Annotated in this window: 119 protein-coding genes, 2 tRNA genes, 3 pseudogenes and 1 riboswitch (2 of these 125 cut by a window edge); of the genes and pseudogenes, 30 read left to right on the forward strand and 94 right to left on the reverse strand. The window is 42.7% G+C overall.

Translation table 11 applies throughout. The features are described from left to right. The 3 genes from ACHZES_RS05350 to ACHZES_RS05360 form a co-directional block, all read right to left on the reverse strand. Positions 1–556 carry the 5' portion of a GntR family transcriptional regulator gene (locus ACHZES_RS05350; protein WP_038282587.1) on the reverse strand. 119 nt of this gene lie to the left of the window's left edge, so 556 of the gene's 675 nt are visible here — the first part of the coding sequence; it begins with the start codon at positions 554–556; the stop codon falls past the left edge of the window. Positions 557–672: 116 nt separating this feature from the next. After that, positions 673–2550 (reverse strand): DUF4914 family protein, encoded by a 1878-nt coding sequence (locus tag ACHZES_RS05355; protein WP_395548867.1) that lies wholly within the window; start codon positions 2548–2550, stop codon positions 673–675. Positions 2551–2915: 365 nt separating this feature from the next. Then, the gene (locus ACHZES_RS05360; RefSeq protein ID WP_089987487.1) at positions 2916–3281 is read right to left on the reverse strand and encodes a DUF2294 domain-containing protein; all 366 of its coding nucleotides are present in this window, start codon (positions 3279–3281) and stop codon (positions 2916–2918) included. Positions 3282–3595: 314 nt separating this feature from the next. Here ACHZES_RS05360 and ACHZES_RS05365 point away from each other — a divergent pair, with 314 nt between their 5' ends. Further along, entirely contained in the window at positions 3596–4900 is a 1305-nt protein-coding gene (locus ACHZES_RS05365) for an MFS transporter (RefSeq protein WP_395548866.1), read from the forward strand. 94 nt (positions 4901–4994) lie between these two features. Here ACHZES_RS05365 and ACHZES_RS05370 read toward each other — a convergent pair whose 3' ends face one another. Continuing rightward, positions 4995–5810, reverse strand: a complete 816-nt coding sequence (locus tag ACHZES_RS05370) for a hypothetical protein (protein ID WP_395548865.1) — start codon at positions 5808–5810, stop codon at positions 4995–4997. Positions 5811–6063: 253 nt separating this feature from the next. Between ACHZES_RS05370 and ACHZES_RS05375 the strand changes: the two genes are divergently transcribed. Next, positions 6064–6897, forward strand: coding sequence for a pentapeptide repeat-containing protein (locus ACHZES_RS05375; RefSeq protein ID WP_395548864.1), 834 nt, complete (start codon positions 6064–6066; stop codon positions 6895–6897). Positions 6898–7076: 179 nt separating this feature from the next. Here the strand turns inward: ACHZES_RS05375 and purD are convergent, their stop codons facing one another. The 15 genes from purD to ACHZES_RS05450 form a co-directional block, all read right to left on the reverse strand. Then, the gene (purD, locus tag ACHZES_RS05380; protein ID WP_395548863.1) at positions 7077–8351 is read right to left on the reverse strand and encodes a phosphoribosylamine--glycine ligase; all 1275 of its coding nucleotides are present in this window, start codon (positions 8349–8351) and stop codon (positions 7077–7079) included. Then, the gene (purN, locus tag ACHZES_RS05385; RefSeq protein ID WP_395548862.1) at positions 8348–8950 is read right to left on the reverse strand and encodes a phosphoribosylglycinamide formyltransferase; all 603 of its coding nucleotides are present in this window, start codon (positions 8948–8950) and stop codon (positions 8348–8350) included. The genes purD and purN overlap by 4 nt, the downstream gene beginning before the upstream one ends. After that, positions 8944–9969 carry a phosphoribosylformylglycinamidine cyclo-ligase gene (gene purM, locus ACHZES_RS05390; RefSeq protein ID WP_154527063.1) on the reverse strand — a complete coding sequence of 342 codons (1026 nt, stop codon included), beginning with the start codon at positions 9967–9969 and terminating at the stop codon, positions 8944–8946. The genes purN and purM overlap by 7 nt, the downstream gene beginning before the upstream one ends. A gap of 24 nt (positions 9970–9993) precedes the next feature. Continuing rightward, positions 9994–10512, reverse strand: coding sequence for a 5-(carboxyamino)imidazole ribonucleotide mutase (gene purE / locus ACHZES_RS05395; RefSeq protein ID WP_038282607.1), 519 nt, complete (start codon positions 10510–10512; stop codon positions 9994–9996). Positions 10513–10758: 246 nt separating this feature from the next. Beyond that, entirely contained in the window at positions 10759–12591 is a 1833-nt protein-coding gene (locus ACHZES_RS05400) for a methyl-accepting chemotaxis protein (RefSeq protein ID WP_395548861.1), read from the reverse strand. A 215-nt stretch (positions 12592–12806) separates the two neighbouring features. Then, positions 12807–14882 (reverse strand): aminopeptidase, encoded by a 2076-nt coding sequence (locus tag ACHZES_RS05405; protein ID WP_395548860.1) that lies wholly within the window; start codon positions 14880–14882, stop codon positions 12807–12809. Positions 14883–14887: 5 nt separating this feature from the next. Next, a complete protein-coding gene (locus tag ACHZES_RS05410; RefSeq protein ID WP_038282610.1) occupies positions 14888–15208 on the reverse strand; it encodes a hypothetical protein in 321 nt (106 codons plus the stop codon). Next, positions 15177–15674: a VanZ family protein gene (locus ACHZES_RS05415; protein WP_038282611.1), complete on the reverse strand. Its 498-nt coding sequence runs from the start codon at positions 15672–15674 to the stop codon at positions 15177–15179. Before ACHZES_RS05415 ends, ACHZES_RS05410 begins: the two co-directional genes overlap by 32 nt. Before the next feature lie 168 nt (positions 15675–15842). Further along, complete coding sequence (locus tag ACHZES_RS05420) at positions 15843–15992, reverse strand: hypothetical protein (protein WP_025232499.1); 150 nt, start codon at positions 15990–15992, stop codon at positions 15843–15845. A gap of 116 nt (positions 15993–16108) precedes the next feature. Next, positions 16109–16786 carry an orotate phosphoribosyltransferase gene (pyrE, locus tag ACHZES_RS05425; protein ID WP_089987728.1) on the reverse strand — a complete coding sequence of 226 codons (678 nt, stop codon included), beginning with the start codon at positions 16784–16786 and terminating at the stop codon, positions 16109–16111. 430 nt (positions 16787–17216) lie between these two features. After that, positions 17217–18119, reverse strand: coding sequence for a dihydroorotate dehydrogenase (locus tag ACHZES_RS05430; protein WP_395548858.1), 903 nt, complete (start codon positions 18117–18119; stop codon positions 17217–17219). Continuing rightward, positions 18120–18896 (reverse strand): dihydroorotate dehydrogenase electron transfer subunit, encoded by a 777-nt coding sequence (locus tag ACHZES_RS05435; protein WP_395548856.1) that lies wholly within the window; start codon positions 18894–18896, stop codon positions 18120–18122. Between the two features lie 9 nt (positions 18897–18905). Next, complete coding sequence (gene pyrF, locus ACHZES_RS05440) at positions 18906–19823, reverse strand: orotidine-5'-phosphate decarboxylase (RefSeq protein WP_038282621.1); 918 nt, start codon at positions 19821–19823, stop codon at positions 18906–18908. A 53-nt stretch (positions 19824–19876) separates the two neighbouring features. Further along, positions 19877–20533: a YkgJ family cysteine cluster protein gene (locus ACHZES_RS05445; RefSeq protein WP_154527051.1), complete on the reverse strand. Its 657-nt coding sequence runs from the start codon at positions 20531–20533 to the stop codon at positions 19877–19879. A 75-nt stretch (positions 20534–20608) separates the two neighbouring features. Beyond that, positions 20609–21478: a LysR family transcriptional regulator gene (locus tag ACHZES_RS05450; RefSeq protein WP_395548854.1), complete on the reverse strand. Its 870-nt coding sequence runs from the start codon at positions 21476–21478 to the stop codon at positions 20609–20611. A gap of 105 nt (positions 21479–21583) precedes the next feature. Between ACHZES_RS05450 and ACHZES_RS05455 the strand changes: the two genes are divergently transcribed. The 4 genes from ACHZES_RS05455 (at position 21584) to ACHZES_RS05470 (ending at position 23773) form a co-directional block, all read left to right on the forward strand. Then, positions 21584–22150 (forward strand): chromate transporter, encoded by a 567-nt coding sequence (locus ACHZES_RS05455; RefSeq protein WP_038282629.1) that lies wholly within the window; start codon positions 21584–21586, stop codon positions 22148–22150. Next, complete coding sequence (locus ACHZES_RS05460) at positions 22147–22716, forward strand: chromate transporter (protein WP_038282631.1); 570 nt, start codon at positions 22147–22149, stop codon at positions 22714–22716. Before ACHZES_RS05455 ends, ACHZES_RS05460 begins: the two co-directional genes overlap by 4 nt. Further along, positions 22713–23210, forward strand: a complete 498-nt coding sequence (locus ACHZES_RS05465; RefSeq protein WP_395548851.1) for a hypothetical protein — start codon at positions 22713–22715, stop codon at positions 23208–23210. Before ACHZES_RS05460 ends, ACHZES_RS05465 begins: the two co-directional genes overlap by 4 nt. Positions 23211–23359: 149 nt before the next feature. Continuing rightward, a complete protein-coding gene (locus ACHZES_RS05470) occupies positions 23360–23773 on the forward strand; it encodes an Hsp20/alpha crystallin family protein (protein ID WP_038282636.1) in 414 nt (137 codons plus the stop codon). Between the two features lie 67 nt (positions 23774–23840). Here ACHZES_RS05470 and ACHZES_RS05475 read toward each other — a convergent pair whose 3' ends face one another. Both ACHZES_RS05475 and pepF read right to left on the reverse strand, forming a co-directional pair. Next, positions 23841–24614: a nitroreductase family protein gene (locus tag ACHZES_RS05475; RefSeq protein WP_395548849.1), complete on the reverse strand. Its 774-nt coding sequence runs from the start codon at positions 24612–24614 to the stop codon at positions 23841–23843. 34 nt (positions 24615–24648) lie between these two features. After that, positions 24649–26433 (reverse strand): oligoendopeptidase F, encoded by a 1785-nt coding sequence (pepF, locus tag ACHZES_RS05480; RefSeq protein ID WP_395548845.1) that lies wholly within the window; start codon positions 26431–26433, stop codon positions 24649–24651. A gap of 140 nt (positions 26434–26573) precedes the next feature. On the opposite strand from pepF, the gene ACHZES_RS05485 reads away from it, so the two are divergent. After that, positions 26574–27344, forward strand: a complete 771-nt coding sequence (locus ACHZES_RS05485) for a GNAT family N-acetyltransferase (protein WP_395548843.1) — start codon at positions 26574–26576, stop codon at positions 27342–27344. A 3-nt stretch (positions 27345–27347) separates the two neighbouring features. Here the strand turns inward: ACHZES_RS05485 and ACHZES_RS05490 are convergent, their stop codons facing one another. From ACHZES_RS05490 to ACHZES_RS05520, 7 genes are all read right to left on the reverse strand, one after another. Further along, entirely contained in the window at positions 27348–27983 is a 636-nt protein-coding gene (locus ACHZES_RS05490; protein WP_038282647.1) for an N-acetyltransferase, read from the reverse strand. A 269-nt stretch (positions 27984–28252) separates the two neighbouring features. Next, the gene (locus ACHZES_RS05495) at positions 28253–28981 is read right to left on the reverse strand and encodes a YebC/PmpR family DNA-binding transcriptional regulator (protein WP_038282650.1); all 729 of its coding nucleotides are present in this window, start codon (positions 28979–28981) and stop codon (positions 28253–28255) included. Between the two features lie 160 nt (positions 28982–29141). Then, complete coding sequence (locus ACHZES_RS05500; protein WP_154527041.1) at positions 29142–30548, reverse strand: hemolysin family protein; 1407 nt, start codon at positions 30546–30548, stop codon at positions 29142–29144. Positions 30549–30644: 96 nt separating this feature from the next. Further along, positions 30645–30992, reverse strand: a complete 348-nt coding sequence (locus ACHZES_RS05505; protein ID WP_013272276.1) for a type II toxin-antitoxin system PemK/MazF family toxin — start codon at positions 30990–30992, stop codon at positions 30645–30647. Between the two features lie 204 nt (positions 30993–31196). Then, complete coding sequence (alr, locus tag ACHZES_RS05510; protein ID WP_395548839.1) at positions 31197–32384, reverse strand: alanine racemase; 1188 nt, start codon at positions 32382–32384, stop codon at positions 31197–31199. A 39-nt stretch (positions 32385–32423) separates the two neighbouring features. Further along, a complete protein-coding gene (locus ACHZES_RS05515; RefSeq protein WP_395548838.1) occupies positions 32424–33932 on the reverse strand; it encodes an NAD(P)H-hydrate dehydratase in 1509 nt (502 codons plus the stop codon). Between the two features lie 90 nt (positions 33933–34022). Next, positions 34023–34694, reverse strand: a complete 672-nt coding sequence (locus ACHZES_RS05520) for a redox-sensing transcriptional repressor Rex (RefSeq protein WP_395548837.1) — start codon at positions 34692–34694, stop codon at positions 34023–34025. A 251-nt stretch (positions 34695–34945) separates the two neighbouring features. Between ACHZES_RS05520 and ACHZES_RS05525 the strand changes: the two genes are divergently transcribed. Then, entirely contained in the window at positions 34946–36859 is a 1914-nt protein-coding gene (locus tag ACHZES_RS05525) for an ABC-F family ATP-binding cassette domain-containing protein (protein WP_395548836.1), read from the forward strand. Positions 36860–36907: 48 nt separating this feature from the next. Here the strand turns inward: ACHZES_RS05525 and ACHZES_RS05530 are convergent, their stop codons facing one another. The 3 genes from ACHZES_RS05530 to ACHZES_RS05540 form a co-directional block, all read right to left on the reverse strand. Further along, entirely contained in the window at positions 36908–37081 is a 174-nt protein-coding gene (locus ACHZES_RS05530; protein WP_166429733.1) for a hypothetical protein, read from the reverse strand. Positions 37082–37098: 17 nt separating this feature from the next. Beyond that, complete coding sequence (gene mgtA / locus ACHZES_RS05535; RefSeq protein ID WP_395548835.1) at positions 37099–39858, reverse strand: magnesium-translocating P-type ATPase; 2760 nt, start codon at positions 39856–39858, stop codon at positions 37099–37101. 174 nt (positions 39859–40032) lie between these two features. After that, positions 40033–41094, reverse strand: coding sequence for a cell wall-binding protein (locus ACHZES_RS05540; RefSeq protein ID WP_395548834.1), 1062 nt, complete (start codon positions 41092–41094; stop codon positions 40033–40035). 173 nt (positions 41095–41267) lie between these two features. Here ACHZES_RS05540 and ACHZES_RS05545 point away from each other — a divergent pair, with 173 nt between their 5' ends. Continuing rightward, a complete protein-coding gene (locus tag ACHZES_RS05545) occupies positions 41268–41501 on the forward strand; it encodes a hypothetical protein (protein ID WP_353655274.1) in 234 nt (77 codons plus the stop codon). A 155-nt stretch (positions 41502–41656) separates the two neighbouring features. Here the strand turns inward: ACHZES_RS05545 and ACHZES_RS05550 are convergent, their stop codons facing one another. Further along, positions 41657–42472, reverse strand: coding sequence for a MerR family transcriptional regulator (locus ACHZES_RS05550; protein ID WP_395548833.1), 816 nt, complete (start codon positions 42470–42472; stop codon positions 41657–41659). A 145-nt stretch (positions 42473–42617) separates the two neighbouring features. Between ACHZES_RS05550 and ACHZES_RS05555 the strand changes: the two genes are divergently transcribed. Next, the gene (locus ACHZES_RS05555; RefSeq protein ID WP_395548832.1) at positions 42618–43598 is read left to right on the forward strand and encodes a dimethylarginine dimethylaminohydrolase family protein; all 981 of its coding nucleotides are present in this window, start codon (positions 42618–42620) and stop codon (positions 43596–43598) included. 185 nt (positions 43599–43783) lie between these two features. Here the strand turns inward: ACHZES_RS05555 and ACHZES_RS05560 are convergent, their stop codons facing one another. The 14 genes from ACHZES_RS05560 to ACHZES_RS05625 all read right to left on the reverse strand — a co-directional run bounded on the left by ACHZES_RS05560 (position 43784) and on the right by ACHZES_RS05625 (position 57581). Beyond that, entirely contained in the window at positions 43784–43855 is a 72-nt protein-coding gene (locus tag ACHZES_RS05560) for a putative holin-like toxin (protein ID WP_395548896.1), read from the reverse strand. Positions 43856–44105: 250 nt separating this feature from the next. Further along, a complete protein-coding gene (locus ACHZES_RS05565; RefSeq protein ID WP_038282683.1) occupies positions 44106–45383 on the reverse strand; it encodes an adenylosuccinate synthase in 1278 nt (425 codons plus the stop codon). Positions 45384–45483: 100 nt separating this feature from the next. Then, a complete protein-coding gene (locus tag ACHZES_RS05570; RefSeq protein WP_038282686.1) occupies positions 45484–46377 on the reverse strand; it encodes a LysR family transcriptional regulator in 894 nt (297 codons plus the stop codon). 75 nt (positions 46378–46452) lie between these two features. Further along, positions 46453–47883, reverse strand: coding sequence for an adenylosuccinate lyase (gene purB / locus ACHZES_RS05575; protein WP_395548831.1), 1431 nt, complete (start codon positions 47881–47883; stop codon positions 46453–46455). A gap of 137 nt (positions 47884–48020) precedes the next feature. Further along, positions 48021–49463 carry an amidophosphoribosyltransferase gene (gene purF, locus ACHZES_RS05580; RefSeq protein WP_038282691.1) on the reverse strand — a complete coding sequence of 481 codons (1443 nt, stop codon included), beginning with the start codon at positions 49461–49463 and terminating at the stop codon, positions 48021–48023. Between the two features lie 25 nt (positions 49464–49488). Continuing rightward, the gene (purC, locus tag ACHZES_RS05585; protein WP_038282694.1) at positions 49489–50196 is read right to left on the reverse strand and encodes a phosphoribosylaminoimidazolesuccinocarboxamide synthase; all 708 of its coding nucleotides are present in this window, start codon (positions 50194–50196) and stop codon (positions 49489–49491) included. 146 nt (positions 50197–50342) lie between these two features. Continuing rightward, positions 50343–50714, reverse strand: a complete 372-nt coding sequence (locus ACHZES_RS05590; protein ID WP_395548830.1) for a hypothetical protein — start codon at positions 50712–50714, stop codon at positions 50343–50345. A gap of 207 nt (positions 50715–50921) precedes the next feature. Further along, positions 50922–51233 carry a hypothetical protein gene (locus tag ACHZES_RS05595; protein WP_154527021.1) on the reverse strand — a complete coding sequence of 104 codons (312 nt, stop codon included), beginning with the start codon at positions 51231–51233 and terminating at the stop codon, positions 50922–50924. A gap of 76 nt (positions 51234–51309) precedes the next feature. Beyond that, positions 51310–52068: a 4-hydroxy-tetrahydrodipicolinate reductase gene (gene dapB, locus ACHZES_RS05600; protein ID WP_154527019.1), complete on the reverse strand. Its 759-nt coding sequence runs from the start codon at positions 52066–52068 to the stop codon at positions 51310–51312. A gap of 38 nt (positions 52069–52106) precedes the next feature. Continuing rightward, positions 52107–52991, reverse strand: a complete 885-nt coding sequence (gene dapA, locus ACHZES_RS05605) for a 4-hydroxy-tetrahydrodipicolinate synthase (protein WP_395548829.1) — start codon at positions 52989–52991, stop codon at positions 52107–52109. 153 nt (positions 52992–53144) lie between these two features. Next, a riboswitch (Lysine riboswitch) is annotated at positions 53145–53319 on the reverse strand. Between the two features lie 23 nt (positions 53320–53342). Next, positions 53343–53846 (reverse strand): cob(I)yrinic acid a,c-diamide adenosyltransferase, encoded by a 504-nt coding sequence (locus ACHZES_RS05610; protein ID WP_038282706.1) that lies wholly within the window; start codon positions 53844–53846, stop codon positions 53343–53345. A 168-nt stretch (positions 53847–54014) separates the two neighbouring features. Beyond that, on the reverse strand, positions 54015–54641 hold the full coding sequence (locus ACHZES_RS05615; RefSeq protein ID WP_025232438.1) for a single-stranded DNA-binding protein: 627 nt from the start codon (positions 54639–54641) through the stop codon (positions 54015–54017). Positions 54642–54853: 212 nt separating this feature from the next. Further along, positions 54854–56686 (reverse strand): translational GTPase TypA, encoded by a 1833-nt coding sequence (gene typA, locus ACHZES_RS05620; RefSeq protein WP_038282711.1) that lies wholly within the window; start codon positions 56684–56686, stop codon positions 54854–54856. A 238-nt stretch (positions 56687–56924) separates the two neighbouring features. Further along, positions 56925–57581 (reverse strand): YigZ family protein, encoded by a 657-nt coding sequence (locus ACHZES_RS05625; protein ID WP_395548828.1) that lies wholly within the window; start codon positions 57579–57581, stop codon positions 56925–56927. 265 nt (positions 57582–57846) lie between these two features. Between ACHZES_RS05625 and ACHZES_RS05630 the strand changes: the two genes are divergently transcribed. After that, positions 57847–60495 carry a transglycosylase domain-containing protein gene (locus ACHZES_RS05630; RefSeq protein ID WP_038282715.1) on the forward strand — a complete coding sequence of 883 codons (2649 nt, stop codon included), beginning with the start codon at positions 57847–57849 and terminating at the stop codon, positions 60493–60495. Positions 60496–60579: 84 nt separating this feature from the next. On the opposite strand, the gene spoVAE is transcribed toward ACHZES_RS05630, so the two are convergent. The 13 genes from spoVAE to ACHZES_RS05695 form a co-directional block, all read right to left on the reverse strand. Then, entirely contained in the window at positions 60580–60936 is a 357-nt protein-coding gene (gene spoVAE, locus ACHZES_RS05635) for a stage V sporulation protein AE (RefSeq protein WP_038282718.1), read from the reverse strand. 113 nt (positions 60937–61049) lie between these two features. Continuing rightward, positions 61050–62069: a stage V sporulation protein AD gene (gene spoVAD / locus ACHZES_RS05640; RefSeq protein ID WP_154527015.1), complete on the reverse strand. Its 1020-nt coding sequence runs from the start codon at positions 62067–62069 to the stop codon at positions 61050–61052. 32 nt (positions 62070–62101) lie between these two features. Continuing rightward, positions 62102–62554 (reverse strand): SpoVA/SpoVAEb family sporulation membrane protein, encoded by a 453-nt coding sequence (locus tag ACHZES_RS05645; RefSeq protein WP_038282720.1) that lies wholly within the window; start codon positions 62552–62554, stop codon positions 62102–62104. A 49-nt stretch (positions 62555–62603) separates the two neighbouring features. After that, positions 62604–63029, reverse strand: coding sequence for a stage V sporulation protein AB (locus ACHZES_RS05650; RefSeq protein WP_038282723.1), 426 nt, complete (start codon positions 63027–63029; stop codon positions 62604–62606). Next, the gene (locus ACHZES_RS05655) at positions 63019–63645 is read right to left on the reverse strand and encodes a stage V sporulation protein AA (RefSeq protein WP_038282725.1); all 627 of its coding nucleotides are present in this window, start codon (positions 63643–63645) and stop codon (positions 63019–63021) included. Before ACHZES_RS05655 ends, ACHZES_RS05650 begins: the two co-directional genes overlap by 11 nt. Then, on the reverse strand, positions 63642–63803 hold the full coding sequence (locus ACHZES_RS05660; RefSeq protein ID WP_166429744.1) for a hypothetical protein: 162 nt from the start codon (positions 63801–63803) through the stop codon (positions 63642–63644). The genes ACHZES_RS05655 and ACHZES_RS05660 overlap by 4 nt, the downstream gene beginning before the upstream one ends. A 63-nt stretch (positions 63804–63866) precedes the next feature. Further along, positions 63867–64580, reverse strand: coding sequence for an RNA polymerase sporulation sigma factor SigF (gene sigF, locus ACHZES_RS05665; protein ID WP_038282839.1), 714 nt, complete (start codon positions 64578–64580; stop codon positions 63867–63869). 5 nt (positions 64581–64585) lie between these two features. Further along, complete coding sequence (gene spoIIAB, locus ACHZES_RS05670; protein ID WP_166429745.1) at positions 64586–65020, reverse strand: anti-sigma F factor; 435 nt, start codon at positions 65018–65020, stop codon at positions 64586–64588. Positions 65021–65030: 10 nt separating this feature from the next. Then, positions 65031–65372 carry an anti-sigma factor antagonist gene (locus ACHZES_RS05675; protein WP_038282729.1) on the reverse strand — a complete coding sequence of 114 codons (342 nt, stop codon included), beginning with the start codon at positions 65370–65372 and terminating at the stop codon, positions 65031–65033. Between the two features lie 154 nt (positions 65373–65526). Continuing rightward, the gene (locus ACHZES_RS05680) at positions 65527–66843 is read right to left on the reverse strand and encodes a tetratricopeptide repeat protein (protein WP_154527013.1); all 1317 of its coding nucleotides are present in this window, start codon (positions 66841–66843) and stop codon (positions 65527–65529) included. An 11-nt stretch (positions 66844–66854) separates the two neighbouring features. Next, complete coding sequence (locus tag ACHZES_RS05685) at positions 66855–66995, reverse strand: hypothetical protein (RefSeq protein ID WP_166433171.1); 141 nt, start codon at positions 66993–66995, stop codon at positions 66855–66857. Positions 66996–67039: 44 nt separating this feature from the next. Next, positions 67040–68386 (reverse strand): bifunctional folylpolyglutamate synthase/dihydrofolate synthase, encoded by a 1347-nt coding sequence (locus ACHZES_RS05690; RefSeq protein ID WP_404820334.1) that lies wholly within the window; start codon positions 68384–68386, stop codon positions 67040–67042. A 262-nt stretch (positions 68387–68648) separates the two neighbouring features. After that, the gene (locus tag ACHZES_RS05695) at positions 68649–69032 is read right to left on the reverse strand and encodes a RidA family protein (protein ID WP_038282735.1); all 384 of its coding nucleotides are present in this window, start codon (positions 69030–69032) and stop codon (positions 68649–68651) included. A gap of 238 nt (positions 69033–69270) precedes the next feature. Here ACHZES_RS05695 and ACHZES_RS05700 point away from each other — a divergent pair, with 238 nt between their 5' ends. Next, the gene (locus ACHZES_RS05700) at positions 69271–69891 is read left to right on the forward strand and encodes a DUF1836 domain-containing protein (RefSeq protein ID WP_038282737.1); all 621 of its coding nucleotides are present in this window, start codon (positions 69271–69273) and stop codon (positions 69889–69891) included. A gap of 49 nt (positions 69892–69940) precedes the next feature. Here the strand turns inward: ACHZES_RS05700 and ACHZES_RS05705 are convergent, their stop codons facing one another. Together ACHZES_RS05705 and ACHZES_RS05710 are read right to left on the reverse strand one after the other, a co-directional pair. After that, positions 69941–70243, reverse strand: coding sequence for a YerC/YecD family TrpR-related protein (locus ACHZES_RS05705; RefSeq protein ID WP_025232421.1), 303 nt, complete (start codon positions 70241–70243; stop codon positions 69941–69943). Positions 70244–70329: 86 nt separating this feature from the next. Further along, positions 70330–71139, reverse strand: a complete 810-nt coding sequence (locus tag ACHZES_RS05710; RefSeq protein WP_154527009.1) for a Cof-type HAD-IIB family hydrolase — start codon at positions 71137–71139, stop codon at positions 70330–70332. A gap of 155 nt (positions 71140–71294) precedes the next feature. On the opposite strand from ACHZES_RS05710, the gene ACHZES_RS05715 reads away from it, so the two are divergent. Continuing rightward, a complete protein-coding gene (locus tag ACHZES_RS05715; protein ID WP_278245571.1) occupies positions 71295–71426 on the forward strand; it encodes a hypothetical protein in 132 nt (43 codons plus the stop codon). A 78-nt stretch (positions 71427–71504) separates the two neighbouring features. Beyond that, positions 71505–72317, forward strand: a pseudogene (locus ACHZES_RS05720) (ABC transporter substrate-binding protein); the annotation flags it as partial. A gap of 166 nt (positions 72318–72483) precedes the next feature. Here the strand turns inward: ACHZES_RS05720 and ACHZES_RS05725 are convergent. Then, on the reverse strand, positions 72484–72672 hold the full coding sequence (locus tag ACHZES_RS05725) for a hypothetical protein (protein WP_395548826.1): 189 nt from the start codon (positions 72670–72672) through the stop codon (positions 72484–72486). A 497-nt stretch (positions 72673–73169) separates the two neighbouring features. Here ACHZES_RS05725 and ACHZES_RS05730 point away from each other — a divergent pair, with 497 nt between their 5' ends. Further along, positions 73170–74990, forward strand: a complete 1821-nt coding sequence (locus tag ACHZES_RS05730; protein ID WP_395548825.1) for an amidohydrolase — start codon at positions 73170–73172, stop codon at positions 74988–74990. A gap of 303 nt (positions 74991–75293) precedes the next feature. Next, positions 75294–76262 (forward strand): SIS domain-containing protein, encoded by a 969-nt coding sequence (locus tag ACHZES_RS05735; protein ID WP_395548824.1) that lies wholly within the window; start codon positions 75294–75296, stop codon positions 76260–76262. 128 nt (positions 76263–76390) lie between these two features. Here ACHZES_RS05735 and ACHZES_RS05740 read toward each other — a convergent pair whose 3' ends face one another. The 9 genes from ACHZES_RS05740 to ACHZES_RS05780 all read right to left on the reverse strand — a co-directional run bounded on the left by ACHZES_RS05740 (position 76391) and on the right by ACHZES_RS05780 (position 84926). After that, positions 76391–77290: a PfkB family carbohydrate kinase gene (locus ACHZES_RS05740; RefSeq protein ID WP_395548823.1), complete on the reverse strand. Its 900-nt coding sequence runs from the start codon at positions 77288–77290 to the stop codon at positions 76391–76393. A 28-nt stretch (positions 77291–77318) separates the two neighbouring features. Continuing rightward, positions 77319–78170, reverse strand: a complete 852-nt coding sequence (locus tag ACHZES_RS05745; RefSeq protein ID WP_395548822.1) for a histidinol-phosphatase HisJ family protein — start codon at positions 78168–78170, stop codon at positions 77319–77321. Next, positions 78167–79006: a carbohydrate ABC transporter permease gene (locus ACHZES_RS05750; RefSeq protein WP_395548820.1), complete on the reverse strand. Its 840-nt coding sequence runs from the start codon at positions 79004–79006 to the stop codon at positions 78167–78169. Before ACHZES_RS05750 ends, ACHZES_RS05745 begins: the two co-directional genes overlap by 4 nt. 14 nt (positions 79007–79020) lie before the next feature. Next, positions 79021–79959, reverse strand: coding sequence for a carbohydrate ABC transporter permease (locus tag ACHZES_RS05755; RefSeq protein WP_404820335.1), 939 nt, complete (start codon positions 79957–79959; stop codon positions 79021–79023). Between the two features lie 8 nt (positions 79960–79967). Then, positions 79968–81326: an ABC transporter substrate-binding protein gene (locus ACHZES_RS05760; protein WP_395548818.1), complete on the reverse strand. Its 1359-nt coding sequence runs from the start codon at positions 81324–81326 to the stop codon at positions 79968–79970. A 272-nt stretch (positions 81327–81598) separates the two neighbouring features. Next, positions 81599–82306 carry a GntR family transcriptional regulator gene (locus tag ACHZES_RS05765; RefSeq protein ID WP_395548817.1) on the reverse strand — a complete coding sequence of 236 codons (708 nt, stop codon included), beginning with the start codon at positions 82304–82306 and terminating at the stop codon, positions 81599–81601. A gap of 108 nt (positions 82307–82414) precedes the next feature. Continuing rightward, positions 82415–82669, reverse strand: a complete 255-nt coding sequence (locus tag ACHZES_RS05770) for a hypothetical protein (protein WP_404820336.1) — start codon at positions 82667–82669, stop codon at positions 82415–82417. Between the two features lie 54 nt (positions 82670–82723). Beyond that, positions 82724–82804, reverse strand: a complete 81-nt coding sequence (locus ACHZES_RS05775; protein WP_404820385.1) for a ParA family protein — start codon at positions 82802–82804, stop codon at positions 82724–82726. Between the two features lie 253 nt (positions 82805–83057). Further along, positions 83058–84926 (reverse strand): recombinase family protein, encoded by a 1869-nt coding sequence (locus ACHZES_RS05780; RefSeq protein ID WP_395548815.1) that lies wholly within the window; start codon positions 84924–84926, stop codon positions 83058–83060. Positions 84927–85632: 706 nt separating this feature from the next. On the opposite strand from ACHZES_RS05780, the pseudogene ACHZES_RS05785 reads away from it, so the two are divergent. After that, positions 85633–85839 (forward strand): annotated as a pseudogene (locus tag ACHZES_RS05785) (ABC transporter substrate-binding protein); the annotation flags it as partial. A 121-nt stretch (positions 85840–85960) separates the two neighbouring features. Here the strand turns inward: ACHZES_RS05785 and ACHZES_RS05790 are convergent. From ACHZES_RS05790 to ACHZES_RS05815, 6 genes are all read right to left on the reverse strand, one after another. Next, the gene (locus ACHZES_RS05790; RefSeq protein ID WP_395548814.1) at positions 85961–87832 is read right to left on the reverse strand and encodes a sialate O-acetylesterase; all 1872 of its coding nucleotides are present in this window, start codon (positions 87830–87832) and stop codon (positions 85961–85963) included. Continuing rightward, positions 87829–88713 carry a carbohydrate ABC transporter permease gene (locus ACHZES_RS05795; RefSeq protein ID WP_154526943.1) on the reverse strand — a complete coding sequence of 295 codons (885 nt, stop codon included), beginning with the start codon at positions 88711–88713 and terminating at the stop codon, positions 87829–87831. The genes ACHZES_RS05790 and ACHZES_RS05795 overlap by 4 nt, the downstream gene beginning before the upstream one ends. A 1-nt stretch (position 88714) precedes the next feature. After that, positions 88715–89536, reverse strand: a complete 822-nt coding sequence (locus ACHZES_RS05800; protein ID WP_286173628.1) for a carbohydrate ABC transporter permease — start codon at positions 89534–89536, stop codon at positions 88715–88717. A 306-nt stretch (positions 89537–89842) separates the two neighbouring features. Continuing rightward, positions 89843–91228: an ABC transporter substrate-binding protein gene (locus ACHZES_RS05805; protein ID WP_154526941.1), complete on the reverse strand. Its 1386-nt coding sequence runs from the start codon at positions 91226–91228 to the stop codon at positions 89843–89845. Positions 91229–91328: 100 nt separating this feature from the next. Then, a complete protein-coding gene (locus ACHZES_RS05810) occupies positions 91329–93281 on the reverse strand; it encodes an alpha-glucuronidase (RefSeq protein WP_395548813.1) in 1953 nt (650 codons plus the stop codon). Further along, on the reverse strand, positions 93281–94414 hold the full coding sequence (locus ACHZES_RS05815) for a Gfo/Idh/MocA family protein (protein ID WP_395548812.1): 1134 nt from the start codon (positions 94412–94414) through the stop codon (positions 93281–93283). The genes ACHZES_RS05810 and ACHZES_RS05815 overlap by 1 nt, the downstream gene beginning before the upstream one ends. A gap of 272 nt (positions 94415–94686) precedes the next feature. On the opposite strand from ACHZES_RS05815, the gene ACHZES_RS05820 reads away from it, so the two are divergent. The 7 genes from ACHZES_RS05820 to ACHZES_RS05850 all read left to right on the forward strand — a co-directional run bounded on the left by ACHZES_RS05820 (position 94687) and on the right by ACHZES_RS05850 (position 99284). After that, positions 94687–95502 (forward strand): AraC family transcriptional regulator, encoded by an 816-nt coding sequence (locus ACHZES_RS05820; protein WP_038282750.1) that lies wholly within the window; start codon positions 94687–94689, stop codon positions 95500–95502. A gap of 14 nt (positions 95503–95516) precedes the next feature. Continuing rightward, positions 95517–96440 (forward strand): NAD-dependent epimerase/dehydratase family protein, encoded by a 924-nt coding sequence (locus ACHZES_RS05825; protein WP_038282752.1) that lies wholly within the window; start codon positions 95517–95519, stop codon positions 96438–96440. A 40-nt stretch (positions 96441–96480) separates the two neighbouring features. Further along, entirely contained in the window at positions 96481–97572 is a 1092-nt protein-coding gene (locus tag ACHZES_RS05830) for an aldo/keto reductase (protein WP_395548811.1), read from the forward strand. A gap of 183 nt (positions 97573–97755) precedes the next feature. Then, a complete protein-coding gene (locus ACHZES_RS05835) occupies positions 97756–98703 on the forward strand; it encodes a 2-hydroxyacid dehydrogenase (protein ID WP_395548810.1) in 948 nt (315 codons plus the stop codon). A gap of 91 nt (positions 98704–98794) precedes the next feature. Further along, positions 98795–98867, forward strand: a tRNA-Ala gene (locus tag ACHZES_RS05840). A 6-nt stretch (positions 98868–98873) separates the two neighbouring features. After that, positions 98874–98947: transfer RNA gene (locus ACHZES_RS05845), tRNA-Val, on the forward strand. Positions 98948–99215: 268 nt separating this feature from the next. Then, the gene (locus ACHZES_RS05850; RefSeq protein ID WP_404820386.1) at positions 99216–99284 is read left to right on the forward strand and encodes a hypothetical protein; all 69 of its coding nucleotides are present in this window, start codon (positions 99216–99218) and stop codon (positions 99282–99284) included. Positions 99285–99495: 211 nt separating this feature from the next. Here the strand turns inward: ACHZES_RS05850 and ACHZES_RS05855 are convergent, their stop codons facing one another. The 13 genes from ACHZES_RS05855 to ACHZES_RS05915 all read right to left on the reverse strand — a co-directional run bounded on the left by ACHZES_RS05855 (position 99496) and on the right by ACHZES_RS05915 (position 107455). Further along, a complete protein-coding gene (locus ACHZES_RS05855; protein WP_395548809.1) occupies positions 99496–99948 on the reverse strand; it encodes a GNAT family N-acetyltransferase in 453 nt (150 codons plus the stop codon). A 148-nt stretch (positions 99949–100096) separates the two neighbouring features. After that, positions 100097–100879 carry a SagB/ThcOx family dehydrogenase gene (locus tag ACHZES_RS05860; protein ID WP_038282760.1) on the reverse strand — a complete coding sequence of 261 codons (783 nt, stop codon included), beginning with the start codon at positions 100877–100879 and terminating at the stop codon, positions 100097–100099. A 194-nt stretch (positions 100880–101073) separates the two neighbouring features. Further along, positions 101074–101835 (reverse strand): MBL fold metallo-hydrolase, encoded by a 762-nt coding sequence (locus tag ACHZES_RS05865; RefSeq protein ID WP_395548808.1) that lies wholly within the window; start codon positions 101833–101835, stop codon positions 101074–101076. Positions 101836–102040: 205 nt separating this feature from the next. Then, positions 102041–102439: a hypothetical protein gene (locus ACHZES_RS05870; protein ID WP_395548807.1), complete on the reverse strand. Its 399-nt coding sequence runs from the start codon at positions 102437–102439 to the stop codon at positions 102041–102043. Between the two features lie 62 nt (positions 102440–102501). Then, the gene (locus ACHZES_RS05875) at positions 102502–102828 is read right to left on the reverse strand and encodes a tyrosine-type recombinase/integrase (RefSeq protein WP_395548806.1); all 327 of its coding nucleotides are present in this window, start codon (positions 102826–102828) and stop codon (positions 102502–102504) included. A gap of 23 nt (positions 102829–102851) precedes the next feature. Further along, positions 102852–103202: a hypothetical protein gene (locus tag ACHZES_RS05880; RefSeq protein WP_395548805.1), complete on the reverse strand. Its 351-nt coding sequence runs from the start codon at positions 103200–103202 to the stop codon at positions 102852–102854. A 102-nt stretch (positions 103203–103304) separates the two neighbouring features. Next, the gene (locus tag ACHZES_RS05885; RefSeq protein ID WP_395548804.1) at positions 103305–103769 is read right to left on the reverse strand and encodes a DUF6998 domain-containing protein; all 465 of its coding nucleotides are present in this window, start codon (positions 103767–103769) and stop codon (positions 103305–103307) included. 55 nt (positions 103770–103824) lie between these two features. Then, on the reverse strand, positions 103825–104223 hold the full coding sequence (locus tag ACHZES_RS05890; protein WP_395548803.1) for a GNAT family N-acetyltransferase: 399 nt from the start codon (positions 104221–104223) through the stop codon (positions 103825–103827). Positions 104224–104378: 155 nt separating this feature from the next. Beyond that, positions 104379–104813: a hypothetical protein gene (locus tag ACHZES_RS05895; protein ID WP_395548802.1), complete on the reverse strand. Its 435-nt coding sequence runs from the start codon at positions 104811–104813 to the stop codon at positions 104379–104381. Between the two features lie 482 nt (positions 104814–105295). After that, complete coding sequence (locus ACHZES_RS05900; RefSeq protein WP_395548801.1) at positions 105296–105616, reverse strand: hypothetical protein; 321 nt, start codon at positions 105614–105616, stop codon at positions 105296–105298. Between the two features lie 216 nt (positions 105617–105832). Further along, positions 105833–106426 carry a hypothetical protein gene (locus ACHZES_RS05905; RefSeq protein WP_395548800.1) on the reverse strand — a complete coding sequence of 198 codons (594 nt, stop codon included), beginning with the start codon at positions 106424–106426 and terminating at the stop codon, positions 105833–105835. Between the two features lie 27 nt (positions 106427–106453). Continuing rightward, positions 106454–106879, reverse strand: a complete 426-nt coding sequence (locus ACHZES_RS05910; protein WP_395548799.1) for a hypothetical protein — start codon at positions 106877–106879, stop codon at positions 106454–106456. Positions 106880–107020: 141 nt separating this feature from the next. After that, on the reverse strand, positions 107021–107455 hold the full coding sequence (locus ACHZES_RS05915) for a hypothetical protein (protein ID WP_154525626.1): 435 nt from the start codon (positions 107453–107455) through the stop codon (positions 107021–107023). Between the two features lie 348 nt (positions 107456–107803). Here ACHZES_RS05915 and ACHZES_RS05920 point away from each other — a divergent pair, with 348 nt between their 5' ends. Then, on the forward strand, positions 107804–108157 hold the full coding sequence (locus ACHZES_RS05920; protein WP_038284114.1) for a hypothetical protein: 354 nt from the start codon (positions 107804–107806) through the stop codon (positions 108155–108157). A gap of 124 nt (positions 108158–108281) precedes the next feature. Here the strand turns inward: ACHZES_RS05920 and ACHZES_RS05925 are convergent, their stop codons facing one another. After that, positions 108282–108656, reverse strand: a complete 375-nt coding sequence (locus tag ACHZES_RS05925) for a hypothetical protein (RefSeq protein WP_154525628.1) — start codon at positions 108654–108656, stop codon at positions 108282–108284. 329 nt (positions 108657–108985) lie between these two features. On the opposite strand from ACHZES_RS05925, the gene ACHZES_RS05930 reads away from it, so the two are divergent. Next, positions 108986–109363, forward strand: coding sequence for a YmaF family protein (locus ACHZES_RS05930; protein WP_395548798.1), 378 nt, complete (start codon positions 108986–108988; stop codon positions 109361–109363). A 397-nt stretch (positions 109364–109760) separates the two neighbouring features. On the opposite strand, the gene ACHZES_RS05935 is transcribed toward ACHZES_RS05930, so the two are convergent. Beyond that, a complete protein-coding gene (locus ACHZES_RS05935) occupies positions 109761–110351 on the reverse strand; it encodes a nitroreductase family protein (RefSeq protein WP_038284147.1) in 591 nt (196 codons plus the stop codon). Between the two features lie 548 nt (positions 110352–110899). Beyond that, a pseudogene (locus ACHZES_RS05940) lies at positions 110900–111013 on the reverse strand (rubredoxin-like domain-containing protein); the annotation flags it as partial. Between the two features lie 333 nt (positions 111014–111346). Here ACHZES_RS05940 and ACHZES_RS05945 point away from each other — a divergent pair. Both ACHZES_RS05945 and ACHZES_RS05950 read left to right on the forward strand, forming a co-directional pair. Beyond that, the gene (locus ACHZES_RS05945) at positions 111347–113020 is read left to right on the forward strand and encodes a S8 family peptidase (RefSeq protein WP_154525632.1); all 1674 of its coding nucleotides are present in this window, start codon (positions 111347–111349) and stop codon (positions 113018–113020) included. Positions 113021–113468: 448 nt separating this feature from the next. Beyond that, a complete protein-coding gene (locus tag ACHZES_RS05950; protein ID WP_395548797.1) occupies positions 113469–113732 on the forward strand; it encodes a zinc ribbon domain-containing protein in 264 nt (87 codons plus the stop codon). An 83-nt stretch (positions 113733–113815) separates the two neighbouring features. Here ACHZES_RS05950 and ACHZES_RS05955 read toward each other — a convergent pair whose 3' ends face one another. Next, complete coding sequence (locus tag ACHZES_RS05955) at positions 113816–114370, reverse strand: GNAT family N-acetyltransferase (RefSeq protein ID WP_395548796.1); 555 nt, start codon at positions 114368–114370, stop codon at positions 113816–113818. Positions 114371–114532: 162 nt separating this feature from the next. Here ACHZES_RS05955 and ACHZES_RS05960 point away from each other — a divergent pair, with 162 nt between their 5' ends. Both ACHZES_RS05960 and ACHZES_RS05965 read left to right on the forward strand, forming a co-directional pair. Continuing rightward, positions 114533–114862 (forward strand): winged helix-turn-helix domain-containing protein, encoded by a 330-nt coding sequence (locus ACHZES_RS05960; protein ID WP_154525634.1) that lies wholly within the window; start codon positions 114533–114535, stop codon positions 114860–114862. 295 nt (positions 114863–115157) lie between these two features. Further along, positions 115158–115343, forward strand: the 5' portion of a protein-coding gene (locus ACHZES_RS05965) for a hypothetical protein (RefSeq protein WP_166429765.1). It continues 198 nt past the right edge of the window; 186 of the gene's 384 nt are visible here — the first part of the coding sequence; its start codon is at positions 115158–115160; its stop codon lies off the right edge, out of view.

Genomic DNA, 115343 nt, shown 5'->3' on the forward strand with positions numbered 1-115343 from the left:
CAATGGCATGATGGTCGGAAATTGTCTTCAAATCCTTTACCGCAATCAAAGACATGCTGCGTATCCTGTCAAAATGAATGGTAATGCTGTCCATGAGCTGATAAACCTGGTCTTTACCGGTTATGTGAAACAGCAGCCGGTGAAATTCATCATCCAGCTTAAGTAGCCGCTCCGGAGAACGATTTTCCAGATAAAACTCCTGAAGCTTCACATTCTCGTTAAGCTGCATTACCGCTTCTTCCCCAGCCGTCTTACAGGCCAGCTCCACAACTGCGCATTCCAGGACATTGCGCATAAAAATAGCCTCTTCCACCAGCTTATAATCGATCAAAGCCACTGCGCTTCCCTTTTGAGGATAAATCTCAACGATTTTCACCTTTGACAACTCAATCAAGGCTTCTCTTACCGGAGTCCGGGACAAATTCATTTCTGAGGATAATTCATTTTCACTCAGCATACTTCCCGGAACCAGATCAAGATGTATGATATTATCCTTTAACATCCGGAGTGCATATTCCCTTCCTGTCTCTTTGGAATACCGTTCTGTCAGCCGCATACCATGACCTCTTTTCTCAAATTCTGTTCATACTTAGAATAAGCGAAATCAATCTCAATGTCAAGCACTAGTATACAAGTACGCTGTATCCAAAAAGCTCCGGCCACCGGATGATCCTAATATCTCATAGGAATAATTTCTAAATATTCCTTAACCGTAGCACCTGCAAGGAACATATCAATGATCTGTTTTCCCAACGGATTTAAATCATCGGTATAGTATTTCATCAGCTCCTGTTTAAAGAAATCTGTCAAGATCTTTGCTCCGTCGTCGTATCCCTGAGTGCCTACTTCCTGCTGCGTCTCAGGCCTTAAAAATGCTCTTCTGATGTACTGGCCGTCAATTTTTAAGGAATCAAGGCCAAAGCCAAGAAGCGGACAGCGAGCTTCCACAAGATGCTCCGGTTTAAACTTGGCGCTGCCTCGGCGGGCAATGTACTCCCTGGCAACCCACTGGGGCATAAAGCTCACTTCATATGCACCGATATGCTGGTTGGGAATCAGGACATACCGGGTATTGGTTGAATTTAAAATCTGGTCAAGCAAAAGGTTGGCCTGGGTCACCATCTTACCGGTTGCAAAAGGCCAGTAGGAGCCCACACCTTCACTGGTCATTTCCAGGGTATCGATGATACTTGGATTATTGAATCCTCTCGGAGCCACAAGACGCCATAACCATGCTAACGCCGGAGGCAGTATGTGGAGAATACCAAGAATACCGTATGTGGGGTTTTCTTTCGTACATGCAGGAGTTCGAACGCCAAAGCTTCTCACGTCTACTTCCACAGGGGTATCAATGGCTTTAGGAACCAGTCTTCTAGGTAAAACAACACGGGGGTTGGGACAAGGCTTTCCGTTTTGATCCAGGGTATGTTCCCAAACCAGACAGGTGGCACCAGGTACTGCCTGCATGTTTAAGAAGATAAGGGGCTCTTCCGGCTGGATCAATATTTTCTCATATTGAGGAGAGGAACCATAGCATTTGATGTTATCCAGGCGCAAGAACCATGCGGATTCTGCATCCTTGACCACCAGCTTTTTGCTGTCGTTCTGCATTTTGGGATGACATAATGCCATGTCATCTGTCACAGGGATCAGTTCGCAGGTTTCACTTAATACCAGATAGTTTTTTTCACCTGTAACCGTATTTCTTCCTAATATAGCTCTGCCATCCATTTCCTTATGAATGTCTTCGATCATTTCACTTTTTCCGCCGCCGGAAGCACCTTCGTGCATGATGACGATCTCATTGTCATAAGGAGTGATCACTTTTACCGTTGATGCATGTGCCGTTACCCAGCCTTCTTCTTCTCCAATATTAAGAAGAACTCCGTAGATGCCCTTTTTGGCACTTGGGCCGGGATATAAATTATAGGAATAAACTTCATGGATACCATCCAGGCGGTTATGAACCACGATCTGCTTTCCGTCAAAATGGGTATGTCTGAACGGAGGAGCCAGAAATACAACCGCTCTTGGATTAAAGTCGGAAGAAATCTCGTCAATATTTAAAAATCCCTGCAGATCTGCTAGCCCGGCTGCGAAAAATCCGGCGTTTAAGGGTGCGATCAGGATAGAATCATATCCATACTCAAGTCCGCCTGACTTAAATGGGAAAAAGATCAACTCCTGCTTTTTCAGCCAGTCAAAGGTTTCCGTTCTTAAGGTTTCAAAATCTGAATGATATACCTCCTCGTATCTGGGTTTATCCGTTGGTTTATGATCCGCAATTAACAGGCAGTCAGGATCGCGTCTTCTCATGTAGTCATCCGCATAATTGACTACGACTCCGTTTTTACACTTCGTAGCAGTTGCTTCCAATACATTGCCTTTGCCTTCCACTTCATATTCAATGAAAAATTCGGTATTTTCAGAATTTCCCATTGCCAGCGTCAGCAAATCTTCCCTGGTCTTTGGAATGACGACACCTTTTGACTCAGCCAATATATCTGTTACATACTCGGGTAAATTCATATCACGTAAACATTCCAGCATATTTTCCTCCGTTCCTGCGCAAGCCCTTATGCACATTTGTAGTTCGCGCCAAATATGGGGGCGGCGCAAACCATGTAGTTAAAATGATCTTCTTCAACCTTTGTCACCCAATTTTATTAAGTATTACATAGTTTCTATTTTAATATTCCAGGCATGTGATTGTTCTAGCTATTTTCCCCAATGTCTCTTACAAACTCATGCCGAATACCTTCTTTCTATAACCGAAAATCTTTACGATTTCCTTCTCGTACGTTTCTATTCAGTCATCGCCTCCTCTCTTCGATATATATAAAGCCGATATCCATAAATGGATATCGGCTTACTTACAACTTAGAAATCATTCTACTTTGTGACGTCTTCCGGTTTTATTTAGCTGTATAAAACTCTTCTAAATTCCTATCAACAGTAATGACAATGATCTTTTCACCTGTTTTCGTACTGATATCCGAGTGAGTGCTGATAAACGATACATCCAAGACATCTGATAATAGTTTCTCCAGATACTCTCTCCCTCCCTCAAAAAGGGAAGTTCGGACCTTCTTAAGCAGCTCAATGCCTTGTGCGCTTTCTGTCAGCTTCTTCTCTGAAGGGCTTAAGAATCCAATTAATCTGACAATGATCATATCATTTAATATATAAGTTCGGATGGCCTTTGGCCCCCTTCCCATATATTCAACTTCAAATTTACTGACAACTTCACTGATTTTGGCTTCCAACTGGCCCTTTGTCATATTCCATCACCTGTGAGATACAATATCATGAAAACCAGGGCCTGTCAATGATTTTTTAAGGTGTGTGGGTAATCCTGTTTTAATTGTAGTCTTCCGGTCTCAGTTATGATATAATAAATAAAATTACTTTTTAACGATTTTGAATCCAAATAAAAAACGTAACTATAAAGGAGAATAATAATGCAACTATGCATTGGCACTGCTCCGTGCGAGGTCTGAATTGGACGAAGTTGCACGGAGTTGATTGAATTCGTCCGTTGGACTTTGCACTTTCATTAAATCATTAAGATTTTAATAGAAAAAGGAGCAAAGTCATGTTGAAAAATTTAAAAACAAACATTGGGGAACTTCGTAATTTCCTGATTTTATGGGTTACACAATCATTTTCATCGCTGGGTAGTGCAATGACCAACTTTGCACTGGTGATCTGGTCTTATCAACAGCAAGGGTCGGCTCTCACCACCTCGTTATTAGCCATCTGTTCTTATGCACCCTATGTCCTTTTGAGCATTTTTGCAGGTGCACTGAGTGACCGGTGGGACAAAAAAACTACTATGCTGCTCAGTGACAGCTTTGCAGCTTTATGTACTGTTTCAGTGCTTATCCTGATGACAACCGGTAAACTCCAGATCTGGCATCTGTATCTGATCAATACCTTGAATGGATTGATGAACACGGTACAGCAGCCGGCATCGGATGTGTCAATCAGCCTGTTGACCCCACAAAAGCATTACCAGAAAGTCAGCGGGATGCGTTCCTTATCCAATTCGTTGGTTACCGTACTGACACCTATACTTGCTACCGCCTTGCTTTCTTTTGGAAGCATCCGACTTGTCATCCTGTTCGACTTAACTACATTTACCATAGCGTTCCTATCGTTGTTATGCTTTATCAAAATCCCGCAAATCACAGAAAATCGTGACTTGGTGAACGAAACGGTATTGCAGTCTGCCAGAAGCGGCTTGCGGTATCTGAGGGATAACCGGGGAATTCTGGATCTGATTCTGTTTTTGGCTGTTATCAATTTTACTGCTTCCATCTTCAATGCCGCCCTGCCTGCTATGATGCTATCACGTGCCGGCGGCGGAGAACTTGCCCTTGGCATGGTCAACACTGTTACAGGAATTGCAACCATGGTTGGAAGTATTTTGGTTTCTATCCTGCCACCGCCCAAAAGCCGGGTTCGCGTGATTTGTAACAGCCTGCTTTTTTCCATGAGTACCGAGAATCTTATCCTTGCTTTCGGCAGGACTACTCCTGTGTGGTGTTTTGGTGCTATCCTTGGCTGGATATTTATTCCAGTTATGGGCGCCAACATGGATGTCCTTTTCCGTACGAAAATACCTATTGAAATGCAAGGCCGTGTCTATTCAGCAAGGAATACTTTACAATTTTTCACCATTCCCCTGGGTTATCTATGCGGCGGTTTTTTGGTTGACCGGGTATTTGAACCGTTTATGGCAGGGCAGCCGGCGGTTAGTGTGTGGACCGTACTGTTCGGAACAGGAAAAGGCTCTGGTGCTGCTTTTCTGTTTTTTGTTATCGGGATTTTGGGAGCATTATCATGTCTTCCATTTAGAGCGGATAAAAATATCTGGGAACTGGAAAAGATAAACTAAAATCGTATTCAAAACGGAACTTTATAAAAGAGGCTGGCAAGTGTTTTGACACTTGCCAGCCTTACATCCGCCCATTCATTCTCATCTAATGTAATCACGAGGACACCGTTTCGAGTAATCTCCATCGCATTCCCAGCGACTTTATCCAAGTTCCGCTGTAAGTCTCGGGGATTTCATCCAGAACGCTGTCATAAAAATATACTTCATAATCCTTCACAAAAATGGAAGCGTCAAATAAATCCGCCAAATAATTTTCTCCCGGAGGAACAAGCTGAAGCAGCCGGGGAGCTTCAAATACCACTTCTATGCTTTCGGACCAGTCGCTGTCAAACAGAAACTGTATTTTTTTGTCATAGGAAAAAGTCAGATACATCCCATCTTCATCCACATAGTCTCCGCTCAAGTAGTGAATCTCTTTGATGACAGAGTCATGAAAATCTGCGAATTTTTCCATCAGCATATCTATATCGGTCTCATTTTCAATGTAATTCCAGCCTGTAAGCTTTGTCTGTATTTCCCCTGTATCATCAGTGTAATCTTGAATAGTTTTATCGTGAAGCAGCTGAATTAGTTTGTCACTGTCTTCCCATATAAAACGGTATCCGCTATACAGCGATATCCGAGGCAGAGAGAATTGCTGCTCCAGGATCTGATTGAATTCTTCCAGTTCCCCTTTCGTCATGTAAATCCACTCTGCATGCCGGGGTGGTTCATTACAGTCAATGCATTCAACGTTTACCGGGTAAGGAAACTGCGCTGAAGAAAAATCCAGATAGTCAACCAGATGGAATTTCCATTCCCCAGCTTCTTGCCTTCTGACTATGTATTTATCCCCTCCGGAATTTACGATTCCATAAACTTCAGAGACATAGAATGTGCGATCACTTTTATCATATATCCTTGCTCTCATAATACGTTGCCTTTCTGCGTCTACGAATAAGCCAAAAATCCTGCCTTTTCTTCATCCTCTCCAGATATCTTAACACACTCCTTAAATAAAACAAAGTGCACAAGTTTTATTTTATTAACTTACACACTTTACCCGCCTCATATTAATATTTGTTAAAATTTTCTTCAATATATGGTAAGATATCTATAAGAAAAGAATGTTTACTCATTATGAATAACAGGAATTTAATTAATAATTCTAAGGCGGTGATCTTGTGACGAATAACAGTGCAGATCGTAAATATGACGATTTGAGAAAAAACCTGAAAATTGATTGTAAAAAATGCAGCGGCTTATGCTGTGTTGCTTTGTACTGTACAAAAACAGATGGTTTTCCTGCCAATAAAGAAGCTGGGACACCATGCAAACATCTTGATTCAGATTTTAGCTGCAAAATCCACTCCAGACTGGCTGACAATAATTACAAAGGTTGTTTGGCCTATGACTGTTTCGGAGCGGGGCAAAGAACGACTCAACTATATTTATCAGATGGAACATGGGAAACAAATTCTGAACAGAAAGATAAACTCTTTCAAGAATTTATAATTGTATATCAGTTACATCAGATGTTATGGTACCTGGTTGAGGCATTTACTTTGACATCAGATGAACTTCTAAAATCAACGATTGATTTGCTTATCTCTGAAAATGAACAAATGTTACAGCAGCCCATGGATCATATTGCAATGCTGGATCTCTCGGAATACAGATCAAACGTGAATATCGTATTGAAACAGATAAGCACCGATATTTCAGCAAATGATACATCGAGTCAAATTCACGGTTTAAACTATTTGGGGAAAAATTTCAAGAAAGCAAATCTTGACAGAAAAAATTTCAGTATGTCATTAATGATCGCTGCAAACTTATCAGGATGCAGTTTAAAGAATACTAACTTTTTAGGTGCTGACCTCCGTGATGCAAACATAAGAAATGCAGATTTAAGTAAAAGCATCTTTTTAACACAAATGCAGATTAATTCCGCAATCGGAAATTCAAATACAAAAATCCCCATATATTTAACCCGCCCGGCGACATGGGAAAAGTGAGCCGTTTGTATGTGACTGTCGGCACAAGTGGCTGCATTGTACTTCTGCCAATCAAATGACAAAGAAGCACAAGATGGCTTACATAAGCCGTCTTGTGCTTCTTTGTCATAAGATGAGAATCGTCCAGTTATACCGTAGCGTTATTCCCGCCCAGAGACCCATAACTTCCTGTTACTTCACTAAGCCTGATCAATTCCTTTCCCAATATCCCGCCTCATATACTTATTATCAAAAGAGACCCATTTCGCCGCCTCATAAGCATTTTCTCTGGCTTCCATTAAATCCCTTCCGATTGCCGTCACTCCCAGCACTCTTCCGCCATTGGTCACCACTGTACCGCTGCCGTCCAATTTACTTCCTGCATGAAAGGCAAAATACTTCTCCTGTCCCTTAAATGCTTCCAGCCCGGTAATGGAATACCCCTTTTCATACTTTTCCGGGTAGCCCTCCGATGCCAATACCACGCAGACCACCGCATTATCTTCAAACTGTAGATCTATCTGATCCAGAGTTCCGTCAATACAAGCCTCAAAAACCTCCACAATGTCATTCTTCATACGCGGAAGCACCACCTGTGTCTCAGGGTCACCAAACCTGGCATTGTATTCCAACACCCTGGGGCCTTTTTCCGTCAGCATCAGTCCAAAGAATATGATCCCCTTAAATTCCCGGCCCTCTGCTTTCATGGCATCCACAGTCGCCTGATAAATATGCTGCTTACAAAACTCATCCACTTCTTCCGTATAAAACGGACTTGGGGAAAAAGTCCCCATTCCCCCTGTATTAAGACCTTGGTCTCCGTCTTTTGCCCGCTTATGATCCTGGGCGGATGTCATAATTTTAACAGTCTTTCCATCCACAAAAGAAAGTACCGACACCTCCCGGCCTGTCATAAACTCTTCCACCACGATTCGGTCTCCTGCGGAGCCAAACCGTTTATCAAGCATTAAGTCCTTAACTCCACGTTCAGCCTCTTCCCTTGAGCCGCAGATCAGGACTCCTTTTCCCAAAGCTAGGCCGTCAGCCTTTAACACAATGGGCATTGGAGCAGTTTTTACATAATTTAATGCCTCTTCCAGAGACTCAAAGACTTCATAAGCTGCTGTAGGAATTCCGTATTTTTTCATCAGATCCTTGGAAAATGACTTAGAGCCTTCCAGCAAAGCCGCACGTTTTTGCGGCCCGAACACCCTTAGTCCGGCTGCTTCAAACGCATCCACCGCTCCCGCGACCAAAGGATCATCCGGTCCTATGATAGTCAGATCGATTTCATTTTCCCTGGCAAATGCCACCTGCCTGTCAAAATCCATGACTCCCATATCCACACATTCTGCAATCTCTGCTATTCCTGCGTTTCCGGGGGCGCAATATATCTTATCAACCTTAGGGCTTCTGGAGACTTTCCATGCAATGGCATGCTCACGTCCGCCTCCGCCTATGATCAAAACTTTCATTGTGATTCCTCCTGTCCGTTTGCGATCAGCTGTATGGCCTGGGGAAGGATCTGCCATTCCGCCTCTTCCATGACACGCCGCTGCAATGCTTCAGGCGTATCCCCTTCCCGGACTTCAACCGCCTTTTGCAAAAGAATCGGTCCCGTATCCATCCCTTCATCAACATAGTGGACCGTAGCTCCCGTAACCTTCACTCCCCGGGCCAGGGCGGCTTCATGAACTTTAAGCCCATAATACCCCTTTCCGCAAAATGACGGAATGAGGGACGGATGGACGTTAATGATCCGGTTCCTGTACTTTTTTATCATGGCTGCCGGAATAGCAACCAGATAACCGGCTAAAACAATCAGATCAAGGTAGTACTGGTCAATCTTTGAAAGAAGCGCTTCATAGAACTCCTCCCTCTCTTTAAAATCAGCAGGAGATATACAGAAAGCCTCAATTCCATGGTTTCTGGCTCTTTCCAGTGCATATGCGTTCCGGTTATTGCTGATGACCACCTTTACCTCTGCATTGGTGATCGTTCCACAATCTATGGCGTCTAAAACTGCCTGAAGGTTGGTTCCCCCGCCGGAAACCAATATACCGATTTTCAGCATAAGGTCACGCCCTTCTCTCCTCGTTCCGTATGGCCGATCACATAGGGCACTTCTCCAGCCCCCTGGATTGCTTCCATAGTCCTATCCACATCCGCCGGGTTCACTGCCAGAACCATTCCAATTCCCATATTATAGGTATTGTACATGATCTCTTCCTTGATATTACCTTTATCCGCTAACAAACGAAAGATGGCCGGTACTTTATAACTGCTCTTTTCAACCACCGCCCTGATACCCTCAGGAAGCATACGGGGGATGTTTTCATAAAAACCGCCTCCGGTGATGTGGCTGCACGCTTTGATCACTGCCCCGCTGTCTTTTACGCTTTTTAATGTGTTTACATAGATTTTGGTAGGAGTGATCAGGGCATCACCAAGAGTTTTACCCAGTTCCTCATAATAGGTGTCCAAGCTTTCTTTCGTCATGTCAAACACCTTGCGTACCAGGGAAAAGCCATTGCTGTGAATGCCGGAAGAGGCGATTCCAATGAGCACATCCCCCTCTTTGACATCAGCTCCGGTGATAAGATCTTTCTCATCTACCACACCTACCGCAAAACCGGCCAAATCGTATTCGTTTTCAGGATAAAACCCGGGCATCTCCGCTGTCTCACCGCCAATCAAAGCGGCATTGGCCTGTTTGCATCCGTTTGCAACTCCGCTGACGATCTCCGCGATTCTTTCCGGGTAATTCCTGCCGCAGGCAATATAATCCAGGAAGAACAAAGGCTCTCCGCCTGCACAGGCGATATCATTGACACACATGGCAACACAGTCGATTCCAACGGTATCGTGCCTGTCCATTAAAAATGCAAGCTTCAGCTTTGTGCCCACCCCATCAGTTCCTGATACCAGAGTCGGCTTTTCCATGTTTTTAAAGGCTGACATGGAAAATGCCCCTGAAAATCCTCCAAGCCCTCCGAGAACCTCAGGTCTCATGGTTTCCTGCACATGCTTTTTCATTAATTCAACCGACTTATATCCGGCTTCAATGTCCACTCCTGCATTCTTATAATCCATTTTTTCTCCTCGCCTCCGATTTTCTTACTTCTTCATCTGGGTTAAATATTCCTGATATCCGATATGGTCCAGTTTCTCCGCTTTTTCTACCACTTCGTTTTTTAAGTTTTCCGAATATTCCTTCAGCCTTCCTAAAAGCGCCTCGTCACTAACCGCTAAAATCTTAGCTGCAAGGATTCCTGCATTGGTTCCTCCGCCTATCGCAACCGTAGCAACCGGAACTCCGGAAGGCATCTGCACGATAGAATAAAGTGAATCCACTCCGCCAAGGTCTGAAGTTTTCATAGGAATGCCGATCACCGGCATCGGGAACAGAGCCGCACACATTCCCGGTAGATGAGCCGCCTTACCTGCTCCCGCAATAATGACCTTTATGCCTCTTGCTTCTGCCGTTTTGGCATATTCAAAAAATATATCCGGTTCCCTGTGGGCGGAGATCACCGTCATCTCAAACTCCACTCCCAGTTTTTTCAAAACATCTGCAGCCTGAGCCATAACAGGCATATCAGAATCACTTCCCATTACAATCGATACATTTGCCATAGTAAATTCTCCTTTTATTTTGTTTAATATGAGGATTCATTATTTGCAGTAATACATTTTATTAGTTTGATTAATAATTGTCACTTATTAATTAACTTTTACTTATTAATTATCATACAAGCTTTTTTCCTCTTCGTCAATGGTTTTCTTAAAATTTTGACCATTGCCAATGGGGAATACAAAAAGGGCGGGAGAACCGGAAAGATATATATTACTCTCTCCGGCCTCCCGCCTGACTATGTATGGTTAATACTTTCCGCCTCCAAAGGATGGCTCATCAAAATAAACTGGATCAATGTTAAGAACCGGTACCTCATGATCTTCTCTATAAACCGGTTTCACCTGCCGGGAATCCCTGGATCTTGATTTTGTCTTTGGCTGGGAAGCCACCGATTCATTTTCGCCTTCGTAAAGCTGAAAGCCCTCAACAAGTCCCTTCATAATCTGGGCCTGACCTGACAGCTCTTCGCTTGCTGCGGCACTCTGTTCTGCCGTCGCTGAGTTGGTCTGAACTACACAGGATATCTGGTCAATTCCCTGTGCTACCTGATCAACTGCCACTGCCTGCTTGTCAGAAGCCAATGCGATCTCTCCAATAATCGAATTAATGCGCCGGCTTCCTTCTACAACTGACTGCATAGCCTTCGCAGTTTCAGCGGTAATCTTCGTTCCATTTTCAACAGCCTGCATGCTTTCCCCAATGAGCAGCGTGGTATTCTTTGCCGCTTCTCCTGATTTGCTTGCAAGATTTCGTACTTCATCTGCCACAACTGCAAAGCCCTTTCCGGCTTCTCCGGCACGGGCTGCTTCAACAGCCGCATTCAATGCCAGGATATTGGTCTGGAATGCGATATCCTCAATGGTCTTTATAATCTTTCCAATTTCATTAGACTTATCACTGATCTCCATCATAGCCTGATTCATCTCAGACATTTTAACACTGCTTTTTTCTACATTCCTGGTTGCTTCTTCTGAAGTAGCACGAGCTTCTTTTGCATTTTTGGCATTAACGTTTATCTGATTTGATATATCGCTTATGGCAGCCGCAAGCTCCTGAATGGAAGAGGCCTGCTCTGTAGCTCCCTGGGACAATGCCTGGGCTCCGGAAGATACCTGCCCGGATCCATTGGCTACCAAATCAGCCGACTGGTTAATACGGGAAAGGGCTTCACTTAAATTATTCCTGATTCCTTGCATGGCCATAAGAATTGGCTCATAATCAAGGATATACTGTTCCTGGTGCTTGGAAGCCACCTGGAAATCACCGATTGCCAACGCCCCCAGCAGGTTGCTGATATCGTCAATCATATTTCCGATATTAGAAATGGTGGTACGCATGCTGTCAGCCAGAGCGCCCAACTCATCCTTTGACTGGTAATCCAACTGAATATGAAGGCTTCCTCTTGACATTTCTCCTGCCGCCCTCTCGATCTCTTTCACCGGCGCCACGATACTCTTCGTTGTGAAAAGTGAAAAGCCCAACGTAGCTAATACAGCAAGAATCTGCATAGCGATCACTGCTATCTGAGTGAATTTCGCCATTTGCTGGGCGTTATTATAATTGGCAACGGCTCTTTCATCGGCGGTATTGCTGATCCCTACCAGATCTTCCTGAACCTTGGTGAAATAAGGGTCTAATGATGCAAAGAATATATCCGCAGCCTGTCTGGTTTTATTTTCCCTTGCCAGGCCAAACACCTGATCCTTGTAAGGTTCTGCCTCATTTAAGGTATTTTCAATGTTGTCCACCAGAGACTGGTCCCCCTGATAGTTTTCCCTTAAAAATTGTATCTTGCTATGAAACGCTTCCAGATCCGCCTCTGCAGCATCGATATATTCCCCGGTAGTCTTTAAATCAAGACTCATGGTTGCATATCCTACATTTTTAGCCGCAGACTGAATATCACGTCTCATCTCAAGAGTTTGTACATCGATCTGGTGTCCGTTGTTAAAGAAATCTACAAACTTACCGTTGTTTTGCCTTAAGCTTATCACGGAGATTGTGGAAACTAATAAGAACAGCACGAGGATAGCTCCAAAAGCAAGTCCAATTCTTTTACCAATCTTTAAATTCTTCACCTTTGTCCTCCATTCACTTTATCTATCCTATTTTGTATATAAATGAATCAAAGGAATATGATCGCATATTCAATTGATTCATAAACTCAAGGTTGAAAGAAATTTTTCTTTCAACCTTAAACCTTTGTATACCTTATCGGCATGTTCTATTCTTTTTATAAGCTTTTTAAATAAAATTTATTAAATATTTGCATATTTTTCGTTATTTTAAACAATTAAAGAGCTGCTAAAGGAATATTTAATTCTTCTGTGCCCTTTAATACAAATCTGCCGTCATCAATAATTAAAACTCGATCTCCGGAAGCTGTGACAGCCTCGATTTTATCCAGTTCCGCATAAGGTATGGTAATATCCGTATGGCAGCTGAAATAGGCCTTTGATACGTCTTCTTTCCTAAGAATTGAAACCTCATTATCCCTGGCAATGATTTCCTTGCCATTTGGGTTGTAAACAGGGCTGTCCTCCGCCCAGCTATAACAAGTGTCACCCACTGCAAAATGGGGTCCCATTTTTTCCACAATGAGGATAGGCAGTTTATCGAGAATTCCAAACTTACGTGCCATGGCATAAGCCGTGGTATTGGTACCTATGGCAAATTCTCCCATGGGAAGGGTATCTTGATTCTTTAAAATAACTTGTTTTATGAGGGCCTTTCCTTCCTCTTGATCCTCAAAATTGCTGCAGGAATAATCCTTGATCATACCATTTTCAAAGGTCATAACGAGGTCTTTAAACTGGAAATCCGTAATATATACCGTACTGACTGCTAACGTTCCTTCCGTTCCAGTAAGTCTTGGGGACGTAAACACCTCTCCAAGAGGAATGTTCACATCAGCCACACAGTTTTCAAACTTTGTTTCCTTATCTCTGTCTTTCAACGGGTGAAGGGCCACTTTCAGATGAGTCTTGTTATTTCCTTTTCCCGTAACCTCCACATAATCAGCCTCATCCAAAACATCGATAATCGCCTGCTGGATTCCCTTATATTTCTCATAATCAAGGGTGTTGATGGCAATGGTCTCTTCAAAGATCTTCTCAAAGTCATCCCCTATCTCCGGTACCGGGAAAGCAATAATCGTGAAGCTGGTCTCATCTCCTGGCACGTATTGATTGAGAATTCTTGAGGTTTCATTCGACATCTCTGTTGAAAGCTTTTCCTGTTTGGCATCTAAGCGGTTGACCTCCGGCTTATTTACCGGTTCAAAGCCTTCTTTTCCAAAGGTTTCCATCACCGCCGGACCGGCAAAGGCTGCTGCCTGTTCTTTGTAGGTTTCATAAGCCACCTTCAAAACAGCCGCTTTCCGGTCTTTAAATGCCTTATTCAGATAGAGAGCATCATCGTACCGATGATCGTAAACATACTGCCTGTTAGGAGATGTGCTATAGTAACCATTCTTCCGGCCGGCATTGGTATTGACTGTCCAGATTGCCGCACGGCAAAGAATCACTTGAAGGCCAAGTTTCTCAAAATTCTCCATGGCATATTTCACCATGCGCTCAAAACCCAGCTCATAACGGATCTGCACTGATCCCTTTTTCTTTAAATCCCTTCCCATTACTTCAAAGCCCTTGCGGTACCCTTCTGTGTAGGTATCCGCCATAAGGCGTACGGTTTCCTCTGGCAGGGAATTTAAGAACTCCGCAGTTTTTAATTCCGAAACGGAAATATATTCACCAAAGTAATACAAATACCGAAGATCTCTTAAATCATTGTCCCGGATGATATCCGCTGCAAAGGAAAGCGTCGGATCAAGCCCTTCCCTGACCCGGAAAGTAACCGTATGATCCGTATAATCGCTGACAAACCAGTAGATCACTTCTTTTATTCTGGAAACCTCAGGGATTTCCTCCTCAAACATGTTGTAAATTTCAATAAGCGTTTCATTTAATATAGTAAGATCCGTAAGCCTCCACTCATGGACAAAAACAATGTCGCCCCGGATTTCCTTATACAGATACGAAAGAAGCTGGCCATAACCCTCTCCCAGCCTTGATACTGCATACGCCGGATTCGCATAGCTCTCCTCATAATGATCGGGTAAAATATCCTGGTAAAGCTTCTGGTTCCATTCTCTTAAAACCTCTACCGAAGCTGCTTTTTGGTCACCGGATTCAATAAACCGGAGATACTCCCCCATCATGGAGATAAAAGATGCTGTTCTGGCAAAATAATCATGATACGGTTCCTGCACGGTATGTTCCGATGCCATCTGGCCGATCCGTTCCATAGACAGCTCAAAGCGCTCCTTAATAATCTCATTTTCCTGTTGAAACATCATTTGATAATCCATAATCCTTACCCCTTTATTCCTATAATGATAAGAACTGCCCAAAGAATGATAAGGCTCAAGCTGATCCCCATTCCTATTTTAGACAGTATGTATTTCTTTTCCTTTTCAAAGAAAGAAAAAACACCATAAACCATTGAAACAATTGAAATCAGCATACTGCAGAAACAGACAGCTGCTACATTAAGCTGTGCCTGTCCTTCAGCCATTACAGAGCTGATGATTCCAATCATTCCAAGTGCAAGTGCCCCAACCGCAAGTCCCAGGCATAGAAAGCTTCTCTTTGCAAAGGATTTCCTAATATAGGACACTTTTTTCTGCTTTTGCACGCCTTTTCCTCCTTATTCTTACTCTTGTGTACTGAACGATTTTGTACAAAATGTATCCCAGGATGCCTCCCAGCGTATTCAGTATCATGTCATCCACATCAAAACATCCCACCTTGAAAATAAGCTGAATGGTTTCAATGCATAAGCTGAACAGAAAGCTTAGCAACATTGTATTAAACCAGCAGCGACTCCTGCGGCTTATGATCGGAAGAAAGAATCCGCAAGGCATAAAGCCCACAATGTTTCCCACAATGTTCAGCATAAAGGACTTCAGTCCGACCACATGGCGGTAAATAATAAAGCGCCGTATTTCCTTAAACGGGGTTAAGTTGTATGCATATTCCTGCTGAGCATGATTCCCCCTGCCAAAATAATCGGAAAAAAATAAAAAGTATGCCAAAAAGATCAGGTAAAATATAAAAATTACCCAACCCATTTTCTGCCGTTTTGTCGCATTTCTAATCATAACAGCTCCATCTATATGCGGCGCTAAGGAAAACAAGTTTTCCTTAGCTGCCGCGGTATTCGCCCAATGAATATGCAAGCATATTCATTCAGCTCATTACTCGCGCAAAAAAGAGAGAGGCTGCTTAAAGCCACACCTTTCCACCAGCATCCTCTCCTATAATAACAGTTAAAATGTAATTTCAGATTTTCTTTTCAGTAAGAACGCTCCGTTTATAATTGAAATGGTCCCGGCGGCAATCCCGATAACTGTCACTACAATTCCAACTCCAATGCTCAAAGCTCCAATATTTCTCATCGTTTTATATACTCTTTCCATACAAAGTCTCCTTTCCTCTTTTCCTGCCCATGTTTTTTGGGCATAAAGGTATACCCGTAGGGTGTTTCCTCTCTCCTGCCCACGCTTTTTGGGCATAAACACCTCCCTTAAAGGGATTATTTTATGCCATAGACTTCGTAGTAAGCGTCAATGGCTTCTTTTATACCATCATCAATAATAACTTTTCCATTATACTCTCGGTTATGCAGATATTCAATGACTTCTGCCATGGAAACGATTGCGGCTGCTTTAAATCCGTACTTTTCCTGGATCTCATCCAAAGCTCCCTTATCCCCTTTTCCCTTTTCCATACGGTTTAAGGAAACCATAAGGCCTAATATCTCTACATTTCCCTGGGCCTTGATAATTGGGAAAGTCTCCTCAATGGATTTTCCGGAAGTAGTCACATCCTCAATGATTACCACCCGGTCTCCATCCTTTATGGGGCTTCCCAGGAGGATCCCTGCATCACCGCCATGGTCCTTCTCCTCTTTTCTGTTTGAGCAGTACTTAATTTCCTTTCCATACAGCTCATGAAAAGCGATGGCAGTGGTAACGCTTAAGGGGATTCCCTTATAAGCCGGTCCAAACAGAACATCAAAATCATCCCCAAAATTATCGTGAATGGCCTTTGCATAGTATTCACCCAGTTTTTTAAGCTGTGCTCCTGTCACGTAGGATCCTGCATTCATAAAAAACGGGGATTTTCTTCCGCTTTTCAATGTGAAGTCTCCAAATTTAAGGACATTGCTGTCTACCATGAATTCAATAAATTCCTGCTTATACTGTTCCATAATTCCATTTTCTCCTTATTATGCGTATTCTAATCTCTTCTATAATGTATTGAATTTGCTCTACTACACCATTGAAACACCATAATTCGATGCATTGAAGTGTTTTAGGCTGCATTTCATTAAATTACTAACTAAAGCTTAATTAAGCATATTGGGGCTTCAAAAGATTCTATTTCTGCAATTCTTCTTACATATTATACCATTCATCAAACGTAATATCCTTTTTGGTAATATTACTTTCACTTTGAGTGATTTCCAAAACATTCACTTTTAATTTTATCATACTAAATATGTATTTTCAATCAGCAATCACTATAGAATTTGATTTTGAGGGGGCATTCATACCGTGGCGCAACAAAAAACTACAAGCTGTCATCACTGATAGTTTGTAGTTTTGGCAGAGCTGAATACGCCGTAAGCCGCATCAAATTTATCGTACAGCCCCTATCAGTTCCCTGATATCTTCTACGTTATATTTCTTCATATAATCCTCTATGCCCCTGACTACTTCTTCCGCTGCATAAGGATTCCGGAAATTGGCCGTTCCCACGGAAACAGCCGTTGCACCTGCTAAAATGAATTCTATGGCATCCTCGGCAGTCATGATCCCGCCCATGCCAATAATGGGAAGCTTTACCGCATTGGCCGCCTGATAAACCATGCGTACCGCAATGGGCTTAATGGCCGGACCGGATAAACCACCTGTTTTATTGGCGACTGCAAAAGTACGGCGGTTAATATCAATCTTCATACCGGTTAAGGTGTTAATAAGGGACAGCACATCTGCGCCTCCGGCCTCCGCTGCCTTTGCCATTACCCCAATGTCCGTTACGTTGGGGCTTAGCTTCATGATAACCGGCTGCTTTGCATATTTTTTAACTTCCCTAGTTATGGCCTCAACTGCTTTGGGATCTTGTCCAAAAGCGATTCCGCCCTCTTTCACATTCGGACAGGAAATATTGATCTCCAGCATATCAACCGGCTCATCTGCCAGCCGTTCCACAACTTCGATGTAATCCTCTGTGGTCCTACCGCAAACATTGACAATGATCTTCGTATCGTACTTCTTTAAAAATGGAATGTCTCTTTTAATAAAAATTTCCATTCCCGGATTCTGAAGACCGATGGCATTGATCATACCTCCGTAGGTTTCCGCGATTCTGGGTGTCGGGTTACCGGGCCACGGTACATTTGCCACGCCCTTTGTAACCACTGCACCCAAATGATTCAAATTAATCATCTCGCTGTATTCCTCACCGGAACCAAAGGTGCCGGAAGCAGTCATAACCGGATTATTAAGCTCCACCCCGGCTAGATTCACTTTCGTATTCATCTAAAATTCTACCTCCTCAGCCTTAAATACCGGACCATCCTTGCAGACGCGCTTATTATGAACCATGGAATGCTCGTCCACTGACTTGCTTTTGCATACGCAGGCAAGACAGGCTCCTATGCCGCAGGCCATCTTTTCTTCCAGGGACAAATAACATTCTATTTCTTGTTCATGAGCATAGGCCTTTAGAGCCTTCAGCATGGGAGTGGGGCCACAGGCAAAGATCACATCTCCTTTTAAGCCCTGTTCCCGGATGGCATCCAAAACATTGCCCTTCGTTCCAACACTTCCGTCCTCTGTAGCAATATAGGTATCTCCGTATGGGCTAAATTCTTCATTTAAAAACAGAACATCACGGTATCCAAGCACCACCTGTTTCTCACAAGGTAAATGCTTTGCCAGTTCCAGCATCGGTGGAATTCCGATTCCGCCTCCGATCAAAAATGCCTTTTTCCCTTTTCCGCCGGCTTCAAGTGGAAATCCATTGCCCAAAGGTCCCAAGACCTCAATGGTATCCCCTTCTTTATAATGGGAAAACTCTTCCGTTCCTCCGCCTACAACCCGGTACACCAGCCTTAAAAGGCCCTTGTCCTTATCAGTCTCACAAATGCTGATCGGTCGGGGCAGCAGCTTTGCTCCATCCTTAGTATATAGGTCAACAAACTGTCCCGGCACTGCCTGGGCAGTGATTTCCTTTGTCTTAATCCACATGCTGTATACATCGTCCCCAAGCCGTGTCTGACTGGCGACCACAGCAATTTCCTTTATCTTTGCCATGCGATCCCCCTATAATACCCTGTTGATGTCGGTGACCATATCAATAACCGCCTGTCTGGAAGCTTCACCGAAATGTTCTCCGCCAAACCGGGCGTATTTTTCAGATTTATAGGCTGCAATAATTCCCCTGGAGGAGTTCACAATTGCTCCTAGGCCATCCTCGTTGAAGCAGGGTTTTAAATCCTCAGCCGTTCCTCCCTGAGCACCGTATCCCGGTACCAGGAAATAGGTGTTTGGCATCAGCTTGCGTAGAATTCTGCTCATCTCCGGATAGGTGGCCCCCACAACAGCTCCCACATTGCTGTAAGTGCCATCCATGCAGTCTGCCCCCCATTCAACGACCTTATCTGCAACCAGTTCATACAGCGGTCTTCCGTTGATCAGCTGATCCTGGAATTCTCCGCTGGAAGGGTTGGAGGTTTTCACCAGTATGAAAAGGCCTTTGTCTTCTTCCTTGCATACATCCACAAAGGGCTTCACGCCATCGGTCCCCAAATATGGATTGACCGTAAGGAAATCTGTGCCGAAAGCAGAAAAGCTTTTGTTTCCAACCTTCACCTGACCGATGTGTGCCGTAGCATAAGCGGCGGATGTGGAACCAATATCTCCTCTTTTAGCATCTCCAATGACGAAAAGCCCCTTTTCCTGACAATAGTTAACTGTCTTTGTATACGCTTTCAAACCTTCAATGCCAAACTGCTCGTACATGGCAATCTGAGGTTTCACGGATGGGATTAGATCATAAACATGATCAACAATTTCTTTATTGAATAGCCAAATAGCTTCCGCAGCGCCTTCTAATGTTTCACCGAATTCTTCAAATGCCTTTTTCATTACATGCTCTGGTATATAGCTTAACATGGGGTCCAAACCTACGCAGATTGGGGCTTTTGTTTTCTGAATTTTGTCTATTAACTGCCTGATCATAGCTTCCTCCTTGGATCTCTTTTCCCTAATTTTTTTTATTCTTACCAATTCTATCATAAGAAAGAACTGGCTTCAAGCCTTTTACCAAACTGATCGTAAAAATCCTGATCCTTGTCATAAGGCATAAGATAAAACTGCTTTAAAACATACATGCTGATCTTATTTGCCAATGTCTGATCCTCATTTTCTTCCATTTCTCTTTCCAGTCGTTTTAAGAAGAAGTGCCAGTCAGACACAAATCTCTCATACCGTTTTACATCAGGAGTGTCAATCCATTTGCGCACCTTGACTTTTGCCCTGTTTTCCTTCCTGCACTCATGTACCTGGAGAAAATACTGAAAGCCCTGCTCATCATAGATCCTCCCCAAGGGGAACAATCGGCAGATCCCCGGCCGGAACCCATGGATCCCGCATCGTCCCTCCCGGTTTAAGAACCCGCATCGTTCCTCTTTTCCTCCCATTTTTAGGTTTGGAAGCACGATACCATCCACCACCTGAAGTTCCAGCTTATCTGCCAGAAGCTCCTCCATCGTACAATTAAGATTTACCGTCAGCCGAAAGCAGTCAAGAGGATCCAGAGTAACCGACTGCCCCATTCCCTGACAACAGGCCGAACAGTCCTTGCAGTCACCACAGTCCGCCTTTACCATATCGTTTAAGCTATATAATTTTCCATCTGAGATTTCTTTCCAATCGATGTCCCGTTTCATGAATCGTTTTCCTCAACTTTCTTTTTAACAAACATGGATATTCTACCATCTCTTACCTATACATTCAATGGCATTTTAATAAGTTTTACAGAGCTCCATGAAAGTGTTCATCGTTGAAGTCAGATATTTACTGCGATGATAAATAATATTAAAATTTCTTATTAAGCGTGGGTCTATAGGTACCTGTTTAACAATGCCTTCGGCTATGTCCTTTTCAACGAGAAGATATGGCAGGACGGAAACTCCAATTCCTGAAGAGACGCCCTTTACAATCGCCTGTGTGCTGGTACTTTCCCATAGTGGATGAACGGATAATTGCGCCATGGAAAAGTAACCATCTAATATCTCACGGCCTGCACTTCCTTTTTCTCTCATTAGTAGATCATAATCCGCAATTTCAGAAAGCGTGATGTGATCTCTTTTGCTCAAAGGATGGGAAGGTGATACAATCGCACACAAAGAATCTTCCATGAATGGCTCATAAACCATATTCTCCTGCTCCGGAACTGTTTCTATTAAGCCAATATCCACACCATTATCAAGAATATGCTGCTCGATGGCAGCTGAGTTATTAATGACAACTTCGATTGTAAGATCTGGATATAACAGCTGCATTTCCTTTATGATACCGGGTAAAACATGTGTGCCAATGGTTATACTTGCCCCAATCCTTAAAGTGCCGAGAGTTTCCCAATTACGGATTTTCTTTTCCATCTCATCAAATTGGGAAACGATATGAAGCGCATAACTGTAAAATTCGCTTCCGCATTCCGTTGGCAGGATCCGTCTTCCGATCCGTTCAAATAAACGGATGCCATAGTATTCTTCAATTTCCTTGATTGCAAGGCTTACGGATGGCTGCGCTAAATGCAATGCAGCCGATGCTTTTGTAATGCCTCCGTTTTGGTATACAGAAACAAAAATTTGAATGTGCCGGAGTGTCATGATCTCATCCTTTCAATTCATAATGAAATTATTATATATTTAATAAAATAATACTATTTTACATAATAATCAACTGTAAATATAATAAATGTAAGGAGGCGAAACATGAAAATGAAGAAAAATATTTTATTACAACTATTTATATCCACTTTGTACTTAAGTGCCTTTACGTTTGGAGGCGGATACGTGATCGTCACATTGATGAAAAAAAAGTTTGTGGATGAATACCATTGGATCGAAAATGATGAAATGCTGGACTTAATTGCCATTGCCCAATCTGCCCCTGGTGCCATTGCCGTAAACGGTGCCGCTGTTGTGGGTTATAAACTGGCTGGAACCGCAGGCACCATAACGGCAATCATAGCAACCATCATTCCCCCATTTGTTGTCATTTCGGCTATTTCTGTTTTTTACACAGCTTTTAGAGACAATGCAATGATCAGCCTGATGCTTGAAGGAATGCAGGCGGGCGTCGGGGCCGTGATCGCCTCCGTAGTCTATGAAATGGCACGGGGAATTGTACAAGGACATAGCAAAAGCTCAAATTTAATTATGATCGGAGCATTTATAGCTGCCTTTCTTTTAAACGTGAACGTAGTATATGTGGTGCTTGCGTGCATCTTAATAGGAATCCTGCGGACGTGGTTTGAAATGGAAGGGAGGAAAAAATGATTTACTTACAGCTGTTTTTGAGTTTTCTCCAAATAGGAGCATTTAGTTTTGGAGGCGGTTATGCCGCCATGCCGTTAATTCAAAGTCAAATCGTAACTCATCATAAATGGTTAAGCATGACGGAATTTACAGATTTGATTACCATATCCCAGATGACACCAGGTCCCATAGCAGTGAATTCCGCGACCTTTGTAGGCATTAAAATAGCTGGGATTCCCGGAGCAATGGTGGCGACTGCAGGATGCATTCTTCCCTCCTGCATTATGATTACACTAATTGCAAAATTTTATTTGAAATACAGAAAGATGACCGTACTTCAGGGCGTTTTAAATTCCTTGCGTCCCGCTGTTGTGGCTATGGTAGCAGCTGCCGGGATATCAATCTTGCAATCTGCATTCTGGGGCGGCAATTCATTTATAAATTTAGCAAGTACCCGATGGAGTTTAATTCTCATATTTGGCATATGTATTGTCTTATTGCAGAAATTCAGAATGAATCCGATCTGGGTCATGATATTGGCAGGTGTTATGAAGGTCACTGCTTCTTTGATAGGAGGAGGATTATGAAGCTGATTGTCAGGCAGAAACTTGGAGAATATATTGTTTACGATGAGAGTAACAACGTTGTTGGAAAATGGAAACAAAGCTATTTTCAAGGCGCAAAAATGGAGTTTCTTGATACAAACGGAACAGTTCTATATACTATAAAAAAATGCGGGGAAAGAATTGAGATAAAAGGGAAAGATGACATCATATCTGAATGCCGGTTCCATTATGCACAGGATGGGAATGGAACTATCATACAGAAAAGTCTGTTCAGACCACCCATGGCAGAAAAATCAGTGACGGATTCCTTATGGGGCAAAATTGTCATCGTACAGAATGAACAGAGAGATTTCACGATATTCCTAAATGATATGGAAGTGGGAAATATGACCCGCATGATGTCTTTGCGGAAACTACTCATAATAAATTCCCCTGCTATATCAACGGAGCAATGCTGTGTTATTTTTATATTGGGAATTTATATGCTCCATGATGATGACATAGAGATTGTCTAAATTGCTATTTTGCTTCACAAATTTTTCACAATTTAATTAGCACTCACCTGTTGACAGTGCTGACAATGTGTGTTATATTACATGTATAACAAATAGAAATGCATCGGAAATCCGGTGACATATAAATTTCCAAAAAGGAGGAACCCTTTATGTTATTAACCAGAAGAAATAGCTTATTCGATGATTTTTTCAATGATCCGTTTTTTACGGATGCATATCACAACAAACAGTCCCTGATGAAAACTGACATTGAGGACAATGGAAACGGCTATGTCATTGATATGGAACTCCCAGGTTATAAAAAAGAGGACGTACGGGCCGAATTAAAAGATGGGTATCTGACCATAAGCGCAGACACAGTCTCTGAAAATGAAGTAAAGGACCAGAAAAACTATATCCGCAGGGAGCGTTACAGCGGTTCGGTAAAGAGAAGCTTTTATGTAGGCTCCGGCTTAAAACAGGATGATATCAAAGCATCCTTTGAAAACGGCATCTTAAAACTTGTCGTTCCAAAAGAGGCTCCAAAGCAGATCGAGGAAAACCACTATATCACCATTGAGTAATGCAATATAGACAAAAAGGGAAGGCCCCTTAGAGGACCTTCCCTTTCTTTCTGTACCAGTCGAACGATCAGCATTTATACTCTTTTAAAAATGCCGTAGTCACATATGCCCCGCTCTTATAAGACTTTTTCTCCATGGCTTCCTCTGCTTCCAGCTTTACATTTATCCACATTTCTTCCGCAGCAATGGTTAAATGAGAAAGCATAATCCCTGTGCTGATCTCCCGCATGGATACAAGAGAAGGCGACGGCAGGAATTCCCTGCAGGAAAATACATAGATTTTATCATGATAAACGATAAAGCGCCAAGGCTGTGTATTCATGGCCGACGGAGCAAGACGGACAGCCTTTAAAATATTTTTCATGGATTCCCCGGCTTCTTCCTTAAACACGCATAATTCCTTTAAAGGAAGCCGTTTTGCCGTTGCAGGATCACGGTAAAGCAACGTTTTCGGATAGCCAAAGGCGACCACGATCACCTTCTTCATACCTGTCAGGCCTGGGTCCGGAATCTTGGCATTCCCAAGATAACAGGTTCCAAGTCCTTTTCCTGTCATATATAAAAGAACATGCTCCAGCACATATCCTGCATTTGCCAGATACCCTTCCTTTTCCTCGGAGTATAATACCAGATAATAAGGTGCCTCCACCTTCCACAATCCCTTAACAGGCAGGTGTTCCTCCATATTCTCACTTATTTCCAGTTTTATCTCAATATCCCCGTGCAGCCTTGGTATATTATCCCCAAAATAAAGGATGTCCTTTAGAAGCTGCTCTGGGACCCGTTCCTTCTTAAACTTTCTGATCGATCTTCTCTTAAATATCATCTGATACAGATTCATACCTGCTCCCCTCTCCTCTATCCAAAAACCAGACTTAAATAAGCTGGCTCATTTCCTCCAAAAGTCCGGCAAACACCTGGAGTGCATCCTTCACAGGTTCTGCTGTCCCCATGTCAACGCCACAAAGCTTTAATAAGTCTATGGGAGTCATCGAATTTCCGCCGCTTAAAAATTCAAAATATCCCTTGACCGCATTCTCATCTCCCTTAAGAATCCTGCTGCTGATTGCAATGGCAGCCGAAAACCCGGTGGCATACTGGTATACGTAAAATGGTGTGTAAAAATGTGGAATTCTGGACCATTCATAATCAATTTCCTGGTCAACCACCATGTCCGGACCAAAATACTCCTCATTCAGCCGGTGGTATATTTTACAAAGAACCTCTGCAGTAAGCACTTCTCCTTCCCCTGCACGGCGATGAGTCTCTGCTTCAAACTCTGCAAACATGGCTTGACGGTAAAGAGTCCCCCGGAAACTGTCCATAAAATGATTCACAAGATAAGCCCGTTCCTTTTTATCTGACGTAGTCTCCAATAAATGCCGGATAAGCAGCGCTTCATTGCAGGTAGAGGCCACCTCCGCTACAAAGATCTTATATCCTGCATCGATATAGGTCTGGTTTTTATCGGAAAACCAGCTGTGAAGGGCATGCCCCATCTCATGAGCCAGAGTAAACACACTGTCAAGGGTTCCGTTAAAGTTTAACAATACATAAGGATGAATTCCGTAAACACCCCAGGAATATGCGCCGCTCCGCTTTCCTTCATTCTCATATACGTCGATCCACCGGTTAGTAAAGCCTTCTCTTAACAGAGATAAATAGTCCTCTCCCAGTGGCTTTAGGCCTTCCAGCACCATGGACTTGGCTTCCTCAAAAGTATATTTACGTTCTTCCCTTGATACCATGGGTACATATAGGTCATACATATGCAGTTCATCAACTCCAAGGGCCTTCTTTCTTATGGATACATATCCATGGAGACTGGGCAGTTCCTCATGAACTGCTTTTATAAGATTGTCATACACTTCCTCCGGAATCTCATTCTCTCCAAGGGAATGGGCTCTGGCGGAGGGATAATTTCTTGCTTTTGCGTAAAAAGCTGCCTGTTTCACATTGGAAGAAAAAGTAGCAGCCAGAGTATTACTAAACTGCCCATAGACGCTATAAAGGGCCTCAAACGCGGATTTTCTCACCCTTCTGTCCTGCTTTTCCATAAGAGCTACGTAGTTTCCATGAGTGATTTTAACAGGCTGATTATTTTCATCCACGATTTCAGGGAACTTCACATCCGCATTATTAAACATATTAAAGATCTCCGAAGGAGCGGAGGTAGCTTCCATTGACTTTGCTAACAAGGCTTCCATAGAGGCTGACAAGGTATGGGCCTTCTTCTTTAAAATGATTTCTAAGGTTCTGTCATAACGCGTAAGCCCGGTCGTGTTCTTCCGGTAACGGTCAAGGGTTTCCTCCGGTATTGCCAGGATTTCCGGTATCAAAAATGATGACAGCCCTGCTGCCTCATAGGAAAGGGACCTTGCCCTGGAGGAAAATTCCTGATATCTGGCATTGCCTGTATTCTCATCGGATTTCTGCTTCCCGTATACAAATAATGTTTCAATCTTTAAGGATAACTCCTCATCAAACTTAAGACAGGAAAAAAGCATCTCGCCTGAATCCGCCAGATGTCCTTCATATCTTTTATAACCTGAAAGCGAGCGTTCTGTTTCACGGAACAAATCCTCCCATGCACTCTCAGAAGGTAGAATGTCCGCCAGGTTCCAGGTATCGCAAACCGGTATTTCTTCTCTCTTTTTCAATTAAATCCCTCCAACTCCTTTACTTGTGTTTATTCTATCACCCATATTTCAAAGAAACAATCAGCAATATGGAAAATATTTTATTGATTTTACACATTTTATTGTATTATACTATACGAAAACGAATCAGGAGTCCTGCCATGAATATGATACGAACGAAAGCCCCCAGTGAAACGCAAAACAGCGACTTGCTCCACCTGCAGGAAGCCTGCAAAAAACACGATAATATTTCTCTCACCTTTCCCATGGAAGAAGAATGTATTTTTTACTTATTATACGAAGAAGATAGTCTCTTATCCGCCATTTGTACATTTTTTAATGAAAACGGAGACTATGAATGCAGTGCTTATACCATTCCGGCAAACAGACAGCGGGGATATTTTACCATGCTTCTGGAAGAGCTTTTGAAAGAAACGGGAGACCATGATCTGGTTTTTCCCGCAGAAGAAACCTGCGAAGATACTGTCCTTACCCTTCATGCCATAGGAGCCGATCTTTGGTATCAAGAGTATTTGATGGAGCTTACTTCTTCCGCTTTTCTGAAAACCGGTCTGACAAAGAACAACCGTTTTTATGACTCTCTTACACTCTCTATGACCTGTGATGACGAAAAAGAGCCTTCCCTGTGTACCTTTTTGATAAATGGCAGCCATGTAGGCTCCTGTTACCTGGATTTCAGAGGACAGTCCGCCTCTTATTTTTACGGGTTCGAAATTTCTGAAAGTTTACGGAACCAGGGACTTGGCAGCGCCTGCCTTTCTCTGCTTTTGGATACTTTATTTTTAAGACCCGGTTCTGAAAAAATTAAAAAGCTTATTCTTCAAGTGTCCGGCCAAAACGGCCCTGCCATGGCCTTATATAAAAAGGCAGGCTTCCAAATAACGGAAAGCCTGTCCTATTATATATACTGAACATTATTTTATTTCCCGGATCATACAGTACTGTTTTAAATGAAAACGCTTTTCCACGATACTAAAGACCTTAAAACCGAAATGTTCATAAAACTTTACATTGCTTACATTATGTGTTTCCAGGGAAATCATGAGCCTGTTTTTATCCGCGTAGTCAATGGCTTCCCTTAACAGAAGAGAGGAAATCCCATGATGCTGCATGGCAGGGCGTACAGCCAGATAAATAAGATGCAGACGTTTCTCCTGGTTAAGACGATCCGTCCAGCTGGAATTCAAATACTCCCTTCCCTGTATAAAATTCCAAAATGTTTTTAAAGAAGGGTCCTCCTTGATCAGATAGCCGTCTGTTTTTAAAACAGCGGCTGCTTCTGCCAAATAGTAATGAAAGGCATTATAAGGCTGGGATTCATCGTCCACCACAAGAATCCCATTAATGTCCGGACTGTCGGCATATATTTCACAAGTTTCTAAAAATTCCTCCATATCACATTCAAATAATTCCGGGAGCAGACGGCTCCTGGTCTCCCCGTCAGGGATCAACCTGCAATAAAGCGGATCTCCGGCAAAGCATTCTGTCAGCAGTTCTTTTAATTTCTCTACATCTTCTTTTTTTACCCGGTACAATCGGTCGCTATCCATAATCTTAAACCTCTTCCATTTGCTTTAAACTCCGTACCATTTTTCATGGTGTACTTTCATTTCTCTTCTTCTTTTGCTTGTTTCGTTGCCTGTAATTCCCCCTCCAATATTATATAATATTTTATATAAAAGTTGTACAGCATTTTACTACAAAAAGGGCGGCAAAAAGAGTATGATCGACATTAAAAATTTAACGCAAATCGGTTAAGATATAAAAAGTGAGGAAACCTGCTGTAAAGCTTTTCCTCACTTTGTCTTTTTGTATATGTTTATTCGTTCCAGTTATGATAAGTGGCCTGTACGTCATCCTCCACATCAAGAAGATCCATAATCCGGTTCATCTTCTTAATGGAATCTTCATCCGTCAGTTCCACCCATGTCTGAGGAATCATGGTAACATCTGCTTCCACCATAGTGATGCCTGCAGCCTCTAATGCCTCACGCACGGCACTGAATTCCTCAGGTCCGGTAATTATTTCAAAGCTGTCCTCTTCCTCGGAAAAATCTTCGGCACCTGCCTCAAGAGAAATCATCATCAGCTCATCCGGATCCATCTCACATTCTTCCTTATCAATGATGATCTGGCCTTTTCTATCAAACATAAAGGACACGCAGCCAGGAGTTCCCACATTGCCGCCGCCTTTGGTAAATGCGTTTCTTACGTTTGCTGCAGTCCGGTTCTTGTTGTCTGTCAGCGTATCTACGATGATTGCAACCCCATTGGGACCGTATCCCTCGTATGTAATGGTTTCATAATTAACGGAACCTGCATCGCCGGCTGCTTTTTTAATGCCGCGGTCAATGGTATCGTTGGGCATATTATTGGCTTTCGCCTTTGCGATAATATCACGGAGCCTACTATTGTTTGCAGGGTCTGGTCCGCCTTCTTTCACAGCTACCGCCAATTCTCTTCCGAGAATAGTAAAAATCTTGCCTTTAGCAGCATCGTTTCTCTCTTTTTTGTGTTTAATATTCGCGAACTTTGAATGTCCTGACATTGTACCAACACTCCTTTTCTTTCTCTACTTCATCCTTATAATAACTAATAAGTCAACATCTTTTCCATTTTAGCACTAATTTTTTCATCTTGCAAGAAAAATAATGCACAGCTGCCGATTCCCTCTTTTTTCCTGAGAACAAATGACAGCTGTGCCGATTTTACATTTTTACGTCCGAGAAATCCTCATGAGCATCCATTTTTCTAAGCTCCTGCTCTTCCTCGTGGTCCTCTTCCGGCTGCTCTTTCCGAACCCGGATGGTATGAATGATTTTATTTTCCACACGAAGGATTTTGAAACAATATCCCAGAATAGATACCTCTGTCTCTTCCCCTTCCTGAGGAATCCGGTCCAGCCTGGAAATCAACAAGCCATTAATGGTATCATAGGAGTCATAATCCTCTTCATCAAATTCGATGCCCAAGGCCCTCTCTACTTCTTCCAGGGGAGTCATGCCGTTGATCACATAGGAACCGTCGTCTGAGGGGACAATGTATTCTTCATCCACATCATATTCATCCATGATATTGCCCACAATTTCTTCCAAAATATCTTCCATTGTCACGATACCCGCTGTCTGCCCGTATTCATCCACCACAATCACCATGTGGATCTTTCTGGACTGCATTTCTTTAAACAGAGTATCAATATTCCTGGTTTCCGGAATGAAATGAGCTTCTCTAAGAAGCCCTTCAATCTCCCACAGCTGGCGGGATGCATTCCTTTTATTTTCCACGGCAATAAGAGCATCCTTCATATGAAGGATCCCGATAATGTCATCCACGTCCTTTTTGTAAATCGGATAACGGGAATTATATCCCTCTTTCAGTATGAAATTCACCGCTTCCCGAAGTGTAATCTCGCCGTCCAAAGCGACCAGATTCTTTCGGTGGGTCATAATATCCCCGGCTTCCTTATCATTCAGTTCGAAGATGTTTGTAATCATCTCCGCCTCTCTGGCCTCTAAAACGCCCTGTTCATGGCCCTCGTTCACCATGGACATGATGTCCTCTTCCGTAACGTTCTCATTATCTGATGCCATATCGATTCCCAACAGCTTCAGAACAAAGTAAGCCACCACATTTGCCAGCCAGGTAAAAGGGATAAGAGGTATCATAATGAGGGATACTGCAGGCAGCATACGATAGCCCCATTTTTCAGGATTCTCTGCTGCACAGCGTTTTGGAATAATGATACCAAAGCTGATCAAAAGTACGATCAGTACAATGGAAACCAGCAGCAGGCTAATAAGGGATACCCATTGGCTGGGATAAACCCCGTCTCTTGTCAGGACAGTCCCAAGCCTTGCTCCCAGCTGCTCCAGAACAAAAGCCCCGGTTACCATACCGATTAAATTTGTGGTGATTTGGATAGTATTTACAAACCTGGTCGGTCTGTTTACAATATGTAACAGCTTCCCGGCCTTTTTACTACCCTCCTCCATCTGATGCTCCAGTTCGCTTGTATTCACGTTTTGGATTGCTGATCCAAACCCATAGAAAATAGCGTCCAGCACGATAAAAGCAATAAAAATAATCACGCGTATAAGCGGATTGCCATCGTCCATTCTAAAAATTTACTCCTTTTGTTATTTATCATTCGTATTTTTTTCTCGTAACTATTTAGAAATATATCATTTTATCTGCATTCCGTCAATGGTGAACTATGTATCCAGTTCCAGGCTCACCCTTAATGCACAGTCCACTTCCTGCTGAAGTTCGTCGTCGATATGACAAATCTTTTCTTTCAGCCTCTGCTTATCAATGGTGCGAAGCTGTTCTAAAAGAATCACCGAATCTTTTATCATATCGCATTTTTTTGTATCCAGCTCCACATGGGTTGGAAGCTTTGCCTTATTCATTCTTGATGTAATTGCCGCACAGATCACGGTAGGGCTATGTTTATTGCCTATGTCGTTCTGTATAATTAGAACCGGACGGATTCCGCCCTGCTCAGAGCCTACCACCGGCCTTAGATCAGCATAATAAATGTCTCCACGTCTGATAATCACACTCTCACACTCCGTCAATTATTTAGGAAGTTCGGCTCGCCTAACGCTCACCGAACGGCTAATTTGCAAAATACAGGCTGTATAACCCTTGCCTTCATTCATCAAATTATGCCTAAGTCTAGTATTGACCTTCTTTGACTCGAGTATTCACTTAAGTTTTTCCGCCGCATACCTTATCATATGTTTTGGACATGGAGTTTGTTATCAGCGCTTGCAAAACCCTTCGTAACAATCATTGAAATAATCTTTCTGACCAATGACCAAGCCGTTTTCTATATAAACACGGGGTACCCGTTTGCCTATGTCACAGACGATTTCATAATGGAAGCCGCCTCCGGTCATGGCCAGCTCTTCTACCGTAATCTCTTCCTTTCCCTGCCTGCCAATTAAAATCACCTCATCCTCTTCCTCTGCGTCCTTTATTCCAGTCACATCCACCATAAACTGATCCATGCAAACGCGTCCTAATATTCTGGCACGCTGCCCCCTTATTAACACATCCCCTTTTCCGGAAAGATTTCTAGGATAGCCGTCGCCATATCCTACGGGAATCGTTGCGATCGTCATCTCCCGGTCAGCGGTAAAGGTTCCTCCATAGCTTACGGATGTTCCGGGCTCAATTTTTTTTATGTAGGAAATAAAGCTTTTCAATTCCATGGCAGGCTTTAACCTTACCGTATCCCTGTCAACCTCTCCTGACGGATAAATACCGTAAATGGATATTCCGGCCCGTACTGCATGAAAGTTGGCCCTCTGAATGTCCAGGATCCCGGCGCTGTTGGAACAGTGAAGGACTGGGATGGTGATCCCCCTGTCAGAAAGCATGGTTACGAATGATTGGTACTTTTCTATCTGTTTATCTGTGGCCATCTTATCCTTTTCATCCGCCTTTGCAAAATGAGTGAACAATCCTTCCACTTCAATACCCGGAAGACCGCAGATTTTCACCGCTTCTTCTGCCGCTTCCTCTGTGACCGGATATCCGATCCGGCTCATGCCTGTATCCACCACCAGATGGATCGCCGCCTTTTTTCCAGCCTTCTCGGCCAGAGAGGAAAGACGTTCGGCCCGCTTCAACTGAAATATGGATGAACTGATCCCATATTCGATCAAAAGACTGTATCCTTCATAAGGTACAACGCCAAGGACCAGAATGGGCTTTTTGATCCCGTGTTTTCTTAGAATCACGCCTTCCTCTACGGTGGCCACCGCAAATCCCCACACATAAGAATCTATGGCCCAGGCTACCGGAACCGCTCCGTGGCCGTATCCGTCGGATTTCACAACGCCGATCATCCTGGTCCCTTCCTTTAGATTTGCCTTCATGACCTCCATGTTGTGGCGGATGGCATCTAAATCTACTGTTTCATAAACCCTGCTGTATAACTTCATCACTTGATCTCCTCGTTTATTTCTACAGGCATTTGCTAATTAACGTATTGAATGTATCTCTTCCGTCAGTTCCCTGGCAAGAAGGCTGTGTTCTCCCTGCTTTTCCTTTACCATGTCTCCGGCTCGGCCATGCAGCCATACACCGAAGGCCGCTGCATCAGACTCTTCCAGGCCCAGAGCCAGAAGCCCGGCTATGATCCCGGTCAGCACATCTCCCGAACCGGCCTTTGCCATGGCACTGTTGCCGCTTCCATTGATATAGGTTCTCTGGTCTTTTAAGGCCCCAATGGTCACCGCATCCTTTAACACGCAGGTGATACCAAAACGGTCCGCATATTCTCTGGCAGTAGTAATCAGCTGTTTCTGTATGGTTTCTACCGCGCTTCCTGTAAGCCTTGCCATTTCTCCCAAATGAGGGGTCACAATGATGTTTTCCGTGAAATAGCTGGTCAGCTCAGGGTTTGAAGCAATGGTGCCCAGACCATCAGCATCCAGAACAATGGGAACATAGGCATTTGCAAGGACTTCCTCTACCAGATTTCTCACATAGCCTTCCTGTCCAAGCCCCGGCCCCAGAACAATGGCGGTGGCCCACTCGCACTGCTTTACTAACAGCTCTTTAAATCTTTCAGTCCCTGCTTCTGCCTCCCCGGCTTCATAAGTGGTAATGATGGCTTCCGGAAGTCCGGTTTGAAGGATGGTCCGGTTTTCTTCCACTGTAAATATTTTCACCAGGCCTGCTCCTGTCCGATAAGCGGCCAGTGCGCTTAAATAGGCAGCCCCGCTCATGTTCTTCGATCCGGCTACCACAAGTACCTTTCCGAAGCTCCCTTTATTGGAATAGGCCGGGCGCTTTGGCAGCTGTTTCACATCCTCCGGATCCAGGGTAAAATATTCTGTCTTAAGACGTTCTAAGCTCTCTCCTGGAAAACCGATGTCAGCCACAAGTACCTTTCCGCTGTATTCCTTTCCGGGATACAGCATGGTTCCCAGCTTTTCATAACCGAAGGTGACGGTTATGTCTGCCTTTAGGGCAATACCCATGATCTGACCCGAATCAGAATGAATGCCTGAAGGGATATCCACGGCCACAGTAAATTTCGGTTGGCAGCGGCGGATTGTCTCCAGGATCTCCCGGTATCTTCCAAGAATCTCCCGGTCCAGCCCCACGCCGAGAAGTGCATCAATGAGAATATCGCAGGTACCAGGAATGAGATCAGAAAAACCTGCCAGATTAACACCCGTATGTTCTGCAATGGAAACCTGAGTCAGATATTCACTGCTTCCCTTTTCTTTTCCGGCCACCAGTAAGGCAAAAACCTTATATCCTTTTAAATGCAGCATTCTGGCAGCCGCAACTCCATCCGCACCATTATTGCCGTTTCCGCACAAAACCCATATCCGGTCCGTTTTCTGCCCATGCTTCATCACTTCTTCCGCAACCGCAAGGGCGGCCCGTTCCATTAGCACCAGAGAGGGAATGCCTATATTCTCTATGGTGTAGCGGTCCACCTGCTTCATCTGTCCTCCTGTAACCAGATATCTCATATATCTTCCACCTTTCCGTTTTCCTTAAACCCTGTCTATAGAAAAACTACCGGCAGCGAAGAGACTTCCCTTCACCTGCCGGCAGGCATGTTACTCCATTATTCCAGATTGTCTGTTTCTTTCTTCCTCACTATCCTGTATACTGCATACCCGGTAAGATAACCGCATCAGGCTTTCCGATAGATGGACATTCTCCACAACCACATCTTCCGGCACACTTAAATCCGTATGGGCAAAATTCCAGATCGCCTTGATTCCTGCCTTTACAAGGCGGTCTGCAATCTCCGGTGCCTTGGTCTTTGGAATGGTTAGAGCTGCGATCTGGACATCATTATCTTTTACGAACTGCTCCAGATCATCTACGCTGCGGATCTCAATCCCGCGAACCACAAGGCCGATCAGACGCGGATTAATATCAAACATTCCTTTGATGAGGAAGCCACGCTTTTCAAAATTTGCATAATTGGCAATTGCCTGTCCTAAATTTCCAGCGCCTATGATAATGATATTATGCTGCCTGTCTATTCCCAATATCTTCCCGATCTCTGCATATAAATATTTTACATTATAACCATAGCCCTGCTGGCCGAATCCGCCGAAATTATTCAAATCCTGGCGGATCTGAGAAGCGGTCACTTTCATTCGTACACTTAAATCATTGGAGGAAATACGTTCTACTCCATCTTCTAGTAATTCGCCCAGATACCGGTAATATCTCGGAAGCCTGGTAATCACTGCTTTGGAAATTTCTTTCTCTGACACTTCTTCACCTTCTTTAACTTAATCTAACTAATATTATTATAACTGCGTGACAAAATAATGTCAAACGGGTTTTATCATTGTATCCTTGAAAAAAGGAAGGACCTATATTATACTAATTCTGTTGCCTTACATTCATACTGGAAGAAAAACCCTTCGGATATACTTATATGCCCTAAATACAGGCAGGAAAGAGGAAATACCCCAGGGTATACCTTTATGCCATAGATCAGGCAGGAAAGAGGAAATAAAACATGATTCTGTCATGCAATAACATAAGCAAAGCATTTGGAAGCAATCAAGTGATCAAGCATGCTTCCTTCCATATAGAAGACCATGAAAAAGCTGCTATTGTAGGGATCAACGGCGCCGGAAAATCCACGTTATTAAAAATCATCATCGGAGAGCTCCCAGCCGATGAAGGAGACGTAGTTGTTTCCAAAGGGAAATCCATCGGCTATCTGGCGCAGCACCAGGATTTGTCCGAAGACCGGACCGTTTATGAAGAAGTCTTAGAGACCAAGCGTCCTGTCATGGAGATGGAAGCAAAGATCCGGCGGCTTGAAGTGGATATGAAGCACGTCACAGGAGAAGAACTGGAAGCCATGCTTACCACCTACAGCCGGCTTAACCACGAATTTGAGCTGATAAACGGATATGCCTATCAAAGCGAAGTAACAGGAGTATTGAAAGGTCTTGGCTTTACAGAAGAAGAATTCCATAAACCTGTTAAGTCATTATCCGGCGGCCAGAAAACCCGGGTGTCCTTAGGACGGCTCCTTCTCACTAAGCCGGACATCATCCTTCTCGACGAGCCCACCAACCATCTGGATATGGATTCCATTGCTTGGTTGGAAGGATATTTAATCAATTATGACGGCAGCGTAATCATCGTAGCCCATGACCGCTATTTCCTTGACCGGGTGGTCACGAAAATTATGGAACTGGATAACGGCCTTATGAGCGTTTATCAGGGAAACTACACCGATTACAGCGGAAAGCGGGCTATGATCCGGGATGCCCAGATGAAAGCATATTTAAACCAGCAACAGGAAATCAAGCATCAGGAAGAGGTTATCGCCAAATTAAAGTCTTTTAACCGGGAAAAGTCCATCAAGCGGGCGGAAAGCCGGGAAAAGATGCTGGATAAAATTGAAGTTCTGGAAAAACCAACGGAAATAAATGATGAGATGCGGATCCGTCTGGAACCCAATATCATCAGTGGAAACGATGTCCTCACTGTTCGCGGGCTAGGGAAGGCCTTCCCCCAGAACCAGCTCTTTGATAACGTTAATTTCGAAATCAAACGAGGGGAACGAGTAGCGATCATCGGCGGCAACGGAACCGGAAAAACCACCATTCTTAAGATATTAAACGGCATATTAGAACCGGATGAAGGGGAAATCTCCTTAGGCTCCAAGGTACATATCGGTTATTATGACCAGGAGCATCAGGTGCTTAATATGGAAAAGACCTTATTTGATGAACTGCAGGACACCTACCCTTCCATGAACAACACCCAGATTCGGAACATCCTTGCTGCTTTTTTATTTACCGGAGACGATGTGTTCAAGCGGGTAAAAGACTTAAGCGGCGGCGAACGGGGCCGGGTATCCCTGGCAAAGCTGATGCTTTCGGAAGCCAACTTCCTCATACTGGATGAGCCTACCAACCACTTGGATATTACCTCAAAGGAGATTTTGGAGGATGCCCTGGTCAATTATACGGGTACCATTCTGTACGTGTCCCATGACCGTTATTTCATTAACAAAACCGCAACCAGGATCCTGGATTTAACCAATCAGACCCTGATCAATTACATCGGTAATTATGATTACTATCTGGAAAAGAAAGAGATCATGACCAGCTTATACACAGCCCCTCTTTCTGCAAAGGCTGTTTCCCCGGAGGAAATCTCCGAGACCAAGCTGGACTGGAAGGCGCAAAAAGAAGAACAGGCCCGTCTTCGCAAACGCCAGAATGATTTAAAGAAAACAGAGGATGAGATCCACCAATTAGAAACCAGAGACGGAGAAATTGATGAATTACTCGGTAAGGAAGAGATTTTTACTAATGTCTCAAAGTTAATGGAGCTTAATAAAGAAAAGGAAACCATACGGCTGCGGCTGGAAGAGCTATATGAGCTGTGGGAAGATCTGGCTGAATAAAATGAGAGAGCGAAGCTGTCCTTTGTAAAAAGGGCAGCTTTCCTCATCCTACTTATCTCCTGATGTGTTATCATCGTCCCTTTTCGGTTTTATTCCCCAGAATACAACATTCATTACAATCACAATGAGCGCACAGAGGGACATCGAAACCCAAAAGCCCATGTCAATGCCCAGCCACTGCGTTGTACCAAAAAGCTTTAACCAAATATTGGCCCAATTCATCACAAATCTCCTTTCTTTTAGAGAAGATCACCGTAATACCGTACATATGCCTTTTTCAGGCTTGTAGCCAGCACCATGTACAATAGAATACACGGGATCAGGTACGCAAAGTATGCGGAAGGCAGCGGAATAAATCCCAGATCCCGTCCAAAAGCGGTAAATGGGATAATGGTCAGCACCGCAATGCCTGCAAAGGTAAGCAGTGTTAACGAAGCAGAGGCACGGCTTTGGATGAACGGGAGCTTCGGCGTACGAATCATGTGGATTACCAGGGTCTGGCTCCACATGGATTCTACAAACCAACCGGCTTGAAACAATGCCACATAATTCGTCTGAATCCGCAGCAATTCCGCACCGGAAAAATGATTTGCCAGGTCGTTATACAAAAAACCATGGGACACAAACAACGGGCAAAAAACAAAATACATGAACGCATAGGTAGTCCAGTCGAAGATAGAGCTGGTAGGTCCGAGCCAAAGCATAAAATTTCCAACAGAAGACGCATCCCATTTGCGGGGTTCTTTCAGAAACTCCTTATCGACGTTGTCCCAGGGGATTGCAGTACAGGATAAATCATAAATCAGGTTAAGAAAGATTAACTGCAAGCTCATCATAGGCAGAAATGGAAGTAAAGCTGATGCCGCCAGCACCGAGAACATGTTGCCAAAATTGGAGGAGGCTGTCATCTTGATATATTTATTCATATTGGCATAGGTCTTACGCCCTTCGATAATACCTTCCTCCAAAACCATTAAGTCTTTTTCCAAAAGAATGATATCGGCGGATTCCTTTGCAATGTCTACTGCGTTATCCACGGAAATGCCGATATCGGCAGATTTCATCGCGGCCGCATCGTTGATTCCATCACCCATGAAGCCTACGATGTGCCCACTGTTACGAAGGACGGTGACGATACGGGTTTTCTGATCCGGTGAAAGCTTTGCAAACACAGCGGTGTGTTCCGCCGCCTCTGCCAGAGCAGAATCATCCATCTTGTCAATATCAGAGCCTAACAGCAGGTTATTAACCTGAAGTCCTACCCGTTTGCATATAAAGCGGGTTACCTTGTCATTGTCACCAGTCAAAATCTTGGTTGTAATTCCATACTCCTTGAGAACTTTAATCGCCTCTTGTACGGATTCCTTCGGCGGATCCAGAAAAGCCAGATACCCGATCAGAACCATGTTATGTTCGTCTTTTACTCCGAAAGCACCGACTGGGGAGGGGTTGGTTTTTTGTGCAACAGCGATAACCCGCATCCCATCTTCATTCAGGCGGTCTACTGTCTGAAGAATATTGGTTTTAATCTCTTCCGTAAGCGGTTCTACCTTTCCCTGATATTCGGCAAAAGAACAGATTGAGAGCATTTCCTCTACTGCTCCTTTCGTAACCATCTGAGTCTTGCCGGTTTTATCACTGACCACTGTGGAAAGACGGCGGCGGGTGAAATCAAAGGGGATCTCATCTACCTTTGTATAGGTCTCTGACAAATCGATCAGTCTTGAGTCGGAGGCTTCTTCTTCCTCTGTCTTTCGGATGATAGCCACATCCATTAGATTCTTGTAACCTGTCTGAAAATAACTATTTAAGTAAGCATGGCGAAGTACACGGGTGTCTCTGTTTCCCATTACATCCATGGAATATTCCAATACCACACGCTCCTGGGTCAATGTACCGGTTTTGTCCGTACAAAGAATATCGATCGCTCCAAAATTCTGGATGGAGTTTAAATTCTTTACGATTGTCTTTTTCTTGGACATAGATACGGCACCTTTGGCCAAACAGGTCGTTACAATCATCGGCAGCATTTCAGGAGTTAAGCCGACCGCGATGGAGATGCCGAAGAGGAATGCTGCTATCCAGTCACCTTTGGTAATCCCGTTGATCACAAATACAACAGGAACCATAACAAACATAAACCGGATGAGAACCCACGACACGGCATTCACACCCTTGGTAAAGTTAGTCTCAACAGCTTCACCGGCAACCGAAGAAGCCATGGAGCCAAACAAGGTATCGTCACCCACGGAGATAATAACTGCGGTAGCTCTGCCGCTGATTACGTTGCTGCCCATAAATGCGATATTCGAATACTCTGTAGTCGCATTTACTTCATCCTTACCAACGACCGCAAATTTTTCCACAGGCTCGCTTTCGCCTGTTAAGGCCGACTGGCTGATAAACAGATCCTTCGCCTCAATAATTCTTACATCCGCAGGTATCATATCACCGGCAGAAAGATGGATGATATCACCGACCACCGCTTCGACAAGTGGAATCTCCTGTTTCTTTTCTTCCTCTCGGTCAACCGTACAGGTTGTGGTGATCATCCCTAAAAGTTTTTCGGCAGCATTGCCGGAGCGGGATTCCTGAACAAAGCGCAACGCGCCGGAAATCACCACCATAGTCATAATAATAATAACCGTAAGTGGATCCGCATCCTCCGGAATACCTCGCACCACCGGCAGAATAATATCTGTGATTGTTGATACAATGGCAAGGCAAAACAAAATTGCTGTAAAGGGGTTGATAAACGCTTCCGCCAGTCTTTGGGGCATTGTCTTTTTCTTTTCGTGGGTTACTTTATTTTCCCCATAGGCATTGCGGCTTGCAATGACCTCTTTTTCAGAAAGTCCCTCCAGAGAGGCATTGAATTTTTGTAAAACAGTCTCAATTTTATTATCTGCAGCAAAAGCAATGATTTCGTTGGCTTTTTCTCTTCGCGTGAAGCCCTCTGAGATCTTTCTTGCTCTCGCTCTTTTTTGTTTCTTATTCACAAGTCTATACCTCCTAAATTGTACCTTGACGGACTCCATCTATTTTGCCCCTTTTTATAGTAAATTATAATATTACGGAGCTGTCAGGGTTTTGGGCAAGAAAAAAAGCCGCAGGACTTAAAAATCCTACGGCAATATCATTAAACTAAAAACATTCAAATGGGAATTTCTCTTTTATGTATACAATATCCTTTTTAGTATTTCCGTCACCCGAGGGGCATCTTCTTCCATCTCTCCCCTGGTATAGGAGCTCCCCACATAAGCTGCCACCAGCTTTCCAAAATAAAACCTGATATCATTGGAAAAATAATCTGGAATGTACACGAAATCCTCCACCGAATCCATGCTCATTAGCAGATCTGTAGCATCCTGGCTGGTGCTGCCATAACAGCCGGAGGCATATCCAATATATTCCCCAAAAGCTGCCGTCAGCTCCTCCGCCTGGCAGATTTTGATTTTTTTATAATTCGTATCCAGTTTATAGCATACATAATAAATACCGCTTTCCGTCATAGGCGCAGAAAAATACTTTTTTCCGGGATAGTAGATGATCTCCCAGCCCTGATCCTTAAATTTCCTGATCCAATCCCTGGGAATATTCTTTGCAGCCTCTGTAAAGGCATCTTTCACCTCAGAAGACACGGATGCGGAAGTTTTCTTTCCATCAATACTAATATCGAAATCCTTATTTCTCTGGCCATTTTCATCCATGAAGAAAAGACCTACATATTGATTTGCAGCCATCTGCCCATTATCAAAGAAATAATATCGTTTTCCTGCTACGTTTTTATAGCCGGAAGAAGCCATTTCACCCTTTGTGGAAAACCAGTACCAGCTTCCGTTTGTCCCCTGATACCAGCCCTTTTGGGCAGTGCCGTCTTCATTATAATAATGCCACTTCTCTTCATCGTCGTTGTAACACCAGCCAAGCTGCAGTTCACCCGTTTCAGAAAAGCAGTAGTCCATTCCGCCGATTCTTGTCCAATCAGAAGCCATGTACCCCTCATTGTCAAAGTAATACCAATAACCGTTAATCTCTTCCCAACGGTATTTCTTGAATTCTCCTGCGGCATTGACATATTTCCAGCCGCCTGAGTCTTGCTGCCACTGCCAGTCCGATACTATTGTCTGCTGGTTTTCGCCCTCTCCCTGTATCTTCTCTTCCGCTGCCATGGAAGTCATCATGCTTCCTATGATGAGAATGATACTTGCCGCCGCTATCCATCGTTTCCTCAAGAGTTATGCACTCCTTCCAGGCCTTCCATATTTTATAATATATTACTATATTTTCATAGAAAAGTACAGGTTTCAAATTTAAAGTTTTTATTAACAATGAAAAGCCCTCCTTCCTATTTTCTCATTTATAGGCTATAATTATAAAAAAATTAACAGAAAGGGAGGTGATACTTGTGAAATGGAAGCGTATTCTGGCTATGACCGGAGTAGTACTCATTCTCTCCATGTATGTGATAGCTATCATATCCGCCTTTTCCCATAATCCGGAAGCAAAAAACTGGCTGATGGCCGCTATTTTCTCTTCTGTCATCATCCCCATCTTTGTCTATGCCGCTCAGCTTGTCGCCCGAGTAATCAGGCCGAATAAAGATGAACCGGATACAGCCGGCAAAAAAAACGAAGCATAAGTTAATGAAAACAGGAAGCGCATACACTCTTTTAGCAATCCTCCAATAAGGATATTTACAATACGCTTACCAGGAATAGTAAATAACTTTACTGGAGAATTTGCTTTATGCGTAAATGGAACCATATTCGCAACCGCAATTCTCAACCATAATTCTCAATCGACTTGAATCGCAATCTGAATGATGTAATCTGAAGGATCCTCTGCTGCTAAATAACTAAGAATCTCTTGCTCATAAGCATCGCCGATTATGCTCAGACGATTTTCTTTTATATAGTTTACTAACGCCACATAGGACTTTGGCAGCATATCATATCCGCCTTTATGATTTATAACCGCATATTTGCCTTTAGGTTTTACATGCACCTTTTCCCCTTTTTGCTTTTTTAATAATTTATTAAAAAAGAACTCCGGCTTATGATAGATCCCCCGTTCCAAATGATCTTTGCCGATAATAATGCCAGACGGGTAGGTGTACTCGATATGGTGATCTGCACAATAGTCAAAATGTTCCCCCATTTTTTTCACGTCTTCTTTTTCAATCCCCTCCGGAGATAAAGCCACCGTAATCAAATATTCCTCCTCAAATTCCTGTATAAACGGAACATCACAAACTACCTGCAGTGCATTTTTTGTCATATCATAGATCGTCTGCAGCAATCGTTCCATCCGCTCAATCTTTTTTTGCTCTAAAGCTAACTGTTTTTTCTTCTGCTTCAAAACAGAAAGGAACCGGGTGGGACTTTTATGATCCAAATATTCTTTTATCTCACTTAACGGAGTTCCTGCTTCCTGTAAGGTAACAATAATATCAAAAGTGGAAAATTGCTTCAAAGAATAAAATCGGTACCCTTTCTCATTCACGTATTCTGGTTTTAAAATGCCGATATCATCATAATGAAACAGCGTATGTTTGGACACTCCGCAGGCTTTTGCAAATTCACTGGTCGTTAGATATTGATTTTTTGACACTTTTTTATTCCTCCTATTGACTATCGGGTTACCCGATACCTTATAATGTCATGATGCAGGGAGATTGTCAATGATATTCTTTCCTGAGTGAAATAATATGAAATGGTTCAAAATAATGAGATAATCTTGAAGGGAATGGTTTTGTATGGAAACAAACAGAATAAAAGTAAAAAGTGAATTTGCTCCTTTAAAAAAAGTGGTTCTAACCCAATCCGAATTTATCTTTCCGGCCCGGGATGAAAACTTTAAAGATGATGCATTTCTTTCAAAGGAAAGTTTAAGCCTGCTTGATGGCGTTGATACTGCAGCAAAGAACTATAAAGAGGTTTTCCCTGAGCGCCAAAGAAAATGGGAAAACGAACGGGAAAACTTAAAAAAGGTCCTTGAGAAATATGGAGTGGAAGTTGTACGTCCGCGATTGCTGACAGACTACGAAAAAGAATCCGGCAGAGAGTTCGGCTCCTGTAATTTCTTTGTACGTGATCCTTTCTTTACGGTTGGTCCCTCCATTATTGAAGGATCGTTACGTTTCTTCCATCGTAGAAATGAAGTTCTGCCAATCAGAGATATTCTTGTTAATGAAGCTTACAGCACGGGAGCCTTCTATGTTTCTGTGCCAAGACCTGATAGTTCAGAAGGTATTGATGCCGAGCAGGGTCCTTTTTTGGAAGGCGGAGATGTTTTGGTTTTAGATAAAACGGTTTTCGTGGGGAATTCTGGGTTAGCCTCTAATCATAATGGTTATCTATGGCTTCAATCATTTTTATCCCATTTTGGCTATGAAGTGATTGAGGTTCCGTTAAAGCAGGATGTACTGCATTTGGATTGTGCTTTAAGCCTTGTAAGAGACGGACTGATGATTATTTGTGAGGAGGCCCTTATAAATGGAATTCCTAAAGCCCTAAAGGATTGGGATAAAATCTCTGTCCCTTATAAAGATATCGCCTATTTGGCGGTGAATGGACTTCCGGTCAATGAGTCTACGTATATTTTAGATCCTCAATTCGAATATATTGCGGAGCAGTTAAAGACGAGAGGTATAACTGTGGAGTATATTGATTTTGAAATATCCAGGAGCTTGGGAGGTTCCTTTCGATGCAGTACACAGCCGCTTGTGAGGGTATAGTGACTGAGAACTCTTTTACGGATATAACCAGGTATTTTGCTGAAATGACTTGAATTTGGAAAGATAATTGACTATAATAGAAATATAAAAGAAAGCACCCACTCCAAAAGTGGATGCTCTAAAGGTTAATGCTTAAATGTCCTTACGGACACCGCCTACCCTGTTGGCAGACAGGGTGGGCATTTTTATTTTCTCTTGTTTCTCTTATCGAGAAAGGCAAGAAACGCTACAATCAAGCTACCAAAAGATATTAACAAAGCTAATATCTCGATGAAAATCGTAATGACTTCATATGCTGTCGTGAGTGCTTTCCTGAATTTATTTTATCATGAGAACTGATGTTCTTCAAACATAAAATATATATATTTGTACGATTTTTCCACTATGACAAGTTAAATCTTTCTGCTCTAATGCCATCGCCATAATTTTTATTGAATAAATATAAGCAGAGACAGTAGAATATTAATCCTACTGCTCTGCTTAGAATAGTTATTATTTTTTTGATAATCATTTACGAAAAATAATCTCGTCCCTTCCCGGCCCATTGGAAACCATGGATATGGGCGTTTCGATTTCTTTCTCTATGAATTCAATATAATTCCTGCAGTTCTCCGGAAGATCCTCGTAATTCTTAATTCCCCTGATCTCACACTTCCAGCCTGGAAGGCTTTTATATACTGGTTTTGCTCTGTTCAGCTCTACAGTTGTAGGGAAATCTCTGGTAACCTTTCCGTCGATCTCATAGCCCACACATACTTGAAGTTCGTCAAGATATCCCAGCACATCAAGAACGGTGAGGGCAACCTCTGTAGACCCCTGAATCCGGCATCCGTACCTGGATGCAACAGCGTCAAACCAGCCCATACGTCTTGGCCGTCCGGTAGTTGCGCCGTATTCGCCGCCGTCTCCGCCACGCCTTCTCAGCTCATCTGCCTCATCTCCGAATAGTTCGCTGACAAATGCACCAGCCCCAACGGCACTGGAATAGGCTTTTACCACTGTGGTAATGTTCTTAATCTCATAGGGCGGAATGCCCGCACCAATAGCACCGTAGGCCGCAAGTGTTGAGGAAGATGTAACCATAGGATAAATACCATGGTCAGGATCCTTTAGAGAGCCCAGCTGGCCTTCCAAAAGAATGTTCTTACCCGCTTTGATGGCCTCATGAAGGTATTTGGACACATCACATACATATGGCTTCACCATCTCACGGTATTCTAAGAGAGTCTCAAACAGTTCCTGGGGGTCCATGGCCGGCTTGTGATAGAGATGCTCCATTAAAACATTCTTTGTTTCACAAACCCGGTCAACCTTTTCCTTTAAAGATTCTTCGTCAAAAAGCTCGCTGACCTGGAATCCGATCTTTGCATATTTATCTGAATAAAATGGAGCAATCCCTGATTTCGTGGAACCAAATGACTTTTTGCCAAGGCGTTCCTCCTCATACTGGTCAAACAGAATGTGATATGGCATCAGGATCTGGGCACGGTCTGAAACCAGAATGTCAGGCTTCGGAACACCCTTGCTTACGAGATCCTCAATTTCCTTTACCAGGAACGGAATATTTAGTGCCACACCATTGCCAATGACGCTGGTAGTATGATGATAGAATACGCCTGAGGGCAGAAGGTGAAGTGCGAATTTTCCATAGTTGTTGATGATCGTGTGTCCGGCATTGCTGCCTCCCTGATAGCGGATGATGATATCCGATTCCTTTGCCAGCATATCCGTGATCTTACCTTTTCCTTCGTCGCCCCAATTGGCGCCTACGATTGCTCTTACCATATGATTGCTCCTCCTTCGAGTGAAAAATGCCATTTACCTACTTATGATAACGCATAACTGCGCATAAGTAAAATTAATATTATTTATATTTTACATAAGTTTAAATTATATCATCTGTCATCAGCTGTAAAAGGCGCTTCCCTGCCGGAGATACGGGTGTTTTGACGTCAGTGACAATGGTAAAATGGCGTTTGGGCATTTCTTCCCGGAACTTAAGCTCCACAAGATTCCCTTTTTCCAACTCCATCTGCGCAAATCCCGACATCACACAGCCTATTCCAAGATTCCGCATGGCGAACTGAACGATCATGTCACTGGTGGAAAGCTCAAACTCCGGCTCTACCACAATCCCATGGCCTGCTAGATATTCATCCATAAACGTTCTTGTACTGGTATTCTTTTCAAGAAATATGCAAGGCAGTTCTTTCAAGATATCGTAATCCAGCTCCTGATCCTTTAAGTAACGGAACTTATCCCCCGCTACAAACACGTTCTTTATTTCCTTTACATCGGTCCGCATGACCTCGCTCTTTGCCTCAAAGGGAGTGCTGACTACTCCGAAATCAATGTTACCGTCGTATAAATACCGAAGCGTCTCAGGTGTAGGCCCATTGGAAACGATTACCTTGATACCAGGATACAGCTCATGGAACTTCTCTAAATAGGGCAATAAATAAAACTGAAGCGTCATATCACTGGCTCCGATCCGCACTTCGCCCGTATCCAGATCTTTTAGCCTGTTTAACATACTTTCTCCATGCCAGATGTTTTCTAAACCTGATTTTACATATCCGTAAAAAAATTCCCCCTCCCGGGTCAGACGAACCCCTTTGGAAGTCCGCAGAAAAAGCTGGCTGTCCAGAGCCTTTTCCAGCTGCCTTACCGCCTGGCTCACGGCAGGCTGGGATATACACAGCTTCTCTGCCGCCAGAGTGATGCTTTTAAGCTGGGCCACATAATAAAACACTTTGTAATATTCCAAATTACTGCTCATGACTTCCTCCTAATGTGAAAAATCAAAAAAACAAAGGCAGACATCCCATAATCTCTGATGTCTGCCTGCAAGCCTCTATACGTTAATCTCTGCCTTCAGCCCGAGAAGTTCCCTATTTTCTTCAAGAAGAGGCTTAACCACCTCTTCCAGATAAGCAGTCACCTGAGCTGGAGCACATCCGACATATCTTTGGGGATCCATGCTTTTCTTTAAATCCTCCAAAGATAGGTTGAAGGAGGGATCTGCTGCGATCAGTTCCAGCAGATTGTTGTCAAGGCCATTGACCTTTACATTCCGACCTGCCTCCATAGACAGTTCCCTGATCCGTTCGTGAAGCTCCTGCCTGTCCCCGCCGGCCTTTACCGCATCCATCATGATGTTTTCCGTAGCCATAAAGGGTAGCTCTGCCATCATGTGCTTCTCTATTACCTTAGGATATACCACAAGGCCATCCACAACATTCAGATAAAGATCCAGAATTCCATCAACTGCTAAAAATCCTTCCGGAATGCTTAATCTTTTATTGGCGGAATCATCAAGCGTTCTCTCAAACCACTGGGTAGAAGAAACCAGCATAGGGTTCATTACATCTGCCATCACATAATTGGACAGGGACGCCATTCGTTCGCTTCTCATCGGATTGCGCTTGTAAGCCATAGCGGAAGAACCGATCTGACTCTTTTCAAAAGGCTCTTCTACTTCCTTTAAATGCTGCAAGAGACGGATATCATTGGAAAATTTATGGGCGCTCTGGGCAATGCCTGCTAACACATTGACCACTCGGCTGTCCACCTTTCTGGAATAGGTCTGGCCGGAAACCGGATAGCAGCCGGTATATCCCAGTTTTTCTGCAATCATGGAATCCGCCCTTCTCACCTTATCCATATCGCCGTCAAACAGCTCCAGGAAGCTGGCCTGTGTTCCTGTGGTACCCTTAGAGCCAAGAAGCCTTATAGAACCAAGGATATAGTCCAGATCTTCTAAATCCATGGTCAGATCATGAAGCCAGAGCGTGGCTCTTTTACCAACGGTCGTGGGCTGAGCCGGCTGGAAATGAGTGAAAGCCAGAGTAGGCAGGTCCTTATACGCGTCAGCAAACCGGGCCAGTTCATCAATCACATTCATGAGTTTTCTGCGGACCAGCTTTAACGCTTCTGTCATAACGATTAAATCGGTATTGTCCCCTACATAACAGGAGGTAGCTCCCAGATGGATAATTCCTTTTGCCTTTGGGCACTGAACGCCATATGCATACACATGAGACATGACATCATGACGGACTTCTTTTTCCCTCTGGATGGCCACATCATAATTAATATCATCCTGATGGGCTTTTAATTCCTCTATCTGCTCTTCTGTAATAGGAAGCCCCAGTTCCTTTTCTACCTCTGCCAGGGCAACCCACAGCTTTCTCCATGTTTTAAATTTCCTGTCCGGTGAAAAGATATACTGCATCTCCTTACTTGCATAGCGCTCAGACAGCGGGCTTTGGTATCTATCTGTCATGGTTCTTATTTTCCTCCTTGGGCTTCATTTACATTCATAGTAACATATTTTTTATTTGATGGGAAGAGAAACCGGGGCCCCTCCGGCTGGATAAACATACTCAGCCCGGCGGTCCCCGTCTCTCATAATATCCATTTTTACTCCATGTATTCTCCCCGGATGTCTTCCTTGGGCGGTTCAATGGGATAATCTCCGCTAAAGCATGCGGTACAGATCGGAAGTCCTTCTGCCATTTCATTCAACCGTTCAATCTTTAAATAAGACAGGGAATCCGCTCCCAAAAGATCCCGGATTTCTTCAATAGTCCTGTTATGTGCCATCAACTGATCTTCGTTAGGTATATCGGTTCCGAAATAACAGGGATGGAGAAATGGCGGGGAACTGATCCGGACGTGGACCTCTTTTGCCCCTGACTCCCGAAGCATGTTGACAATAAGGGCACTGGTGGTTCCACGGACGATGGAATCATCGATCATGATAACCCGTTTCCCCATAACAGCTTCCTTTAATACGTTCAGCTTGATTCTGACTGAAGATTCCCGGTTGCTCTGCTTCGGCTTAATAAATGTCCTGCCAACATAGGAATTCTTTACAAAAGCAGTCCCATAAGGGATTCCGGACTGAAGGGAATATCCCAAAGCAGCGGCATTGCCCGATTCCGGCACTCCGACCACAAGATCCGCTTCCACCGGAGAATCCATGGCTAACGCACGGCCGGCACACATCCTGGAATGGTAGACACTGACACCGTCAAACACGCTGTCCGGCCTGGCAAAATAAATATATTCAAAAATACATCTGGCTTCCTTTGACTTATCCGTGGGGCATAGACTTGTATCGGAGGAGATTCCCTCCTTTGTAATGGTCACGACTTCTCCGGGGCGAACGTCACGGACAAACTCTGCACCAAGGGTATCAAGAGCGCAGCTTTCCGATACCAGGATATAGGCATTATCACGTTTTCCAATGCACAAAGGCTTAAATCCATAAGGATCCCTGGCTCCGATGATCTTACGGGGACTCATAATGACAAGGGAATAAGCCCCTTTCAGTTTCTTCATGGCATTTGCTACAGCAGCCTCAACGGTAGCGGCTTTCACCCTCTCCCTTGCAATGTGGTAGGCGATCACCTCTGAATCAATCGTAGTCTGGAAAATGGCCCCGTTATACTCAAGCTCACGTCTTAAATCCGGCGCATTGACCAAGTTGCCGTTATGAGCCATGGCCAAAGTTCCTTTCAGATAATTGAGTACAAGCGGTTGGGCATTCTCCCTTGTGCTGCTGCCTGCAGTAGAATAACGAACATGACCCACGCCGATGTCGCCGCGGAGGCCTTCTAAAATTTCCGGTGTAAAGACCTCATTGCATAACCCCATCCCCTTATGGGCGCTTACCTTTGCCCTGGAGCTGCCGGTATCGCTGACTGCGATTCCACAGCTCTCCTGGCCTCTGTGCTGCAATGCAAGCAATCCATAATAGATGGTGGAAGCAACGTCGCCGCCGTCAAAATCGTACATTCCGAATACGCCGCATTCCTCATGCAGCTCATCCTCAAAATTGAAATCCAATTCGTTATTCATTTGATGTCTATCCTCTCTGTGCTGTTTACCGGATGCCAAGACGGCGGAACACTTCTTCGTATGCGTCCTCCACGCCTCCTAAATCCCTGCGGAAACGATCCTTGTCCAGCTTTTCATGGGTATCCTTATCCCATAGTCTGCATGTATCAGGAGAAATCTCGTCAGCCAGAATAACCTGTCCATGATAACGGCCGAATTCAATCTTAAAGTCGATCAGATCAATGTTTAAACCGTCAAAATATTCTTTCAGCACTTCATTTACTTTAAAGGCATATTCCGTAATCTTGTCGATCTCTTCCTGGGTGGCCAGATTAAGGGCCAATGCATAGTAGTTGTTGATGAACGGGTCGCCCAGATCATCATTTTTATAACTGAATTCAAGAGTCGGACAGGAGAATTTCACGCCTTCTTCCATCCCCATCTTCTTGGCAAAGCTTCCTGCGGAATAGTTTCTGATTATCACCTCAAGGGGAATGATCTCCACTTTCTTCACTGCAGTCTCTCGGTCGCTCAACTCTTCCACCAGATGAGTCGGAACGCCTTTGGCTTCCAGCTTTTTGAAAATAAAGTTGGTCATCCGGTTGTTGACCGCGCCTTTACCCACAATGGTGCCTTTTTTAAGGCCATTAAATGCTGTGGCATCGTCTTTGTATGAAACAACCAATACATCCGGATTCTCCGTTGTATAAACCTTTTTCGCTTTTCCCTCATACAGCAATTCTCTTTTTTCCACGTTATCCACCTGTCCTTTACTGAATTAATTTATAAGTTTTTCAAATAAAACTACGGTGTTTCAGTAGAAATTATAATACAGTAAAATTAGGATTGCAACTGGTTTTATTATTATAAATACTTATGACCCTTTTATGTTTTTGTTTCTCAATCAGGGCCTTGAAGGATTACCCGCTCTACTTTTTGCCAGAATTTCACTCTGCCTTCCTTCCATTCAACAGTAATCCCCTGTTCATTTATCTCCCCGGTTTTCCTGCCCCAAAAGGCTTCAACCAATCGTTCTTCTTTCGCTTCCGCTTCTCTGCGGACAGGCAGGTATTCATGGGCATTACTTACAATTGTTTCTCCATACGGCAGGAAAAATACCACCGCTTCCAAAAGGATCAGAAGCAGCAAACCTTTTCTAAGAAAGATTATAAGGCCTTCCTTGTGAGGAATGGCTTTCTTTAGACTTCTCCACGGCTTTTTCCTTTTATTATTATACCGCTGATATTTAAAATAATCAAATTTCCTTTTCATGGACGTTTTGCCTCTCTGCCGGGAAGGCTCCTGTTATTATGGCATAGTCTCTGAATATTCGGCCAGAATATGGTCTTTCTGATTAATAAAATAGAACTGTTTATAAAATGCAATAAGATATGTTTCGACAATATTATATCTTATAATAAAAAAAGCTTCAAGCATAGATTTTTGCCTGAAGCTTTTTTATTACAAAATTTCTTTTTATTATGGTGCTTTTGTGGCTCCTGAAGTAGGTTGGCCATTGCTTTCCCCTGTAATCTTATCAACCCCTTTTTCTACATCATTAACAACACCATTAATGACACCAGTACTTTCATTTGCAGCACCTGTGCCTGTTGTTTCAGTCATAGTAGTTGTTTCAGTCGTAGATTTGGTTGTTGTTGCTGCAGTTGTCTGGGTTGTTGCACCTGTTGTCCCTGTTCCTCCGGTGTTCTTTTTTGTAGTTCCGCAGGCAGTCAGACACATTACTGTCATAATGACAATAAGGGTAATTGCTAAAGGTTTTATTCTTTTCATAATACATTCTCCTTTCATTTTCTACGATTAGTATGTGTAAAGAGAGAACGAATTATGGTGGAAGATATTGGAAATTTTATGATTTTATAACATCTTTCATGCTATATAGACCCGGAGCTTTCCCTGCCAGGAATTTTGCTGCAGAAACAGCGCCTTTTGCAAAAATCGCCTTGGAATATGCAGTATGGTGGAAGGTAATAATCTCATCCGTTCCGGCAAAAATCACATCATGCTCTCCGACAATGGTTCCTCCCCTGACAGACTGGATCCCGATCTCCTTTTTGTCTCTGGCCTTTCTGACCTGGCTTCTGTCATAAACATAATGATATTCCTGATCCATGGCCTCATTAATGGAATCCGCCAGTGCAAGAGCCGTTCCGCTTGGGGAATCAAGTTTTTTATTGTGGTGCTTTTCCAGTATTTCAATGTCAAATCCTGCGGCCGCAAGGACCTGGGTCGCCTCTTTTACCAGCTTCATAAGAAGATTGACGCCGAGAGACATATTGGCGGACCTAAGGACTGCAACATGCCTTGAAGCATCCTCCAGCTTTTTTATCTGGTCGTCTGAAAGTCCGGTGGTACATACTACCACAGGTATTTTTTTCTTTACGCTATAATCAAGAAGGCTATCCATTGCTTTAGAGGAGGTAAAATCCACGATCACATCCGCCTCTTCCCTGCAGGCTTCCAGTGACGGAAATACCGGATACGGATTCTGCCTGGTATCATTGGGGTCGATGCCCGCAACGATGGTTATATTTGTTTCTTCTGCTGCAATCTGAGATACCACTTGACCCATGGCTCCGTTACAGCCGTGCATTATCATCCTAATCATGCTATCCTCTTTTCTTCCATAAGTATATGGTTTGCCGATTACAAAATTCCATACTCTTTCATGGCTTGTCTTAAGCGCTCCTGATTTTTAGGTTCCATCTCAGTAAGCGGCAGACGCATAGGGCCTGCAGCCTTTCCCATAAGGTTTAAGGCAGCCTTAACCGGAATCGGATTGACTTCACAGAACAAGGCATTGATGAGAGGAATGGCGGCAAGCTGAAGTGCTGCGCTTCGTTTTACATCTCCCTTAAAATAAGACTCACAGATTTCATGGGTCTGGGAAGGCGCAATGTTGGAAAGAACGGAAATAACTCCTTTTCCTCCCAGGGACAGCATGGGAACGATCTGATCGTCATTGCCGGAATATAAATCCACAAGGCCATCCGTAAGATTCATAAGATCCGCTATAGCTGAAAAATTCCCGCTGGCCTCCTTTACCCCAACTATATTAGGGACATGTAAGCATAAATCCGCTATGGTCTCAGCTGCTATGGTTACCCCGGTTCTTGCCGGGATATTATATAGAAGAATGGGAATCCTCACCTTATCAGCGACCGCTTTAAAGTGAGCCTTCAGTCCATTCTGAGTTGCCTTATTATAATAAGGAGATACGAGAAGAAGCCCGTCAGCACCATGTTTTTCCGCCTCTTCGGACAGGAAAACAGCCGTCTCCGTACAATTGGAACCAGTTCCTGCAATCACAGGGATCCGCTTTTTCGTTACCTGGCACACGAATTTAATTACGTCCAAATGTTCCTCATGAGTCATGGTGGACGCCTCGCCTGTTGTACCGCATGCGATGATAGAGTCCGTTCCCAAAGCAATCTGTTCTTCTACCAGTTCCTCCAGCTTCTCATAGTTAACATCTCTGTTTTCCTTAAATGGTGTGATAAGCGCTACACCTGCGCCTTCATAAATTGCCATGATATCTTCCTCCTGATTCTTTTTCATCATACTCAGTAAACGTTTTTTCGCAGCGGAGCATTTTCCATTCACCGGACATAAACTTCCATAAATTAAAAACAGAGCTGACAACAGGGTCAGCTCTTAAAGTTTAGAATCTGGTAATCTCATCCTTCTTTAAGTAGCTCCCCATCCAAAAGGATGACAGTCATATGGCTCTTAACCATATGCCCAGAACAAGCATGCTCAGGCCATACCGTTCTTCGGCGTCTCTTCCTTCCCCCTGCCCTCATCTGTACCTGATACATCGGACAGGGTACTTATAAGCAACGCAACCTCTACTCTAATATGTATGTTACCATACTATCATCATTATTTTGTGTTGTCAACTTTAACATGGTTGATTTCCAGAATACTGTCTACATAAGGTTCCATTTCCTTTTGAAATACCTTACCGGTTAAAATGACTTCCATCTCATCAACTTTGGACTGAAGCAGCTTTGCCAGTTCCTCTGCTTCTATGATCTTCTGGTCCAGAAGTCCTAGGATTTCATCCAGGATCAGCATGTCGCATTCTCCTGTTGATACAACCTTTCTGGCGAAATTCAGACCGTTGCGGATATTCATCCGCTCCTCTTCCTGCTGTTCTTTGGAAAGGCTTTCAAAAAAACAATCGGACTTTTCAAACCGGAATATTTTCATCTCAGGTTCTAAGCGTTTCATAATATCAAAAGAATCCCGGCCGGGGCAGCCCTTTAAAAACTGTATCATGATCACAGTTTTATTCTTTGTCAGAGCTCCGATTCCCATACCCATTGCAGCCGCGGTCTTTCCTTTTCCTTCCCCGCATATAACCTGTATTGCACCTTTATTCATCCTTAAGCACCTCATAACAGCTAAAAAGCAATTATTTACATATAATTTAGAACCTGATTATAGTATCATAAATTTAATATTTTTGCAAGTTTTCTTACTGTTTCCTTAATATTCCCCAGCGTAAAGGCATGCCTTTTAAGTGTTTAACATATTTATAAATAACAGATTTTACTCCGCACATTCCAGTTTGCTGACTGAAACCTCATAAGCCACTCTTTTTTCACACTCTGTTTCCGTTAATTTTTTGGTGTATTCCCTGCTCTGAACTCTTCCCCATACTTTTACTCTTGTTCCTACTGTGAAACCGGAAGCATATCTGGCGTTTCTTCCCCATGCGATGCAGGGTATGTAATCTGATTTTCCATATGGGCGGTTAACTGCAAGGAGCAGATCTGCAATTTCCCTTCCCAAAGGTGTTTTTCTGTAAATGGGGGCTTTGCATATGTATCCATCCAGAAAAATTTGATTGGTCTTTGTGTAATCCGTAAACTCTTCTATAAAATGAACTTCTCTCACAAAAACAGAAAGTACCAGTCGGTTTTTTGTTCCTTCATGACGATTATAGGAACGGAACTGACCAATGGCTTCCACCGTTAAGCCTGAGTAATCTCCTTCCACGTCGATAAGACGTTCTGAAATCATGAGCGGTATGATATCTGCCTGTTCACTAAGACGATTTACCGCAACATCCACCATATAGAATCCTTCTCCAAATACTTCATGGCTGAAGGTGAAGCCGGAGACGATCTCTCCGATGACGCTCACTTTGTTGTTTTCAATCATTTTTTCTGACATTGTATTTCCCCTCTTCTTTCACTTATTTGCTAATATGCTTCACAGCTAATATTAAATTTATGTGAGAGAATGCTCTAAAATGATAGAAAACAATCCAAAAATATCGACAGATCAGGGCAGAATGCGCCGGAAAATAAAAGAAGATACTGCTTCTTTGCCGAATTTTCGGCTAACGGAGGCAGTATCTTCCTTTAAATTACAAATTACGTCAATTACTTTTTATTATTAGATGACCTTTTTCTTAAGGTAGGGTCTAAAATTTTCTTTCTGATTCGAAGGTTTGAAGGGGTGATTTCTAAAAGTTCGTCGGTATCAATAAAGTCTAGACACTGTTCCAGACTCATATCCCTTGGAGGAGTCAGCTTAAGAGCCTCATCTGCACTGGAAGAACGGGTATTGGTCAGTTTTTTCGTCTTACAAACATTGATTTCGATGTCTTCTGCCTTTGGATTCTGTCCGATAACCATACCGGAATAAACCTTTACTCCAGGTCCGATAAACAGACTACCTCTTTCCTGAGCGCTAAACAAGCCGTAGGTAATGGATTCTCCTGGCTCATAAGCGATCAGGGATCCTGTCTTACGGTAGGATAACTCTCCCTTAAACGTCGCATAGCCGTCAAATGACGTATTCATGATTCCGTTTCCTTTTGTATCCGTCATGAATTCTCCACGGTAACCAATCAGACCTCTGGAAGGAATAGCAAATTCCAGTCTTGTATAGCCTCCATTGGCAGGACTCATGCCCTGAAGTTCTCCCTTACGGCTTGTAAGCTTCTGAATAACGGCTCCTGTAAATTCCTCAGGTACGTCAACATAGGCGATCTCCATGGGCTCCATCTTGTGGTTTCTTTCGTCAAAATGGTACAGAACCTCAGCCTTGCTGACAGCAAATTCAAAGCCTTCTCTTCTCATGTTCTCGATCAAAACAGAAAGATGAAGCTCCCCACGGCCGGAAACTTTAAAGCAGTCCGGAGAATCAGTCTCTTCCACCCGAAGGCTGACATCTGTATTCAATTCCCTGAATAAACGCTCTCTGATATGACGGGAAGTAATGTATTTTCCTTCTTGTCCGGCAAGAGGGCTGTCATTTACCATGAAATTCATGGCGATGGTAGGCTCTGAAATCTTCTGGAACGGAATCGCCTCCGGCTTTTCCGTAGCGCAAAGGGTATCACCGATGTGGATATCCGCAATTCCGGAAATGGCAACAATGGCACCGATGGTAGCTTCCTGAACCTCTACCTTATTAAGGCCTTCGTATTCATACAGCTTTCCAACTTTAACCTTACGGAATTTATCTGGGTCATGATGGTTTACGATCACACACTCCTGGTTCACTCTGATTCTGCCGTTATCCACCTTGCCCACACCGATACGTCCAACGTATTCATTGTAGTCAATGGTACTGATAAGCAGCTGGGTAGATGCATCCGGATCGCCTTCCGGAGCAGGTATATGTTCAATGATTGTCGTAAACAGGGGAGCCATATCGGTTTCCTGATCATCAAGGGTCTTTTTAGCAAATCCGGACTTAGCGGAAGCATAGACAAATGGACAGTCAAGCTGCTCTTCGCTGGCATCAAGATCCATGAGAAGCTCCAATACTTCTTCCTCTACCTCCATAGGTCTTGCCTCCGGGCGGTCAATCTTATTGATGCAGGTTACGACTGACAGTCCAAGCTCCAGTGCTTTCCGAAGCACGAATTTTGTCTGAGGCATAACTCCTTCATAAGCATCCACAACCAGGATAACGCCGTCTACCATCTTTAAAACACGCTCCACTTCGCCGCCGAAATCCGCATGTCCAGGAGTATCAATGATGTTGATCTTGGTTCCGTTGTAATGAACGGCCGTATTTTTGGATAAAATGGTGATTCCCCGCTCTCTCTCAATATCATTGGAATCCATTACACGCTCTACGACTTCCTGATTCTCACGGAAAATGCCGCTTTGCTTCAGCAGGGCGTCTACCAGTGTTGTTTTACCATGATCGACGTGGGCAATAATTGCCACATTTCTTACGTCTTCTCTTTTCATCTTCATAAATGTACTCTTCTTTCTCTTCTTTAAACAAAGAATGTACCCCGCCCTCCCAGAGGATATACCGGCCAAAGTACATTTTTATAATACAGGCAATCCTGTTCCCATATCATAAAAAACTAAGGACCAATTCTGCCCTTAGTTTCATTTACATTATCACGATTATCCAGTATATCATCCTATATTTCATATTGCAAGATTTTTTCTTCTTTTTTCGACAGTTTCTTTTAACCATCCTTTTTTATCCTGGAAACAAAACAACCTCTTTATTAAAAATGCCGTAGTAGACCTCGCCTGTCGGAAGGAGCCCTGTTCTCCCGCCTGTCACCTCTGTAATATCAGCACGAAGCTTATCTAAGGCCGCATCAGGAACCAGTACAGTAAGCTCGACACGGTCCGTATATTCGATTCCAAGAGTCGTGATTTCCCTTTGTCCCAAAAGATACTGAATCTTTCCAATTCCGTTATAATCCGTGGTAACAGAAAGCTTCACAGCCGGTTCCACGGTTAAAGCCGTACAGGCTTTCAGTCCTTCCTGTACTGCCTTTGAATAAGCTCTTACCAGGCCTCCTGTTCCAAGAAGAGTTCCTCCAAAGTACCGGGTCACCACTGCGCAGAGGTTTACAAGCTTTTCTCCTTCCAGAACATCCATCATGGGTTTTCCCGCAGTCTGGCTGGGCTCTCCATCATCACTTAAGCGCTTTTCCTCCCCGCCCCTCCCTATAATCCAGGCGTAGCAGTTATGTCTTGCATCCCAATACCTTTTTCGTGTTTCCTCTATAAATGCCAGCGCTTCTGCCTCTGTTTCCACAGGTTTTAAATTAGCAATGAACCGGGATTTTTTCTCTGTAATTTCCCCCGTACCACCCTGATACAGAATCCTGTAAGACTTTCTCATAAACTTCCTCATTTCCTCTTTTTAACCAACCACCTCCATTATACCCAAAAGTACAGGCCCAGGCAAGCTTTCATGTATAATTTGGCCGATTATCTCCAAAAATGGTAGGTGTTGAATTGCACGACAATTTTTGGTATAATGTACCGGTAACGCCTTGCAGGCATACCTTTTTGCCCAAAATACATGGGCAGTAAAGTGGAAACACCCTGGGGGTATACCTGTATGCCCAAAATACATGGGCAGTAAAGTGGAAAGGAGATTTCCTATGAATTACGGCAAACAATCAACAGAGAAAAAGATCCGATCTGCCAATTCAAAAGCAAGGAAATATACCACAAAGGTCTTTCTTGCCTTTTTTAAGAGTCTATTTGTACTATGCTTATTTGGTAGCATTGTCGCTGCCAGCGTTGGTTTTGGCATGGTAAAAGGAATCATAGACAATGCTCCTGACGTGGATATTGCAACCATTGTTCCAAACGAATATGCGACAACCGTCTATGACAGCGCAGGCAACGTCACTGAAACCTTGGTAACCGCAGGATCCAACCGGGAGGAAGCCAGTTATGATGAACTTCCGAAGAATCTCGTCAATGCTTTTGTATCTTATGAAGATTCCCGGTTCTGGGATCACAATGGAATTGATTTACGTTCCATTCTCCGTGCTGTCAGGGGTGTACTGACAGGGGATTCCTCCGCAGGCGGGGGAAGTACCATTACCCAACAGTTAATTAAAAACAGCGTCTTCGGGGGCGGAATGGAAAAAAGCTTCGGAGAGCGGCTGGAGCGGAAGCTGCAGGAATGGTATTTGGCCGTCAAGCTGGATGAAGCCATGTCCAAGGAGCAGATCATAACCAACTATCTTAATACCATTAACCTGGGCAACAATTCCCTGGGAGTTAAGGTGGCTGCCAGAAGATACTTCAATAAGAACATTTCGGACTTAACCTTATCAGAATGTGCAGTCCTCGCAGGGATCACTCAGAATCCCTCAAAATTTAACCCGATCACAGGGCAAAAAGCCAATTCGGACAAGCAAAAGGTCATACTTCAATATATGCATGACCAGGGGTATATTACAAAGCAGGAAGAAGATGAAGCCCTGTCCGAAGATGTTTATTCCAGGATCCAGAACGTAGATACCGTCACCAAGGAAACCTCCACTCCCTACAGTTATTTTACAGATGAACTGGTGGAGCAGGTTAAAAAGGCCATGAAGGACCAGTTAGGCTATACGGATACCCAGGCACACAACATGCTTTACAGCGGCGGCTTATCTATCTACACCACTCAGGATCCTAACATTCAAACCATTGTCGACGAAGAAATCAACAATCCTGAAAACTATTCAGCCGCCAGATATTCCATAGAATACAGGCTGTCTGTCACCCATAAGGATGGAACGACCACCCATTACTCTGAGGAAAATATAAAGCGTTATCACAAGGAAAACGGAGATACGGGTTTTGACGGCTTATATAATACCGAAGAGGCGGTTCAGGCCGATATAGACGGTTACAAGGCTTATCTTCTAAAAGACGGGGATACCATTATTGGAGAAAGCCTTCACAAGACACTGCAGCCCCAGGCTTCCTTTGTTCTCATGGACCAGAAAAGCGGTGAGGTGAAAGCAATAAGCGGCGGACGAGGACAAAAGACTGCCAGCTTAACTTTAAACCGGGCCAGCAACACATACCGTCAGCCAGGCTCTACCTTTAAGATTCTGACAGCCTTTGCACCTGCCATGGACACTTGCGGAGCCACCCTGGGATCTGTTTATTATGATTCCGTCTACACAGTAGGCAATAAGACCTTTTCCAACTGGTACAGCTCCGGTTATCAAGGCTACTCCAGCATACGAGACGGAATTATCTATTCCATGAACATCGTGGCAGTCCGCTGCCTGATGGAAACCGTAACGCCTCAGCTTGGTGTGGAATACGCAAAGAATTTCGGAATCAGCTCCTTAACCGATACTGATTATAACCCGGCTCTGGCCCTTGGAGGTATTACCACCGGCGTTTCCAACTTAGAACTGACCGGTGCTTTTGCCACCGTAGCCAATGGAGGTGTTTACAAAAAGCCCATATTCTTTACCAGAATACTGGATCATGACGGAAAGGTGTTAATTGACAATACACCGGAAACCCACCGGGTATTAAAGGATTCCACCGCATTTCTTTTAACCGATGCCATGGCTGGCTCCATGGAAAGCAGCAGAAAGTTCTCAAGCTCGGGACCAAGTTCCACCAGTGCTTCTGCTCGTATTCCAGGCATGTCAGGAGCAGGAAAAAGCGGTACCACCTCCGCTAACAATGATATCTGGTTCGTAGGCTACACCCCTTATTATACCGCTGGTATCTGGGCCGGCTGCGATGACAACCAAAAGCTTACAAAGCAAAACGGAGGCACCTCCTTCCACAAGCCCATATGGCGGAAGATCATGACCAGGGTCCATGAAGGGTTGTCTGATCCTGGCTTTCCAGTGCCAGACAGCATAGAAACCGCTCAGATCTGCCGTAAATCCGGCAAGCTGGCAGTCTCCGGTGTCTGCAACAATGACCCCAGAGGCAACGCGGTATACACTGAGTATTTTGCAAAAGGTACGGTTCCCACCGACGTATGCAACAATCATGTACGTGCAACGGTCTGCTCCGTATCCCACCGTCTGCCTACTCCTTACTGTCCGGAACGGACCACCGCCATATTCATGGCAATTCCTGCGGGAGAAGAAGGGGCAACGGATGACTCCAAATACGCAATGCCAGGTTATTGTACCATCCATTCTGCCAACTCCATTATCCTTCCTCCGGGAGATAATTCAGATTCACCAAACGGAATTCCGCAGCAGTATGGACCTGGGCATGGGCCACAGAATCCTGGCGGCCCAACGCAGATTCCACCCTGGAGCTATTAAGAAAAAACATAAAGGTGCCTCAAAAACCAAATTGGTCTTTGAGGCACCCTTTTTGTATCGGAATTTTATTCCTTCCTGTCCGTGTCAGCTCTTCATTTTGGGCTTAAATAAAATAGATCCCAGGTAACCGAAAATCAGCGCTCCGGAGATTCCTACAGCGCTTGCAGTAAATCCCCCTTTAAAAATTCCCAAAAATCCATCCTCTCCCATGCTCTTTGAAACACCTTTCCATAAGGTATTTCCAAAGCCAAGAAGGGGAACTGTCGCTCCGGCTCCTGCCCAGTCAGCAAAGGGCTGGTAGATGCCAATCGCGCCCAGGATGCTTCCGGTTACCACCAGAAGTACCATGATTCGTCCGGGCATCAGTTTTGTATTATCCATTAATATCTGCACCAGGGCGCAGATCACTCCTCCGACTAAAAATGCTTTCAAGTATTCCATGGATGTCTCCTTTCTCTTTACTGTTTATGTGTTCAATGTTCGCCATGCCTTTTATAATTTGGCTAATGCATCGCAAGCTCTCACACACAAACAGCACAAATATTTCTGCATGGCTATAGGTTTCCTATATTTTCAATTACAACAGCATGGGCAATCCCAGGGATCGTCTCACCTTCGTTAAAGCTCACAGTAGAAAGAAGGGCACCGGTGGGCACGAATAAGACCCGTTTCCACGTACCACTTTGAACTTTCGGAAGGATATAGGAGCAAAGAGTGGAAGCCGCACAGCCACAGCCGCTACCTCCTGCATGAGTATCCTGGTCATCGCTGTTAAATATCTCGATCCCGCAATCCGTATGAATCTTTTCTAAGTCATGTCCTTTATTCTTCATAAAATCAAGGAGGATCGTCCGGCCGACCTGGCCTAAATCTCCTGTGATGATTTTGTCATAGTAGGATTCATCCACCTGGAAATCATCGAAATTCTGTTGGATGGTGTGGAAGGCGGCAGGTGCCATGGCAGCCCCCATATTCATGGAGTCCTTGATCCCCATATCCACCATGCGTCCGGTAGTAATTCCGGTGATGGCTGCGATTCCTTCTTTCCTGTGCTTGGTGAGTACCACCGCACCGCAGCCGGTGACAGTCCATGAGGAGGAAAATGGCCTCTGGTTTCCATATCCCAGCGGGAAACGGAACTGCTTCTCAGCCGTTGCAAAATGGCTGGAAGCCATGGCCATGACTTTATCCGCATACCCCCCTGCCACAGTCATAGCCCCTAAATTAAGAGCTTCTCCCATGGTGGAGCAGGCACCGAACAAGCCGAATAAGGGAATTTCCAAATCTACCGTTCCAAAGGAAGTGGCAATCAGCTGACCCAGTAAGTCTCCTGCAAACAAATATCGGATGTCCTTTTTCCGGATATCCCCCTTTTCAATGGCAAGATCAGCCGTCTGCTTCTGAAGGGCACTTTCTGCCTTTTCCCAGTTGTCCGACCCAAACATGTCATCCTGCTCTACCACATCGAACAATTTTCCCAGAGGGCCCTGGCCTTCTTTTTTACCGACTATGGAAGCCATGCTTTCAATAATCGGAGGTTCCTCAAATCTAATACTTGCTTTTCCTATCTGCATTTTCTCTCTCCATTTCTCTGACCGGTTCATTCCTACAGCATTTGAAAGGCCTTTAATACATAGGCGATGACTCCAAGGATCCAGGAGCTTAATATCCCGTATAATATGACAGGGCCGGCAATGGTAAAGATTTTACAGCCGATACCGAATACCTGGCCTTCTGCCTTAAATTCCACAGCCGGAGCCACAACGGAATTGGCAAATCCCGTGATCGGTACCAGAGCTCCTGCTCCGCCAAACTTTGTAATCTTAGGGTAAATATTAAGTCCGGTCAGGATAACAGTGGCTGCAATCAGAACCAGAGTGGTCCAGGCAGAGGCCGCTTCCTTTTCCAGACCTGTATTCATGAATAAGGTTGTAATATACTGGCCAAGGGTACATATGATTCCCCCCACCAGAAAAGCCTTTATAATCCCCGGCCATTTTTTGTGTACCGGAGTCACTTGTTTTACATAAGCCTCATATGCTTTTTTGTTTATCTCCATTATTTTCCTCCTTCTCGTCCATGCTTTCCGGGTAATTCTTTACCTGAAGTCATTGTCCAAAATTCCCTGTAAAATAGATCAGAGAACCAATTAATTTGCCAATGCCCAGGGAAAGGATCAAATATTGCAGTCCAACCGCCAGATGAATTCTTCGGCCGATCACCGGCAGGGCCTTTAAAGTCTCCGCAAGGGACATGACAAGGATGCCCACAAAGATTCCTACGGAAAGCCCATATATTCCAAGCGCCAGATTTCCGCCAAACCCTATGGGAATTTTATAGATATCCCATATATTCCCAAGTACTCCGCCAAGAATGATGACAGACTCAAAGAGCAAAATGTGTTTATTCGTGCGGGTCGCTCCGATCAGTCTTGGAAATACACCAATAATTACCAAAAAAGCAAAAACGCCGGCTGCTATAATGCCGCCAGCGCTGAGCCCAATAAAAACAAGAAATACTTCTCTAAGAAACATCAATATCCGACTCCTTTCTTCCATCGTTCTGGATCAGGGTCTTACTGATATTGTCTTCGTAAAGCCGCATTTCCACCTCCAGCGGAGTTGGATCGGTATTGATCTTGTATTTTGCGAAATGATTGAAGAATCCCACAATTCCAAGAGTCAGTCCTACGGAATAACTGACCTCTAAAATTGTGAATCCGCTTGACTCCTGCTTCATGATGATCCGGTAAATTTCCTTGAAAACGTCCGTAACACTGGCGTCATTATTAAAGGTCATAATGGCAAAGGATGCGCCGCAGAAACATACGATACAGACAAAAATGGTTTTGGCCCACTGCCAGGCCCACATGGGAGCTTTGGGCTTGTGGTAGTCTATGATAAAGTCTACTTCACCCACATTATTGATCTGAAGAGTCGAATCCATTTCCATCAGTTTCTGGATTACATCCAACGTTTTTTCAATATACCGCTTGTTGCGGTCCAAATGGATGGTCTTGATCCGAAGGGCTTTGCACTTATTCATAATAGCCGTATCGTCACAATAAACATCTGCCACATCCTTTAACTGGATTTCCTTGTGCCGCACCTCTGTAATCTGGCTGATATTCAAATAAACGGTCTTGCTCATGAAACCATCATCTCCCATCCCGGAATGGCTTCTACAAGCGTCCCTTCTTTTTGTGTTCCATCCGGCATAACAGCAATCATATACCAGATAGCAGCGGCTACTGCAATCAGGCATAATACAAGAAGCGCCATGACAAGCTTATGTTTTACGGATTCCATACGTGCTCACATCCTTTTCTCTGGTTTTCAAAACTAGTATGAGCCGTATAAAATTATTTTATTCTACAATTTTTCCCTCATTTGTTTTAAAATCTTTTTTTCCAGCCTGGAAACCTGAACCTGGGATATTCCAAGCTTTGCCGCAATTTGACTTTGAGTCTCATTATAATAATAACGCCTGATAATGATTTCCCTGTCCTTGTCGGAAAGTGCTGTTAAAAGCTCCCGAAGCACCATGCGGTTTAATAGTTCTTCCTGAGCGGAACTTTCCTCTTCAATTTTATCAATGAGTAAAATGCTGTTTTCGTCATTTTTGTTGACGGAACGGTATAAGGATTCCACTTCCGCTCCCGCCTCGATGGATGCTGCCACTTCTTCCTTACTGGCCCCTATTTCTCCCGCGATTTCTTCCAGCGTAGGTTCTCTCCCCAAACGATACACTAATTGTTCCCTGACGTTTTTCACCTTAAGCCCCATTTCTTTTATGGAGCGGCTGACCTTGATCATTCCGTCATCTCTTAAAAAACGTTTGATCTCTCCTGTTATCATGGGCACCGCATAAGTGGAAAACTTCACCTCATAGGATAGGTCAAATTTATCAATGGCTTTCATTAAGCCAATGCTGCCGATTTGAAACAAATCCTCAGGTTCATAACCACGCCCTGTAAATCTGCGTACAATGCTCCAAACCAGCCCGAAATTGTCGGTTACAAGCTGATCCCTTGCCGCTTTATCTCCTTCGTGAGCCATTTCTATCAATCTCATGGTCTCATCCATAAGGCTCACCCGTTAATCTTCTTTTTCATGGTTACGACAGTACCCTCTCCAGGAGCTGACTTTACTTCCACCTGATCCATAAACGCTTCCATAAAGGAAAATCCCATGCCCGACCGTTCTCCATCCGGATCTGTGGTATACATAGGCTCCATGGCCAGCTTAATATCGGGGATGCCGATACCCGTATCCCTGACGGTTACAGCAATTTCCTGGCCGTCGATCCCCACTTCCAGGTAAATGATTCCTCCGTTTCCCTGATATCCATGGATGACTGTATTTGTAACTGCCTCCGACACGGCTGTTTTTACATCATCCACCTCTTCTAAGGTGGGGTTCAACCTTGCCATAAAAACTGCCACTGCCACTCTGGCAAATTCCTCATTCTTTGACAGGGCTTCCAATTCCATTTTCAGAATTTCTGGTTTATTCTGTTCTGACATACGTTCCTCCTCAACCTGTGACTGCTGCTTCCTTAGAGTCATATAATTTCATTAATTTTAATATCCCTCCTATTTTAAGAATGCGGAGAGCCTGGGGGCCTGCACCGTAGATGGCTATGCTTCCCCCGCTTAAAGCCATCTGCTTATACCTGTTCAGCAAAATACCGATTCCCGAGGAGTCCATGAATCTGGTCTTTGAAAAATCAAAAACAATGCGCCTGATGTAATTCTCGGAAAGGATTAAATCGGTTTCGTATTTAAGCCCTGAACAGTTATGATGATCCAACTCCTCCGGCAGATGGACAATCAGCGTCTGCCCCTCTGCTTCATATGTAAAGTATGGTTGATTCATATGCAATACTCCTCCATTCCTTATTGTCTGTCCGTAATACCAAAAAAGAACGTAACCCGACCGCCGAAAAACGGCCCGGAAAAATGAAAAAAGACACCACAAAAAAATTACTCTTCTGCAGTGTCTTTTATCAGCTAAAGCTAAGGAAGTTATGTCAAAAACCACGTTCTGATTTCGCCTTAGCGGATAGCTCTTCATCTTTGCTGTTATTTATGATATCGGAGAACAGCCCGTTGGCCTGTTCTTTCTGGTCCATTCCCTTATAAATGACTGCTGTCTTGTATTTTGCCTGCCAGCTGTTCGGTTTTAAATCAAGACATTTCAAGTAATAAGCAAGGGCAGTCTGGGCATCTCCTGCCTCCATCGCCTTGTCCCCTAGGCCCTCCAGAATCGGACAGCCATTCTCCACCATATCCTTTCTTATCTCACCCACGATTGCCTGAACATCGGGAGACGTGATAAGATCCGGATTCAGCCCGGCATAAATCTTCACAGAAGACGGAAAGTCATTCTTTTTATATGCCTGAAGGATTCCAATCACGGCCTGGTACTGGGCCAGAACACTGTCTGAATCACTGGTAATAGAAGCTAAGGAAGCTTCTGCAGTCTTTTTTTCTGTTTCCAGGGATTCAAGCTGTGCCGTCAGGCTGTCAGCTTTCTGGTTGGTCTGGCTTAACTGTTCGCTGTATTTTAATATTTCCCGATTATGCTGTTCATTAATGGATTTTGTATTGGCAGGCATTACCAGGAAAAAGACTACAGCCGCGCCCAGTAAAAGCCCGGCAAGTATGTTCCCTACCGCCTGATCCTTGGTGTTTTCCCGATAGCTTGGGGGAATGATCACATCGTCATCTTCCATCTGCCTGTGGGAAAGCACATTTTTCAGCTTCCTTTTCTCCGGTTCCCGCTCACTTTTTCCATTCCCGGCCGTATCCTGGACCAGGGACTTGTAATAGAGTGCCTTTGGATGATTGCGGTCGATCTGTAATACCTTATAAACGGCTTTACCAGCCTTCTGATAATCCTCTCTGGCTATGCAAAGGAGTGCCAGCAAAAGCTGGGCCTTTACATAGTTAGGCTTGCTTTCCACAACCTTGTTAAGCTGCAGCATTGCCAGATCCTCACTACCGCTTTGAGCGTAAATTAAGGCCTGGTTGAATCGTCTCACGGCACGTCGCTCCGTCTCCATGCTGCCTGACTTTCTCTGTATCTCACCAAGGTAGTTATCTGCCTGGTTTCCTTCCGGTTGTAAGTTCATGCTGATTACCCATTGAACAAGGGCTTCACCCACTTCTCCAACCTCATAATAAATCAGCCCCAGAAGGTTCCTTGCATCTGTCATATACTTGTTAAAATGGAGGCTTTTTTTCAGGCATTCGGAAGCTCCTGACAAATCTCTGAGCTTTGCCCGTTCCAGCCCCATGTTGTAATAGCTGTTTGCAATTACCCGGGTTTTTCTTTCATAATCCATATTTTAACCGCCTATTCCTTGTTGATTTCTTTTATAAGATCCATCATCAGATCATTCATATCCGTCAAATCACTTCTAACAATGGCATCTTCAATTGCATCAACCTCCAGGCTTGGCCTGTAACTATTAATCTCAGCTTCAAAATCTATCATATGTTTTCCTCTTTCCTGCCCATCTTTTCCGGGCATCCAGGTATCTATGGAATGGAGTTCCTCCTTAATACCGCTTTTATCTCCCCCATCAAGTAAAGAGAACCCACGCAAAACAACAGATGCCCTTCATCCCTTTTATGAAGCATGTATAAAACAGCCTCTTCCACTGTTTGAAATCCTTCTACACCGCAACCGCAGGCATTTTGAAACTCTTTTAGCAGGACATCTGTTTCAAGTCCTCTTTCCGAATGAATATGAGCCACCGCCACATGATCAAGAGGCAGTTCCCCTGCGATTTCCTTTATCATTTTATCGTGATCTTTATCGGATACTGACGAGAACAAAAGATCAGCCCGTTTTTTCCTTGTTTCGCACAAACCGGCTGCTGCCTTGGTAAAAGCCTGGATACCACCCGGATTATGGGCGCCGTCTAAGTATACTCCCGGAAGCACCTCTTCCATTCTTCCCGGCCAGTACATGCCTGCAATTCCTTCTTTCACCTGTTCTTCTGAAATCTCCAGACCCATGACCTCCTTAAGCCCTGCCGCCTCAAGAGCTTTAAACGAAAGGAAGGCATTCATCACCTGATATTCCGCAACAGTCGGAACGGTGACTTCCATAAAATCTCCTTCTGCTTTAAAAAATCTGGCTTTGCAGCCTTTATCTTCATATCCAGTTATCTCATATCCCAGCCTGTCCACTTCACAGAACGGAGAGCCCAGTTCCTTTGCTCTGGAGCGAATAACCTGGGAAGCCTGTCCGTTGGTTCCGTCAAAAACTACGGTTACCCCCTTTTTAATAATTCCAGCCTTTTCCCATGCGATTTTTTCAATGGTATCACCCAAATATTCCGTATGATCCAGGCTGATGGAGGTAATCACCGACACCAGAGGAGACTTAATGACATTGGTCGTGTCCAATCTTCCTCCAAGACCGGTTTCCAAAATTACAATATCCACTTCTGTCTTATGGAACATGTCCATTGCCATATAAAACAGAAATTCAAAATAAGACGGATGGCAATATCCTTTCTCCATCATATTCTCAGAAAGCATTCGGATGGTCTGATAACTTTCTTCAAAAATCTTTTCCGATACCATCTCTCCATTTATACAGAAACGTTCTCTGGTTTCAATCAGATGCGGGGATGTAAAGGTTCCCACCCTGCAGCCTGTTTTCCTTAAAACAGACTGTAAAAATGCACATACTGAACCCTTTCCGTTGGTACCTGCAACATGAATAATTTTCATCTCTTCATCCGGTTCTCCCATCTCGCAAAGGAATTTACGGATATCTTCCAGAGAGTTCTTTTTTCTGGTCCACATCGGAATCCGGCCCAGATATTCTTCTGCCGTTTCGTCATTCTTCATCGTTAGAGTACCAGCTTCCATATGTAATTTCAAGCCTGATTTTCAGAATGAACCCTAAATAAAAAATCGGACTTTCTAATTTATTATAATATATGTCCGTCAATATGCAACCCATTTCTTTCGCAAAAAGCCCTTTATTTCTACAACTGCCCTTCTAATACGCCTTATGTTTACAGAAATACAAAAAGAGAGCATAGCCCTCTGAAACACTGTTAAGCATCTCAAAGTGCTGTACTCCCTATTCTCGTTTCCTTAAATCAAACTTCAGAAACTGATCTGACGATTACTTACCGCAATATGCGATGGCCTCGATTTCAACCAGAGCGTTCTTAGGAAGAGCTGCCACTTCAAATGCGGCTCTTGCCGGGCATTCTCCCTCAAAGAAAGATGCATAAACTTCGTTCATTGGTCCAAACTCACTGATATTCTTTAATAAAACGGTTGTCTTAACCACGTTAGCCATGGATAAGCCTTCGCTTTCTAAAATAGACTTGATGTTTGTCAATGACTGTCTTGTCTGGGATACGATATCCTCACCCGCAAATTCTCCGGTAGCAGGGTCAATAGGAAGTTGTCCTGATATAAATACGTAATCGCCCCCGCGTACGCCCTGAGAATATGGGCCGATTGCTGCCGGCGCTTTTTCTGTTGCTAAAACTTTTTTCATAATGATTTGTCTCCTTTCGTTCATTACTCTTATAATTCTAGATTAGCACACATTCCACAAAAGTCAAGAAACTTTTTAAGGTATTCTTAAAAAAATTTAGTCCTTTAAATCCTTTTCCCCCTTGTCATCTGGTATTGAATACTATATAATATGATATGACAAAGGGGACATCCCTCATGTGCGGCAGCATGCGTACAGAAGGTCGGCCCAAAGGCATGGGCAGGAAAGAGGAAAACATATGAAGACCAACGACGAAAGAATGCAGGACATCCTGAAGCATCTGGAATCCTTAGACCATATCAGGCCGGAAACCATTCCCAATATTGATCTATACATGGATCAAGTCACCACCTTCATGGATGAGCACTTAAAAGATACCAAACGCTATCCGGAGGACAAGGTCCTGACCAAGACCATGATCAATAATTATGCCAAGAACAATCTCCTTCCGGCTCCAAATAAAAAGAAATATTCCAGAGAACACATTCTGCTACTTATATTTATATATTATTTTAAAAACCTGCTCTCTTTTCATGACATTGAGCAGCTCTTTAAGCCTATTACGGAAAAACACTTTAATTCTTCGGACGGAATTCCTTTGGAGGATATTTACCGCGAAATTTTCTCCCAGGTAGAAGGCAATATCGACCGTATCAAGGAGGATATCCTACAAAAATACGAGCACGCCAGTAAAACCTTTGAGGGCAAAGGGCTTCCGAAAGATGATCTGGAATATCTCCGCCTCTTTTCCTGGATCTGCGAGCTTTCCTTTGATGTGTACTTAAAGAAGCAGATCATCGAGCAGATCATTGATGATTTAGGAGAAAACGAACCCATAAACATAAAAAAGAAAAAATGAAAAATGAAAACAGGGGCAAGTACCGGTATCCGGCTTGTCCCTGTTTTTATCAATCTTCTCTCTTTTCTTCTTCCAAACGCTTAAACACCATATCATATCCATCGTTTCCATAATTTAAGGAGCGGTTCACTCGACTGATGGTCGCAGTGGACGCCCCCGTCTTTTCCGCAATCTCCAGATAAGTACGGCCCTCTCTCAGCATCTTTGCCACCTCATACCTTTGGGATAAGCTTAACAGTTCATTAACTGTACATACATCCTCAAAAAAAGTATAGCATTCCTCTGATGATTTCAAGGTTAGAATAGCCTCAAACAGATGATCTACCGCATCTGTCTTAATCTTTTTATTCATAATATCGTTCATTCCCCTTTTTTCTTGTTTTTGCCCTTAGTAACATTTTACCATACTAAAGTTGTAAAGTCCACCCTTCGCGGACATCATGAGAGCATAAATTTTTCTATCACATGCGCTATTCCGTCATCGTTGTTGGAAAGTGTCACATAATCAGCTGCCTTCTTTACCGGGAGAACTGCATTCTCCATAGCAACACCAAGGCCTGCATATTGGATCATGGACAAATCATTGTAACCGTCTCCGCAGGCAATCATCTCTTCCTTACTCATGCCAAGCTTTGACAGCAGACGCTCCAGACTTGCCGCCTTGTCCACTCCTTTAGGGAGTATCTCCAAAAAATAGGGTTCTGAACGGTAAACGCTGTAATCCCGCCCTAAGGCCGCCTTTACCTTTGGCTCTACCATGGCAAGATAGTCACCTTCTTCAAGCATCATGAATTTAACAACCGGAAACTGTACATAAGCCTCCATATCCTGGATTTCTTTTACTTCCAGCTTATTGATGGCCGATTCCTTTTCTACATATTCATCAACCGCATTGGGAGTGATGATTAAATCATCTTCATAGGTAAGGATGTTCACTCCATGATCCTCTGCCATGCGGATAATTCTGGAATTTGAGGACATAGGCAATTCCCTTGCAAAAACCGTTTCTCCGGTTCTGCAGTCAATGATGCGTCCTCCGTTAAAGGACAAAATGTATCCTCCCGACTCATGAAGTTCCAATTCTTTCGCAAGGGGCATCACCCCGTAAGTGGGTCTTCCGGAAGCCAGTACAATAATTCCGCCCTGTCGTTTTAATTCAAAAAGTGCCTCTTTGGTCTTGGGTGTGATCACCTTATTCCGATTGGTCAGCGTCCCATCCAAATCCAGCACAATCATCCGATAGTCCATTAAATTTCTCCTGTTTTGTAAATTTTACTATAGCAGTATAACACAGTTTCTCTTCTTATTCCATCCTAAAATACAGAAATATATAAATGGACGGAACTGCAGCCTGGCCCCCCTCATACAATGCCAATAGGAGATACTAAGAAAGGGTTAATGATATGGAAAAGGCAATCGTTTTATTTCTGGTTGCACTTATGCTGGCTGCCTCCCTGACAAGCTGCAGAACCACGGCCAGGAAGCATATAAGACCGCTTTTTTATCAGGTATCCAGCACGGACACGGTATTATAAAATTTTTTCATAAGACAAAGTACCTTCCCATATTCACATAATAAAATGTAGTATTAAGATTTCCCTAAGGAGGATTTTATGAGAAAAGCCTATCATTTTGTTCTGGCGGCCATACTCACCGGAGCTTCTTTACTTAGCCTGACCGCCTGTGGCTCAAAAGCAAAGGCATCTGAATTAACTCCGGTCACACTAAATGAAGTTGCCCATTCTATCTTCTACGCTCCCCAGTATTCAGCCATTGAACTGGGATATTTTGAGGATGAAGGCATTAATTTAACCTTGGTCAACGGGGCCGGCGCCGACAAGGTTATGACTGCTCTGATATCAGGCGATGCCGATATCGGATTCATGGGTTCTGAGGCCAGCATTTATACTTACGCGAACGGTTCGAAAGACTATGCCGTCAACTTCGCCCAACTGACCCAGAGAGCCGGAAACTTCCTTGTAGGAAGAGACGATCAGCCTAACTTTAAATGGACGGATCTTAAAGGCAAGAAGGTAATTGGAGGCAGAGCCGGGGGAATGCCGCAAATGGTATTTGAGTATATCCTGAAAAAAAATGGCATTGACCCTGTTACGGACTTATCCATTGACCAGAGCATTAACTTTGGCCTGACTGCTGCGGCATTTACCAGCAATGATGCAGACTATACCGTTGAATTTGAACCATTTGCCACAGGACTTGAAAAAGAAGGCAGCGGCCACGTAGTGGCTTCTCTTGGCGTTGATTCCGGATATATTCCTTACACTGCCTACAGCGCAAAGAAAAGCTATCTGGAAAAGAATCCGGAAGTTATCCAGAAATTCACCAATGCAATCCAAAAGGGTCTGGAATACGTGAACTCCCATTCATCGGAAGAAATTGCAAAGGTGATCCAGCCCCAGTTCAAGAACTGGGGCTGCAAAATGATAAAAAGATGCGATTAATATTGAATTTTTCTGAACAGTCCCACCTCCAGTTGATGGTTATGACCACGCTTTTTCCCGCCCACTATCTTGGCAAAGGCTTCTGTTCCCGCTCGGGTCGATATAATTCAATGGACTGCTCTTTGTATAGTTATAGCGATTCAAGGTTATCCTCCATCAAGAAATTTCCATGTTTTAAATCATAATAACGTGTCCTTAAAAACTGGGATTCCAAGTTTGGATTATAGTTCTCTGCATTGTAGGAGTAGACATTGTTGTACTGCGGCTTTCCAAAGATGATATCTCCGGCCGGATTGTAACTATAAGACTGCCAAATCATTCCCTTGGCATCGGTTTTCGTAGGTGTAATACCCTGTCCAGCCAGTTATGGAAATATAGGGAGTCACTTTGGAAGAAGACGGATTTTCCAGGTTTTACCTCCTGTTTGTCATCAAAAAGAAAGGGAGGGATGCATTTACACTGAATAAAAAGACTCATCCGGAATCTGGATTACCTTATCATATATCTATCTGATACCCAGACCATTTTACACGAAAAAAGCATCGTTTTTCAGGCCGCCTTCTACGAAATATAGACGGGATACGCCAATAATACGATGCAGCTGACCTTTTGTTCATGGTTTTTCAGTGAAAGACTATTCCGGTAAATTTATCCTTATCAATAGTAAAAACGAAAAAAATCCTTCCAGTTTATGCAAAGTTTAGGATAAGTTGAATATATGGCTGATTGTAAACCTTTGAAACCGTAAAATATAATAAAGGCAATCCCGCCTCTAACGGCGGCAAAAATCAGGCAAAGAGAGGTTAAGAAATATCTATGAAAAAAAGATTAATGAGTATGCTGCTTGCGGCCACAATGGCCGCCTCCCTTACGGCATACACCGGTAATACCGGGAGCACAAAAAGCAGTACGGAGGTCCCAGCCACGGGCAACACCGATGCGCAAAGCACAGGCAGTATCGAAACCCCAAGCACTGAAAAGGCCGATTTAGTACTAAAAAACGGTGTGATACAGACCATGGTAGATGAAAAGAGCACTGCCCAGGCTGTAGCCATCAAAGGCAATGAAATCGTCTATGTGGGCGCTGACAGCGGAATTGATAAGTACGTCTCCAGCAGCACAAAAGTTATTGATTTAATTGGACAAATGGTGGCCCCCGGCTTCATGGACGGACATGTTCACGCTCCCGGATTCTGGATCGACAGGCTCTATAACATCGATCTTGGAAAATCAAAAACCAACGAGGATTATTTAAAGGCAATCAAAGAATTTGTAGTTGCACATCCTGAAATGGAATATTATGAGGGAAGACCCTTCCTCCTCAACGTATATCAAAAGGTCGACGGCAGTAACCCAGGACCGCAGAAGGAAGATCTTGACACCATAAGCGCAGATAAGCCCATCGTAATTGCTGATGCCTCCCATCATACCTTCTGGGTCAATTCAGCCGCTCTTAGGCTCGCAGGAATAACAAAGGACACCCCAGATCCCCAGGGAGGGCTTATTAAACGTAACGAAAGTGGAGAGCCTACCGGAATGCTTAATGATTCCGCAGCTCAAATGGTTCTTACAAAACTTCCGAAAAAAGAAATCACCGGTGATATGATAACCGCAGCCTTTGAAAAATTCCAGGAAGAATGCAATTCCTATGGAATTACGGGCATCACAAGCATTGGTACCGACGCAAATCCGGAGCAAATCCGGGCTATGGAAAAAAAGGGGGATTTAACGCTCAGGGTAAGAGTGGCACCCATCATCCGCCCCGGTAGCACTCCAGAGGAAGCCGTTACTCTAGCCAACAATATCAAAGCAGCAGACACACCGATGGTGACAGGCGGTACCATAAAGTTGTTTTATGACGGCGTTACCGAGGGTGCAACAGCGGTTATGCTTGAGCCCTATTCGGATGCTGCCGGAAAAGGCAAAGACTGGCGGGGAGAACCTGTATGGAAGCCGGATATATTTAACAAAATGGTAAAGGAGCTTGACAAAGCGGGCATTCAGATCCATGTTCATGCTATCGGCGACGGCGCTGTTAAGGGCACCCTTGACGCCTTTGAGGCCGCTCAGAAGGCAAACGGCATTCATGACTCACGCTTTACCATGACTCATGTCTGCGCCATTCAGGACAGTGATATCAAGCGTGCAGCCGATATGAAGGTAGTTTCAGCCCTTCAGTTCCTGTGGATGTATAATGATCCCTTCTGCCAGCTTGAATCCGCCTATGTGGAAAAAGACCGGGCCTTTGCATTCTACCCCACAAAGAATATGATAGATGCAGGTTGTATCATCTCCGGCGCAAGTGACGGCCCTGTTTCACCATACAACGTGCTTGACGAAATTGAGACAGGAGTAACACGCAACAGCCCCTATCCGGGAGAAGATAGTACCGATATGCACCGCTGGCCGGAACAGGCTCTGACGCCTTATGAGATGCTTGAGGCTTATACAAAAAATGTTGCCTATGAAAATTTTGAGGATAAAGAAATAGGTACCATTGAACCCGGAAAAAAGGCGGATCTGGTAATACTCAGCCAGAACATCCTTACCTGTGACCCGGCGGCAATTACCGATACCAAGGTCGTATATACCATCTCTGACGGACGCATCGTTTACGGAGAACAGACAAATAAATAACCAGATGTCAGCCTGAGCCTTGGGGCCAGAAAATATTAAAGGGCTGGTGTATCCTTCAAAATAGACTTTCTGGACTCCTCCCGCCTCTTTCTTTTTTCCACGATTTCAACGATGATTTACTTTACTTTCATTAATATGGCCCTCCGCTTTCTTATTAACACCTTACATGTTGTATCATAACATCTTGCATTAACTTTTCAAGTATTTCAACGATTTTATTTCACATATTCGTTGACACTTGTTATATGATGTTATATAATGTATTTATAAATCAAGTAAATTTACTTTTTGGAGGTACATATTATGACAGTCAAAGAAATTGTTTCTGCAATCAAGGCTGAGCATCCAAGCATCACTTCTGTCTTTTTCGTTGGTTGCGGTGCTTCAATGTCAGAATTATTTCCCGGAAAATATTTTCTAGAGGCAAATTCCAGAAGGCTTCGGGTGAGTATTTACACTGCAAATGAATTTTACTATTCCCCCCCCGTATCCGTTGATGAGTCTGCAGTTGTGGTGACCTGCTCCTTAAGCGGAACCACTCCTGAAACAGTAGCTGCTTCGAAAAAAGCCATGGAACTTGGGGCTGCCGTCATCTCAGTAACCCATATCCAGGACTCTCCCCTTGCCGCAGCTTCCCATTATCAGATCATCCATGGCTTTGAGGCCAATTATGCTGCAAAGATGGAGAAGATGACCAGTGTTCTTGCACTTTCTATGGAAATCCTGAGCGCTTATGAAGGATACGCTCACTACGATGAGATGCAGGATGGTTTTTCAAAGATTTATGGTCTGATCGAGACCGCTGTTTCCATGAGCCTTCCAGCTGCAAAAGCATTTGCAGAAAGTTATAAGGACATGCCTATTTTGTATGTGATGAGTTCAGGGGCAACCCAGATGGTCTCCTATTCCTTCTCAAGCTTTCTCATAATGGAAATGCAGTGGATCCATTCCAGTTCCTTCCATGACGGAGAATTCTTCCACGGTCCGTTTGAATTGACTGAAAAGGATGTTCCCTATCTCCTCCTTATGAATGACGGCCCGACACGCCCCATGGATTCCAGAGCACTCTCCTTCCTTCAGCGTTTTGACGCAAAGGTAATGGTCCTGGATGCAAAGGATTTCGGCCTCAGTTCCCACATTGACAAATCCGTTGTGGAATACTTTAATCCTATTCTGATCAGCGGCGTCCTAAGAATCTACGCAGAGCAGCTGGCGATCATACGCAATCACCCCCTTACAAAGAGGCGGTACATGTGGAAGCTTGATTATTAAAACAAAGAGCCTGCAAAGCGGTGCATTCTTTGATCCATAAGACATAACTTCCCGGGAATTAAAAATGCCCCTATAAGACAGTCCTTGAAAAGACCGGCTGTCTTATAGGTTTTTTTACATACAGTGAATCATTCTTTAAACTTTTTTCCAAATCCAAAGGAGCCGTCCTTCTGGCAGTTCTGGGAAGAATAAACAGCGGCCTTATAAAGGCTGGTCTTTATGACCATATCCTTGTACTCCTTTGCACCAGTTATGCCCGACATCTCTGAATTATCAGGAAAATCCACTGCATACTTCATTCCGTCCAGATAGCTGACCAAAAAACAGGTGATAAAGGAATCTCCTGCTCCCATGGTGTCCTTTGCCTTTACAAGGCAGGGAGGCTGTTTATATATGTTTCCGTCCACATACACAAAAGCTCCCTTTGCCCCTCTGGTGGCAATGACCATATGGCGGCAGCCATAGGAAATGATGTCTCTTATCTGATTCCGTATCTCCTGCTCCGACATGTCTTCCCCGCAGGAGACACAGGCGCAGTCAATATAAGGACAGGTTTCCTTTAAATATTCCAAAGAGGCACGATTAGAAAAATCCATGGAAAGAAAAGCTGCCCATTCCCCAAGAACCGGAAGCTGGGCCTCAATGTAGCTGAAAATGCTGGTATGCACCATGTCATACCCTGTAATATATTCCCTGTCCATCCTGGTCAGGTCCAGAGGATAAGTCAGGGAAACTCCGCCCTTATTGCTATCTATAAATACCCGGTCCCCGTTCACCAGCTTCACCTTTGCAGCGCCGTTTTCCCCTTTCCAGAAACGGCATCTGGAAACATCAAGCCCCAAGGCAGCAATTGTATCATATACGTGCCCGGCTTCCTGGTCGTCTCCGAAATTCCCCATATACCCGGCTTCACAGCCAAAGAGTTTTGCATACACAGCAAAATTCAAGGCATTCCCTCCTGGATACATGGTCATGGTGTGCATATACTTATCCACCACATTATCTCCCAATCCTAATACTCTGATCATGGTCTGTTCTCCTTTTCCCATTATGTACCTATATCTTTTCAGGAAAGGCCCGCCGCCTTTTAAATCCCGTGATCTCCCTGATGCCTGCTTCTTTTAAAAGCTTCTCCGCCTCAATAAAATCTGCTGCAACCTCCTCCGGCTTATGGGCATCCGAACCAACCGTTACCACTGTTCCGCCTAGGTCAGCAAACAGCTTCACTGTTTTTAATGATGGCATGGATTCTCCCACTTCCTGCCTGAATCCGGAAGTATTGATTTCTATGCCCTTACCTCTGGCAATCAGGTTTTTAAGAATTCTTGCAATTTCCTTCTCATATCTTTCGTAATAATCAGGAAGCCCATTTTTAGCTGAATGTCTTTTAATCAGATCCAGATGCCCCAGACAGTCGAATTCTCCTATTTCCGAAAGCCTTAACAAGTGGCGGTAATATGCTTCTGCAATCTGGGGCATTGTCTTTTCCGTATATTCCATTTGGCTGACGTCAATGTTCTCGATCTTGTGAAGAGATCCGATTATAAAGTCAAAGGGATATGCACAAATTACTTTTAATGTCTTTTCCGGGCATAAGTGCATCTGCCCTATTTCCAACCCCTGACGTATGACCAGCTGCCCTTCAAATTTTTCCCTGCATCGTTCCAGGGACCTCCAGTACTGTCTTAAATATTCTTCATGAAAATGCTCCGTCACGATTCCATGGGCATAAAACTCATAATGATCCGTAAACGCAATTTCCTCCAGCCCCTTTTTTATGGCGCTTTTGCACATTTTCTCCATAGGAACCCCTGCATCAGGAGAAATACTGTGAACATGATAATCTGACTTCAACAAAATGATTCCCCCTTTTTTCATAATATCCCAAGGCTCTGTTTCGACTTTCATCCCTTTACTGCTCCCTGGGTAAGTCCGCGGACAAACTGCCTCTGCATGCACAGGAACAAAAGTACCATGGGAAGAGAGGCAATCAGGATACCGGCCAGCATGACCACGTAATCTGACTTTAAATCTCCCTGAAACGCCATAAGTCCAAGGGGAATGGTCATGATTGACTTGCTTTCCAGAAATACATTGGCAAACAGGAATTCGTTCCATACAAAGTTTAAATTCACAATGGCACAGGAAGCCAGAACTGGCTTACTGATTGGAACAATAATTAGGAAAAATCTTTGCAGGCTATTACATCCGTCCACAATGGCCGCTTCTTCCAACTCCTTTGGAATGGAAATAAAATAAGAGCGAAGAAGGAACATGGTAAACGGAATGCGGAATGCCACGTAGGGAAGGATAATGGCCCACTGGGTATTATAAAGCTTCATGGACTGCAAAATTTTATAAAGAGGGACCAGAGCCACCTGCTCGGATAATGCCATACCTCCCAGCACCAGGAAAAAGATAAAGGTGCTGCCCGGCAGTTGGAACCTGGTCAGTCCATAGGCCAGAAATGAACTGATGAACAGGATAAAAACCAAAGACACCACGCTTACCAGAATGGAATTCTTAAAGTAGTTAAAGAGGCCCTTATTCCATGCGGTTACATAGTTGACTCCCATCCATTTTTTCGGCAATGCCAGGGAATTCAAAAACATCTCCTGGTTGGTCTTTAAAGAGTTCAGAATTAGCCACATGACCGGAAAAAGGATGACGCATATTAGAAAAATCAGGAACATATGCAGTAATATCCTTAATAAAAAAACTTTTAAATTAACAGAATGTTTCATCCTGCATTCCTCCTTTATGCCTCACCGGACCTTGAGACCTTTAACTGTATGATGGATGCGGTTAGGGTTATGGCAAATATCAATACCCCTGTTGTGGCAGCCATGCCCATATCGTCATGCAGAAATGCATTCTGATAGAGAAATAGTCCCAGAACCTGAGAATTATTCCCAGGGCCTCCGCTGGTGGTTGAATAAACCTCGGTAAATAATTTAAATGCCCCAATGATGGTAATAATGGAGCATACCAGAAGCTGTTCCTTGGCAAGGGGAAGAGAGATGCTTAAGGCCCTCCTCACAGGCCCTGCCCCGTCAATGAGGGCCGCCTCCAGATAATCCACCGGTACGTTTTGTAAAGCCACCACCATGAGCAGCGTAATATAACCGGTAAACTGCCACTGGCTCATGGCTATGATACAGAAAATGGCCATTCTTTTATCTCCCAGCCAGGTCTGCTGGAACTGGGAAAGTCCTGCATGTTTTAAAAAAGTATTTAAAAGGCCTACCTGGGGGGAATAAATGAAATTAAACATCAGACCAACTGCTGTCAAAGAAATCAGGGACGGAATAAAATAAACATTCCTATAAAAACCTCTTGCCCTGCCAGTGAGTCTGCTCTCCAGCAAAAGAGCCAGGGCCGTTCCAAAACCTACCTGAACCATCAGGGATATAACACAGTAATACACGTTGTTGCGCATCATAATCGGAAATACTTCATTGGTAAATAAACGCCTAAAATTATCCAGTCCTACGAACTTCATGGTGGAGGAGTAAGAAGACAGGCGGAAAAAGCTGTACACGCAGTTGACTATAATAGGAATGTATACAAAGCCTAAAACCATAAAAAGGCCCGGCAGTATATATAGGTATGGCACTAATTTCTTTTTTTTCATCTGGGTCCCATCCTTTTTTATGAACAGGGAGCTTAATACGCTCCCTGTTAAGCTGATATTCATGAATGAAGCTAATGGACCAGTGTCTGGGCTTCCTTTGCTGTTGCCTGAACCTTTTTCATGGCATCTGCCGGAGTAACGTCCCTGTTGGTGACATCGGAAATAGCGGTCAAATAAGTATCGCATACGGTGGAATACAGGGAGCTGTCAAACCATGGTCCCATTTCCTTTGCGGAAGCAATCGCCTTATATGCATCAATCAGAGATGGGTCCTTAAGTCCTACATCAACCCCCTTGGAAGCATTGAACCAGCCTACCTCTTCCGCCTGGGCGGCGCCGACTTCCGGTCCAAGGAACCATTTTAGGAACTGGACACATTCCTCCGGGTATTTGGTCTTGGAAGAAACAACAAAGCCTTCCGGAGAACCGGTGAGAAGATCCGGGTTTCCTGGGCCTTCCACAACTGGGAAGTTAAACATTCCCCAGTTCAAATCCCCGTTTTCCTGTTTAATATTTGAAATTTCTACCAGTTCCGCATACAGCATGGCTGTTTGTCCCTGTGTGAATCCAAGCCTTGCCATATCATGAGTCTGTCCGTTGACACCGGGATTCATGTAAGGCACCAGCTGCTTATAGTATTCCAGGGCCTTCTCATATCCCGGATCGGCAAATTCCCCTGTCATTGGATTATAGTCTTTTACCCTTACATCGTCTTTCACAAGCATCTGGTTTAAGGTGCCCACATAGTGGCAGGCCGGCCACTGATCCTGATTTCCCTCTGCAATAGGTGTGATCCCATCCCCTTTCAGCTTATCACACAGGGTTATAAATTCATCCCATGTCTTGGGAATTTGAAGGCCTTCCTTTTTAAATATATCTTTATTGTAAAAGAACAGTTTGCCGTCCAACCGGAAGGGAACGCCGTAAATCATTCCGTCATCAGTGGTATACTCCACCATCTGAGTGGGCAGAAGGGAATCCTTCCATGCCCCATCCTTTTCCATATACGGTGTCAGATCCATGATCAGATTTTCACGGATAAAACGTTCAGAAAACTCACCGCCCCAGCTAAAAAAGATATCAGGACATTCATCAGATCCCACGACTACTTTGATCTTTTCCTTATACGGCTGATTCTGAGCGCTGGTGATCTGGATATCAATATCCGGGTGGGCAGCTTCATATTCTGCTACCTTTTTTTCAATAAATGAGTTGCAGGGATCATCAGGAAATCTGTGGAACAGTTTAATGATCTTTTTGTCTCCTGTGGAGACTGCTGCCGTTGTATCCCCGGAAGCGGACTGGGAGGATTCAGCAGAAGCTTTAGAGGAGGGGGACTGGTCACTGTTATTGCCGCTACAGGCATTCATGGACATTGCCATTATGCAGGATAGACCTGCAAATATTGCTTTTTTAAAGCTCTTTTTCATAATTTACTCTCCTTTCTTGTACCCGGTAAAATAGATGCAATAGTCATGTGTTGTATGTATACATCTTATCACAACTTAGATACATTATATTATGATATAGTACATTTTGCAATAGCTTTTTTTCATTTTATTGTCTGTTTTATACCAAGACTTAAGCATATGCAAGTTCCGCATAGTAAAAATGACGAACATTTAAGAAAATAAAGTTTTATTTTCCCAAATTCTTCGCCATTTAAGATATTATTTTCTTTTATTAACTATGCTTTGCCCCTTTACGTAAAAAAAGTCAGCTTATACCTCTCCGGATTGATGATCAGCTTGCTGTAATGGATGACCTGACCTTCCTCATCCATCACCTGATCTTTGTGCAAAAGGAGGACCTGGCCTTCCCTTACCTTCAGATATCCAGCTTCCTCTTTCGTTGCATAGCATATTTCCACAGTCTTTACCGCATGGGTTGGTACAGCATCATGCCTACGCAAGATGGAGTAAACAGAGCTTGTCAGGTCTTCTCCCATGAGATAAGAGTACTTTGACGGAAAATAGGCTTCTTCCAGCATGACCGGCTCCCCATCGCTCTTTCGGATTCGGACAATCTTTAAAACACGGTCCTTTTCACTTTTATGAAGATACTGGCTGATGGAAACGGAAGCTGATGTCCACTCCAGGGAAACCAGTTCCGTAGACGCCGTCTTCCCGTCATTTTCACACATCTCCGTAAAGCTTAAAAGCTTATTCATGACCCGGTTCAGCTTCTTCGCAGCCACAAAAGTACCGATTCCCTGGTGCTTTGTCACATATCCCTCATCAGCCAATATCTCAATTGCCTTTCTGACCGTGATTCTGCTGATATCATAAGCCTGGCTGAATTCTAGTTCCGTCATAAGCTTTTCATTTTCCTTAAGTTTGCCCTCTATAATCTGCTGCTTAATATCATCTGCAAGTTGCTGATACAAGGGGATGATTGAATTCTTATTCATGTTTCTCCTTTCTGAACTCTCTCATTGATTTGTTTCATACATCTTATAATATCACGCCCATCCAAAAAGGACAATTATATTTCTCCCTAATTTTTGCTTCCCCTTTCCTCATGAAAAACTTGTCTTGCAGCCGTAAATTTCCACAAAACCAGTACCCAGTCCGATGCCATCACCCAGAGCATCCTTGCATTGTAAGAAATCTCCTCCGGCAGCCAGCATCTGCGAAACCAGCAGCATCCTGCGCATAGAAAATGCCTTGGTACAAGATACGTATACTTCCCGGTTTCCTACGCAACACCCGGCCAGATTGATTTGTTCTATATTGACCTTCATCGATTGAACATAGGTTGAATGAATTATCAAAATATTATCCTACTTGTCCTTACTTGGTCCCTATAAAGGGACACCGCCTAGGTATCAGGCCAGCGTGGTGGCCGTGGCTGTTTTGCCTACACCTCCCTTTTCGTTGATAATTGCTATGATTTTCGCCATCGGCATCTATAAGGATAAAATCAGAACCGCCTAAACAATTACTAATTTTATCCCTATTATATCAGCCGAGTATATCCGTTATATCTCCTGTATCATCGTTCATAAGCACTACAACAGCAGTGCTTTTATGCTGCAATATATAGGGCTTTTCCATAAAAATCACGACCTCTCTTTTATAATAGTCTCCGCCAGCTGGTCAACCCTGTTTTTCCTGTAAATACGCTTTGCCAGAAGCTGAACAACATCCTTTGCCACTCCTCTAAGATGGCCCCACAAACCATCTGCGTCCCGCCCCCCGGCCTTTCACTTCTACTTTTCCGTCTCTCTTAAGGGCTGCCACTCGTTCAAACACGGTCCGCTCTCCCAGTCCCAGTTTTTCAGCGATCTGCTTTAAACTGATTTCCGGATCTTCAGCAATCATGCGGCAAATAATTTCCTTGGACTGTTCAATTGCCAAATTTGTATTTTTTAGTTTATATGAATTTAGCGAAATCTCCAAAGTATATTCATTATTGCCATCTAACATTGTACTATATCTTTCAATTCCCAAAATCTGTAACTGGTCAAAAATAATCCTTATATAATCCTTGTATACCACAATACTTTTTATTGAATCCATTAATGTGAAAGCCGTAGCTTGTTCGATCCCTCCAACCCTTAAGGATTCTTCAATTTTCCCGAGCCTCTGTTTCACCTTATAAACCATGCTTCTGTCATCTTCCATTTCTTTCAATTGTAATTTTAACTTACTTTTTTCTTCTTTTAATTTGTTTTCCATCTTCTCATAGTTATCATCAGAGATTTTTCTATCCAAATATTTTTCCAACAAAGTTTCCTGTCTCTGGGAAATTATCTGTATTTTCTTCTGTAAATCCAGTTCATCGCCCTCACCCCCAGCTTCCTCTAAGGTCTTCTCCAGTATACTCATTGTTTCCTCAATAAGTGTCTGTTTATCAATCATCTGTTCAAACTGCTCTTCAGCTACGGTTCCCAAAATATCTATTAATAAAGTCTCATCAATAGATGGACTGTCACAACCCTTCCCTATATCTATATCTTTAGGAGTCGAGTTCGTCTTAAGGTATTCCGCATTTTTACGTCCGAATTTTAAGTATGTACTGCATTTCCACTGAATGACTCGAGATGATTTATTATTTCTACTCGACTTATAATATGGTTTACCACACATTCCGCATATCAGCTTGCCAGAAAAATTATATTTTCCTCTGTTTCTCCCCTGTTTGCTTAGATTTTTATTCATTTTATTCGTTTGAACACGACTGTCCATAAGGGCATTAGCAACGTCCCAGTCTTCTTTGGATATGATTGCCGGTACCGCATTTTCTTTCATCATCCACTGATCCGGGTTTGTATGTATGGTAGTCTTAGTATTAAAGTCAAATTTCACTTTGTTCATAATCATCGTTCCCATTACTAATGGATTGCGAATGATACGCCGGATGGTACTTTCTCCGATTTCATTTCCCTGTCTATTTCGATAGCCATGGGAATACAGCATTTTTCCAATGGCTCTTGCACCATATCCTTCTTTACAATAATCAAATATAAGACGTATCATTTCCGCCTCTTCTTCCACCACGACAATTCTCTTTTTTCCATCTGGCAGAATCTCCTTTTTGTATCCATAAGTGAGACTGCTAAGCATCATTACTTCTCCCCGCTCCTGACGCTTTGCATGAGCGTTTGATAACTTTTTGGACAGTTCTCTGGAATACTCCTCGGCCAAAATGGCCTTGATGCCGATTACGATTTTATCATCAGGCTTATAATAGGTTCTATCCAGATAAAAGTACAACTTTATATGATTCCTGATAATAAGATCCAAGAGCAGATAAAAGTCCAGTATATTCCGATTCATTCTGTCCAGGGATTTTGTAACTATAACATCAAAGCTGTGCTCCTCAATTTGAGTGAGCATCCGCGAATATTCTTTTCTCATACTGGTCGTACCAGTCCGACCCTCGTCTATAAACCGATCTACCAGATCAAATCCTAACTGATCAACAGCTTCTACTGCCTCTGCAACCTGTTTATCCAGTGAACCAACCTGCTCGTCGCTATTTGTTGAAACGCGGCAATAAACGACAGCTCTAAGCTTACGCTCCATTTGTGCTCCCTCCTTACAAATTTTTAATAAAGGGGACATTGCGGCAGGCAATTGTCCCCTTGTAAATCTTTATTGCTTCTTTATCAGCTCATCAAACCGTTTTTTCTCTTTTATATTTATCAGCCCCTCTTGGAAAAGAAGCTCTCCAATTTGATTTATAACGATTTCTTTCTGCATATGTAGCCCCCTTTCTTCCATCTTCACATACTTCTGGAAATTGACATTGGAATCAGGCATGACTTTCTCCTCGTACCGTCTTTCCTATATCCTATTCCAGAAATTGGTTTAGAATGACAGACGCTATTTTGTCCTCTTCAAAAGAATCTGATCTGCCTCATCTGACCTTGTATTAACGTTATGTATATATATTTTCATATTGGAAATGTTGATTACCTATGCAGATAATCTCACAGTATCCCTAATAGCAAAAATTCTAGATATATCTACATAATTTTATCCATTGATTTTGGATTATAAGGAAAATACCCTCCGAACACTACTATAACCACGTACGTACTTCCATGAATGGCTGTATCACAAAAAGTCGGCAAGCTGCCGACTTCTTGTATAATAATAGAATTAAATAATGTTTAAAAATGTACATTCTTGCACTAATTCGGGTTCATTTCTAAAATCTTTGCTAGGTCTATAATTTTAGCAACATTTACATTTGTTTTGAATTAATCGCAGTTTTATCATAATGTTGCCCCAGTTCAAAGAAACCGACGTAGCTACGATTGCAACCATTATTGAACGGTATAAAGCACAGGATACCTGGAAAAAGGATACGGTTTTTGCAAAAGACAGCTTTGAGCTTCTGGAAAATATTCTGGAAGAATCCGGACAATTAAAGGAACGAGTTCCCTATGAGGAGCTTGTAACGACCACATATTCAGAAAAAGCTGCAAAGTAATTCTACCCTTTTTAATCTTATCAATGATGCAATAAACCTAACAGGACCGCATTTACTGCGGTCCTGTTAGGTTTATATGGTTCAGAACGTCACACCCCAATGATTCAGTATGCCGATCGAATCAGACTATCGTTATCTCAAATGGCGATACCGGAAGTCCCGGTACTGCGTACAAGTTCGCATTCCCCGGGTTATTTGACCATGCATAGCGCACTCCGGTAACTGTCTTTCCTTTTTGGACATTCAAAATAACCGTACCCCTCTGGGTCCGGACATCTATGTAATCTGAGGTCCATTCTCCTGATATGCAGACTTCAAACCCGCTCGGTTTACCGTCTGATACAATAAATTCCCTCTCCCCGTGATTAAAGTGAAGTATGATCTCATCGCCCTTCCTTTCAGCATGGGAGATTAGAGGGGACAGCCACTCACCCGGCTCATGATATGCAATTTCATACGCCGCCATAGCCATTCTCTCTCCTACTGTCTTCTTATCTGTTGGATGCAGATCATTGTATTCACCGCAGTCAATGGTGACCACCATAGCGCTGTTTGGAAGCGTTGCAAGGCCCTGCTGCATATTCCGAAACCGTACCCAGTTTCCTGCATCTTCAAGATCATAATTCGGTAACTGTACATAAATAACAGGAAATTTTCCCATATGCCATTTTCGTCTGTAATCCTCAATCATACTCTTGAAATACTGGGGATAAAAACGATCATCCTCTGCATTGCTCTCTCCCTGATACCAGCACATACCGCAGATAGGGAAATCATGAAGTGGCGCTATCATAGACTGATACATCCCCATTGGTTTTCTCTCAAAAAAGGTCGGTGGTTTAAGAGCTTTTACACATGCGCCTCTCTTATACTTCCAGCCATCAGAAATAGACAACGTCTCTCCTGTCTCAAAAATCATTTGATGAGACTTTCCTTTGGTGAAGTCCAGCCGCCCGGACACTGCAATCCCACGTATTGTAATCTCATGGTCCCCTTCGGTAAGTCCCTCCAAGTGATATTCCCTGGGAGGGTATCGATATGTGGTATTTCCAATGCACTGCCCATCAACGTAAGTGCAGTCCGCATCTTTGATGGTTCCAAGGGAAAGACGGAGCGGCTTGCCTGAAAGTTCAGGCGGGATCGTCACAGTCTTCTTAAACCAAACAGAACCGGGGTTTTCAAAATCTTCATTTGCATAAAAATCATCGGTAAGGTTGACCGTTTTCCACGTATCCTGGAAACCGGACTTAAGCCAAGCTTCTAAAATCCCCGCATCTGCCTCATCTAATTTCTTATACCACGAGGAAGCCCTCACTTCATCTTCTTTTTGTATATTCCTGACAAATTTATCTGATTTACATTCATCAGCTGTCTTTGCTTTACCGGAAAAACCCGCAAGCGCTTTTCTGCTCATCCACGCCTCTATAGGCGTACCGCCCACTGCAGTAAGTATAAGACCTATGGGTACTGGATATCTTTCCCGCAATTTCGACCCAAAAAAATATCCTGCCGCTGAAAAATAAGAAGCACACTCCAACGAATAACTTTCCCATTTTCCTCCCGACAGTTCCTCTGCAGGAGTTTTGAAATTCCACTTGATCGGGACGGTGAACTGGCGAATAAACGGGTCTCCGTCTTCACCATACTCCTTTGGGAAACGATACTTTACCCGATGCATAGGAAGCTGCATATTGGACTGGCCGGACATGAGCCAGACATCCCCTATATAGATATCAGAAAATTCTTTTCTCACACCCGCACACGTGACGGAAATCGAATAGGGGCCCCCTGCCTGCATAGGCATAAATACAAGCTTCCAGTTTCCGTCTTCTTCCGTTAAGGTCTCTTCTCTGAATTCAGCACTCCCATCTTCTTTCGATAGTATCGCTTCTACCCGCGCTCCCGCATCCGCTGTACCTCTTATGGGTATAAACTCATTTCTCTGCAGAACCGCATGATCTGATATGTATGGGGTGACACAAAAGTTTATCATCCTTTCACTCCCGAACTGGTCACTCCCTCTACAAAATACTTCTGACAGCAGAAGAACAGGATCAGAGCAGGAAGCAGAGCCAGGAATGACATCGCAAGGATCTGGTTCCATTCCACGATACCACTGCTTTGATCGATTGACATCTTAAGGGCCAGCGATACAGGATATTTCGCAAGGCTCGTCACGTAGATCAGGGGACCTAAGAAATCATTGAAACTCCATACGAACTGAAAGATCGTGCAGCTTATCAGAGCCGGTTTCAATGCTGGGAGCAGGATCATCGTCAGAATTCCAAATGAATTGCAGCCGTCTATCGTCGCCGCCTCATCCAAATACGTCGGTATGGAACGCATAAACTGGATCAGCATAAATACGAAAAACGGTTCGTTCGCAAATACGGTTGGTGCGATCAAAGGTACGTATGTGTTTAAAAGTCCAAGGTTTTTCCATAAAATATAAAGCGGAATCCTGGTCACGACCGACGGTAAAAACATAGTCGCCATAAGGATGGAAAAACATATTTTTTTAAACGGAAAATTGAATCTGGCAAATCCATACGCTACCAGAGTACTCGATATCAGACAAAACAGTATCTTAGGTATTACAAAACTGAATGTGTTAATGAAAAATGTGGTGAACGTAAATTTCGTTCTGGTTTTCCAGCCATTGACATAAGGCGTAAAGTCTATTTTGCTGGGTATGAAATTAATTGACGTAAATATCTCATTGTTCGTCTTAAAAGTAGCTCCCACAAGCCAGATGATGGGATAAATCATAACGAGGGCCACTACCGTAAGTAAGGTATATCGGAAAGCAGCACTTATCATGTACTTTCTTCTTCTGCGTCTTTCCACTTCGCTGATCAAATTTGTCCGTGCCATGTTATTCCCCCTTATCCGAATAAAATACCCAGCGATCCTGGGTAGCAAATAACACTACCGTAACAGATACGATGATGAGAAACAGTATCCAGCTGGCGGCGCTTGCGTAACCCATATTGAAAAGCTGGAAAGCGTTGTCATAGATGAACATAGAGGTAAGGTATGTAGAATTTAAAGGACCTTTTTTCGTGATGAGGTAAGGTCCGTTGAATTCCTGGAACGCATTGACCAACTGCATGACCAAGTTGAAGAAGATCGTGGGTGTGATCAAAGGAATCGTGATCTTGAAAAACGAATAAGACTTCGTAGCTCCATCCACACTTGCGGCCTCGTAGAGATCCTGAGGCACATCTTTAAGGGCGGCCAGGAATATCAGCATGGCCGAACCGAACTGCCAGACTTTTAAAAGAACGATAACAGCCATAGCTCCGGATGCGGAAGACAACCATTTTACAGGGCTCACACCGAATATACCAAGAAAGTGGTTAATAAATCCATCTTGCTGAAATAAAAAACGCCATAATACGGCTACTGCAACGTTTCCGCCTAAAAGGGAGGGAACATAGTACGCCGTCCGGTAGAAATTAATAGCTTTTAATTTAAAATTAAGGATAAAAGCAATAAATAGTGCAAATGCAAGCTGCAAAGGCACTGTAATTACTGTATATTTTAGCGTCTGCCTTAGCGTGCCTAAAAAGTCTTTATCTTTAAATAGCTTTGCATAGTTGGCAAATCCTATGAAATTGGGCTCTCTGACCAGGTTGTAATCCGTAAAGCTGATAAAAAGTGCATTAATAAACGGATACAATGTAAGAAAAACCATTCCGATTATCCAGGGGAGAATATACAAAAGCCCGATCTTGCTGTTTTTCAAAAAAATTCCTCCTAGCTAATAATGACATAGCCACAAAGAGCTATATAGTTAATAAGTTCCTATATCAGATTTGACACTTTTCCGATAAACTCCAGACCTTTCATAAAGTATATTCCCTTGATGGAAATGGGCATTTATCCGAGTTCGGTATTGCGGCCTGCCGCAGGCGGTGAAAGGATTCCGCTTAAACAACGTGAATCCTTCACCTGCTTTTCGGCAGACTTGCAATGAGAAATGAGACAACGTTCTTTCTATTTATTTCCCATATTCTGCTTTCAGCTTTGCAACCTGAGCGGATGCTTCGTCAAAGAATGCCTGAGCCGCTTCGTCAACGGTACTTGCACCCAATTCATATTTCTCATAATTGCTCTCATAGGAAGATGTAAATACGGCGTCCTCAAAGATAGGGGAATTATTTATAACTTCTGCTTCATCTGTGAAGTCATAAGCTTGCTTTACGGCACCTGTAATCTGTCCATCAGCTTCAAGCGTGGCTTTTGCAGATTTAGATGCTACCATACCTCTCTTTGAACCCATAAGCTTCGTGCCTTCCGGATCATTTAAGATATACTGTAAGAATTCTGCTGCTGCTTCCGGGTTCTTGGAGTTCTTTGAGATTGCAAATGTCAGTGACGGTTTTGCCATGGTTCCTTTAAATACCGCTCCGTCAATCGTCGGAAGGGGTGCTACGATCAGTTCGTCTCCTTTATCTGCAAGTGTCTGTGCATTGGAAGCGATGCCGCCGGTCCACTCAAGCACTCCCAAATATCCGCCGTCAATAAACTTTGCATTTTGGGCGATGGATACCGGGTCATTTCCTACATTTTCAAGGTAATCCTGTCTGGAACAGAATACATGAAGATCTGCCAGCTCCTTATACCAGGTCATGGCTTCCTTATAGTCCTCTACCGTGTAATTCATATTCAGATTTTCGTCGAATTCACCCTTACCGGTCTTCTGCTGCAGGTAATAAACGGCAGCAAAACGAAACGTCGGGCTTACGATCAGATAGGCGTTTGGATTCTGCGCCGTAATGGTCTTTGCAGCTTCCTTGTACGCTTCGAATGTAGATGGGATCTCATTAATACCTGCTCTCTCAAATGCAGATTTGTTTAAATAAACGCCCAGGGTATTCTGCCCGTAAGGAATGGCCTGCATTACACCGCCGGTCTTTCCTGTCTCTAAAAATCCGGCATCATACTGTGAAAAGTCAATGATATCCTTAACTTTGTCTAAATCATAAAAACCGGTGCCGTCCGGACTGTATTTGATGAGCCACGGATAATTGACAGTCATGATATCGGCTTCTGTTCCGCCCGCATAGCGAGTAGCAAAAGTCTCTTCCAGGTTACCGAAGCCGGAAGGCTCGCCTGTTACTTCGATTGCGCCTGCATGAGCCGCATTGAATGCGTCAATGGCTTCCTGAGTCGCCTGATGGCGGTCATCATTGCCCCACCAGGAAAAGCTTAACTTGGCTAGTTCACCGGCCGGTGCCGCATCTGATTTTGCCTCTCCACTATTGCCTGATGCCGCTGTAGTAGCCGGTGCAGTGTTTCCTCCGGTGCTTCCACATCCGGTAAAGCTGACTGTTGCCGTTAATACTGCTGCAAGTACGGCTGAACTTTTCTTCCATTTTTTCATAATACTTTTTCCTTCCTTTTCTTTTTTATTTGCAGGGTCTGCAAAACCCTTTACCGCCAATTTTTATGGTGCTTTGTAATACAACATACAGCTGATATTTTTACTCATAGATCTTTCTGCCGTGGGCATCAGGTATTCCTGACTTACGGTAGAAATAGGTATTAATCTGATCCCGCCAATTGATTGCATTTTCTTTTTGTCTTTTTAGACGGTCTCTCACATTACTAAAGCATTCTTCATCTAAGAATGGCTCCAGGCTTTCCCAAACGCTCTCGTACTGCTCTACTTTTTCCACACCCGCAAAATGTGTGTCATATATATGCTGTATCACAGTCTTTCCCGAGCGGAGGATATGGGTATATGGTACATGATGGAAAAACAGCAAAAGTTCATCCGGACAGGAAGATAAATCTTCATATTCTCTGAATCTGTCATCGGAATACTGCCTTGTATATCCGGTACCATTCGCGACCGTACGTTCTCTTCCTACGCCGTTGCGGTCCGCATAATGATAAGTCCCCCATTTGTCATATTCGTAACCGTCTATATCCACTCCGTAGTGAACAGTTGGTTTGCACATAAATCCAACTGCCAAAGGACAGGTATAATCTTCATAAACACCTCTGGAAGTGGTAAGAATCTCCTTGATTTTTGCAGCTTCGTCCCGGGGAAGGTCAAAGGTTAAATTTACCCATTCACCGGCTATGGCGTCAGAACTGAGTGAGTTGCCCCATACAAGCCTGCCGTATCCATATAGGTTAGCCTGAGCCAGCTTGTTGCCTGTCCAGTTTGTGTCCATGCCTACACTTCCTACTGCCGCTATTCCGGACCGTTTGGGATCCGGGGAGTTCTTTTTGATCTCATTCCTGATATAAGCATCTTTCCCGTAGCAGGTGTCAAAATCCAAAGTTTCTTTCCACATGGGTACCAGGTAGCAAATATCGATCTGATGCCCTGTGTACTCCTGGGTAATCTGGAATTCCAGTATTTGATTTGTTTTTTTAAGTGCCCCAAACAGCGGAGAATTCGGCTCTCTGATCTGAAAATCAATAGGACCATTTTTAATTTGAAGGATAACATTGTCCTCGAACTTGCCGTCGTGCTCCATAAATATATCATAAGCAGCCCTGGCGCGGTCAAGAGATCTGTCTCTCCAGTCCTGTGCACAGTTGTATACAAAACACCTCCAGATAATGATCCCTCCCAAGGGTTTTATGGCCCGCGCCAGCATATTCGCACCATCTTCGTGGGTCCGGTTATATGTAAATGGGCCCGGCTCTCCTTCAGAATCCGCTTTTACAATGAAACCGCCAAACTGGGGAATCTCTTTGTATATGTCAGCTGTTACGTTCTCCCACCATGCAGCGACTTCCGGTTCAAGGGGATCCGCTGTGTCAAGCCCGCCTACCACAATGGGAGCGGCAAAATTGATAGCAAGATAAGTCCTGATTCCGTATTCGCTAAACACATCAGCTATCTTTCTGATTTCTTTCAGATTTTCGCCTTTGATGAAGGAAGTCTCTTTTCTATGTACATTTACATTGTTGATTGATATGGAATTGATCCCTGTACTTGCAAGGAGTCTTGCGTAGGAGCGAACGATCTCCATATCTCCTCTAAAATTGTTTCTATCATAATAGATTGACTCTCCCGCATAACCGCGTTCAATGGAACCGTCGAAATTGTCCCAGTGGTTTATCATGCGAATGCTCTGATCCGGTTCGCTCTTAAAGGGAAGCGTTCCTTTTGTGATCAGAATTCGGTGCAGACTGAATACTCCATAAAGAAGACCATTCTCTGTAGAAGCTGTTATTCCATAGCCTGTCTCTGTCTTTTTTATCTCATATCCGTCGCTGCCGTCATCACCTGCCAGTGATAAAACCAAAGAAGATCCCGGATCATCCGAGGCTTCCGCACCTTCAAATAAAAGGGGCAGCTCTCTCTCTATGGTTTTCATTACTATGCTGTCTTTTTTATCTTTGATATGATAACCGGATATATCCGACTGATATACTTTCTTTTTCAACCAGCACAGATCCCTTGTTTTTGACATCACTTCAGTTCCTCCTGATTCCCGCTGCCAACGTTCCGAAACGCTGCGTGGAAATTCTTTCCGTTTTCAATTATTCCGTTTTTATCATACAAAAGACTATCCCTGCCCAAGGGCAAACGGACCGTCGATTTCGTAAATCCGGATTGATAGATCGCCATAATAACCTCAAGAGCCAATCGGCCATCTGCACTGTCTTCCGGATGGTTCTCACCATTTTCTATAAAGCGGATAGCCCGCTCTATCTGTGCCTCATGCTTCGTCCACTCCGACTTTGGAATTGATTCCCGTACTTTTTCAAGCTCTGCTATGGTATCTGGATCGTCTACGGGAAATCCTGTGTCTGTAGAACGGTTACTCGTGACCTGGTAGGGGGATGAGATACCCGCTCTTTCACACTGAAAAGCGAGTCTTTGATACTGGCCATGAGTCACCAGATTTACTGCAAAGGTTACTACTGCCCCGCTTTTATAAGTGAGTATTGCCGCTGATAAATCTTCTGTCTCAGCATTATCATGTGCAACATTTGTAAGAACAGCTGTCACAGTCTCAGGGGGGCCCATGATCCAGTTAAGTAAGTCTATCTGGTGTACGCCGTGATTAATGATGCAGCCACCGCCCTCCTTCTCCCAGGTGCCTCTCCACCAAAGATCATAATAACTGTGACCGCGATACCAGAATGACTCAACCTGACCAAAGAGCACTCTGCCTGCAATTTTACTATCGATCAGTGCCTTTAGTGTCTGATTATCTTTCGTAAAACGGTTCTGGCAGACGACTCCAAGATAAGTGCCAGTCTCCTTTTGTACCGCTATTATTTCGTCGCATTCCGCCAAAGACAAGGCCATGGGCTTTTCCACCAGTACGTGCTTCCCGGCCCGCATACATGCGATAGAAGCAGGCAAATGGGTGAAAGGCGGGGTACATATACTTACAAGATCCAGATCCGGTCTTTTAAGCATCTCGTTATAGTCCTCATAGACTTCCGCTGCATCCAGACCATACTTCTCTTTCATACTTTGCGCTTTCTCAGGGAAGATATCACACAGCGCAACCACCTGGCATCTGTCTGAAAGTGAAAGGTAAGCCTTAAGATGTGTTTCTGCAATAACGCCCGTTCCGATGATACCTACCATAATAATTCCTTTCTTAAAACAGTAAAACTGGGTCTGTCAGCATTTTGATTAAATAAACGTTTATTATGCTTTACATTTTAGCCATATCCTCCAATTATGTGAATGTAATATTAAAATACCATTTGTAATTTTTAAATATATTTTTTACTTTGTATTCTCTATTGCGCATTTTTACAGGACAAGATATACTAAATATACTAAAAAAATCCTACATCAGTAACAGCCACTGTATTTTTTCTAAAAAATTTACCAAAAAACGGGAGGCGCAGCTTATGGAAGTGAATTTTGATAACATGATTCCCGATCTGCACTACTACATTCACAGAAAATGTACGGCCAGTTGGAAGATCGACCCGGATTACATATCTTTCATCGACATCACATATGTCATTGCGGGAAAAGCCAGATATTTCATAGACGGGAAAGAATATATCGTCCGGAAAGGTGATCTGATCTGCATACCCAAGGGTACCCACAGAGCGGCAGTCAGTGTCCCGGAGGATTTAATGGAATGTTACTCCACAAATCTTTTCCTCACAGATCAAAAAGGCAACGATATCTCCCTGCCCATTAACCTCATCAGCCATATTGGCAATGTTCCCCCACTCATATCCTGCTTTCATGAGATCCACGAAGAATGGATTAAGCGTGAGTTCGGTTATAAACTAAAGGTACGGGCCAGCATGTGCCTCATTCTCTACCACATACTGGATCTTCTTTTCAATGAGAACCGGATCAGCAGTAAGGACATCCGTATCATCAACAGCATCCGCTATATGAGCACTCATTTTGCAGAAGATGTAAGCATCGATACCATGGCCAGTCTGTTCCATATCCATCCGGTGTATTACGGAAATCTGTTTAAAAAGGCATTAGGCATGACATTTAAACAGTACCTAATCTCATTGCGTTTAAACCATGCGGAAAATATACTGAGAAGCGGTGAAGCCAACGTGGGCGATGCGGCGCTCCAAAGTGGATTTTCCGATATTTATTATTTCTCAAAACTATTTAAAGAAAAAAAGGGGATCCCGCCTTCAAAGCTGCTCCCGCCGGAAAGAAAGAAAAATATAGAGATATTCAAATAAAGAGGAGATTCCGTATGAAGAAGAAAGCACTGATTATCGGAGGAAGCGGAGGCTTAAGCGGCCGTCTGGCTGCACTGGCGAAAGATGAATATGAAGTTTGGGCAGTTACCAGAGGGCAGCGTCCCTTAGGTGACGGAATCCATCTTCTGAAGGCCGACCGAAACGATACTGATAATTTTAAAAAAACAATTTTAGAAGCGGATACGAACTGGGACATTGTCTTTGACTGCATTTGCATGAATGAAAAACACGCCTTGCAGGATTTAAATGTATTTCCAGGAATCACAAAACGTCTGGTCGTGATTTCCACGGATTCCGTGTATGATCCCTTAAGAAAAGATACTCCGCAGAAAGAAGACGGATATTTCGTCGAGGAAGAAGGCGAGCCCGAAACGCTTACTTATGCGGGCAATAAACGCCGCATGGAGCATATCTTTATCAACAACTTCGGCAGCACCTCCTTAGCCGTTACACTCTTCCGTCCCGGACATATTTATGGACCTGGTTTTCTCATAGGGTGTTACCCGGAGCACAGCAGACAGAAGGAATTGCCCCAACTCATCCTGGATAAGGAGTCCATATCTCTTGTAGGCGGCGGAATCTATCTTACGCAGCCCATATTTGTGGACGATCTGGCAAACGCCATGCTCGACTGTGCAGAAAAACAAGGTACTTATAACCATATTTTCTGTATCGGGGGACCGAAAGCCGTGGAGAACCGCAGATATTACGAGATCATTGGGCAGCTGTTAGACAGGGACGTGAACATTAAGGAAATCCCGCTGGCAGGATATTTCGAAGAACACCCGGAGTACAGCGGCCATCTATGCCATCGGATCTATGATCTGTCAGCCCTTCGGGAGGCGGGAGTGCGATTGCCTGATACTTCCCTTGAGACAGGATTAAAAATACACTTAAAATCACTCGGTTATCTTTAAAACTCATTCTGAACCCACGAATAAATTCTGGAGGTATTCTATGTATTACAAACAATATGGAAACACCGATATGAAGGTCTCCGCCATCGGCATGGGATGTATGCGGTATGACTCTGATGATGTCAAATCAGGTAATCTTGAAAAATGCGCGGAAGTTGCATTGTATGCCCATGAAAAAGGCATCAACTATTTTGATACTGCTCCTTTCTACTGCGACGATAAAAGCGAGATCATCACAGGAATCGCCCTTTCACAGCTTCCCAGAGACAGTTACTATATTTCTTCAAAGACTAACTTAGGCACTGTGGGCGGCAGCTACACAGAAGCAGATTTTCGAAGGAGACTGGAAACCACATTAAGCCGGTTAAAGGTGGATTATCTTGATTTTTATCATTTATGGTGCGTATTGAATCTGGAGTCTTTTTCCGAACAGGTAGAAATCCTTTACTCATTCTTTGAGAAAGCCAAAGCAGAAGGGCTGATTCGCAATATAGTGTTTTCATCCCATATGCAGGGCAACGAACTCGAAACTGCCGTAGCTTCCGATCTATTTAAGGGAATGCTCATTGGATACAATGCACTCAACTACCGGTTCCGCCAGACCGGCATCAAAGCTGCCTATGACAATGGTATGGGCGTCGTAGTTATGAATCCTCTGGGAGGCGGTCTTATACCTGGTAATCCAGATACATTCCGCTATCTGACAGAAGGAACCGACCTTACCGTGGCACAGGCCGCATTAAACTTTGTGGCATCCCACAAAGAGATAACAATCACTCTCGCAGGCTGCACCACAAAGGAACATGTAGATGATGCCGTGAAAGCCGTGGGAAATTTAGTTGAACGGCCTGCTGCTGAAATCTATGAAGAATATGAAAATAAGGGCATGATCATCAACGACCTCTGCACCGGCTGCGCATACTGCAAGCATTGTCCGAAAGACATCGATATCCCCAAATTCATGGATGCCTACAACATGAAGCTGCTGGGAAATGATATGTATGATCGCCTGAAAGGTCACTGGCAGATATCAAAAGACTCTGCCGGAGACTGTATCAAGTGCGGCAAATGTGAGAAGCTGTGCACACAGCATCTGCCCATTATAAAGAGACTTGCTGAAATAGCTGGATAAAATACCGGCAGCCTGCCATACAGGCTGCCGGATTATTTTATCTCTGTATCAACAAAAGGTCAGGGATTCGCCACATTCACCGAATCCCTTCTTTTTTAATCCTTCAATCAGTGCTATAATAGAGATTGCAGGACTGCGCTTACTGCGGTCCTGTAATTTCGTGCAATGATTGGAGTGATACCTATGAATATCGTATTATTAGAATCCCTGGGCATTCCGGACAGCCTTTTGAATGAATACGCAAAACCGCTGACGGATGCCGGCCACAGCTTCACCTCTTATCCGAAGGATACGGACCCTGAAGTCCAAATCCAACGGGCCAAACAGGCAGATGTTATCATGATTGCCAATATGCCTCTGTCCGGGCAGGTTATATCTGCTTGTGAGCATTTAAAATTTATAGATGTTGCATTTACAGGGGTTGATCACGTAGACTTGGAAGCAGCAAAATCAAAAGGGATCAAAGTCAGCAATGCAGCCGGATACTCCACCGAGGCCGTGGCGGAGCTTACGATCTGCCTCATGCTCTCCCTTCTTCGTAATGTTCCCCAGGTAGAAGCCCGGTGCAGGGATGGGAAAACCAAGGATGGCCTGGTAGGCTGTGAAATTATGGGAAAAACCGTAGGAATCATAGGGACCGGAGCTATCGGTACAAGGACTGCTGAACTCTGTTCCGCCTTTGGCTGTAAGGTTCTGGGATACAAACGGCGCCTGACCGGAAACGAGCCTTCATTTATTGAATTCGTATCCCTTGATGAACTGTTATCCCGTTCTGACATTGTAAGTCTCCATTGTCCTTTAAACGATGAATCCCGCCATTTAATAAACCGTGACACCATTGCAAAAATGAAAAAGGGTGCATACTTAATCAATGCTGCAAGAGGTCCTGTGGTAGATTCTGAAGCCTTGGCAGAAGCGTTAAATAATGGTTATCTTTCCGGTGCTGGAATCGATGTCTTCGAAACAGAGCCTCCCCTTGATTTAAATCATCCGCTTCTCAAAAGCAAGAATACCATCGTTACCCCACACGTGGCTTTTGCCTCAGTACAATCCATGGATGCCCGGGCAAAAATCGTTTTTGACAACATCAAAAACTGGCTGGAAGGCCGCCAGTCAAACATCATTCTTTAGAATAAAGGCCGGATAAAAAATATGGTATTTTTTGTCTCTTTTGTATAAAAAATACTTGTAATTCAGAATCTTCGTGCTATAATTTAGACATGGGGATATAGCTCAGCTGGGAGAGCGATGCGTTCGCAACGCATAGGTCACGAGTTCGAGTCTCGCTATCTCCATGTGATGGAAGTATAGCTCAGCTGGGATGAGCGTTCGCCTCACACGCGAAAGGCCATGGGTTCGAGCCCCATTACTTCCAGTCGTATACGCCTCAAGATCCTTGATTTATATAGGGTTTTGAGGTGTTTTATTTTAGCCATTTGAATACACTTGAATACATCAAATATCAGAATGCATTTTTGATAGCCTTTTATACAGTTCTTCTTCCGTTCTTGTTTTTAACAATCTTCCAGTTGGACTTGTTTCATCGAGAACATACGTCTGCCACCGCTTGTCTTTTCTTGTTTCCGATGGTGGTGTAATGGCATAACTGTGAACTTGATGAAAGTGGAATTACCAGATATGAATTGGCAAAACGTATCGGTATTACATATCAAACCATTACAAATATATATAAAGGCGAGTCAATAAGCTAGAAATACTAGAAGGAATATGTAAAGTACTTAAATGTACCCCAAACGACATTATTGTTTCAGACGATCCAACAGTCAGCCGGCTTCTCTTATATGTTGATAAAATGCAACAAGACGCAAAGAAAGACGATAGTGAATAATCTATCGTCTTCTTATTAGTTTCGCAAAACGCATTTACTGTTTTTCGTAATATAATGATATTTTTATTATAGTTTTAATAAAAATCGCTATTATAATCGCTGCGTTTCAAAATCATTGGTGTGACAGTACCTTCAAAAAATGGGACTGGATCACCTAAAATATGGCCACCTATATTTGAAACTATTTTTACAGTTGTTTCTCTGGCTTCCATGTAAATCTCATCTATTTCAGATGAAAATAAGTCATCAAATGAATGTTTTGCCAATTTGCGCCCTAACTGTTGTCCTCTAAATTCTTTTTGAACAATAAAGCGCCCCCAATGTAATTGACCATTCTCTTTCCATGCTGCTACAGCACCTATGATATTTTCATCTAATGTGGCACACCACCATATTGGGCTTTTTTCATCAGATATTCCTTGTAATGCTGCAGGTATCCCTTGCTCATCAGTAAAAACTTCTATCTCCATTTCAATAATTCTATTCATGTCTTCTTGCATAGCTCTTCTAATCACAATATCACTCATTACAAGCGCTCCTTACTGATCTCGTATAAATACAATAAATCTTTAAAATAGTTATTTAATTAAATAATTTATTACCTACATTAACTAAAGGGCAAGGCCTGGAAATCACCGATACATACTTCATTGGCAGTATATATTTAGCTTTCATTTATTCTACTTTACCCACAGCAGCAAGGTAAACGACATATTCATTAATACCATCTATGCCAAGTAATTCATCAAAGGCCTCTTGTACATACGCCGCAATTGCACAAGTGCCACATCCGATTCCTTCAGCTGCTAGATATAAATTTTGACATATATGTCCAATATCCAACAACATTAATCGGTGAGCCTCACAATGGTATCGCCATTCTCCACGATATGGAATGCAAGACCATAGAAATACAACGGGTGCTCGCCCAAACCACTTGGATTCGTTTTCATAACCTTCTCCACCATATGCATAAGCAAGTTTCTCTGGTAAACTATCAACATGCTGAATGAAAGCAAGTTTATGTTCTATGGGCATATAAATATAAATGCCTTTTTCCAGACCTTCTACATTATTGATTGCAAGATATGTCTCACTAGAATGTCTTCCACCTGCCGAAGGAACTGGACGTAGTGTTATATGACCTGTATTTTTGTATGCAGGTATAACTTTTTGCACACCTTGAGTTGACCACAACAAAAATGACAATTCTTCTAATGTAATTGGTGTATCTTTATAATTTCGTCTACTTCTACGATTGTTAAAGCAAGTGTATAAATCATTATTCTTAACGATATTTTTATCTACTGTTGGAAGTTCGATGACTTTTAATGTATCATCGATTGTTTTCGTAGCACTTGGTGGTGGCATTCCACGCTCTTGATCAGATGTAAATTCACGTTCAGGAAGATCAAATCCACTTTTCATAAATGCACGATTATCATTAAAATTATCCATATTATGTTCTCCTTATAATCATCAAAAACTCCACGTTGCTCATTCTTACCAACTCATTCAAATTTCACTTTCAATATATTTTTAATTTTATAAAATAACTACTAACTTAAAGTAGCTTTCTTTGTATATTCATTTTTAAGGCTACACATTAAGAGCATCATACGTTACTTACATGTACAATAATAAAAAATATATCACAGCCAAACAGCCCAATCGCCGTAATCAAAGGTACCGCCACCATGATGAAGGTTACCATCGACTTTCAACTGGAGAAAAGCGTCTCGCATACGGCTTAGAATCTCCGGCTGTATATCCAGACTATGATGAGCCGGAAATACTTTTTTCACGGGCAGTGCCGCTATCTTTTCAAGCGATGCGAGATATGCCTGCGGATCGGTGGAAGGGTAATACGCAAACAGCGTATCCTTGTAAACAAGGTCACCAGTAAATAAATACCCACGTTGTAGCTCCCAAAAACACAGATGCCCTGGAGAATGTCCCGGCGTATGTAGTACAGTAATCTTGCGCCCTCCTAGATCGATGATATCACCATCTTTTAGTATCCTTGTAGGCATTCCCTGAAAGAACTTGTAAGTGTTGACATCATAACCCTCCGGTAAATCACATCGGTCTATGACCATTTTCCGGATAGTATTCATTGTCAGTGGAAATTCGCCATTCAGCCAGTTTAGTTCCGCCTCATGCGCATAGAAATCCTGGTAGTATTCATGCCCACCGATATGATCCCAATGGATATGCGTTGCTACGGCAGTCACTGGTTTATCTGTAAGCTTGTTCACTTCTTCGGAAATGTTACTGATGCCAAGCCCGGTATCAATGAGCAAACATCGTTCTTCACCTTCAAGAAGGTAGCAGTGTGTTTCCTCCCAATGGCGGTATTCGCTGATAATGTGAGTACCTGTATCAATTTTATCGAATGTAAACCAGTCTTCCATCTTAATTCCTCCTTTTCGCTGTGTTACAAAAATAATTTGTTTAAATCACCATACTTAATAGCTATTAATATTAAGCTTTCAAAATTCAGAGATACTAGATACGTAAAACATTCTATTACTAAAATAAAAAGCGGATTTTAAGTTCAGCTTACATGAAGAATTTAATTATCCGGATCGTTAGCAGTCCATGATTACTACAATAAGTTTAATTTACGCGAAGTTGTTGTTTACTCTGTTCAGCAAACCAATCATCAACTGCTTGCTTACTAAAATATAGCCGGTCATTAAGCTGAACATAAGGAAACCCTGGCCATTTTCCATTCAAAATACTATTTACTAAATCGGAGCGAAGTTCATTATTCATATTGTCATAGTTATCGCCATAACTTTCGCTATTGTTTTCATCATAAGACGGGTAAATACCTAAATATTGCTTCAAATCATCAATTCCCATTAGGTCTGGATAAGTATTGCTATTCGTTATACTACCGACAAAATTGCCCTGCATAGGACGATCAGCAATAACGTTTGCAAAAATCAATGCTGCAATACATAAAATTAAAGGAAAGCTATTTTTCCAGTCCCAGTTTTTGTCTAACTTCATTTGAACCTCCTAATAAAATCAATCTTTTATTTTATGAACTTTCTTTCCTCCATTCTACCACATTACTTTCCGTATACAAACGACATTCTCTGTTTTCCAGCCTCAATATTTTTCTTTTCCAAACACGCATATCTTTCTGTGATTCGTAGATCACTATGACCAAGCTGACTTGATACCTCCAATAATGCTTGGCTTTTATCCGGTGCATTTGTAATATACTGATAGGCCATTGTTTTTCTAAGCCCATGAGTCCCTATCTTCTGCTTAATACCGGCATCTTTTCTTACGCTCTCCATTATCTTCCACCACTCTTTAGGGTTAATGCTCCCGCCCTTTTGACTTCTAAAGATGTAGGTATCAAGATCCTGCTCCGAATCATAGTTATTCAACCATGACAACCAATCAGATAGTACTATTTCAAAATCATCGTTCCAGGATAGTTCAATGTGTTTGGCCTTGACGATTTCTCTCCACCTCGTAGACCTACATTGATAGCGCAGACAAACATTGTGAGGTTCCGCCTTGCAATTTTCTCCTTTGATAAAGAGGAAGCGTTTTCAATTTTGTCTTGGAATATCTTATATATCGCAATGATTTCCTCACGTTCATATAAGCACTCCATTTTGGTAGATTCTCTTGTGCCGGTCTTCATCTTAGAACCAAAACGCAAATCTGGTGTTCCATCCGCTTTAATATGAGGATACTGGATCACGTCTGCACTCTTATTTTCAATTATACTACGGCTTTCCTGCATAGCTAACATATTGACTACCTCCTTATAATTCATGGCACTATAAAAGGCACTGGATTATTATTCTCCAATGCCCTATGTACTACTTATAAGTTCGTGTATAAATCTCCCATTTTATATTCGTACTCTTTTGTTAATTCGATATTCCATCTCATCTTTGTTTAAATTTTCTAATTTAGCTATGGATATAGAACGTCCATTTTTATTTTCCTTGCCTGCACCATGCCAAGCTGTCTTTCCCCTGCCATTATATATTTCTTTTATTTCCTCATTATCAGTCAGCTTTAATACCAATAAATAATCAGGTTCACTGGATATGTTTATTTTCTTTCCCTGGGTGATTTTTATTTGTATATATTTCTCATCTAATGTTATTGCATCATGCGTTTTATATGATGCAGGAAGTAATTCTATATCATACTCATAAGCTGCTATGACCTCGCCTATGCTCCCCATCAAATGACCATCTAAAGTAAAAGAACGGTCGAATCGTTTATTCAAATCTGACGCTATATGCACAAGCTGCTTTACTTGCTTATAAAGATAATTAATATCGCTAAGATCGTACTTTTCACTCACAGTATATCCCCCTAAATCTTAGATTTTATACCTTTTTTATTAGGCCAAAATTCGCTCACTCATTTTTTCTCCATACGCCTCCGGGACATGAAGAAAAACCACATTTTTCATAAAAGTTGCAGTTAGCTTCTTCGAATGTTACTGTTACAATGGAAATTCCCCTTAATTCTGCTTCTTGTAGTAACCTTTTCACAAGTGCATTACCAATACCTTTTCCCTGGTAACTTGAATGAACAATAATATCCTCAAGATATCCGTGTTCTATACCTGGGCCTACCATACAACCAAATGCAATCAGACTATTATTCTTATCCCGTAAACCTGCCCAAAATAAACAATGATCGAATAAAGCGGGATAGTCTTCATCTCTTCGTTCCCAGCCTACAGTTTCTCGAAGTTCGGGAACCTCATGATCTTTGATTTGTAAATTTATCAAAACGTTATAACTTTCCATTTTACAATACCTCTTTATTTTTCATAAGTTACAAATGTTCAATGAAGAACGCGGTTTACTGCCCTGTAGTACATCTGAATTAATTTATACATAAGGCATTCCCGGCGCCTTTACCCTACAACAGGCGAATAGTATTAGTACTTAGCAGAAGAAACTCAAATTTCATCAGTAAATTTTGACCAATCAACACCACAATATTTAGACTTTAATGTATCAAGTTTGCTCCTCATGTCAGATATTTTTACATACGAATACCGTTCCTGTCTTAAGCTTCCATCTTCATATCTTATCAATAATAATATATTTTTATTTTTTCCATCTCTATAGGTTCTACCTGAAATGGAATATCGCTTTTCCTGTTCACATTTATTTATCCACTCTACCCTGATATTGGCTCTGTCAAGAAATTCTGATAACTCCTTTTGTCTATCAGCAATATCTTTTTCAAATAATCTTTTGTGTTCTATTACATCCTTTTCGTAATATATGCTTTTGTCATAATCTGAATATCTCAAATTATGTCGTGGAAGAAAATCTATAACATAATACGGCTGTTCTAAAAGCTTCTCTACCTGCTGTTCTCTATCCAAATTATCCCTCCTGCAATATCTCCTTTTTATATAACAAATATTACCTTAGAAACTACCAACTATCAATATTAAGTTTTCAATGTTCCATAATACGTTAAATATTAATTTTGCTTACATTTCATATAGCATGTGCTTCCTATAGACAAAAACGGAAAAGTTATATACGCTAAAAATCCATTTGAACAAAATAAAAATTAGTTTATTGATCTCTTATTGAAATCCCATAGTTAGCCTAATTTATTTTTTTCTATTTATTTCCTTAATATTTTTTTAGATTATGCTCATATTAATATTGTGTTCAATAACACATCATTATAAAACGGAGGTGTCAAGCTATGGACGGCAATGCGGAAACAACAGTTTAGCTGTTAGCGAAGTGTTGTTAACAGCTTAACCCTTAGTTCGAAAAATGTCCCCAAAATTAATTTGGGGGCATTTTTCTCTATATCTTATGATTCCAGTACAAAGAAATGATTGTTTCATTAGTTTTCATTCAAATATGGATTGTCTTTTAATAATTTATTGCAACCCTTGGCAAGTAAATACTGCTTCCATTTTAGCCTATCAGTGTTATTCATCGAAAAATTAATCTCCAATCCACTCTCTTTCAAAGTTAATTCATCAATAATATCTTCGTAAGGCTCTTCTTTGGTGCCAAGTCCCCATGTAGTTGTGATATCGTAGTTGATTTCATTCCATTCTTTGTTTCTAACAATATTCTCAATTTTAACTGGTTTAAAAATGTCGGTTATGATAAAGATAATTTCCTCATCAGTTAAACTCATAAAATCCCTATATCTCATATTTCACCTCTTTTCATGAAACACTTATTTTATCAGTAATTTATCAAGTTGTATTATTTTTATCAAATAGAAGAAGCTATGAACCGACTTTTAAATCAGCACATAGCTTCTTCGTTAAAACAAGCATTCCTAAAACATTTAAGTTTAGTAGGGTTGTAAATAAAGTTATATCATTTGTTGTACCTCAGAATTTCATTACTATTACGAAAAATAGATTTACTTATTTATTAATGTATCTATTACATTGTCTTTTTTAGAGAGATACCAAGAAAGACAATACTCTAAATCCATTTTATATTGGTCAGCTATCTTGTCAAATCCCCACCTTTTTTGCTGGTCGGATTCCTTTTCCATTTGGGTTTTAAAATTCTGCTTTTCATGTACATCTTCAGTTTCAAGTATCCGAGAAGCGATTCTCCGGACGGAAGACGGTTCCTCTCCTGGGGCATTTTGTTCCCTTAAATGCACACTCAGCGCTATCATTTCAACCGCAGAGGCATTTTCTGGATTTACATTATTCACATAAATTTTACTCGTAAAATTATTCCCTTGCTTATCCCTTCCTATAGCCAGAATGACAGGATTCTCTTTTGTAGAAGTATCATCATACTTCATATGCAGAGGCTGATTTGTTAGACAATGAACCACGCTATACAAATAATCAGGTCTTAGATTATCAACGTTTTCCTCTGGCCTTATCTCTTTTATTTCCGAAGAAGTATTCATTTGAAAAATATTATCTTCAACCTTTCTGGCAGTTGGATAACTTAGGGGTTTTGTTACATAGTTATTGCCAATGGTTAAGCTCATTTATAAACCTCCAATATCATATATCGTTTAGTATGTAACTGTACCAGATTTCTCTATAGTATTGTATGGAGAACCATAAGAAGTAACTTTAACTCTAAACGTATGTTTTCCCGACGTAACAGGCCCACAGTCATAATAGCGTTCAAAACCAATCGGCGTGCCGGCATAATTTTTAATTACATCGTACCAAAATTCTTTTGTATTAACATTATCGTATGTGGCAACCGAGCCCCCATGGCCCATTGTTCTTACTACAAAATATACATGACCATTCATAGAATCTAGAGCAGGACTTCCAAAGTTTTTATTCCAAACTCCTTTTTCTGTAATAGTCACACTTGAGACCGGTTGCAGCGGCGCCGCAAAAGCAGTCATTGAAAATACCATTAAAATAGAAATCGTGATTAATAATAAACTCCCATAAATATTACCATATTTATCCAATAAGTTCAAGTGTCGGTGTTAGTCGCCAAGCCGTATATAAAAAATCAAACAAGAACCCTTATCAGTTTACGCCCCTTTACAGTCAACCGGGACACAAGACTATATAGAAAAGATGGGAAAATCCTTATAAATTCCTGATTTCATCTGATCCTATTCATCTTCTTCGTTTTCTATTTCTTTAATTTCTTGTTTTGCCCACTCCTGAATATCATTAAGGCGTTTAATTCTTAATTCTTTATATTCAGAATCAGAAGTTGTATCAGAAAGATGATCTATATCATATTCCCCTTCATCATATTTTTCTGGATAATCACACATAATTCTTCGTATTTCATCCCTTACCCACATTGGGATACAATCTGGAATTACATATTCATTTCTGCCTGCATATTCGACTTCTAGTAATCCTCCGTTTACACTCATGCATAGAGCAGCCCCAAGAAGCGCTAAACTCTCTATCGTTCCATAGCTTAACTTATGGTCATGATAATTAAAAGGAAATGTGCATAGACACCCATATCTATAATCATCATAGCCAAATCTCACATATTTTTCCAAACCTAACGGGTATCTTGTTTCTCCCATGGTACTCCTCCTTTGAAGTTGTGGGTTTATTGGTTAACAGATTTCCAATTATCAAAGCTATCTTTTCGACAGTACGTCAGGTATTTCCCTGTCAGGCTGTACACATAAACTGATCCAGTTTTCGGATTTTCAAGTATGTACTTAGTGCCTTTTTTCGGATACCCGCCTTTTCATAATACCAACACTTGCTTATACGATTTATCTCTTAAATTACTCCCCTATATAATCTCACACTAATCTCACATTATCCCTGCAATATAAAGACTATGAATTAGGGCTTGTGTCAAAAAGATTTATATTGAATATTATAATATTGTAAGTAAGTATTTAAGGGGGCGCAAAACTGTTATGAAAGTTCAGGAAAAAGAATTAGAAGAATTGAAAGAGGATGTATTAAGAGATATAGAGGGAAAATCAGATGATGAAATAATGGAAATATTAAGAAAAAATTTTAATATTGATTGGGACATTCCTAGATGCTGTGATCAGAGACCATGTAAAAATTGGTATGCTCAAGTTTTCACTTACTGCAGCACAAGAGAGTTAGAGAGAGAATTAAATTTTTTCTTGTTCTTAATCAACCTTTTTGGTCACATCTTTGGTTTTTGCTTCAACCAAGAGAGTACAGTTTTTTTAGGCTGTACATGCCCTTGTGGTAATAAACAAATCATTCTTTATTATACAATTGTATTTAAGGATTAATAATCTTTCTATTGATGGTGTTTGAGGTTTCCCCTGGTCATTTGCCGGGGGAATTCTTTTGTTTTATTGAGTAAAATTTGAATTCTATAAAAAGCGGGCCCGGAAAAACGAAGCCCGCTCTAGACTATTTTACATAATCTTCATACTCTTCATAATCTTCATACTCTTCATAATCATCATACTTTTCACATTCGTCACATTCATTTTCTTTCCGTCTGCATTTTCTGCAACCGTCTTTAAAACCTCTCCAGTAAGCTTCTTTTAGTGCTTTTTGGAACCATTCGAAGTCCTTACCATGATCATGATCACATTCACATTCATGTTTGGGTTTGCATTCACATTCATGTTTGGGTTTGCATTCACATTCATGTTTGGGTCTGCATTCACATTCATGTTTTGGCTTACATTCACATTCATGTTTTGGCTTGCATTCACATTCATGTTTGGGTTCACATTTCTCAAAACATTCACATCTACATTTAAAAGTATCGCTACTCATATACTTAGACTCCTTTCATGTTGTACTACACAATATTATATGGGACAAGTAGACAAGGTGTGTATTCGGAGAATGGCTTATACAGAAAGTGGACCCAGGTCAAAGCCCCGGAGCCCACTAAAATAAGGAAGATGAATAAATGAATCGCATAGTATATTATATGTAATAGTCCCTGGTTTGTACTATAGGATATGAGTTATTGGACAAGATCGTTAACGATGGATATGAAGTGGCAGACAAACTCAGAAACAACACCTTACTGTTTTAACTTCATATAATAATTACGAAAGCAAAGTTTTCAAAATATTGGAGTTCAGGAGTAAATCAATATGAATGACTATACCCAAAATTGGTTTAATGAGGATTGTTGTTGCGATTGCCATGAAAAGCAGTCACATGTTCATGAAGTTCAAGGAAGTGTACAAATAGCAGAGCGTCAGCAGGATCCCCATAATCATCGCTTTGCTACGGTTTCTGGTGAAGCAATCCCTGCAGGTAAGAACCAGAACCATTTTCATGAAGTAAAATTTAGAACGGATTTTTATGAAGATCATTATCATGAATTTTGTTGCAAGACATCTGGTGCAATTCCTGTTGGGGACAGACATGTCCATTTTCTGGCATCCGTAACAGAAGTGAATGAAGGTCACTTTCATGAATTTAGAGTTGCTACCTTGATTGATGATCCGATCGGCAAAGAAGCCTAAGATTTGTCCACCACATTTCAAACTGCATTTAAATTCTTTTGAGATGTGGTGGCTTAAGTAAAACAATTGTTTTCCAATCACCTCACCTTAAAATATGTGTAAAATAATGACTGAAACCCTGTAATAACTTGCTGTTTAGTGTCGTATTTTCAGACATTAACACCTAATCCACAAATGTTTCCACAACATTGTGGATAAGTGTCACATTGTATATAATAAGTTCAATCAAAAACGCCCATCGTACAAATTCCGACAGGCGTTTTATAAAGGAGGCACAGTATGAACAAATAACTATGGATTATTATGTCGTAGGCATTTAAAACCTTCACACCAATAAGATATAAAACTTCGACATGTCCTGTGACTATCTTTGATATCTTTTTTAAATTAAATGCATTTATACTCTCCACTCAACTACATCTTCCATATTTTTACGGGGGCGAGGTCTGGGGCATTCATCCGAATAACCAAAAGACATGGCTGCAGTCAATGTTCCTTCTGTATTTAACCATCTGCTCAATTCTTCATATGCAAAGTAAATATCACAAATCCATAAACTTCCCAAACCTAATTCTGTAGCTGTAAGTGTCATGTTTTCCATGGCGGCGCCTATGGATTGACTATTACAAATTTCATAAATTCTATCTTCCTGATTAAGATGATCCGATAATTCAATACCCAAAGGATTGGTTACAAATACGGTTATCGGAGCTTGCTCCATAATTTCTAAAGTATATTCAGCCCCTGCCAAATGCTGCTTGCTATTAGGAAGCTGAGGCACGCCTTCTCTCTCCCGTAAAAGGCCTTGCTTCATTGACAAAAGCATATCGTTTTTTGAATGGCCGCTTACAACCGTAAATTTCCAGGGTTGCCTATTCTTTGACGATGGCGCAAGTCTTCCTGCATTTAAAATTTCCTCAATCATTTCTTTCGGAATAGCTGTATCTTTAAACTTTCGTATGCTGCGTCTATTTGATATTGATTTAATCATTTAATCCTCCTATTCATTTTCTACAATGTTTGTACGAAACTTAAAGGGTACTTACAATCGCTTTACGTTACAATAAGTCCCACATTAATTCAAACACTTGCTCCATACCATTTTATCTAAAAAGCCACAAACTATCAATATACACTTAATTGTATATAACAATAACCTGGGGCTGAGAACGTTTTATCTTAATCATCGGCCCCCCACTGCCCTCCACTCCTCCCATGAACAGCAAAAACACCGGGTTTTCTTGTAAATACAAGATTTCCCGGTGTTCTCATCTTTCATAAGATATAAAAGCAGTTCTTACGGCACTTTTACTACAATTAATATTTACCCAATTTCATATGTCCTGCAAGTTCTGTTTTTGATCTTTGTTTAATTACCCATGCTTCATCCTTAGCCTGAGTGAAAGCGGATACACATTTAGGATCTAAATTGTCCTCAATTCCTTCCTGGCTTAATGCAATGATTTTTTCTGCTAATGTAATGATTTCCATATGAATGGCATTGGTACGGTCAGAACGATATATTTTCTCCGCATCCTCGTCACTGAGCTCTTCAAATTTCTCAGCACCCATTTTACACTTTGGACATTTTTCCGGTGCAGTCTCTCCTTCATGAACATAACCACATACTGTACATCTAAATAATTTCATAAAAATATACCTCCTTAGTTGAAAGAAAATTTTATACCTAATACCTATTATTTTACCTGCTACGCTATATTTGTCAATCTATATTAGATATATTGTCATTTTTATTTTATAATTCTGTCAAATTTAGATTCTCCTTCCAGCAGTCTAAGGGTTCTACTATAGATGAAATATCGAGAAAATTTCGGCCTCCAGCAGTCAGCAGGATAGACAACCACAATGTCAAAATCTTTAATAGAACAAGAATAAAACAAACCTCTATGCTGCTCATAATAGCACTCCTGCTGCATAATATAAAACAAATGCTCCTTTTGAATCAGACCTGGAGGCTGAAATTTGGAAAAGATACTGGACAATGACTACTTTGATCTTATTATTAACAATGTTTCAATCCCCTTGTATGGTTCCGGGGATAACATTACTACGCTGAATTTCAGGCACTCTCTACTTAATATCCCTAAGACAAACTCAGATCCCTGCAACCTGGGCACTTATCCTTATCACAATTTTCCTACTCTTTATGTGCCAACATCTACTATCAGCATCGAAAAATCAGGAATCGGGACCGTACAGAGAAATCCTTTCTTAGGTTTATTTGGGCAGGGGATCCTCGTTGGGGTCATAGATACAGGAATTGATTACCAACACCAGGCTTTTCTCTATAATGATGATACCACCAGAATCCTTTCTATCTGGGACCAAACCATACAGAACGGTCCTATTCCAGAAGGCTTTACATTTGGTACTGAATATAAGAAAGAAATTATCAATCTTGCCCTGAAAGCAGAAAACCCCTTATCCATTGTACCTTCCGTTGACACCAATGGCCATGGTACGTCTATTGCTAGCGTGATCGCCGGCAAGCCAAATGCCGATGGATCCTTTTCCGGCGTTGTTCCAGAATCCGAACTGGTGGTTGTAAAGCTGAAAGAGGCAAAGCAAAATCTGAAAGAAATTTTTTTTGTACCTGAAAGCACCCTTTGCTTTCAGGAATCTGATATTATACTTGGAATACGCTACTTAATTTCCTATGCGCAAAGCGTTAGCCGTCCTGTGGTCATATGCATCGCCCTTGGCAGCAGCAGTGGCGGGCATGACGGCAGCGGCGCGCTTAGTAATTACTTAAACTACCTGGGAAGACTTCCCGGCATCGGCCTTTCTGTTTCAGCAGGGAATGAAGGGAATAACCGCAGGCATTATTTTAACAACACGACGGAGCCCCCTTTTTACAATGACTTTGAATTAAGAGTCGGAGAAAGGGATCAATCATTTTCCATGGAAATATGGCCTTATGCTCTTGGACGGTTTGCCGTTGACGTTTCCACACCAAACCGGGAATCCACTCAGCTGATTTATCCTACCATTGGCTCTTGCAGAATGTTCAACTTCATTTTTACCCCAAGTATGCTCTGGGTGAATAATTTTATATTTGAAGAGGAAACCGGGGATCAGCTCATATTGCTGCGTTTTAGGAATGCCCTGCCCGGAGTCTGGAGCATCCGGATCCAAAGCATTGATAATGAGCCCATATCCTTTCACTCCTGGCTTCCTGCAGGAGATATTATTTCCAATGAAACCTTTTTTCTCAATCCGAATCCGGATACCACGATAACGTCTCCCGGCAATGGTCTCCATCAGCTGACGATCACTGCCTATAACCAGCTTAATGACAGCATCCTCATCGAATCAAGCAGGGGTTATACAAGAAGTGGACTGGTCAAACCAGATATCGCAGCCCCCGGATACCAGCTTCCCTGCGCTACCTTAAGGAATCAGTATGGAACCATTACAGGAACAGGGGCCGCCGCCGCTCATACGGCCGGCGCCATTGCCATGATCCTGGAATGGGGTATTTCCAGAGGAAATTATACTTCCATGACCGGATACGATGTCAACCGCCTTATTATAAGAGGGGCCCGGCGGGAAGGGGCTAGCACTTTTCCAAACAATGTATGGGGATATGGCCAGTTGGATGTGAACAATCTGTTCCGAAGGCTTACCAATGTTTAATCTGTCTGTCCGGATCGGCATAAGTGTGCCCCCTTCTATATAAAACTAGAAGGGGGCACACTTAAAAATTTGGATTTTATGCGTCGATCAATTCATTAAGGATATGTGATATTTAAACTTCCTGTAAAACTTCCATATAATAACAGCGGGCATACTGAAAAACAGATATAGTGTGGACGCCCCACCTATGATCGCATAAACAACAATCAGTAAAACAATAATGGCATTCATATATCACCCCTCCTTTTCTATCTTTATTTTAGTAAGAATTACCAAAAAAAGGAATAGATGAATGACAATCTTAACACCATCTTAACAACACGAATCCGATATCAGAAGACAGGCATTGCCGTTGACAATCCACATGGCTCTCCTTTATAATGAAGTTAGCTTGTATTAACAATATAAGCTAACTGTTGATGAGTTATTATACGAAAGGATGATAAATATGGCGGAAGTAACAATGTGTCAAAGCTGTGGTTTACCTTTTAACAAAGAACACTCTCATTTCATTGCAACAGAGCCTGATGGAAGTAAAAGCATTTATTGCACGAATTGTTATAAAGACGGAAAATTTATAGATTCTGATCTGACGATGGAAGAAATGACTGAGATGATTGTACCTATCTTAGGCAGGACTTTTGGTGAGGAAGAAGCAAGAAAAGAAGTTACAGCTGTGCTGCCGACTCTTATACGTTGGAAAAAATCATAAGCTACGCATCAAAAAGCTGCTGACTTAGTCTTTACGGACAGTCAGCAGCTTTTCTATTTCCAATCATGATTCCATGAGATAAATTAGTTTCTGTCAGAAGCTAATAAGGCATAATAACAGTGATCACATACCCCTTGATTATTACGGCCTGACTGCCGCATTATCCCTTCATATCTCATACCGCATTTTTCCATAACTCCTCCGGAATGGGGATTCTGGGGATCATACCTGGCTTCTATTCGGTTCATTCCTACCTCATCAAATAAATAATTCATGACTCGATTCAGCGCTTCAGAGGTGATTCCCTTGTGCCACCACTTACGGCCAATGCAATACCCTATCTGGGCTAAGGCAATGCTATCATCCCGGTATACTACACCTATGGATCCAATAGGTTCATTAGGGATTTCTCTTAAAGCGATTGCCCACTGATAATTATCAGGCCTGGAATAACCGTTTATCCAGCCATTCAATACCATCCTACTGACAGCAACCTCTTCATGGGTCGGCCATGTTAGATATTTTGTAACTTCGATATCAGAAGCCCAATTTTTATACATTGCTTCCGCATCTTCTAAGGTGAATCTCCTCAATACCAATCGCTGAGTTTCCAAATACTCCGTCCCAATGTGCTTCATGTTTTCCCCTTCCTTCCATCTATAAAATCATAATACCTAAAAAACAGTTGATGGTCAATATGAATCGTTCAACGTAATCCAGCAAACTATTTTTTCTTTCATTCATATTCCTCTTGCCACAAATCCAAAATCTCTGTATAGTAAATCTGAGGTGATGAAAACATGCGCGTAATTACAAGAACAAGAATTGGTAAAGATAAAATTTTTATTGGCAAGGGCGTAAAAGAAATGTTAGATGCCATTGAAGAGTGTAAATCCATTAAAAAAGCAACGGAACAAACAGGAATCTCCTATCCGAAGGCCATTCGAATGATTCGGACTCTGGAAGAAGAACTGGGATTTCCTGTTGTTATCTCTGAAAAGGGCGGAAATGAACACGGAGGAACACGTTTAACGGAAAAAGGAAAAGAAGTCCTTGAGACTTATCGGAGAATTGAAAAAGCCGTGGAAGAATATGCAGAGAAACTGGTGGAACAGGAATTTCGTTTTTAAGAGGCAGGGCTTAATGATCTGCCTCTTAATGATATTTCCAAAAGGTATAATTTTTCAGCCGCTGCGCATACTCAACTCGTGAGGTGATCATATGAAACTTTTGAGTCTCTGCGAGATTATTTTTCGGTGCGCTTTATTTGCATTGGCCGTATATCATGTTTTTAAAAGGGAATTTAAGATAATGAAATCCGTTATCTTAGTATTTGTATTGTCCTTTTTACCTGGATTTCTAGATGCCGTATTTCATATAAGAATTGATGGCTTCAGCATCTTCGTATATCTTATCATCTTATTCATGGCATTATATCTGGGCAGCTCGCTCCATTTTTATGATAAATATAAATGGTGGGATCGGGCGATCCATTTCCTGTCCGGAGTTGCGTTTGTGGGCTTTGGAATTGCATTGACTGGTACAAGCTCCGGCGTTATAAAATATGTGATCCTGTTGTTTGGTTTTACGTTTTCCATAACACTTCATGTA

Source organism: Lacrimispora sanguinis (genome assembly GCF_044987295.1).
In the GTDB taxonomy this organism is placed as follows: Bacteria; Bacillota; Clostridia; order Lachnospirales; family Lachnospiraceae; genus Lacrimispora; species Lacrimispora celerecrescens_B.

Bases quoted from the DNA above. Each gene is read 5' to 3' on its own strand.
- ACHZES_RS05355 (WP_395548867.1), bottom strand. From the start codon at position 2,550: ATGCTGGAATGTTTACGTGATATGAATTTACCCGAGTATGTAACAGAT.
- ACHZES_RS05360 (WP_089987487.1), bottom strand. From the start codon at position 3,281: ATGACAAAGGGCCAGTTGGAAGCCAAAATCAGTGAAGTTGTCAGTAAA.
- ACHZES_RS05365 (WP_395548866.1), top strand. From the start codon at position 3,596: ATGTTGAAAAATTTAAAAACAAACATTGGGGAACTTCGTAATTTCCTG.
- ACHZES_RS05370 (WP_395548865.1), bottom strand. From the start codon at position 5,810: ATGAGAGCAAGGATATATGATAAAAGTGATCGCACATTCTATGTCTCT.
- purD (WP_395548863.1), bottom strand. From the start codon at position 8,351: ATGAAAGTTTTGATCATAGGCGGAGGCGGACGTGAGCATGCCATTGCA.
- purN (WP_395548862.1), bottom strand. From the start codon at position 8,950: ATGCTGAAAATCGGTATATTGGTTTCCGGCGGGGGAACCAACCTTCAG.
- purM (WP_154527063.1), bottom strand. From the start codon at position 9,969: ATGGATTATAAGAATGCAGGAGTGGACATTGAAGCCGGATATAAGTCG.
- purE (WP_038282607.1), bottom strand. From the start codon at position 10,512: ATGGCAAATGTATCGATTGTAATGGGAAGTGATTCTGATATGCCTGTT.
- ACHZES_RS05405 (WP_395548860.1), bottom strand. From the start codon at position 14,882: ATGGATTATCAAATGATGTTTCAACAGGAAAATGAGATTATTAAGGAG.
- ACHZES_RS05415 (WP_038282611.1), bottom strand. From the start codon at position 15,674: ATGATTAGAAATGCGACAAAACGGCAGAAAATGGGTTGGGTAATTTTT.
- ACHZES_RS05420 (WP_025232499.1), bottom strand. From the start codon at position 15,992: ATGGAAAGAGTATATAAAACGATGAGAAATATTGGAGCTTTGAGCATT.
- pyrE (WP_089987728.1), bottom strand. From the start codon at position 16,786: ATGGAACAGTATAAGCAGGAATTTATTGAATTCATGGTAGACAGCAAT.
- ACHZES_RS05430 (WP_395548858.1), bottom strand. From the start codon at position 18,119: ATGAATACGAAAGTGAATCTAGCCGGGGTGGAGCTTAATAATCCGGTT.
- ACHZES_RS05435 (WP_395548856.1), bottom strand. From the start codon at position 18,896: ATGGCAAAGATAAAGGAAATTGCTGTGGTCGCCAGTCAGACACGGCTT.
- pyrF (WP_038282621.1), bottom strand. From the start codon at position 19,823: ATGATCAGGCAGTTAATAGACAAAATTCAGAAAACAAAAGCCCCAATC.
- ACHZES_RS05445 (WP_154527051.1), bottom strand. From the start codon at position 20,533: ATGAAACGGGACATCGATTGGAAAGAAATCTCAGATGGAAAATTATAT.
- ACHZES_RS05450 (WP_395548854.1), bottom strand. From the start codon at position 21,478: ATGACACTCCGGCACATTCAAATTTTTGTTTCTGTATACCAAAACGGA.
- ACHZES_RS05455 (WP_038282629.1), top strand. From the start codon at position 21,584: ATGAAAATGAAGAAAAATATTTTATTACAACTATTTATATCCACTTTG.
- ACHZES_RS05460 (WP_038282631.1), top strand. From the start codon at position 22,147: ATGATTTACTTACAGCTGTTTTTGAGTTTTCTCCAAATAGGAGCATTT.
- ACHZES_RS05465 (WP_395548851.1), top strand. From the start codon at position 22,713: ATGAAGCTGATTGTCAGGCAGAAACTTGGAGAATATATTGTTTACGAT.
- ACHZES_RS05470 (WP_038282636.1), top strand. From the start codon at position 23,360: ATGTTATTAACCAGAAGAAATAGCTTATTCGATGATTTTTTCAATGAT.
- ACHZES_RS05475 (WP_395548849.1), bottom strand. From the start codon at position 24,614: ATGAATCTGTATCAGATGATATTTAAGAGAAGATCGATCAGAAAGTTT.
- ACHZES_RS05485 (WP_395548843.1), top strand. From the start codon at position 26,574: ATGAATATGATACGAACGAAAGCCCCCAGTGAAACGCAAAACAGCGAC.
- ACHZES_RS05490 (WP_038282647.1), bottom strand. From the start codon at position 27,983: ATGGATAGCGACCGATTGTACCGGGTAAAAAAAGAAGATGTAGAGAAA.
- ACHZES_RS05495 (WP_038282650.1), bottom strand. From the start codon at position 28,981: ATGTCAGGACATTCAAAGTTCGCGAATATTAAACACAAAAAAGAGAGA.
- ACHZES_RS05500 (WP_154527041.1), bottom strand. From the start codon at position 30,548: ATGGACGATGGCAATCCGCTTATACGCGTGATTATTTTTATTGCTTTT.
- alr (WP_395548839.1), bottom strand. From the start codon at position 32,384: ATGAAGTTATACAGCAGGGTTTATGAAACAGTAGATTTAGATGCCATC.
- ACHZES_RS05515 (WP_395548838.1), bottom strand. From the start codon at position 33,932: ATGAGATATCTGGTTACAGGAGGACAGATGAAGCAGGTGGACCGCTAC.
- ACHZES_RS05525 (WP_395548836.1), top strand. From the start codon at position 34,946: ATGATTCTGTCATGCAATAACATAAGCAAAGCATTTGGAAGCAATCAA.
- ACHZES_RS05530 (WP_166429733.1), bottom strand. From the start codon at position 37,081: ATGAATTGGGCCAATATTTGGTTAAAGCTTTTTGGTACAACGCAGTGG.
- ACHZES_RS05555 (WP_395548832.1), top strand. From the start codon at position 42,618: ATGGAAACAAACAGAATAAAAGTAAAAAGTGAATTTGCTCCTTTAAAA.
- ACHZES_RS05565 (WP_038282683.1), bottom strand. From the start codon at position 45,383: ATGGTAAGAGCAATCGTAGGCGCCAATTGGGGCGACGAAGGAAAAGGT.
- ACHZES_RS05570 (WP_038282686.1), bottom strand. From the start codon at position 46,377: ATGAGCAGTAATTTGGAATATTACAAAGTGTTTTATTATGTGGCCCAG.
- purB (WP_395548831.1), bottom strand. From the start codon at position 47,883: ATGACAGATAGATACCAAAGCCCGCTGTCTGAGCGCTATGCAAGTAAG.
- purF (WP_038282691.1), bottom strand. From the start codon at position 49,463: ATGAATAACGAATTGGATTTCAATTTTGAGGATGAGCTGCATGAGGAA.
- ACHZES_RS05590 (WP_395548830.1), bottom strand. From the start codon at position 50,714: ATGAAAAGGAAATTTGATTATTTTAAATATCAGCGGTATAATAATAAA.
- ACHZES_RS05595 (WP_154527021.1), bottom strand. From the start codon at position 51,233: ATGAAAAGAATAAAACCTTTAGCAATTACCCTTATTGTCATTATGACA.
- dapB (WP_154527019.1), bottom strand. From the start codon at position 52,068: ATGATTAGGATGATAATGCACGGCTGTAACGGAGCCATGGGTCAAGTG.
- dapA (WP_395548829.1), bottom strand. From the start codon at position 52,991: ATGGCAATTTATGAAGGCGCAGGTGTAGCGCTTATCACACCATTTAAG.
- ACHZES_RS05610 (WP_038282706.1), bottom strand. From the start codon at position 53,846: ATGAATAAAGGTGCAATACAGGTTATATGCGGGGAAGGAAAAGGAAAG.
- ACHZES_RS05615 (WP_025232438.1), bottom strand. From the start codon at position 54,641: ATGTCAGAAAAAATGATTGAAAACAACAAAGTGAGCGTCATCGGAGAG.
- typA (WP_038282711.1), bottom strand. From the start codon at position 56,686: ATGAAGATGAAAAGAGAAGACGTAAGAAATGTGGCAATTATTGCCCAC.
- ACHZES_RS05625 (WP_395548828.1), bottom strand. From the start codon at position 57,581: ATGAGAAAGTCTTACAGGATTCTGTATCAGGGTGGTACGGGGGAAATT.
- ACHZES_RS05630 (WP_038282715.1), top strand. From the start codon at position 57,847: ATGAATTACGGCAAACAATCAACAGAGAAAAAGATCCGATCTGCCAAT.
- spoVAE (WP_038282718.1), bottom strand. From the start codon at position 60,936: ATGGAATACTTGAAAGCATTTTTAGTCGGAGGAGTGATCTGCGCCCTG.
- spoVAD (WP_154527015.1), bottom strand. From the start codon at position 62,069: ATGCAGATAGGAAAAGCAAGTATTAGATTTGAGGAACCTCCGATTATT.
- ACHZES_RS05645 (WP_038282720.1), bottom strand. From the start codon at position 62,554: ATGGAGATAAACAAAAAAGCATATGAGGCTTATGTAAAACAAGTGACT.
- ACHZES_RS05650 (WP_038282723.1), bottom strand. From the start codon at position 63,029: ATGTTTCTTAGAGAAGTATTTCTTGTTTTTATTGGGCTCAGCGCTGGC.
- ACHZES_RS05655 (WP_038282725.1), bottom strand. From the start codon at position 63,645: ATGAGCAAGACCGTTTATTTGAATATCAGCCAGATTACAGAGGTGCGG.
- ACHZES_RS05660 (WP_166429744.1), bottom strand. From the start codon at position 63,803: ATGGAATCCGTAAAACATAAGCTTGTCATGGCGCTTCTTGTATTATGC.
- sigF (WP_038282839.1), bottom strand. From the start codon at position 64,580: ATGGATGAGACCATGAGATTGATAGAAATGGCTCACGAAGGAGATAAA.
- spoIIAB (WP_166429745.1), bottom strand. From the start codon at position 65,020: ATGTCAGAACAGAATAAACCAGAAATTCTGAAAATGGAATTGGAAGCC.
- ACHZES_RS05675 (WP_038282729.1), bottom strand. From the start codon at position 65,372: ATGAATCAACCATACTTTACATATGAAGCAGAGGGGCAGACGCTGATT.
- ACHZES_RS05680 (WP_154527013.1), bottom strand. From the start codon at position 66,843: ATGGATTATGAAAGAAAAACCCGGGTAATTGCAAACAGCTATTACAAC.
- ACHZES_RS05685 (WP_166433171.1), bottom strand. From the start codon at position 66,995: ATGATAGATTTTGAAGCTGAGATTAATAGTTACAGGCCAAGCCTGGAG.
- ACHZES_RS05690 (WP_404820334.1), bottom strand. From the start codon at position 68,386: ATGGAAGCTGGTACTCTAACGATGAAGAATGACGAAACGGCAGAAGAA.
- ACHZES_RS05695 (WP_038282735.1), bottom strand. From the start codon at position 69,032: ATGAAAAAAGTTTTAGCAACAGAAAAAGCGCCGGCAGCAATCGGCCCA.
- ACHZES_RS05700 (WP_038282737.1), top strand. From the start codon at position 69,271: ATGAAGACCAACGACGAAAGAATGCAGGACATCCTGAAGCATCTGGAA.
- ACHZES_RS05705 (WP_025232421.1), bottom strand. From the start codon at position 70,243: ATGAATAAAAAGATTAAGACAGATGCGGTAGATCATCTGTTTGAGGCT.
- ACHZES_RS05710 (WP_154527009.1), bottom strand. From the start codon at position 71,139: ATGGACTATCGGATGATTGTGCTGGATTTGGATGGGACGCTGACCAAT.
- ACHZES_RS05715 (WP_278245571.1), top strand. From the start codon at position 71,295: ATGGAAAAGGCAATCGTTTTATTTCTGGTTGCACTTATGCTGGCTGCC.
- ACHZES_RS05725 (WP_395548826.1), bottom strand. From the start codon at position 72,672: ATGATTTGGCAGTCTTATAGTTACAATCCGGCCGGAGATATCATCTTT.
- ACHZES_RS05730 (WP_395548825.1), top strand. From the start codon at position 73,170: ATGAAAAAAAGATTAATGAGTATGCTGCTTGCGGCCACAATGGCCGCC.
- ACHZES_RS05735 (WP_395548824.1), top strand. From the start codon at position 75,294: ATGACAGTCAAAGAAATTGTTTCTGCAATCAAGGCTGAGCATCCAAGC.
- ACHZES_RS05740 (WP_395548823.1), bottom strand. From the start codon at position 77,290: ATGATCAGAGTATTAGGATTGGGAGATAATGTGGTGGATAAGTATATG.
- ACHZES_RS05745 (WP_395548822.1), bottom strand. From the start codon at position 78,170: ATGAAAGTCGAAACAGAGCCTTGGGATATTATGAAAAAAGGGGGAATC.
- ACHZES_RS05750 (WP_395548820.1), bottom strand. From the start codon at position 79,006: ATGAAACATTCTGTTAATTTAAAAGTTTTTTTATTAAGGATATTACTG.
- ACHZES_RS05755 (WP_404820335.1), bottom strand. From the start codon at position 79,959: ATGAATATCAGCTTAACAGGGAGCGTATTAAGCTCCCTGTTCATAAAA.
- ACHZES_RS05760 (WP_395548818.1), bottom strand. From the start codon at position 81,326: ATGAAAAAGAGCTTTAAAAAAGCAATATTTGCAGGTCTATCCTGCATA.
- ACHZES_RS05765 (WP_395548817.1), bottom strand. From the start codon at position 82,306: ATGAATAAGAATTCAATCATCCCCTTGTATCAGCAACTTGCAGATGAT.
- ACHZES_RS05775 (WP_404820385.1), bottom strand. From the start codon at position 82,804: ATGCCGATGGCGAAAATCATAGCAATTATCAACGAAAAGGGAGGTGTA.
- ACHZES_RS05780 (WP_395548815.1), bottom strand. From the start codon at position 84,926: ATGGAGCGTAAGCTTAGAGCTGTCGTTTATTGCCGCGTTTCAACAAAT.
- ACHZES_RS05790 (WP_395548814.1), bottom strand. From the start codon at position 87,832: ATGATAAACTTTTGTGTCACCCCATACATATCAGATCATGCGGTTCTG.
- ACHZES_RS05795 (WP_154526943.1), bottom strand. From the start codon at position 88,713: ATGGCACGGACAAATTTGATCAGCGAAGTGGAAAGACGCAGAAGAAGA.
- ACHZES_RS05800 (WP_286173628.1), bottom strand. From the start codon at position 89,536: ATGGTTTTTCTTACATTGTATCCGTTTATTAATGCACTTTTTATCAGC.
- ACHZES_RS05805 (WP_154526941.1), bottom strand. From the start codon at position 91,228: ATGAAAAAATGGAAGAAAAGTTCAGCCGTACTTGCAGCAGTATTAACG.
- ACHZES_RS05810 (WP_395548813.1), bottom strand. From the start codon at position 93,281: ATGTCAAAAACAAGGGATCTGTGCTGGTTGAAAAAGAAAGTATATCAG.
- ACHZES_RS05815 (WP_395548812.1), bottom strand. From the start codon at position 94,414: ATGGTAGGTATCATCGGAACGGGCGTTATTGCAGAAACACATCTTAAG.
- ACHZES_RS05820 (WP_038282750.1), top strand. From the start codon at position 94,687: ATGGAAGTGAATTTTGATAACATGATTCCCGATCTGCACTACTACATT.
- ACHZES_RS05825 (WP_038282752.1), top strand. From the start codon at position 95,517: ATGAAGAAGAAAGCACTGATTATCGGAGGAAGCGGAGGCTTAAGCGGC.
- ACHZES_RS05830 (WP_395548811.1), top strand. From the start codon at position 96,481: ATGTATTACAAACAATATGGAAACACCGATATGAAGGTCTCCGCCATC.
- ACHZES_RS05835 (WP_395548810.1), top strand. From the start codon at position 97,756: ATGAATATCGTATTATTAGAATCCCTGGGCATTCCGGACAGCCTTTTG.
- ACHZES_RS05855 (WP_395548809.1), bottom strand. From the start codon at position 99,948: ATGAGTGATATTGTGATTAGAAGAGCTATGCAAGAAGACATGAATAGA.
- ACHZES_RS05860 (WP_038282760.1), bottom strand. From the start codon at position 100,879: ATGGATAATTTTAATGATAATCGTGCATTTATGAAAAGTGGATTTGAT.
- ACHZES_RS05865 (WP_395548808.1), bottom strand. From the start codon at position 101,835: ATGGAAGACTGGTTTACATTCGATAAAATTGATACAGGTACTCACATT.
- ACHZES_RS05870 (WP_395548807.1), bottom strand. From the start codon at position 102,439: ATGAAGTTAGACAAAAACTGGGACTGGAAAAATAGCTTTCCTTTAATT.
- ACHZES_RS05880 (WP_395548805.1), bottom strand. From the start codon at position 103,202: ATGTTAGCTATGCAGGAAAGCCGTAGTATAATTGAAAATAAGAGTGCA.
- ACHZES_RS05890 (WP_395548803.1), bottom strand. From the start codon at position 104,223: ATGGAAAGTTATAACGTTTTGATAAATTTACAAATCAAAGATCATGAG.
- ACHZES_RS05900 (WP_395548801.1), bottom strand. From the start codon at position 105,616: ATGAGATATAGGGATTTTATGAGTTTAACTGATGAGGAAATTATCTTT.
- ACHZES_RS05905 (WP_395548800.1), bottom strand. From the start codon at position 106,426: ATGAGCTTAACCATTGGCAATAACTATGTAACAAAACCCCTAAGTTAT.
- ACHZES_RS05915 (WP_154525626.1), bottom strand. From the start codon at position 107,455: ATGGGAGAAACAAGATACCCGTTAGGTTTGGAAAAATATGTGAGATTT.
- ACHZES_RS05920 (WP_038284114.1), top strand. From the start codon at position 107,804: ATGAAAGTTCAGGAAAAAGAATTAGAAGAATTGAAAGAGGATGTATTA.
- ACHZES_RS05925 (WP_154525628.1), bottom strand. From the start codon at position 108,656: ATGAGTAGCGATACTTTTAAATGTAGATGTGAATGTTTTGAGAAATGT.
- ACHZES_RS05930 (WP_395548798.1), top strand. From the start codon at position 108,986: ATGAATGACTATACCCAAAATTGGTTTAATGAGGATTGTTGTTGCGAT.
- ACHZES_RS05950 (WP_395548797.1), top strand. From the start codon at position 113,469: ATGGCGGAAGTAACAATGTGTCAAAGCTGTGGTTTACCTTTTAACAAA.
- ACHZES_RS05955 (WP_395548796.1), bottom strand. From the start codon at position 114,370: ATGAAGCACATTGGGACGGAGTATTTGGAAACTCAGCGATTGGTATTG.
- ACHZES_RS05960 (WP_154525634.1), top strand. From the start codon at position 114,533: ATGCGCGTAATTACAAGAACAAGAATTGGTAAAGATAAAATTTTTATT.